Origin of the sequence: Salmonella sp. SAL04202 (assembly GCF_046550775.1) — a bacterium.
Classification (GTDB): Bacteria; Pseudomonadota; Gammaproteobacteria; order Enterobacterales; family Enterobacteriaceae; genus Salmonella; species Salmonella enterica.
The window spans coordinates 1,869,577-1,984,919 of the sequence record NZ_JBGDXK010000001.1 but is presented as its reverse complement, the minus strand read 5'-3'; the positions used below and the strand labels follow the sequence as shown (position 1 = coordinate 1,984,919).

Annotated in this window: 102 protein-coding genes, 7 pseudogenes and 1 riboswitch (2 of these 110 only partly in view); of the genes and pseudogenes, 82 read left to right on the top strand and 27 right to left on the bottom strand. The window is 50.2% G+C overall.

The window, feature by feature from the left end:
• Both mdtQ and ACLJQJ_RS09970 read left to right on the top strand, forming a co-directional pair.
• Window positions 1–1,086, top strand: partial view of a multidrug resistance outer membrane protein MdtQ gene (gene mdtQ / locus ACLJQJ_RS09975; RefSeq protein WP_001081453.1) — the 3' portion only. The gene continues 351 nt to the left of window position 1, outside the view; the window shows 1,086 of its 1,437 coding nt (coding positions 352–1,437); its start codon lies off the left edge, out of view; the stop codon is at window positions 1,084–1,086.
• A gap of 65 nt (window positions 1,087–1,151) precedes the next feature.
• A complete protein-coding gene (locus ACLJQJ_RS09970; protein WP_000169608.1) occupies window positions 1,152–1,913 on the top strand; it encodes an SDR family oxidoreductase in 762 nt (253 codons plus the stop codon).
• Window positions 1,914–1,960: 47 nt separating this feature from the next.
• Here ACLJQJ_RS09970 and ACLJQJ_RS09965 read toward each other — a convergent pair whose 3' ends face one another.
• Complete coding sequence (locus ACLJQJ_RS09965) at window positions 1,961–2,530, bottom strand: DedA family protein (protein ID WP_001523476.1); 570 nt, start codon at window positions 2,528–2,530, stop codon at window positions 1,961–1,963.
• 159 nt (window positions 2,531–2,689) lie between these two features.
• On the opposite strand from ACLJQJ_RS09965, the gene ACLJQJ_RS09960 reads away from it, so the two are divergent.
• Complete coding sequence (locus ACLJQJ_RS09960; RefSeq protein WP_001017057.1) at window positions 2,690–3,277, top strand: Yip1 family protein; 588 nt, start codon at window positions 2,690–2,692, stop codon at window positions 3,275–3,277.
• A 165-nt stretch (window positions 3,278–3,442) separates the two neighbouring features.
• Window positions 3,443–4,390: a D-alanyl-D-alanine endopeptidase gene (gene pbpG, locus ACLJQJ_RS09955; RefSeq protein WP_063814053.1), complete on the top strand. Its 948-nt coding sequence runs from the start codon at window positions 3,443–3,445 to the stop codon at window positions 4,388–4,390.
• 57 nt (window positions 4,391–4,447) lie between these two features.
• Here the strand turns inward: pbpG and dld are convergent, their stop codons facing one another.
• Window positions 4,448–6,178 carry a D-lactate dehydrogenase gene (gene dld / locus ACLJQJ_RS09950; protein ID WP_000095234.1) on the bottom strand — a complete coding sequence of 577 codons (1,731 nt, stop codon included), beginning with the start codon at window positions 6,176–6,178 and terminating at the stop codon, window positions 4,448–4,450.
• Between the two features lie 266 nt (window positions 6,179–6,444).
• Here dld and bglX point away from each other — a divergent pair, with 266 nt between their 5' ends.
• The 5 genes from bglX to ACLJQJ_RS09925 all read left to right on the top strand — a co-directional run bounded on the left by bglX (window position 6,445) and on the right by ACLJQJ_RS09925 (window position 12,668).
• Window positions 6,445–8,742, top strand: coding sequence for a beta-glucosidase BglX (bglX, locus tag ACLJQJ_RS09945; RefSeq protein WP_000871555.1), 2,298 nt, complete (start codon window positions 6,445–6,447; stop codon window positions 8,740–8,742).
• A 180-nt stretch (window positions 8,743–8,922) separates the two neighbouring features.
• Complete coding sequence (locus ACLJQJ_RS09940; protein ID WP_000155869.1) at window positions 8,923–9,840, top strand: ABC transporter substrate-binding protein; 918 nt, start codon at window positions 8,923–8,925, stop codon at window positions 9,838–9,840.
• Between the two features lie 3 nt (window positions 9,841–9,843).
• Window positions 9,844–11,013 carry an ABC transporter permease gene (locus tag ACLJQJ_RS09935; RefSeq protein WP_039590597.1) on the top strand — a complete coding sequence of 390 codons (1,170 nt, stop codon included), beginning with the start codon at window positions 9,844–9,846 and terminating at the stop codon, window positions 11,011–11,013.
• Window positions 11,006–11,953 carry an ABC transporter ATP-binding protein gene (locus ACLJQJ_RS09930; RefSeq protein ID WP_000569166.1) on the top strand — a complete coding sequence of 316 codons (948 nt, stop codon included), beginning with the start codon at window positions 11,006–11,008 and terminating at the stop codon, window positions 11,951–11,953. The genes ACLJQJ_RS09935 and ACLJQJ_RS09930 overlap by 8 nt, the downstream gene beginning before the upstream one ends.
• Entirely contained in the window at window positions 11,937–12,668 is a 732-nt protein-coding gene (locus ACLJQJ_RS09925; RefSeq protein WP_000824854.1) for an ABC transporter permease, read from the top strand. The genes ACLJQJ_RS09930 and ACLJQJ_RS09925 overlap by 17 nt, the downstream gene beginning before the upstream one ends.
• Here the strand turns inward: ACLJQJ_RS09925 and ACLJQJ_RS09920 are convergent.
• Window positions 12,649–12,756, bottom strand: a complete 108-nt coding sequence (locus tag ACLJQJ_RS09920; RefSeq protein ID WP_001261696.1) for a protein YohO — start codon at window positions 12,754–12,756, stop codon at window positions 12,649–12,651. The two genes, ACLJQJ_RS09925 and ACLJQJ_RS09920, sit on opposite strands and share 20 nt — an antisense overlap.
• Before the next feature lie 59 nt (window positions 12,757–12,815).
• Window positions 12,816–13,547, bottom strand: a complete 732-nt coding sequence (gene mlrA / locus ACLJQJ_RS09915; protein ID WP_001240418.1) for an HTH-type transcriptional regulator MlrA — start codon at window positions 13,545–13,547, stop codon at window positions 12,816–12,818.
• Between the two features lie 222 nt (window positions 13,548–13,769).
• Here mlrA and ACLJQJ_RS09910 point away from each other — a divergent pair, with 222 nt between their 5' ends.
• The 3 genes from ACLJQJ_RS09910 to ACLJQJ_RS09900 are packed head-to-tail and all read left to right on the top strand — an operon-like array spanning window position 13,770 to window position 16,685.
• Window positions 13,770–15,455 carry a sensor histidine kinase gene (locus ACLJQJ_RS09910; protein ID WP_000272850.1) on the top strand — a complete coding sequence of 562 codons (1,686 nt, stop codon included), beginning with the start codon at window positions 13,770–13,772 and terminating at the stop codon, window positions 15,453–15,455.
• A complete protein-coding gene (gene btsR, locus ACLJQJ_RS09905; RefSeq protein ID WP_000598637.1) occupies window positions 15,452–16,171 on the top strand; it encodes a two-component system response regulator BtsR in 720 nt (239 codons plus the stop codon). The genes ACLJQJ_RS09910 and btsR overlap by 4 nt, the downstream gene beginning before the upstream one ends.
• A 46-nt stretch (window positions 16,172–16,217) precedes the next feature.
• Window positions 16,218–16,685, top strand: coding sequence for a DUF1456 family protein (locus tag ACLJQJ_RS09900; RefSeq protein ID WP_063809093.1), 468 nt, complete (start codon window positions 16,218–16,220; stop codon window positions 16,683–16,685).
• Window positions 16,686–16,741: 56 nt separating this feature from the next.
• On the opposite strand, the gene ACLJQJ_RS09895 is transcribed toward ACLJQJ_RS09900, so the two are convergent.
• The 3 genes from ACLJQJ_RS09895 to metG all read right to left on the bottom strand — a co-directional run bounded on the left by ACLJQJ_RS09895 (window position 16,742) and on the right by metG (window position 20,176).
• Entirely contained in the window at window positions 16,742–17,272 is a 531-nt protein-coding gene (locus ACLJQJ_RS09895) for a YehR family lipoprotein (protein ID WP_063809094.1), read from the bottom strand.
• Between the two features lie 171 nt (window positions 17,273–17,443).
• A complete protein-coding gene (locus tag ACLJQJ_RS09890; protein ID WP_000703137.1) occupies window positions 17,444–17,902 on the bottom strand; it encodes a YehR family lipoprotein in 459 nt (152 codons plus the stop codon).
• Between the two features lie 240 nt (window positions 17,903–18,142).
• Window positions 18,143–20,176, bottom strand: coding sequence for a methionine--tRNA ligase (gene metG / locus ACLJQJ_RS09885; RefSeq protein ID WP_000195334.1), 2,034 nt, complete (start codon window positions 20,174–20,176; stop codon window positions 18,143–18,145).
• Between the two features lie 164 nt (window positions 20,177–20,340).
• Here metG and apbC point away from each other — a divergent pair, with 164 nt between their 5' ends.
• From apbC to ACLJQJ_RS09855, 6 genes are all read left to right on the top strand, one after another.
• Window positions 20,341–21,450 carry an iron-sulfur cluster carrier protein ApbC gene (apbC, locus tag ACLJQJ_RS09880; protein ID WP_001005424.1) on the top strand — a complete coding sequence of 370 codons (1,110 nt, stop codon included), beginning with the start codon at window positions 20,341–20,343 and terminating at the stop codon, window positions 21,448–21,450.
• Between the two features lie 277 nt (window positions 21,451–21,727).
• Entirely contained in the window at window positions 21,728–22,009 is a 282-nt protein-coding gene (locus tag ACLJQJ_RS09875; RefSeq protein WP_000760403.1) for a DUF2574 family protein, read from the top strand.
• A gap of 278 nt (window positions 22,010–22,287) precedes the next feature.
• Window positions 22,288–22,818: a fimbrial protein YehD gene (gene yehD, locus ACLJQJ_RS09870; RefSeq protein ID WP_001523541.1), complete on the top strand. Its 531-nt coding sequence runs from the start codon at window positions 22,288–22,290 to the stop codon at window positions 22,816–22,818.
• A gap of 55 nt (window positions 22,819–22,873) precedes the next feature.
• A complete protein-coding gene (gene stcB, locus ACLJQJ_RS09865; protein WP_000698775.1) occupies window positions 22,874–23,557 on the top strand; it encodes a fimbrial biogenesis chaperone StcB in 684 nt (227 codons plus the stop codon).
• A 13-nt stretch (window positions 23,558–23,570) separates the two neighbouring features.
• On the top strand, window positions 23,571–26,060 hold the full coding sequence (locus tag ACLJQJ_RS09860) for a fimbrial biogenesis outer membrane usher protein (protein ID WP_063809095.1): 2,490 nt from the start codon (window positions 23,571–23,573) through the stop codon (window positions 26,058–26,060).
• A gap of 15 nt (window positions 26,061–26,075) precedes the next feature.
• Complete coding sequence (locus ACLJQJ_RS09855) at window positions 26,076–27,083, top strand: putative fimbrial-like adhesin protein (protein WP_000765280.1); 1,008 nt, start codon at window positions 26,076–26,078, stop codon at window positions 27,081–27,083.
• A gap of 261 nt (window positions 27,084–27,344) precedes the next feature.
• Here ACLJQJ_RS09855 and rcnB read toward each other — a convergent pair whose 3' ends face one another.
• Complete coding sequence (rcnB, locus tag ACLJQJ_RS09850; protein WP_000837534.1) at window positions 27,345–27,659, bottom strand: Ni(II)/Co(II) efflux transporter accessory subunit RcnB; 315 nt, start codon at window positions 27,657–27,659, stop codon at window positions 27,345–27,347.
• A 281-nt stretch (window positions 27,660–27,940) separates the two neighbouring features.
• A riboswitch (TPP riboswitch) is annotated at window positions 27,941–28,037 on the top strand.
• Window positions 28,038–28,068: 31 nt separating this feature from the next.
• On the opposite strand from rcnB, the gene thiM reads away from it, so the two are divergent.
• Genes thiM through ACLJQJ_RS09835 form a run of 3 tightly spaced genes read left to right on the top strand, consistent with a single transcriptional unit; the run spans window position 28,069 to window position 30,435 of the window.
• Entirely contained in the window at window positions 28,069–28,866 is a 798-nt protein-coding gene (gene thiM / locus ACLJQJ_RS09845; RefSeq protein ID WP_063809096.1) for a hydroxyethylthiazole kinase, read from the top strand.
• Entirely contained in the window at window positions 28,853–29,653 is an 801-nt protein-coding gene (gene thiD / locus ACLJQJ_RS09840) for a bifunctional hydroxymethylpyrimidine kinase/phosphomethylpyrimidine kinase (protein ID WP_063809097.1), read from the top strand. The genes thiM and thiD overlap by 14 nt, the downstream gene beginning before the upstream one ends.
• Before the next feature lie 35 nt (window positions 29,654–29,688).
• Window positions 29,689–30,435 (top strand): GntR family transcriptional regulator, encoded by a 747-nt coding sequence (locus tag ACLJQJ_RS09835; RefSeq protein ID WP_000434062.1) that lies wholly within the window; start codon window positions 29,689–29,691, stop codon window positions 30,433–30,435.
• On the opposite strand, the gene ACLJQJ_RS09830 is transcribed toward ACLJQJ_RS09835, so the two are convergent.
• The 3 genes from ACLJQJ_RS09830 to ACLJQJ_RS09820 are packed head-to-tail and all read right to left on the bottom strand — an operon-like array spanning window position 30,409 to window position 33,643.
• Window positions 30,409–31,374, bottom strand: coding sequence for a PfkB family carbohydrate kinase (locus ACLJQJ_RS09830; protein ID WP_001012656.1), 966 nt, complete (start codon window positions 31,372–31,374; stop codon window positions 30,409–30,411). The two genes, ACLJQJ_RS09835 and ACLJQJ_RS09830, sit on opposite strands and share 27 nt — an antisense overlap.
• The gene (locus tag ACLJQJ_RS09825; RefSeq protein WP_000642799.1) at window positions 31,371–32,375 is read right to left on the bottom strand and encodes an ADP-ribosylglycohydrolase family protein; all 1,005 of its coding nucleotides are present in this window, start codon (window positions 32,373–32,375) and stop codon (window positions 31,371–31,373) included. Before ACLJQJ_RS09825 ends, ACLJQJ_RS09830 begins: the two co-directional genes overlap by 4 nt.
• Window positions 32,372–33,643, bottom strand: a complete 1,272-nt coding sequence (locus ACLJQJ_RS09820) for a nucleoside permease (RefSeq protein ID WP_000858692.1) — start codon at window positions 33,641–33,643, stop codon at window positions 32,372–32,374. Before ACLJQJ_RS09820 ends, ACLJQJ_RS09825 begins: the two co-directional genes overlap by 4 nt.
• 253 nt (window positions 33,644–33,896) lie before the next feature.
• On the opposite strand from ACLJQJ_RS09820, the gene fbaB reads away from it, so the two are divergent.
• Window positions 33,897–34,949: a class I fructose-bisphosphate aldolase gene (gene fbaB, locus ACLJQJ_RS09815; RefSeq protein WP_000129590.1), complete on the top strand. Its 1,053-nt coding sequence runs from the start codon at window positions 33,897–33,899 to the stop codon at window positions 34,947–34,949.
• Window positions 34,950–35,001: 52 nt separating this feature from the next.
• Here the strand turns inward: fbaB and yegS are convergent, their stop codons facing one another.
• On the bottom strand, window positions 35,002–35,901 hold the full coding sequence (gene yegS / locus ACLJQJ_RS09810) for a lipid kinase YegS (protein WP_063809098.1): 900 nt from the start codon (window positions 35,899–35,901) through the stop codon (window positions 35,002–35,004).
• A 564-nt stretch (window positions 35,902–36,465) separates the two neighbouring features.
• Here yegS and steD point away from each other — a divergent pair.
• Window positions 36,466–36,801, top strand: a complete 336-nt coding sequence (gene steD, locus ACLJQJ_RS09805; protein WP_063809099.1) for a type III secretion system effector SteD — start codon at window positions 36,466–36,468, stop codon at window positions 36,799–36,801.
• Window positions 36,802–36,922: 121 nt separating this feature from the next.
• Window positions 36,923–37,339 carry a CesT family type III secretion system chaperone gene (locus ACLJQJ_RS09800; RefSeq protein WP_001747580.1) on the top strand — a complete coding sequence of 139 codons (417 nt, stop codon included), beginning with the start codon at window positions 36,923–36,925 and terminating at the stop codon, window positions 37,337–37,339.
• A 35-nt stretch (window positions 37,340–37,374) separates the two neighbouring features.
• Here the strand turns inward: ACLJQJ_RS09800 and sseK2 are convergent, their stop codons facing one another.
• Together sseK2 and yegQ are read right to left on the bottom strand one after the other, a co-directional pair.
• Entirely contained in the window at window positions 37,375–38,421 is a 1,047-nt protein-coding gene (gene sseK2, locus ACLJQJ_RS09795; protein WP_077950912.1) for a type III secretion system effector arginine glycosyltransferase SseK2, read from the bottom strand.
• 452 nt (window positions 38,422–38,873) lie between these two features.
• Window positions 38,874–40,235 (bottom strand): tRNA 5-hydroxyuridine modification protein YegQ, encoded by a 1,362-nt coding sequence (gene yegQ / locus ACLJQJ_RS09790; RefSeq protein ID WP_001517981.1) that lies wholly within the window; start codon window positions 40,233–40,235, stop codon window positions 38,874–38,876.
• Between the two features lie 163 nt (window positions 40,236–40,398).
• Between yegQ and ACLJQJ_RS09785 the strand changes: the two genes are divergently transcribed.
• From ACLJQJ_RS09785 to ACLJQJ_RS09695, 19 genes and pseudogenes are all read left to right on the top strand, one after another.
• The gene (locus ACLJQJ_RS09785) at window positions 40,399–41,016 is read left to right on the top strand and encodes a hypothetical protein (RefSeq protein WP_063809101.1); all 618 of its coding nucleotides are present in this window, start codon (window positions 40,399–40,401) and stop codon (window positions 41,014–41,016) included.
• 24 nt (window positions 41,017–41,040) lie between these two features.
• Window positions 41,041–41,238 (top strand): annotated as a pseudogene (locus tag ACLJQJ_RS09780) (hypothetical protein).
• Window positions 41,239–41,671: 433 nt separating this feature from the next.
• Window positions 41,672–42,091 carry a hypothetical protein gene (locus ACLJQJ_RS09775; RefSeq protein WP_000502177.1) on the top strand — a complete coding sequence of 140 codons (420 nt, stop codon included), beginning with the start codon at window positions 41,672–41,674 and terminating at the stop codon, window positions 42,089–42,091.
• A 547-nt stretch (window positions 42,092–42,638) separates the two neighbouring features.
• Entirely contained in the window at window positions 42,639–43,082 is a 444-nt protein-coding gene (locus ACLJQJ_RS09770; RefSeq protein ID WP_000646714.1) for a hypothetical protein, read from the top strand.
• Window positions 43,083–43,570: 488 nt separating this feature from the next.
• The gene (locus ACLJQJ_RS09765; protein WP_254892995.1) at window positions 43,571–43,780 is read left to right on the top strand and encodes an ISAs1 family transposase; all 210 of its coding nucleotides are present in this window, start codon (window positions 43,571–43,573) and stop codon (window positions 43,778–43,780) included.
• Window positions 43,781–43,895: 115 nt separating this feature from the next.
• The gene (locus ACLJQJ_RS09760) at window positions 43,896–44,219 is read left to right on the top strand and encodes a hypothetical protein (RefSeq protein WP_001805513.1); all 324 of its coding nucleotides are present in this window, start codon (window positions 43,896–43,898) and stop codon (window positions 44,217–44,219) included.
• A gap of 48 nt (window positions 44,220–44,267) precedes the next feature.
• Window positions 44,268–44,498, top strand: a pseudogene (locus tag ACLJQJ_RS09755) (RHS repeat-associated core domain-containing protein); the annotation flags it as partial.
• A 424-nt stretch (window positions 44,499–44,922) separates the two neighbouring features.
• Window positions 44,923–45,291, top strand: coding sequence for a hypothetical protein (locus ACLJQJ_RS09750; protein WP_024157261.1), 369 nt, complete (start codon window positions 44,923–44,925; stop codon window positions 45,289–45,291).
• A gap of 87 nt (window positions 45,292–45,378) precedes the next feature.
• Window positions 45,379–45,554, top strand: a pseudogene (locus ACLJQJ_RS09745) (RHS repeat-associated core domain-containing protein); the annotation flags it as partial.
• Window positions 45,555–45,608: 54 nt separating this feature from the next.
• The gene (locus ACLJQJ_RS09740) at window positions 45,609–46,064 is read left to right on the top strand and encodes a hypothetical protein (RefSeq protein WP_179121697.1); all 456 of its coding nucleotides are present in this window, start codon (window positions 45,609–45,611) and stop codon (window positions 46,062–46,064) included.
• Window positions 46,064–46,405 (top strand): hypothetical protein, encoded by a 342-nt coding sequence (locus ACLJQJ_RS09735; RefSeq protein ID WP_024157260.1) that lies wholly within the window; start codon window positions 46,064–46,066, stop codon window positions 46,403–46,405. The genes ACLJQJ_RS09740 and ACLJQJ_RS09735 overlap by 1 nt, the downstream gene beginning before the upstream one ends.
• A 57-nt stretch (window positions 46,406–46,462) precedes the next feature.
• Window positions 46,463–46,687 (top strand): annotated as a pseudogene (locus ACLJQJ_RS09730) (type IV secretion protein Rhs); the annotation flags it as partial.
• Between the two features lie 16 nt (window positions 46,688–46,703).
• Window positions 46,704–46,841: pseudogene (locus ACLJQJ_RS09725) on the top strand (polymorphic toxin type 34 domain-containing protein); the annotation flags it as partial.
• Window positions 46,842–46,902: 61 nt separating this feature from the next.
• On the top strand, window positions 46,903–47,769 hold the full coding sequence (locus tag ACLJQJ_RS09720; protein WP_063809102.1) for a HEAT repeat domain-containing protein: 867 nt from the start codon (window positions 46,903–46,905) through the stop codon (window positions 47,767–47,769).
• A 204-nt stretch (window positions 47,770–47,973) separates the two neighbouring features.
• Entirely contained in the window at window positions 47,974–48,408 is a 435-nt protein-coding gene (locus tag ACLJQJ_RS09715) for a sel1 repeat family protein (RefSeq protein ID WP_024158441.1), read from the top strand.
• 368 nt (window positions 48,409–48,776) lie between these two features.
• Entirely contained in the window at window positions 48,777–49,154 is a 378-nt protein-coding gene (locus ACLJQJ_RS09710) for a hypothetical protein (RefSeq protein WP_063809103.1), read from the top strand.
• 194 nt (window positions 49,155–49,348) lie between these two features.
• Window positions 49,349–49,846 carry a hypothetical protein gene (locus tag ACLJQJ_RS09705; RefSeq protein ID WP_057935541.1) on the top strand — a complete coding sequence of 166 codons (498 nt, stop codon included), beginning with the start codon at window positions 49,349–49,351 and terminating at the stop codon, window positions 49,844–49,846.
• A 139-nt stretch (window positions 49,847–49,985) separates the two neighbouring features.
• Window positions 49,986–50,186: pseudogene (locus tag ACLJQJ_RS09700) on the top strand (IS1-like element transposase); the annotation flags it as partial.
• A gap of 115 nt (window positions 50,187–50,301) precedes the next feature.
• Window positions 50,302–51,039: a hypothetical protein gene (locus ACLJQJ_RS09695; RefSeq protein WP_063809143.1), complete on the top strand. Its 738-nt coding sequence runs from the start codon at window positions 50,302–50,304 to the stop codon at window positions 51,037–51,039.
• A gap of 130 nt (window positions 51,040–51,169) precedes the next feature.
• Here the strand turns inward: ACLJQJ_RS09695 and ACLJQJ_RS09690 are convergent, their stop codons facing one another.
• From ACLJQJ_RS09690 to mdtA, 10 genes are all read right to left on the bottom strand, one after another.
• A complete protein-coding gene (locus ACLJQJ_RS09690; RefSeq protein WP_063809105.1) occupies window positions 51,170–51,889 on the bottom strand; it encodes a tetratricopeptide repeat protein in 720 nt (239 codons plus the stop codon).
• A 4-nt stretch (window positions 51,890–51,893) separates the two neighbouring features.
• Window positions 51,894–54,005, bottom strand: a complete 2,112-nt coding sequence (locus ACLJQJ_RS09685; RefSeq protein ID WP_063809106.1) for a DUF4034 domain-containing protein — start codon at window positions 54,003–54,005, stop codon at window positions 51,894–51,896.
• Window positions 54,006–54,015: 10 nt separating this feature from the next.
• Window positions 54,016–54,732 carry a DUF1266 domain-containing protein gene (locus ACLJQJ_RS09680; RefSeq protein ID WP_000498587.1) on the bottom strand — a complete coding sequence of 239 codons (717 nt, stop codon included), beginning with the start codon at window positions 54,730–54,732 and terminating at the stop codon, window positions 54,016–54,018.
• A complete protein-coding gene (locus tag ACLJQJ_RS09675; protein ID WP_063809107.1) occupies window positions 54,732–55,934 on the bottom strand; it encodes a cytoplasmic protein in 1,203 nt (400 codons plus the stop codon). Before ACLJQJ_RS09675 ends, ACLJQJ_RS09680 begins: the two co-directional genes overlap by 1 nt.
• A gap of 268 nt (window positions 55,935–56,202) precedes the next feature.
• Window positions 56,203–56,925, bottom strand: coding sequence for a two-component system response regulator BaeR (gene baeR, locus ACLJQJ_RS09670; RefSeq protein ID WP_000137854.1), 723 nt, complete (start codon window positions 56,923–56,925; stop codon window positions 56,203–56,205).
• A complete protein-coding gene (baeS, locus tag ACLJQJ_RS09665) occupies window positions 56,922–58,325 on the bottom strand; it encodes a two-component system sensor histidine kinase BaeS (RefSeq protein WP_000870073.1) in 1,404 nt (467 codons plus the stop codon). Before baeS ends, baeR begins: the two co-directional genes overlap by 4 nt.
• On the bottom strand, window positions 58,325–59,737 hold the full coding sequence (locus tag ACLJQJ_RS09660) for an MFS transporter (RefSeq protein WP_063809108.1): 1,413 nt from the start codon (window positions 59,735–59,737) through the stop codon (window positions 58,325–58,327). The genes baeS and ACLJQJ_RS09660 overlap by 1 nt, the downstream gene beginning before the upstream one ends.
• Window positions 59,734–62,814 (bottom strand): multidrug efflux RND transporter permease subunit MdtC, encoded by a 3,081-nt coding sequence (gene mdtC, locus ACLJQJ_RS09655; RefSeq protein ID WP_063809109.1) that lies wholly within the window; start codon window positions 62,812–62,814, stop codon window positions 59,734–59,736. The genes ACLJQJ_RS09660 and mdtC overlap by 4 nt, the downstream gene beginning before the upstream one ends.
• Entirely contained in the window at window positions 62,815–65,937 is a 3,123-nt protein-coding gene (mdtB, locus tag ACLJQJ_RS09650; RefSeq protein WP_063809110.1) for a multidrug efflux RND transporter permease subunit MdtB, read from the bottom strand.
• Complete coding sequence (gene mdtA / locus ACLJQJ_RS09645; protein WP_063809111.1) at window positions 65,937–67,175, bottom strand: multidrug efflux RND transporter subunit MdtA; 1,239 nt, start codon at window positions 67,173–67,175, stop codon at window positions 65,937–65,939. The genes mdtB and mdtA overlap by 1 nt, the downstream gene beginning before the upstream one ends.
• Window positions 67,176–67,457: 282 nt before the next feature.
• Between mdtA and ACLJQJ_RS09640 the strand changes: the two genes are divergently transcribed.
• Window positions 67,458–67,517: a type I toxin-antitoxin system Ibs family toxin gene (locus ACLJQJ_RS09640; RefSeq protein ID WP_105887528.1), complete on the top strand. Its 60-nt coding sequence runs from the start codon at window positions 67,458–67,460 to the stop codon at window positions 67,515–67,517.
• Window positions 67,518–67,615: 98 nt separating this feature from the next.
• Here ACLJQJ_RS09640 and yegD read toward each other — a convergent pair whose 3' ends face one another.
• Complete coding sequence (yegD, locus tag ACLJQJ_RS09635; protein ID WP_000469628.1) at window positions 67,616–68,968, bottom strand: molecular chaperone; 1,353 nt, start codon at window positions 68,966–68,968, stop codon at window positions 67,616–67,618.
• 133 nt (window positions 68,969–69,101) lie between these two features.
• Here yegD and alkA point away from each other — a divergent pair, with 133 nt between their 5' ends.
• Window positions 69,102–69,971 carry a DNA-3-methyladenine glycosylase 2 gene (alkA, locus tag ACLJQJ_RS09630; protein ID WP_063809112.1) on the top strand — a complete coding sequence of 290 codons (870 nt, stop codon included), beginning with the start codon at window positions 69,102–69,104 and terminating at the stop codon, window positions 69,969–69,971.
• Here the strand turns inward: alkA and ACLJQJ_RS09625 are convergent.
• A complete protein-coding gene (locus tag ACLJQJ_RS09625) occupies window positions 69,939–72,929 on the bottom strand; it encodes an MASE1 domain-containing protein (RefSeq protein WP_063809113.1) in 2,991 nt (996 codons plus the stop codon). The two genes, alkA and ACLJQJ_RS09625, sit on opposite strands and share 33 nt — an antisense overlap.
• 330 nt (window positions 72,930–73,259) lie before the next feature.
• Between ACLJQJ_RS09625 and udk the strand changes: the two genes are divergently transcribed.
• From udk to asmA, 3 genes are all read left to right on the top strand, one after another.
• Window positions 73,260–73,901: a uridine kinase gene (gene udk / locus ACLJQJ_RS09620; RefSeq protein ID WP_000132082.1), complete on the top strand. Its 642-nt coding sequence runs from the start codon at window positions 73,260–73,262 to the stop codon at window positions 73,899–73,901.
• A gap of 90 nt (window positions 73,902–73,991) precedes the next feature.
• A complete protein-coding gene (dcd, locus tag ACLJQJ_RS09615) occupies window positions 73,992–74,573 on the top strand; it encodes a dCTP deaminase (RefSeq protein ID WP_001234783.1) in 582 nt (193 codons plus the stop codon).
• A gap of 38 nt (window positions 74,574–74,611) precedes the next feature.
• Complete coding sequence (asmA, locus tag ACLJQJ_RS09610; RefSeq protein ID WP_063809114.1) at window positions 74,612–76,468, top strand: outer membrane assembly protein AsmA; 1,857 nt, start codon at window positions 74,612–74,614, stop codon at window positions 76,466–76,468.
• Window positions 76,469–76,553: 85 nt separating this feature from the next.
• Here asmA and ACLJQJ_RS09605 read toward each other — a convergent pair whose 3' ends face one another.
• Complete coding sequence (locus ACLJQJ_RS09605; RefSeq protein WP_000454713.1) at window positions 76,554–78,134, bottom strand: TerC family protein; 1,581 nt, start codon at window positions 78,132–78,134, stop codon at window positions 76,554–76,556.
• 674 nt (window positions 78,135–78,808) lie between these two features.
• On the opposite strand from ACLJQJ_RS09605, the gene ACLJQJ_RS09600 reads away from it, so the two are divergent.
• The 34 genes and pseudogenes from ACLJQJ_RS09600 to ACLJQJ_RS09435 all read left to right on the top strand — a co-directional run.
• Entirely contained in the window at window positions 78,809–79,948 is a 1,140-nt protein-coding gene (locus ACLJQJ_RS09600) for a polysaccharide export protein (RefSeq protein ID WP_000978077.1), read from the top strand.
• Window positions 79,949–79,953: 5 nt separating this feature from the next.
• A complete protein-coding gene (wzb, locus tag ACLJQJ_RS09595) occupies window positions 79,954–80,403 on the top strand; it encodes a low molecular weight protein-tyrosine-phosphatase Wzb (RefSeq protein WP_000482224.1) in 450 nt (149 codons plus the stop codon).
• Window positions 80,400–82,559, top strand: coding sequence for a tyrosine-protein kinase Wzc (gene wzc, locus ACLJQJ_RS09590; RefSeq protein WP_000137227.1), 2,160 nt, complete (start codon window positions 80,400–80,402; stop codon window positions 82,557–82,559). Before wzb ends, wzc begins: the two co-directional genes overlap by 4 nt.
• A gap of 86 nt (window positions 82,560–82,645) precedes the next feature.
• Window positions 82,646–83,488: a colanic acid biosynthesis glycosyltransferase WcaA gene (wcaA, locus tag ACLJQJ_RS09585; protein WP_000205695.1), complete on the top strand. Its 843-nt coding sequence runs from the start codon at window positions 82,646–82,648 to the stop codon at window positions 83,486–83,488.
• 2 nt (window positions 83,489–83,490) lie between these two features.
• Window positions 83,491–83,979, top strand: a complete 489-nt coding sequence (gene wcaB / locus ACLJQJ_RS09580; RefSeq protein ID WP_000888724.1) for a colanic acid biosynthesis acetyltransferase WcaB — start codon at window positions 83,491–83,493, stop codon at window positions 83,977–83,979.
• A complete protein-coding gene (gene wcaC, locus ACLJQJ_RS09575; RefSeq protein ID WP_023138392.1) occupies window positions 83,976–85,193 on the top strand; it encodes a colanic acid biosynthesis glycosyltransferase WcaC in 1,218 nt (405 codons plus the stop codon). Before wcaB ends, wcaC begins: the two co-directional genes overlap by 4 nt.
• A complete protein-coding gene (gene wcaD / locus ACLJQJ_RS09570; protein ID WP_000091392.1) occupies window positions 85,168–86,382 on the top strand; it encodes a colanic acid polymerase WcaD in 1,215 nt (404 codons plus the stop codon). The genes wcaC and wcaD overlap by 26 nt, the downstream gene beginning before the upstream one ends.
• 12 nt (window positions 86,383–86,394) lie before the next feature.
• On the top strand, window positions 86,395–87,141 hold the full coding sequence (gene wcaE / locus ACLJQJ_RS09565; protein ID WP_000480132.1) for a colanic acid biosynthesis glycosyltransferase WcaE: 747 nt from the start codon (window positions 86,395–86,397) through the stop codon (window positions 87,139–87,141).
• 15 nt (window positions 87,142–87,156) lie between these two features.
• Window positions 87,157–87,711 (top strand): colanic acid biosynthesis acetyltransferase WcaF, encoded by a 555-nt coding sequence (gene wcaF / locus ACLJQJ_RS09560; protein ID WP_001153603.1) that lies wholly within the window; start codon window positions 87,157–87,159, stop codon window positions 87,709–87,711.
• A 23-nt stretch (window positions 87,712–87,734) separates the two neighbouring features.
• Window positions 87,735–88,856 carry a GDP-mannose 4,6-dehydratase gene (gmd, locus tag ACLJQJ_RS09555; RefSeq protein WP_000048160.1) on the top strand — a complete coding sequence of 374 codons (1,122 nt, stop codon included), beginning with the start codon at window positions 87,735–87,737 and terminating at the stop codon, window positions 88,854–88,856.
• A gap of 2 nt (window positions 88,857–88,858) precedes the next feature.
• The gene (locus ACLJQJ_RS09550) at window positions 88,859–89,824 is read left to right on the top strand and encodes a GDP-L-fucose synthase family protein (RefSeq protein WP_001041701.1); all 966 of its coding nucleotides are present in this window, start codon (window positions 88,859–88,861) and stop codon (window positions 89,822–89,824) included.
• A gap of 2 nt (window positions 89,825–89,826) precedes the next feature.
• On the top strand, window positions 89,827–90,300 hold the full coding sequence (locus ACLJQJ_RS09545; RefSeq protein WP_063809115.1) for a GDP-mannose mannosyl hydrolase: 474 nt from the start codon (window positions 89,827–89,829) through the stop codon (window positions 90,298–90,300).
• A complete protein-coding gene (gene wcaI / locus ACLJQJ_RS09540; RefSeq protein ID WP_063809116.1) occupies window positions 90,297–91,520 on the top strand; it encodes a colanic acid biosynthesis fucosyltransferase WcaI in 1,224 nt (407 codons plus the stop codon). The genes ACLJQJ_RS09545 and wcaI overlap by 4 nt, the downstream gene beginning before the upstream one ends.
• Entirely contained in the window at window positions 91,517–92,959 is a 1,443-nt protein-coding gene (gene cpsB, locus ACLJQJ_RS09535; protein WP_000605946.1) for a mannose-1-phosphate guanyltransferase, read from the top strand. Before wcaI ends, cpsB begins: the two co-directional genes overlap by 4 nt.
• Before the next feature lie 110 nt (window positions 92,960–93,069).
• On the top strand, window positions 93,070–94,440 hold the full coding sequence (gene cpsG, locus ACLJQJ_RS09530; protein ID WP_063809117.1) for a colanic acid biosynthesis phosphomannomutase CpsG: 1,371 nt from the start codon (window positions 93,070–93,072) through the stop codon (window positions 94,438–94,440).
• A gap of 53 nt (window positions 94,441–94,493) precedes the next feature.
• A complete protein-coding gene (wcaJ, locus tag ACLJQJ_RS09525; RefSeq protein WP_063809118.1) occupies window positions 94,494–95,888 on the top strand; it encodes an undecaprenyl-phosphate glucose phosphotransferase in 1,395 nt (464 codons plus the stop codon).
• A gap of 101 nt (window positions 95,889–95,989) precedes the next feature.
• Window positions 95,990–97,468 carry a colanic acid undecaprenyl disphosphate flippase WzxC gene (wzxC, locus tag ACLJQJ_RS09520; RefSeq protein WP_023139021.1) on the top strand — a complete coding sequence of 493 codons (1,479 nt, stop codon included), beginning with the start codon at window positions 95,990–95,992 and terminating at the stop codon, window positions 97,466–97,468.
• A gap of 21 nt (window positions 97,469–97,489) precedes the next feature.
• Window positions 97,490–98,770: a colanic acid biosynthesis pyruvyl transferase WcaK gene (gene wcaK / locus ACLJQJ_RS09515; RefSeq protein WP_000770901.1), complete on the top strand. Its 1,281-nt coding sequence runs from the start codon at window positions 97,490–97,492 to the stop codon at window positions 98,768–98,770.
• Window positions 98,767–99,987, top strand: coding sequence for a colanic acid biosynthesis glycosyltransferase WcaL (wcaL, locus tag ACLJQJ_RS09510; RefSeq protein WP_063809119.1), 1,221 nt, complete (start codon window positions 98,767–98,769; stop codon window positions 99,985–99,987). Before wcaK ends, wcaL begins: the two co-directional genes overlap by 4 nt.
• A gap of 10 nt (window positions 99,988–99,997) precedes the next feature.
• Complete coding sequence (gene wcaM, locus ACLJQJ_RS09505; RefSeq protein ID WP_063809120.1) at window positions 99,998–101,401, top strand: colanic acid biosynthesis protein WcaM; 1,404 nt, start codon at window positions 99,998–100,000, stop codon at window positions 101,399–101,401.
• Between the two features lie 177 nt (window positions 101,402–101,578).
• The gene (gene galF, locus ACLJQJ_RS09500) at window positions 101,579–102,472 is read left to right on the top strand and encodes a GalU regulator GalF (protein WP_000981469.1); all 894 of its coding nucleotides are present in this window, start codon (window positions 101,579–101,581) and stop codon (window positions 102,470–102,472) included.
• Window positions 102,473–102,848: 376 nt separating this feature from the next.
• A complete protein-coding gene (gene rfbB / locus ACLJQJ_RS09495) occupies window positions 102,849–103,934 on the top strand; it encodes a dTDP-glucose 4,6-dehydratase (RefSeq protein ID WP_063809121.1) in 1,086 nt (361 codons plus the stop codon).
• Window positions 103,934–104,833, top strand: coding sequence for a dTDP-4-dehydrorhamnose reductase (gene rfbD / locus ACLJQJ_RS09490; protein WP_001023659.1), 900 nt, complete (start codon window positions 103,934–103,936; stop codon window positions 104,831–104,833). Before rfbB ends, rfbD begins: the two co-directional genes overlap by 1 nt.
• 47 nt (window positions 104,834–104,880) lie before the next feature.
• Window positions 104,881–105,759, top strand: coding sequence for a glucose-1-phosphate thymidylyltransferase RfbA (gene rfbA, locus ACLJQJ_RS09485; RefSeq protein ID WP_000857530.1), 879 nt, complete (start codon window positions 104,881–104,883; stop codon window positions 105,757–105,759).
• On the top strand, window positions 105,760–106,311 hold the full coding sequence (gene rfbC, locus ACLJQJ_RS09480; protein WP_000973714.1) for a dTDP-4-dehydrorhamnose 3,5-epimerase: 552 nt from the start codon (window positions 105,760–105,762) through the stop codon (window positions 106,309–106,311).
• A 5-nt stretch (window positions 106,312–106,316) separates the two neighbouring features.
• A pseudogene (locus ACLJQJ_RS09475) lies at window positions 106,317–107,310 on the top strand (CDP-6-deoxy-delta-3,4-glucoseen reductase).
• On the top strand, window positions 107,307–108,080 hold the full coding sequence (gene rfbF, locus ACLJQJ_RS09470; protein ID WP_000648783.1) for a glucose-1-phosphate cytidylyltransferase: 774 nt from the start codon (window positions 107,307–107,309) through the stop codon (window positions 108,078–108,080). The pseudogene ACLJQJ_RS09475 and the gene rfbF overlap by 4 nt, the downstream one beginning before the upstream one ends.
• Before the next feature lie 4 nt (window positions 108,081–108,084).
• Complete coding sequence (gene rfbG, locus ACLJQJ_RS09465; RefSeq protein ID WP_000565903.1) at window positions 108,085–109,164, top strand: CDP-glucose 4,6-dehydratase; 1,080 nt, start codon at window positions 108,085–108,087, stop codon at window positions 109,162–109,164.
• A gap of 26 nt (window positions 109,165–109,190) precedes the next feature.
• On the top strand, window positions 109,191–110,504 hold the full coding sequence (gene rfbH / locus ACLJQJ_RS09460) for a lipopolysaccharide biosynthesis protein RfbH (RefSeq protein WP_000126351.1): 1,314 nt from the start codon (window positions 109,191–109,193) through the stop codon (window positions 110,502–110,504).
• Window positions 110,505–110,517: 13 nt separating this feature from the next.
• Complete coding sequence (gene rfbJ, locus ACLJQJ_RS09455; RefSeq protein ID WP_000887842.1) at window positions 110,518–111,399, top strand: CDP-abequose synthase; 882 nt, start codon at window positions 110,518–110,520, stop codon at window positions 111,397–111,399.
• Entirely contained in the window at window positions 111,399–112,739 is a 1,341-nt protein-coding gene (locus ACLJQJ_RS09450) for a hypothetical protein (protein ID WP_063809122.1), read from the top strand. The genes rfbJ and ACLJQJ_RS09450 overlap by 1 nt, the downstream gene beginning before the upstream one ends.
• Window positions 112,732–113,694: a glycosyltransferase family 2 protein gene (locus ACLJQJ_RS09445; protein ID WP_023224550.1), complete on the top strand. Its 963-nt coding sequence runs from the start codon at window positions 112,732–112,734 to the stop codon at window positions 113,692–113,694. The genes ACLJQJ_RS09450 and ACLJQJ_RS09445 overlap by 8 nt, the downstream gene beginning before the upstream one ends.
• 46 nt (window positions 113,695–113,740) lie before the next feature.
• Window positions 113,741–114,355: an acyltransferase gene (locus ACLJQJ_RS09440; RefSeq protein ID WP_077950911.1), complete on the top strand. Its 615-nt coding sequence runs from the start codon at window positions 113,741–113,743 to the stop codon at window positions 114,353–114,355.
• A 1-nt stretch (window position 114,356) separates the two neighbouring features.
• Window positions 114,357–115,343, top strand: the 5' portion of a protein-coding gene (locus ACLJQJ_RS09435) for a glycosyltransferase family 2 protein (RefSeq protein WP_001100432.1). Its footprint extends 57 nt past the window's final position; 987 of the gene's 1,044 nt are visible here — the first part of the coding sequence; the start codon lies at window positions 114,357–114,359; the stop codon falls past the right edge of the window.

Here is a 115,343-nt window from a genome sequence, read left to right as displayed (position 1 = left end):
TCAGCGGAAGGGCTGATGGGGCCATTCGCGATTACCGACCCCGCGGCGGGAACGACCGGGCCGTGGTATACCAACGGTACATTCGGCCTGACGGCAGGCTGGGATCTGGATTTATGGGGGAAAAACCGCGCTGAAGTTACCGCGCGGATCGGGGCGGTCAAAGCGCGCGAAGCGGAGCAGGAGCAGACCCGACAACTGCTGGCAAGCGGCGTGGCGCGACTCTACTGGGAGTGGCAGACGCAGGCGGCGCTGAAAAATGTGCTGATGCAAATCGAGCATGAGCAGCAAAACGTGGTGGCGGTAAACCGGGAGTTGTATCAACACGGTATTACTTCTTCTGTTGAAGGGGTCGAGACCGATATCGACGCCAGCAAAACCCAGCAGCAGTTGAATGACGTTAACGGTAAAATGAAGGTTATTGAAGCGCGGCTCAGCGCGTTAACCAATACGCAATCGGCGGCGCTCAAGCTGCGTCAGGTGAGTCTCCCCGCCGTTGAAAGCCAGTTACCGTCGCAACTGGGGTATTCGTTGCTGGCGCGCCGGGCGGATCTACAGGCCGCGCACTGGTACATTGAATCCTCGTTGAGCAGCATTGACGCCGCGAAGGCCGCGTTTTATCCCGATATCAATCTGATGGCTTTTTTACAGCAGGATGCGTTACATCTGAGCGATCTGTTCCGCCATTCCGCACAGCAATATGGCATTACCGGCGGGCTGACGCTGCCGATTTTCGACAGCGGCAGGCTGAATGCCAACCTCGATATCGCCAAAGCGCAAAGCAACCTTTCTATCGCCAACTACAACAAAGCGGTGGTAGATGCGGTTAATGATGTGGCGCGCGCCGCCAGTCAGGTAGAGACGCTGGCGCAGAAAAATCAGCATCAGCAGCAGATTGAGCATGACGCGCAGCGTGTGGTCGGTCTGGCGCAAGCGCGCTTTAATGCCGGCATTATTGCGGGTTCCCGCGTGAGCGAGGCCAAAATCCCGGCACTGCGCGAGCAGTGTAACGGCTTGCTGTTGCAGGGCCAGTGGCTGGATGCCTCTATTCAGCTTACCAGCGCGCTGGGCGGCGGTTATCATTCCTGATTTTTCCGGATGATTCAGACAGGGTTCCTATACTTAGGCTGTGTATGAATCATCCGGAGAGGAATATGACCAAAGTCGCAATTGTAACGGCATCAGATTCGGGAATTGGCAAAGCGTGTGCGTTGTTATTAGCACAAAACGGTTTTGATATTGGTATCACCTGGCATTCCGATGAACGCGGCGCGCAGGAAACGGCGAAAAAAGCGGCGCAATTTGGTGTGCGGGCTGAGACCATTCATCTTGACCTGAGCCAGTTGCCCGAGGGCGCACAGGCCATTGAACATCTTATTCAGCGCCTGGGGCGCGTTGACGTGCTGGTCAATAATGCCGGGGCGATGACCAAATCCGCGTTTATTGATATGCCGTTTACGCAGTGGCGGCAAATTTTTACCGTGGATGTCGATGGCGCGTTTCTCTGCGCGCAGATCGCCGCCCGGCATATGATTAAACAAGGAGAGGGAGGGCGCATTATAAATATCACCTCCGTCCATGAGCATACGCCGCTTCCGCAAGCCAGCGCCTATACCGCGGCGAAACATGCGCTGGGGGGATTGACTAAATCCATGGCGCTGGAACTGATTGAGCATCATATTTTGGTCAACGCCGTCGCGCCAGGCGCTATCGCCACGCCGATGAATGATATGGATGACAGCGACATTGAGCCGGGATCGGAACCCTCGATCCCTATCGCCCGACCGGGTTCTACGCATGAAATAGCCAGCCTCGTCGCCTGGCTGTGTTCGGAAGGAGCAAGCTATACCACCGGCCAGTCGCTGATTGTCGACGGCGGGTTTATGCTGGCGAATCCGCAATTCAACGCAAAATAAACGCCGGGGCCGGATGGCGGCGTTATGCCATCCGGATACCATCGGGTTTAACGGGCCTCCGCTTTGCCGCGTCTTTTCAGCCACCAGCGCACGCCCACTACCAGGACGATGGCCAGAATCAGCCAGACCCCGTGCCTGAGATGCTGATCGAGGTCGTGCAGCCATGGCGCGATCACCTCGCCGCCAAGATATCCCAGCGTGGTAAACAGCAGCGCCCAGATCAGCGCGCCTACAATATTCAGCGGCAGAAAAATTTTAGGCGGCAGGCGGCTGGCGCCAATCAGCAGCGGGCCAACCACCCGGAAGCCATACATAAAACGCGTGCCGATCACAAACAGATACGGATGGCGTTGGATCATTTTCTGCGCGCGACGAATCTTCGTATGATAACGCGGGAAACGACGCAGGATCTTCCCGCCATAGCATCGTCCTAACAGGTAAAGTAGCTGATCGCCCATCATCCCTCCCAGCGCGACGGCCGCCGCCACCAGCGGAAACTTGAGTAATCCCTGATGCGCCGCGACGCCCCCCAACAGGGTAACGGTTTCACCTTCGGCCATACTGCCGATAACCAGCGCCGCATAGCCATAATGCGTAATAAGCGTGTTGATATCCATGCGTAAACCACCTCCGGCATTAAGCATACACCCTGGCAAGAGGCGTGCGCGGCAAAGCCGACGTTTTGCCGGAGACTATTTTGCCGTTGCTCATAAAATAACCAGAAACTGAATTATACTTGAACATACTGGCATCTGAGGCAGCAGGAAGGGGGCAGTATGAACCATGTATGGGGGCTTTTTTCCCATCCCGATCGGGAAATGCAGGTGATCAAAAGCGAAAACGAAACCGTTTCGCATCACTATACGCACCATGTTTTGCTGATGGCGGCGATTCCCGTCGTCTGCGCCTTTATCGGCACGACGCAAATCGGCTGGAATTTTGGCGACGGCAACGTGTTACAACTCTCGCTGTTTACCGCTTTTGCGCTGGCGGTCTTGTTCTACGGCGTGATGCTGGCGGGCGTCGCGGTGATGGGACGCGTCATCTGGTGGATGGCGCGAAACTATCCGCAACGGCCATCGCTTGCGCGCTGTATGGTTTTTGCCGGCTATGTCGCGACGCCGCTGTTTTTAAGTGGTCTGGTGGCGCTCTATCCCCTGGTATGGCTATGCGCTTTGGTCGGCGCTGTCGCGCTCTTTTACACCGGCTATTTGCTGTATTTGGGTATTCCGACTTTCCTTAACATTAATAGAGAGGAAGGATTAAGCTTCTCCAGTTCGACGCTCGCTATCGGCGTACTGGTCCTGGAGGTGCTACTGGCGATCACCGTGATCCTGTGGGGATACGGCTACCGCCTGTTCTGATGCGAAAAAGGGCTGGCGCAAAAGCCAGCAATGCAGCATTTGCTGACGATTCTTCTGTAGCGGCAACGCTGGCGTGCCGCTATGATGCCACTGCTAGCTTGAGTATAATCTTAGCTCAGGCGGTGTGCGTTACGACGCGCGTGAATCATTATCAGAAATCTCATCATGCTGAAATTCCGAGCTTCATTCCTGAGCCTTGCTCTGATGTTGGCCGTACCTTTTGCCCCGCAGGCCGTGGCGAAAACGGCAGCGACAACCGCGGCGTCTCAACCTGAGATTGCCTCCGGTAGCGCAATGATTGTTGATCTCAACACCAATAAAGTGATCTATTCGAACCACCCGGATCTGGTGCGTCCGATTGCCTCGATAACCAAATTAATGACAGCGATGGTCGTGCTCGACGCGCGATTGCCGCTGGATGAAATACTGAAGGTCGATATCAGCCAGACGCCGGAAATGAAAGGGGTTTACTCCCGCGTGCGCCTGAACAGCGAAATTAGCCGCAAAAATATGTTGCTGCTGGCGTTGATGTCATCCGAAAACCGTGCGGCGGCAAGCCTGGCGCACTATTATCCTGGCGGTTATAACGCGTTTATTAAAGCGATGAATGCGAAGGCGAAAGCGCTGGGCATGACGCATACCCGCTTCGTTGAGCCGACGGGGCTGTCGATTCATAACGTCTCGACCGCGCGGGATTTAACAAAATTGCTGATTGCCACGAAGCAATACCCGCTGATTGGCCAGCTAAGCACCACGCGCGAAGATATGGCGACATTCTCGCATCCGGCGTATACGCTGCCGTTTCGCAATACCAACCATTTGGTCTACCGTGATAACTGGAATATCCAGTTAACGAAAACCGGCTTTACCAGTGCGGCGGGGCATTGCCTGGTGATGCGTACCGTGATCAATAACAAACCGGTCGCGCTGGTGGTCATGGACGCGTTCGGCAAATATACCCACTTTGCGGACGCCAGTCGCCTGCGTACATGGATTGAAACCGGTAAAGTCATGCCCGTTCCGGCTGCCGCGCTGAGCTATAAAAAGCAAAAAGCCGCGCAAATGGCGGCAGCCAGCGCCAGTGCCGGGGCGCAAACCGCACAGAACGATTAAGTCGCCGCAGGCCCGGCAGGCATCGCGCCGCCGGGCTTCACGGTAAACCGCACGGTGTTAATGCGTTTCGTCGGGCGTATTTTCCTGCCAGAATTTCCGCTTACTCGTTTTGCCGATACCGGGGTTCATACTGTTGGTTGGGTCATTTTGCCGATAAAAACGCGTCAGCGTTTCCGGCGCTTTATACAGATGTCCAACGTTGTGCTCCGCCGGGTATTGTGCCCCGCGCGCCTGCAACAGCTCCAGCATTTGCGCTTTCAGCGCATGGACGTCGACGCCTTTCTTCACGATATAGTCCTGATGAAAAACGTGGCACATAAAGTGGCCGTAATAGAGTTTATGTACCAGTTGGCTGTCGATTTCCGGCGGCAGATGCTCGAACCAGTCGGTATCGTTGCGGCGCAGGGCGATATCCAGCGCCAGAATATCTTCCACTTCATCAGCGTGTACGGCCTGATAACGAATCGCTGCGCCAGCAGCGGCGAAGCGGTGCAGGAAGGCTTTGCTGCCTTCTTCCGGCGTACAGGTGAAGAAACCGCCCTCAGCGGATTTAAAAAATTCATTCAGCCAGCGTTGCGCTTCTGCGACGCCGTCTCCCGCCATTTTTAACAGCAGATGATGCTCATATTTATCGCGCCAGTTTTTCATTCGCGGCGGCAGATGGCTGGGAAACAGATGGCCGAATTTCTGCATCGCGCGGTCGGTGAAATGCGGACGGAAAAATTTTACTTTTTCCAGCATCGCATCGGTTCGGCCTTTTAGCGTGAAAAAGAATGGCATCTTGTCGGTGCCGAGTTTATCGATCATCAGAAAGGTATCTTTACCGTACTGCTCCGCAATATCGTAGATATCGCGATGCATATATTCTCCCGCCACTGGCAGATTGTCGAAGTTCGCCAGAATATGCCGACGGATTTCAGTCAGTACCGCGGGCTGATTGGTGCCGATATAAAAAACCTGCTGATTTTTTTCCGCTGCAAAGGTATCAAGGCGAACGGCAAAAACCGCCAGTTTTCCGGCGCAGCCGGAAGATTCAAACAAACGGTCCGGGTCGGCGTTATAGCGGGCGGGCGTATCGGCGTTGATATCTCGTACCCGCGTCACGTAGTCGTGATCGTGCGCATGACGACCATCGTGACGCACATCCTCATCTTTAATCCGTTCATCATCCAGCTTGCTCAGGATCTGCTCCGGGGTATGCCCAAGATCGATACCCAGATGATTGACCAGTTGCAGTTTGCCTTGCTCGTCAATACGGGCAAAGAGCGACATCTCGGTATAGGCCGGGCCGCGCTGCACCAGCGAGCCGCCGGAGTTATTACAGATGCCGCCGATGACCGACGCGCCGATACACGACGAACCAATCACCGAGTGCGGTTCACGGCCCAGCGGTTTAAGCGCTTTTTCCAGCGCATAGAGCGTCGTACCGGGCCAGGCCAGAACCTGTTGGCCGTTATCCAGTAAGTGCAGCTTATCCAGCCGCTGGGTGCTGATAATCACAATATCGCGATCGTAGTCGTTGCCGTTCGGCGTGGAGCCTTCCGTCAGACCGGTGTTGGCGGCCTGCATCAGAATAATTTTGTCAGCGTTAACGCAGGCGTTGAGCACACGCCACAGTTCCAGTAACGAACCCGGGAAAACAACGGCCAGCGCGTCGCCCTGACCGGAACGGAAACCCTTGCGATAGCGGGCGGTTTTGGCGGGGTCTGTCAGCAGGTGAGAATGGCCTACCAGGCGGGCCAGCTCATTCAGGAACGTTTTATTATCAGTCATTGTTATGGAAGACATTCTCCACTCCTTGTGGTGGGACAAAATATCAGCGTTAAGCATAGCGCTTTGTATGACAATACGCTTTCTCATTCAAATTGTTTCTGTGTTGGTGGTATTCATTTGCCGCCTTGATACCATTTGCTGGCGGTTGCGTATTCGACTGTGCGGAAAATTAGGAGAATAACCTTCGCTTTCTTCTCCTCTCGCGTTTAGGCTTATGGCAAACTGCGGTTTTTATTCTGTTTTTACCGCCTCGTCGGGATAAAGATAAAGAGAGACTCAACATGAAATGGTTATGTTCAGTAGGTGTTGCTGTGAGTCTGGCGATGCAGCCAGCATTGGCGGAAAACCTGTTTGGCAATCACCCGCTGACGCCCGAAGCGCGCGACGCGTTCGTCACCGATTTACTCAAGAAAATGACTGTCGATGAAAAAATTGGTCAGTTACGTCTGATTAGCGTCGGCCCTGATAACCCGAAAGAAGCGATTCGCGAGATGATCAAAGACGGGCAGGTAGGGGCGATTTTCAATACCGTCACCCGCCAGGATATCCGTCAAATGCAGGATCAGGTGATGGCGTTGAGCCGCCTGAAAATTCCTCTCTTTTTTGCCTATGACGTGGTACACGGCCAGCGAACCGTCTTCCCGATAAGCCTCGGTCTGGCTTCTTCTTTTAATCTGGATGCGGTAAGAACCGTAGGACGCGTATCGGCGTATGAAGCGGCGGACGACGGCCTGAATATGACCTGGGCGCCGATGGTGGATGTCTCCCGCGATCCGCGTTGGGGACGCGCCTCCGAAGGCTTTGGCGAAGATACATATTTAACCTCTATCATGGGCGAAACCATGGTGAAAGCGATGCAGGGCAAAAGCCCGGCGGACCGCTATTCGGTGATGACCAGCGTGAAACATTTTGCCGCCTATGGCGCCGTTGAAGGCGGTAAAGAATACAACACCGTGGATATGAGTTCCCAGCGTCTGTTTAATGACTACATGCCGCCGTACAAAGCGGGGCTGGATGCGGGGAGCGGCGCGGTGATGGTGGCGCTGAACTCGCTGAACGGCACGCCTGCGACGTCAGATTCCTGGCTACTGAAAGATGTCCTGCGCGATGAGTGGGGCTTTAAGGGAATTACCGTTTCCGACCACGGCGCTATTAAAGAACTGATTAAACACGGTACCGCGGCCGACCCGGAAGATGCGGTGCGCGTGGCGCTAAAGGCAGGGGTGGATATGAGCATGGCGGATGAGTATTACAGCAAATATCTGCCGGGTCTGATTAAGTCGGGCAAAGTGACGATGGCGGAACTGGACGACGCGACACGCCATGTGCTCAACGTAAAATATGACATGGGATTGTTTAACGACCCCTATAGCCATCTGGGGCCGAAAGAGAGCGATCCGGTGGACACCAATGCCGAAAGCCGCCTGCATCGTAAAGAGGCGCGGGAAGTGGCGCGGGAAAGTGTGGTACTGCTGAAAAACCGGCTGGAAACGTTGCCGCTGAAAAAATCGGGCACCATTGCCGTTGTTGGGCCACTGGCCGACAGTCAACGTGATGTAATGGGAAGCTGGTCTGCTGCTGGGGTCGCGAATCAGTCAGTGACGGTGCTGGCGGGTATTCAAAATGCCGTCGGCGACGGGGCGAAGATCCTCTATGCCAAAGGGGCGAATATCACTAACGATAAAGATATCGTCGATTTCTTAAACCTGTATGAAGAGGCGGTGAAAATCGATCCGCGCTCACCGCAGGCGATGATTGATGAGGCGGTGCAGGCGGCGAAACAGGCCGATGTGGTGGTCGCGGTGGTAGGCGAGTCGCAGGGGATGGCGCATGAAGCCTCCAGCCGTACCAATATCACCATTCCGCAGAGTCAGCGCGACTTAATCACCGCTCTGAAAGCCACCGGTAAGCCGCTGGTACTGGTATTAATGAACGGCAGACCGCTGGCGCTGGTAAAAGAAGATCAACAGGCCGATGCGATTCTGGAGACCTGGTTTGCCGGGACGGAAGGCGGCAACGCCATTGCCGATGTGCTGTTTGGCGATTACAACCCGTCAGGCAAACTGCCGATCTCCTTCCCGCGTTCGGTGGGACAAATTCCGGTCTATTACAGCCATCTCAATACGGGACGCCCGTATAATCCTGAAAAGCCAAACAAATACACCTCACGTTATTTTGACGAAGCGAATGGCCCGCTCTATCCGTTTGGTTACGGTCTGAGCTACACCACATTTACGGTGTCTGACGTCACGCTCTCCTCACCGACAATGCAACGCGACGGCAAAGTCACGGCCAGCGTAGAGGTCACGAACACCGGTAAACGCGAAGGGGCTACGGTCATCCAGATGTACTTACAGGATGTCACGGCGTCAATGAGCCGCCCGGTGAAGCAATTAAAAGGCTTTGAAAAAATCACCCTCAAGCCCGGCGAAAGTAAAACCGTGAGTTTCCCGATTGATATCGAGGCGTTGAAGTTCTGGAATCAGCAGATGAAATATGACGCGGAACCCGGCAAGTTCAACGTCTTTATCGGCGTGGATTCCGCTCGCGTTAAACAAGGATCGTTCGAGCTACTGTAAGCCTGCCGTCAACAGGGCGCGATGGCAGCGCCCTGTCTGGCAATGACTTTTCCTGTCCCCCCTTTTATTGCCTGCCACGTCACTTAAACTGGCGGAAAATCCCAGGTTAAACGCAGACTTTTCAACTATGCTTTTTTCTCAAGTCTCTGAAAAAGGCCGTAAAAGGATGAGGAAAGCATCATGACGATCTCAAAGCTATGGGTAAGTTCGCTGGCGTTGCTGGCGACGGTGAGTTTACCTCTACAGGCGGCATCGCCCGTGACGGTCGGGTCAAAGATTGATACCGAAGGCGCACTGCTCGGCAACATGATTTTGCAGGTACTGGAAAGCCACGGCGTTAAAACGGTCAATAAAATTCAGCTCGGGACGACGCCAGTCGTTCGTGGCGCGATTACCGCCGGAGAGCTGGATATCTATCCGGAATACACCGGTAACGGGGCGTTCTTTTTTAAAGATGAAAACGATCCGGCATGGAAAAATGCAAAGCAAGGCTTTGAGAAAGTCAAAAAACTGGATGCGGAGCAGAATAAGCTGGTCTGGTTGACGCCTGCGCCGGCCAACAACACCTGGACCATCGCGATACGTCAGGACATCGCGGAAAAAAATAAACTCTCCTCGCTTGCCGATCTCAGCCGTTATCTGAAAGAGGGCGGCACTTTTAAACTGGCGGCGTCTGCGGAATTTATCGAACGGGCGGATGCGCTGCCGGCATTTGAAAAAGCCTATGATTTTACCTTGAATCAGAACCAGCTCTTGTCGCTGGCGGGCGGCGATACGGCGGTCACGATCAAAGCCGCCGCGCAACAAACATCCGGCGTTAACGCCGCGATGGCGTATGGCACCGACGGCCCGGTCGCCGCGCTGGGTCTGCAAACCCTGAGCGACCCGAAAGGCGTCCAGCCTATCTATGCCCCCGCGCCGGTAGTGCGTGAATCGGTGTTACAGGCCTATCCGCAGATAGCCGACTGGCTGCAGCCCGTTTTCGCCAGCCTTGATGAGAAAACGCTGCAACAGTTGAACGCCAGAATCGCCGTAGAAGGGCTGGATGCGAAAAAAGTCGCCGCAGATTACCTCCGACAAAAAGGGTGGGTGAAGTAATCTGTGAGTGATGCTGCCAAAAAAATTACGGTTAATCGTGTGCTGTTGCTGTTGGTTGTTCTGACCCTGCTTGCTGTCGCGCTACCTTTCATTAATTACGCCCCGAATCGTCTGGTGAGCGGCGAGGGGCGCCAGTTATGGGAGATCTGGCCGGCGGCCATCTGGATGCTGACTGGCGCGGGATGCGCGCTGTTTACGCTGTGCTTTGTACCCGGTAAACGCGGTAGCGTACTGACGCTGATGATGGCGCAGACGCTTTTTATTGTCATGCTGTGGGGAGTCGGCAGGGCGGCGACCCAGTTGGCGCAGGAGGGCAGCCCGCTGGCGCGTACCAGTCTGGGAAGTGGATTGTGGCTGGGCCTCGGTCTGATGCTGCTGGCCTGTAGCGATGCGATCCGCCGTATTACCACTGGGCCGCTGTGGCGCTGGTTGCTGCACGCGCAAATTGTCATTGTCCCGCTGGCGCTGCTGTTTTCAGGCACGTTCGACAACCTCTCGCTTCTGAAAGAGTATACCAATCGCCAGGATGTTTTCGATGCCGCGCTGGTGCAACATTTGATGTTACTGGCAGGCACGGTGCTGCCGGCGCTGGCGATCGGACTACCGTTGGGCGTCTGGTGTTATTTTTCCGCCTCACGCCAGGGGCCGGTGTTTACCGTGCTGAATGTGATCCAGACTATCCCTTCCGTCGCGCTGTTTGGCCTGCTGATTGCGCCGTTGGCCGGGCTGGTGAAACAGTTTCCGTGGCTTGCCGAATTCGGCGTCGCGGGAACCGGCATGACGCCTGCGCTGATAGCGCTGGTGCTCTATGCGTTATTGCCGCTGGTGCGCGGCGTGGTCGCCGGGCTCAATCAGGTGCCGCGCGATGTGCTGGAGAGCGCAAGAGCAATGGGAATGAGTAGCGGCCAGCGCTTCAGGCATGTGCAACTGCCGCTGGCGCTGCCGGTCTTTTTACGTAGCCTGCGGGTAGTAATGGTTCAGACAGTCGGAATGGCCGTCGTCGCCGCGCTGATTGGCGCGGGAGGTTTCGGCGCGCTGGTGTTTCAGGGGCTATTGAGCAGCGCCATTGATTTAGTCCTGTTGGGCGTCATTCCGGTGATTGCGCTGGCGGTAGTGATCGACGCGCTGTTTGATTTATGGATCGCGTTTTTGAAGGGAGCAACCGATGATTGAATTTAACCATGTCAGTAAAACCTTCGGCGATCAACAGGCTGTTAGCGACCTCAATTTGCACTTTAGCGAAGGCAGCTTTTCGGTGTTAATTGGCACCTCCGGTTCGGGAAAATCGACCACTCTGAAGATGATTAACCGGCTGGTAGAGCATGATAGCGGAACGATCCGTTTTGCCGGGGAAGAGATCCGCAGCCTGCCGGTGCTTGAACTGCGCCGTCGCATGGGCTATGCCATTCAGTCTATCGGTCTTTTTCCCCACTGGACGGTGGCGCAAAATATCGCCACCGTACCGCAATTACAAAAGTGGTCGCGTGCGCGGATTAACGATCGTATTGATGAACTGATGGCATTATTGGGTCTGGAAAGCGCGCTGCGCGATCGTTATCCGCATCAGCTTTCCGGCGGGCAACAGCAGCGGGTCGGCGTTGCGCGGGCGCTGGCTGCCGATCCGCAGGTATTGCTGATGGACGAGCCTTTCGGCGCGCTTGATCCGGTAACGCGCGGCGCATTGCAGCAGGAGATGACCCGCATTCATCAGCTACTGGGGCGCACCATCGTACTGGTGACGCACGACATCGACGAGGCGCTACGCCTCGCCGACCATCTGGTGCTGATGGACGGGGGCCACGTTATCCAACAGGGATCGCCGCTTTCTATGCTGACCTCGCCGGAAAATGATTTCGTGCAGGCGTTTTTTGGCCGCAGCGAGCTGGGCGTAAGGCTGCTTTCGTTACGTAGCGTAGGCGATTATGTACGCCGGCATGAACAGCTCAGCGGCGACGCGCTGGTGGAAGAGATGACGCTACGCGATGCGCTATCGATGTTTGTCGCCCGTCGGTGCGACGTCCTGCCGGTGGCGAATCAGCAGGGCGAGCCCTGCGGTACGCTCCATTTCCGCGATCTGCTTTCGGAGACGTCTCCCCGTGAAACGACTGTGTGATCCGCTTCTCTGGCTTATTGTTCTGTTCTTGCTTCTGCTGTTTGGATTGCCTTATAGCCAGCCGTTCTTCGCCGCGCTGTTTCCCGATTTACCGCGCCCGGTCTACCAACAGGAGAGTTTTGCCGCCCTCGCGCTCGCCCATTTCTGGTTGGTGGGCATCTCAAGTCTGTTTGCCGTCGTGGTGGGCGTCGGCGCAGGGATTGCGGTCACGCGAGAAAGTGGGAAAGAGTTTCGTCCCCTGGTGGAGACTATCGCCGCCGTCGGGCAGACCTTTCCGCCGGTCGCGGTACTGGCGATCGCGGTACCCGTCATGGGTTTTGGTCAGCAACCGGCCATTATCGCCTTGATCCTGTATGGGGTGTTGCCCATCCTGCAGGCGACCCTGGCCGGGCTGGGCGCGGTGCCTGCCAGCGTGATGAGCGTTGCCAGCGGTATGGGAATGAGCCGTCGCCAACAGTTGTATCAGGTTGAGCTGCCGCTGGCCGCGCCGGTGATTCTGGCGGGCATCCGAACCTCGGTGATTATCAATATTGGTACGGCGACCATCGCTTCAACGGTGGGGGCCAGTACGTTAGGCACGCCGATCATTATCGGGCTTAGCGGCTTTAATACGGCCTATGTTATCCAGGGGGCGCTGCTGGTGGCGCTGGCGGCGATCATTATCGATCGCCTGTTTGAAAGGCTGACGCGCGCGCTTACCCGGCACGCAAAATAAAACTGTAACCTGCCAGCATCACGCCGCCGATACCGCCAATAGCCATCAGCAGGAAAAGGGCGATCACCCCGATTTTCGCTACGCGCATTATGTACTCCTTATGTTAATAAAAGGAGTATACATTAAAGCGAATTTGTTAGCTGCTGTTTAAACGCCAAGGGGATGAATGTCGCGTCCCTGGGCGCGCCAGGCCAAAAGTTGCTGCTGCTGCGCCAGCGTCTGGTTTTCTCCGCACCATACCAGTAACGTCTTGCCGTCAAACAGTTCCGGACGGAACTGGCTAAGCGAGTGCGCCAGCACGTCGATTCGCCATCCCTGTTGGCTGGCGACCCAACCTTCCAGCCACAGGCGGGTGGTATCATGGATATTCCAGCCGATCACCAACGCATCTTTTCCCTGTTTCTTACGCGCAGACGCCAGGCAGAGCGCAATATAGTTGATCAGGATACCGTCAAGAATGCCGAGCAGCGCCTGAAGGGCGGGTTGTTGGCACTGTAATCGTCGCCGCAGCGGGACGAACAGGTTAGTGGTCAATGTTTGGGCTGGATAATCCTGACCGCGTTCTTTGACCCATAACCGTAAACTGTGCAGATTACTGCTTTGCAGATAGTGCAGCAGGATCTCCTGCTGTTCGCGCCAGCCGTTAGGTTGTTCGCTACTGTCGCTACTGAGCAGCACTTTGACTTTGCTGACCTGAACGCCGTTATCTATCCAGCGCTTGATTTCGCGGATTCTGTCGATATCGGCATCGTTAAACAGACGATGACCGCCATCCGTTCGCTGTGGTTTTAAAAGTCCATAACGTCTCTGCCACGCGCGCAACGTGACAGGATTGATATCACAAAGCAAAGCCACTTCACCAATTGTGTAAAGCGCCATCGTTTCACCCTTGCTCGCGAGGTCCCGGTTTAACTTTAGACGCTCTTTTAGGAACCAGGAAGTTTTGCCTGTTTTTTATGCATTAAAACGCGAAGTAGCGGGTTGCGGCGCGGCGTTTAAGTGATCGTATTCACGAATTCATATTTTTATGCAACAGTTCAAAGAAAGTTAATCGTACTCAATGTATGTTACGCGCTTTTAATTGAAGTGTGGTTTGCGGGTATGTACGAGTTTAATCTGGTGTTGCTGCTGCTTCAGCAGATGTGCGTGTTTCTGGTCATTGCGTGGCTAATGAGTAAAACGCGCCTGTTCATCCCGCTTATGCAGGTCACGGTTCGTCTGCCGCACAAGCTTCTGTGTTACGTCACGTTTTCTATCTTCTGCATTATGGGCACTTATTTTGGGCTGCATATCGAAGATTCGATTGCCAATACCCGCGCGATTGGCGCGGTGATGGGCGGCCTACTCGGCGGGCCGGTCGTCGGCGGGCTGGTCGGCCTGACCGGTGGGTTACATCGGTATTCTATGGGCGGCATGACGGCGCTGAGCTGTATGATTTCCACCATCGTCGAAGGGCTGCTGGGCGGGTTGGTACACAGCGTTCTCATACGTCGCGGACGCCCGGACAAAGTGTTTAGCCCGCTGACGGCGGGAGCAATTACGTGTGTTGCCGAACTGGTGCAGATGCTGATTATTTTATTGATAGCCAGGCCGTTTGACGATGCCCTGCATCTGGTCAGTAATATTGCCGCGCCGATGATGGTGACGAATACCGTTGGCGCCGCGCTGTTCATGCGTATTTTGCTCGATAAGCGCGCCATGTTCGAAAAATATACTTCGGCATTTTCTGCTACCGCGCTGAAGGTCGCCGCGTCAACGGAGGGGATTTTGCGTCAGGGATTTAACGAAGTGAACAGTATGAAGGTGGCGCAGGTGTTATATCAGGAGCTGGATATCGGCGCCGTCGCCATCACCGATCGCGAAAAACTGCTGGCTTTTACTGGTATTGGCGACGATCACCATCTACCAGGCAAACCCATTTCATCAGGTTATACGCTGAAAGCAATTGAAACCGGAGAGGTGGTTTATGCCGATGGCAACGAAGTGCCGTACCGCTGTTCGCTACACCCGCAGTGTAAACTCGGTTCGACGCTGGTGATTCCGCTGCGTGGCGAAAATCAGCGAGTCATGGGCACCATTAAATTGTACGAAGCGAAAAACAGACTGTTCAGCTCAATTAACCGCACCCTGGGAGAGGGTATTGCGCAGCTTTTATCCGCGCAGATCCTGGCCGGACAGTATGAACGGCAGAAGGCGTTGCTGACGCAGTCAGAGATCAAGCTGTTGCACGCGCAGGTGAATCCGCATTTTCTGTTTAATGCACTCAATACCATTAAAGCGGTGATTCGCCGCGACAGCGAACAGGCCAGCCAACTGGTGCAGTACTTGTCGACCTTTTTTCGCAAAAATTTAAAACGCCCGTCGGAAATCGTCACGCTGGCGGATGAAATTGAACACGTGAACGCTTATCTGCAAATTGAAAAAGCGCGCTTTCAGTCGCGTCTGCAGGTACAGCTTGATGTTCCATCGACGCTTTCACGTCAGAAATTGCCTGCGTTTACGTTACAGCCGATTGTTGAGAACGCCATTAAACATGGCACGTCGCAACTGCTTGATACCGGCAACGTCGCTATTCGCGCCCGGCGCGAAGGGCAGCATTTGATGTTAGATATTGAAGATAATGCGGGACTGTATCAGCCTTCCGCCGGCAGTAGCGGGCTGGGGATGAGTCTGGTGGATAAACGTCTGCGCGAACACTTTGGCGATGATTATGGTATTAGCGTGGCCTGCGAGCCGGACTGTTTTACCCGAATTACATTACGACTTCCACTGGAGGAGGACGCATGATTAAAGTGCTGATTGTGGATGATGAGCCGTTAGCGCGGGAAAATCTGCGGATTTTGCTCCAGGGGCAGGATGACATTGAGATTGTGGGAGAGTGCGCGAACGCGGTAGAAGCGATTGGCGCGGTACATAAGCTGCGACCTGATGTGCTGTTTCTGGATATTCAGATGCCGCGTATCAGTGGACTGGAGATGGTAGGAATGCTTGACCCGGAACACCGCCCGTATATCGTTTTTTTAACCGCGTTTGACGAATACGCCATCAAAGCCTTTGAAGAACACGCTTTTGATTATCTGCTCAAGCCGATAGAGGAGAAACGGCTGGAAAAAACGTTACATCGTCTGCGTCAGGAGCGCAGTAAACAGGATGTTTCGTTGCTGCCGGAAAACCAGCAGGCGCTTAAATTCATTCCCTGTACCGGACACAGCCGGATCTATTTGTTGCAAATGGATGATGTCGCCTTTGTCAGTAGCCGTATGAGCGGCGTTTATGTGACCAGCAGTGAAGGTAAAGAGGGGTTTACCGAGCTGACGCTGCGCACGCTGGAAAGCCGGACGCCGCTACTGCGTTGTCATCGTCAGTTTCTGGTGAATATGGCCCATTTGCAGGAAATTCGGCTGGAGGATAATGGGCAGGCAGAGCTGATTTTACGCAACGGTCTGACGGTGCCGGTAAGCCGTCGCTATCTGAAAAGTTTAAAAGAGGCGATTGGCCTGTAAAAGACTGTTAGAATATCGTTTTGCCATAGAAACGACCGAAGGCCTCATGCTGAGTAACGATATTCTGCGTAGCGTGCGCTACATTTTAAAAGCTAATAATACCGATCTGGCGCGTATCCTGGCGCTGGGTAACGTTGATGCTACGCCGGAGCAGATAGCAATCTGGTTGCGCAAAGAAGAGGAAGAGGGGTTTCAGCGTTGCCCGGATATCGTGTTGTCCTCATTTCTCAATGGCCTCATTTATGAAAAACGCGGCAAAGATGAGGCGGCGCCTGCATTGACGGCGGAACGTCGTATCAACAACAATATTGTGCTGAAAAAGCTGCGTATCGCCTTTTCGCTAAAAACAGATGATATCCTGGCGATACTTACCGGTCAGTTGTTTCGTGTCTCAATGCCAGAGATCACCGCGATGATGCGCGTGCCGGATCATAAGAACTTCCGCGAATGCGGCGATCAGTTTATGCGTTATTTTCTGCGCGGTCTGGCGGCCCGTGAACACGCGGCGAAGTAATTCTGCGGTATTGTTCCCGGCAGCGTCCTGTCTGACCGGGAAAACGCATTATTATACTAATTGATTCTATGATACCCGCTCTCTTCCAACAGTTTCTGCGAGCGAATCATTGACAGATAGTGCGCGGAACAGTTGTCAATTGATGATCCTGGCAATTTACAGAGGTCGCTCATTTTTGCCTGGGTAAAATCAATATGCACATATTCCGTAGCATAGCTATCATAATAGTCGATTCGCTCAGTCAAACCCGGTATACCCTGATAAGCTTCGCCGACTTGACTCAGCATTTTTTGTGCTTCTTCTTTATTATTGGCTTTCAGGGTGTTATAAAGTATTTTATGTTCAGATATTTGACGTAAAACGATATCCCCTTTGTAGTAATAGGTTAACTTGATTTCAATACCGTTGAGATTACCCACATAGCGTTGTGTTTCCTCTGACTCTTTGTTAGCGGCTATCTTCTTGATAAACGCTGTCATGTTATTTTGCTTTCCCTGGGGAGTATCGTTTTTCTGATCGCAGCCAGTTATGCTAACCGATAAAGAGAGCGCGAATAGTGGCAGTGCCATAAGGCGTAGAACCCGCATAACAATTCCTTGTCGTTAAGTATTGGTGTGGCCAGGAATTCAGGGATTATAGGCTTTGGCGAGGGGACTTACAGCGAGGCTGTCTTTTTTCGGAATTCATAAAGAAAAGACGCTGCCGAAGCAGCGCCCTGAGCGACTTTACCAGTCGATGCAATACATTATGCCTGCCAGTTATTTCGCTTCTTTAAAACCAGCAGCTTCCAGCAGCGTCTGGGTTTGTTTCATGCTGATACCTTTGCTGGTATCGCCAGACACCATCGTCCCTGAGATTTGCTGTAACGCTTTAAAGTCCACTTTTTCCATATCCACAGAGACGTTTTCCTGGGCATAGGTATCTTCATAGGTTAATTTTTCTTCCACTCCGGCGATATTTTTATATTTCGCGCTCAGCGGATCGAGAATTTTGGCGGCATCTTCTTTCGTTTTAGCGCCTACAGTGGCATAGCTGATTTTACTTTCAGACGTCTGCTTAATGATTTTGTCACCTTTATAGGTGTAAGTAATTGAAATTTCTGTCCCCGCCAGGTTTGCGTTAAAGGTCTTTGATTCTTCTTTATCGCCACAGCCAGCAAGAGAGAACACCAGTACGGAAGCCAAAGCCGCGGACAATAACTTGCCAGAAATTTTCATCTAAAACTCCATTTTATATAATGATTGGGCTTTTAAAATAATTTCAATGAATTAATTTAACCCAGTAATAGCAATGTATCAGGGAGAGATAGAATATGACTTTTAGCCGTTATTTAGCAGTCCGGATATGGAGTCTTAGCGCTATTGCTTATTAAGGAAAAAGTTAAAACACGCGGATAGGGTGATATGCCAGTCAGGATTAAGCGGTTAAAAAAGCCGGAGCATGCTCCGGCTTGTTGCTTATTTCACCTGTTGGCCAGGCTTCGCGCCGTCATCAGGGCTTAACAGGAAGATATCTTTCCCGCCAGGTCCTGCGGCCATCACCATTCCCTCGGAGACGCCAAAGCGCATTTTACGCGGCGCGAGGTTGGCGACCATTACCGTCTGGCGGCCAATCAGCGCCTGCGGGTCCGGGTAGGCGGAACGAATGCCGGAGAAGACGTTACGCTTCTCGCCGCCCAGATCCAGCGTCAGGCGCAGCAATTTGTCAGAACCGTCTACGAACTCAGCGTTTTCAATCAATGCTACGCGCAGGTCAATTTTGGCGAAATCGTCAAAGGTGATGGTTTCCTGAATCGGGAAGTCGGCTAACGGGCCGGTAACCGGCGCGGCTGCGGCTTTCACCTCTTCTTTAGACGCTTCAACCAGCGCTTCAACTTGCTTCATGTCGATGCGATTGTAGAGCGCCTTAAAGGTGTTGACCTTGTGACCGAGCAACGGCTGTTCGATGGCATCCCAGTTCAGTTCGCTGTTCAGGAAGGCTTCAACGCGTTCAGAAAGCGTCGGCAGTACCGGTTTCAGATACGTCATCAACACGCGGAACAGGTTGATGCCCATTGAGCAAATGGCCTGCAGGTCCGCGTCGCGGCCTTCCTGTTTAGCCACCACCCACGGCGCTTGCTCGTCAACATAACGGTTAGCGACGTCGGCCAGCGCCATAATCTCACGGATAGCTTTGCCGAATTCACGACTTTCCCATGCTTCGCCAATCACCGCAGCGGCGTCAGTAAAGGTTTTATACAATTGCGGATCGGCCAGTTCAGCCGCCAGCACGCCGTCGAAACGCTTATTGATAAAACCGGCGTTACGGGATGCCAGGTTAACTACTTTATTGACGATATCGGCATTGACGCGCTGGACAAAGTCTTCCAGGTTCAGGTCGATGTCATCAATGCGTGAAGAGAGCTTCGCGGTGTAGTAGTAGCGCAGGCTGTCGGCGTCAAAGTGTTTCAGCCAGGTGCTGGCCTTAATAAAGGTGCCGCGAGACTTAGACATCTTCGCGCCGTTCACCGTCACGTAGCCGTGAACGAACAGGTTGGTCGGCTTACGGAAGTGGCTGCCTTCCAGCATGGCAGGCCAGAACAGGCTGTGGAAATAGACGATGTCTTTGCCGATAAAGTGGTACAGCTCGGCGTCGGAGTCTTTTTTCCAGTACTCATCAAAACTGGTCGTGTCACCGCGCTTATCGCACAGATTTTTGAAGGAGCCCATATAGCCAATCGGCGCGTCCAGCCAGACGTAGAAATATTTGCCCGGCGCGTTCGGGATTTCGAAACCAAAATACGGCGCGTCGCGGGAGATGTCCCACTGCTGGAGGCCGGATTCAAACCACTCCTGCATTTTGTTCGCCACCTGCTCCTGCAGCGCGCCGCTGCGGGTCCACGCCTGCAACATTTCGCTGAATGACGGCAGGTCAAAGAAAAAGTGCTCGGAGTCACGCATTACCGGCGTCGCGCCGGACACCACGGATTTCGGTTCGATAAGTTCGGTCGGGCTGTAGGTCGCGCCGCACACTTCACAGTTATCGCCGTACTGGTCTGCGGATTTACATTTCGGGCAGGTGCCTTTCACAAATCGGTCCGGCAGGAACATGCCTTTTTCCGGATCGTAGAGTTGAGAGATAGTGCGGTTCTTAATAAAACCGTTCTCTTTCAGGCGCGTATAAATCAGCTCGGACAGCTCGCGATTCTCGTCGCTGTGCGTTGAGTGGTAGTTGTCGTAGCTAATATTAAAACCGGCGAAATCGGTCTGGTGCTCCTGGCTCATTTCACCGATCATTTGCTCCGGCGTAATACCAAGCTGCTGCGCTTTCAGCATGATCGGCGTGCCATGAGCGTCATCGGCACAGATGAAGTTAACCTCATGGCCGCGCATTCGCTGGTAACGGACCCAGACATCAGCCTGGATGTGCTCCAGCATATGGCCGAGGTGGATAGAGCCGTTGGCGTACGGCAGCGCGCACGTTACCAGAATTTTCTTCGCGACTTGAGTCATAGTGGGTATTACTTCTTCTGTTGTAAAAAAGGGCTTTGATAGTACCAAAATGGTAATTACTGCGCCAATCGATAAGGGCATTTATCCGTAAATGAATAATTGTTACCGCTGGAGTAAACTACAAAGTTACAATCGTACTTTTCAGAACTACAAAAGGAGTCGGGATGAACGAACAATCCCAGGCCAAATCACCAGATACCCTGCGAGCGATGGTCGCCGGGACGCTGGCGAATTTTCAGCACCCAACCCTGAAGCATAACCTCACCACGCTTAAGGCGTTGCACCACGTCGCCTGGATGGATGATACGCTGCACGTTGAGCTGGTCATGCCGTTCGTCTGGAACAGCGCGTTTGAGGTATTAAAAGAGCAATGCAGCGCCGATCTGTTACGTATTACGGGCGCAAAAGCGATCGACTGGAAACTGTCGTACAACATTGCGACGCTGAAACGCGTCAAAAATCAGCCTGGCATTAATGGCGTGAAAAACATCATTGCCGTGAGCTCCGGTAAAGGCGGGGTGGGTAAATCGTCCACGGCGGTAAACCTGGCGCTGGCGTTAGCGGCTGAAGGCGCAAAGGTCGGGGTTCTCGATGCCGATATTTACGGTCCGTCGATCCCAACCATGCTTGGCGCAGAAGATCAGCGCCCGACATCGCCAGACGGTACGCATATGGCGCCGATTATGTCTCACGGCCTGGCGACCAACTCGATCGGCTATCTGGTGACTGACGATAACGCGATGGTATGGCGCGGCCCAATGGCCAGTAAGGCGCTGATGCAGATGTTGCAGGAGACGCTGTGGCCGGATCTGGATTATCTGGTACTGGATATGCCGCCGGGAACCGGGGATATTCAGCTAACGCTGGCGCAGAACATTCCTGTTACCGGCGCGGTGGTGGTGACTACGCCGCAGGATATCGCGCTAATCGACGCCAAAAAAGGTATCGTGATGTTCGAGAAGGTGGAAGTGCCGGTGCTCGGCATTGTGGAAAATATGAGTATGCATATTTGTAGCAACTGCGGCCATCACGAACCGATCTTCGGCACGGGCGGCGCGCAGAAGCTGGCGGAAAAATACCATACTCAGCTTCTGGGTCAGATGCCGCTGCATATTAGTCTGCGTGAAGATCTCGATCGCGGTACGCCGACGGTGGTTAGCCGTCCGGAGAGCGAGTTTACCGCGATCTATCGCGAACTGGCCGATCGCGTTGCGGCACAGCTTTACTGGCAGGGTGAAGTGATTCCGGGAGAAATCGCCTTCCGCGCGGTGTAATCCTCCTGACGTATTCCAAAGAGAATATGACATTCACTGCATTAATATATATTGATGCAGTGAATGTATTAATAAAATAATAGCCCCCGCATTGTTAATTCCTGCTTAAACAGACAGGTGTTTATCTGAAATAATCGGCAAAAACATTATTTGAATTGATCATACCTATCCTACTGATTTATTTTTTCAATTGGTTTTAAGGTATCGATACGTTCATACTGCTCATCAGGACGGCCTGCATACTGTTTGACGTTCACCAGAGGAACAATTGCTCACTATGAAAAAATATTTGCTGATGGGAATTATAGTTTCGGCTTATGGGATAAGCGTACCCGTTTTTGCCTCCGACACCGCAACATTAACCATCAGTGGAAAAGTGACCGCGCCAACGTGCAGTACAGAAGTGGTAAACGCGCAGTTGCAGCAGCGTTGCGGCAACACTATCCACGTTTCAACGCTGCAAACACCCGCCGCTACGCCGATGAGAGGTGTGACAACGCAGCTATACACGGTGCCTGGTGATAGCACCCGACAGATTATTGTTAATCATTACGACTAATTCTTATTAATTCCGCAGGCCCATATCATTGATATCAATGATATGGGCTTTTTTATTTGTTGTGTTTATATTTAAGGGCAGTAAATTTCGGAAATTAATAAGTTTACAAAATAATGATAAGCAATGATTATTTGTTGCAATTATATTGCAATCTGTAAATTGTTTTAAATCAACAAAACATCGTGTTTACATTGCGATAACTTCCTGTCTATGAGAATTTTCGTTGCAAGGGTTAATAACTCTTAACAAATAGAAATTACTTCATTAAGGAAGAGATTATGAAACGTTCACTTATTGCTGCTTCTGTATTGTCTGCTGTATTTATGAGCGCTGGGGCTTTTGCTGTTGATGAGTATGATTCAGGCGTTCTGAATATTAACGGAAAGGTGGTTGGTACTACCTGTCAATTTTTGGGTACGAACACCGCTGAAATTAGACTGAATGAAATTGGTGCGGATAAAATAATTAATTTAACCCCGGGTCAGATTTATGACGCAGTAACTAATCAAACTCAGATGCCGTTGAAAATAAAATGTCAACAGGGTGTAGCGCCGCGTATTACCTTCTCTTCAACGCAATTTGACAGCCACGATATCACATTTAATAACGGGTCTGCCAAAGGTGTCGGTTTTGCGGTTTACTACGGAAGTACGGATAATCAGATTGATCCAGAGACGGGGGTGACACTAGCTCCAAATAGCAGCGGTGAATACGACCTGACTTTTTTAGCACGCTATGCGCGTTTAGACGGTGATGTTGCTTCTGGTGATGTTAGCTCAACACTGACTTTAACGGTTGTTACTGACTAATTTATTCAACCGGCGGCGTTCGTCGCCGGTTTTTTATAAGCAAGGCCGTGTAAATATGAAAATATTATCTGCAGTATTATTATCTGCCATAATTTTGCCTGCGCATGCTGGTATTGTTATTTATGGTACGCGTGTGATTTACCCGGCAGAGAAGAAAGAAGTCGTTGTACAATTGGTGAATCAGGGCGAGCAAGCTTCGCTGGTACAGTCCTGGATTGATGACGGTAACACTTCATTACCGCCAGAAAAAATTCAGGTGCCATTTATGCTGACGCCGCCAGTGGCGCGCGTTGCCGCTGAGTCTGGTCAGCAGATCAAAATCAAGAAAATGCCTAATAGCTTACCGGACAACAAAGAAAGTCTGTTTTATCTGAATGTGCTTGATATTCCACCAAACAGCCAGGAAAACGCCGGTAAAAATGTGCTTAAATTCGCAATGCAGAATCGAATAAAATTAATATGGCGCCCCAGTCGAATTGCCGCCGTAACCAAAGACAGTTTTCAGAGGATTGGTTTATTTCGCAGTAATAAAACTGTCATCATGAAAAATGATACTGCAAACTGGATTACCGTGACGGATGTAAAAGCAGGAAATACTAAGATTAATGATCAAACTATCATGCTGCCACCGCTATCGACGCAAAATATTAACATGAAATATGCGTCAACAAGCCAGTATGAAGTAACGATTATTGATGATAATGGTAACTATATTAGTAGCAAAATTAATGTAAAATAAACAGGAGTTCATCATGCTAAGGATGACGCCCATCGCTTCGCTTGTTTTATTGACTCTGTTTACCTGGCAAACGCAGGCTATCGCGACGGAAACGTTTGATACCCATTTTATGGTGGGGGGAATGAGAGATCAAAAAATAACAAATTTCCATCTGGATGAGAATAATCCAATTCCGGGACAGTACGAATTGGATATTTATGTCAACAATCAATGGCGAGGTAAATACGATATCATTGTTGCCGATGATCCCGGTAGCACGTGTATTTCAACTGAGTTGTTGAAAAATATTGGTGTGATAAGCGATGGTCTGCAACCGCAGGGAGCAACGGATTGTATTGCGTTAAAAGATGTCGTGAGAAGCGGTGGCTATACTTTTAATATTGGCGTTTTTCGGCTGGATTTGAGCGTTCCCCAGGCCTATGTAAATGAGGTCGAGGCGGGTTATGTATTGCCTGAAAACTGGGATCGCGGCATCAATGCATTTTATACTTCTTACTATGCCAGCCAGTATTACAGTGACTATAAGAATTCTGGCAGTAGTGAAAGTACTTACGTTCGGTTCAATAGCGGTTTCAATCTGTTGGGCTGGCAAGCGCATGCGGATACCACATTTAATAAAACCGATGGCAGCAGCGGTGAGTGGAAAAGCAACACATTGTATCTGGAGCGCGGTATCGCTGAGCTCCTCGGCACATTACGCGCCGGGGATCAGTATACCTCGTCAGAGATTTTTGATTCTGTGAGATTTACCGGCGTTCGCCTGTTCCGCGATATGCAAATGTTGCCAAACTCGAAACAGAATTTTACGCCGTTGGTGCAGGGGATTGCACAGACTAACGCTTTGGTAACCATCGAACAGAACGGATTCGTTGTTTATCAGAAAGAGGTTCCTCCTGGCCCCTTTTCCATTGCGGATCTGCAACTCGCGGGCGGTGGCGCTGATCTTGATGTCACCGTGCGTGAGGCGGATGGTTCGATAAATACCTGGCTGGTGCCTTACGCTTCCGTACCGAACATGTTGCAGCCTGGCGTCTCTAAGTATGATTTTTCCGCCGGCCGTAGTCATATTGAAGGCGCCGATAATCAGGCCGATTTTACACAAATCAGTTATCAGTATGGCCTTAATAACCTGTTGACGCTTTATGGCGGTACGATGCTATCGAACCATTATAATGCGTTTACCCTCGGCACGGGGTGGAATACCCGGATTGGCGCCATTTCGCTTGACGCTACGCGAGCGCACAGTAAACAGGATAATGGCGATGTATTTGATGGTCAGAGTTATCAGATTGCTTATAATAAATACCTGACCCAAACATTAACCCGGTTTGGTCTGGCTGCGTATCGGTATTCATCACAGGATTACCGCACATTTAACGATCATGTCTGGGCCAATAATAAAAATAACTATCGTCGCGATAAGAATGATGTATACGATATTGCTGATTATTATCAAAACGATTTTGGGCGTAAAAATACGTTTTCAGCTAATGTGAGCCAATCCTTGCCAGAAGGATGGGGCGCAGTATCACTGAGTGCATTATGGCGTGATTACTGGGGACGTAGCGGCACCAGTAAAGATTATCAAATAAGCTATTCCAATACGTTCCAGAAAATTAATTATACGTTATCCGCCAGTCAGACTTACGACGAGGATCATAATGAAGATAAACGTTTTAACCTGTTTATTTCAATTCCCTTTGACTGGGGGGACGGTATTACTACCCCGCGGCGTCATCTGAATGTGTCGAACTCGACGACCTTTGATGATGATGGATTTACCTCAAACAATATTGGTTTAACCGGTACGGCAGGCAGTCGCGATCAATTTAATTACGGCGTGAATGTTAGTCATCAGCGACACGATAGTGAGACCACTGCGGGGACGAATTTAACCTGGAATACGCCCGTTGCAACGCTTAATGGTAGTTACAGCCAGTCGTCCAATTATACTCAGACCGGCGGAAGTATTTCCGGTGGGGTTGTAGCCTGGAGTGGCGGGTTGAATTTATCCAGCCGGCTTTCAGATACCTTTGCGATTATGCAGGCTCCGGGACTTGAAGGAGCCTACGTTAACGGCCAAAAATATCGGACCACCAATAAAAAAGGAACGGTGGTTTATGACAACCTTACGCCATATCGCGAAAACCATCTTATGCTTGATGTGTCGCAAAGTAGCAGTGAAACGGAATTACGCGGTAACCGTAAAGTTGCCGCCCCGTACCGAGGGGCCGTCGTGCTAGTGAATTTTGATACCGACCAGCGTAAACCATGGTTTATTAAAGCGCAGCGTCCTGATGGCTCGCCTCTTATTTTTGGTTATGATGTAGTAGATCATCATGGTCATAATGTGGGCATTGTTGGACAAGGTAGTCAGCTATTTATTCGAACGAATGATATTCCGCCCGAAGTTAGTGTACCAGTAGATAAAGAGCAGGGGCTTTCATGTTCAATCACCTTTGGTAAAACGGTTGATGAAAGTAAAGTTTATATTTGTCGGTAGTGGTGAGGTGGTGAAATGAAACTCTTTCTTTTTATCGTGATGTTATTGATTTTACCTGAAACATACGCAGCCTGTACGGGAGAAATTACTTATCAGGATAATTTAATTATTCGTGAGGATTTTACGATTAACCCTAATCAGTCCGCAACTTATAGCCATAATTTTAACGATACAACTTGTTCAGGGACTTATAAGATAACGCGTATGGATCCTTCCGATATCATCGTGGGATTATACAATGATACAGTAAAACTGAAGTTAAAAATCGCCTGGGCAGATAATAATACTCTCACAATGCCGTTTACAACGGGCTATACGGTAACGGTTGAACCCGCTTCCTCTGGGGCGAATGTAAATATTTCTGCCGGTAGTGGCAACAGTGTCCTAATCAACGGGGTGGTATCAATAACAAGCGCTTCTTCTGCAACTCAGTTTACGGCCAGTTTGCGGTTTTTAGGGTGCCTGCTAGCAGGAAGAGGCTGGAATGCCTGTGCCGCAGATTATAATAGTTATCTTAGAGGTGCAGGGTTATATTCATTTGATCTGTTTGTGTCCTACGATCGCAAGCAGACAACCTGCAAACCTGAAGATCTGACGATCACGCTACCGAATATTGCGCTTTCTGAATTATATAACACAGGCAAGGTCAGCAACAAAAATGCCGCGGATAATATTCGACTCCAGTGTGATAATCTTTTTGGTAATGCTAAACAAACATCGCGTAAAATGACGGTTTATCTCTCCAGCAGTGATTTAATACCAGATAGCTATTCTGTGTTGCGTGGTGCTGTGAATAATGGCGTCGGATTTATACTGGAGAGCGGTGGAAAAACGGTGAATATTTCAAATACAGCAGAGCAGGGTAATGCTTCAACGTTATGGAAAGTGGATCAAGTAGGCACGCCGCTCAACAGTGATATGATAACAATCCCTATTATCGCCAGTTATTATGTTTATGACCGAGACAATATAAAGCCGGGCGATCTAAAAGCGACTGCACTGATCTATGTGAAATACGATTAATATATATGAAAAATATTTAAGATATATGGCGCGATAGGTGAATGAACTCCCGGTCACTTACAATAATAAGTGACCGGGATGACAATCTTTCTGCAATAAATTTTAATGTGGTATGCGGTAGTTTCAAAAGGGCGGGATCCAGAGCGAATCGGGTAGTGAAGGCAGTCAACAAAAAGGAAGTTTGAAGGGGATAGAGTGATTAAGGGCTAATAAAAAAGTAACATGGGGCTGTATTTCCCCCTCTGGATGAGGGGGCTTTTTTTATCGATGATAAAAAATCTCGCCATCATAGGCTTTGATGATTTTTCCATCGGTATCGTTAATCAGTACATACGCACCGCCCATATAGGTCCAGTGAGTACCGGCATCTGGCGCGGGCAGATTACGTAATTTCCACTGTTTAATATTGTACTCATCGGTGCGGTACATCTGCGGAACGGTATCGCCGGGCTTGAAATGGGTGAAGTCGGCGATAAAGCTTTTTAACTCATATTGATCAATGCCCGTTGTCGCGGGGGCGGCCCATGCAAAACTGGTTGCAAGCAACAGCGCGCAAGGCAGCAACTTACTTTTCATACTTTTACCCTCCACATATGCGGGTCAGTTAACATCGTGTGTATCATTTCTGCTGGTGGCGTATCTGACAAGCGCTATTTTGTTATCTCACGCCCCTTTTCGTAAAAAGTGTAAACGAAAGCGTCGTGCAGCAACATATCCGCCAGCAAGTTTGCCAGAACCGAATAGGTTTTGAGAACTATCTGATAACGCTGAAATTATCGTCCGCCGCTGGCTGTAAATTTACATTGTCTGGCGCAGACAGTATGCTTAATAGCGAAACCTCGCTTAACACGGCGGGGCTTGACGACTCGGGGTGCCCTTCCTTGTGAAGGCTGAGAAATACCCGTACCACCTGATCTGGATAATGCCAGCGTAGGGAAGTCTGACACTGCTCGTGTCCCTTCTTCACGCGGGCAGGAGCTGAACCATGCAGCCTGACCTGCACTGCCGCACGCTTGCGGCGCATACGTTAAAACACTTTCGCGCGCTCTCCCCGCTTACGCACTGTATGACGAATGACGTCGTACAAACGTTTACCGCCAATACGCTGCTGGCGCTGGGCGCTTCACCCGCCATGGTGATTGATCCTGTCGAGGCCAGACCGTTTGCCGCCATCGCCAACGCCTTGCTGGTTAATGTCGGAACCTTAACCGCCTCACGCGCTGACGCGATGCGTGGGGCGGTAGAAAGCGCTTATGATGCCAAAACGCCGTGGACACTTGATCCTGTCGCGGTGGGCGCGCTGGAATTTCGTCGGCGATTTTGCCTGGATCTCTTGTCCCTGCGCCCGGCGGCAATACGCGGCAACGCCTCGGAAATCCTGGCGTTATCCGGCATGGCGCTGGGCGGACGCGGCGTAGATACCACCGAGGCGGCGTTGGCCGCACTGCCTGCGGCGCAGGCGCTGGCGCGTCAGATAGACTGCATCGTTGTGGTTACCGGAGAGGTAGATTACGTCACTAACGGTCAGCGCACGCTGAGCATTCCCGGCGGCGATCCGTTAATGACTCGCATTGTAGGCACCGGCTGCGCGTTGTCGGCGGTCGCCGCCGCCAGTTGCGCGTTACCGGGCGCCGCGCTGGACAATGTCGCTTCGGCCTGCTGCTGGATGAAACTGGCTGGACAGGCCGCGGCAGAGCGTAGCGAAGGACCTGGTAGCTTCATCCCGGCTTTTCTTGATGCGCTCTATCATCTGGATGTGGAGGCGGCCAATGCAACGAATTAACGCGCTGACGATTGCCGGCACCGATCCCAGCGGCGGGGCCGGTATCCAGGCGGATCTCAAGACCTTTTCCGCGCTGGGCGCATATGGCTGTTCGGTCATCACCGCGCTGGTGGCGCAAAATACCTGTGGCGTACAGTCGGTGTACCGGATAGAGCCGGACTTTGTCGCCGCTCAACTTGATTCCGTGTTCAGCGATGTGCGCATTGATACCACAAAAATCGGCATGCTGGCGGAAACCGATATTGTCGAGGCCGTGGCGGAACGGTTACAGCGCCATCATGTACGTAATGTGGTGCTGGATACGGTGATGCTGGCGAAAAGCGGCGATCCGCTGCTCTCGCCCTCTGCGATAGAAACATTACGCGTCCGGCTGTTGCCGCAGGTATCGCTGATTACGCCTAATTTGCCGGAAGCCGCAGCATTGCTGGATGCGCCCCATGCGCGTACGGAACAGGAGATGCTGGCGCAGGGGCGGGCGTTACTGGCGATGGGGTGTGAAGCGGTATTAATGAAAGGCGGGCATTTAGAGAATGCGCAAAGCCCGGACTGGCTCTTTACCCGCGAGGGCGAGCAGCGTTTTAGCGCGCCGCGTGTGAACACCAAAAATACGCATGGGACGGGCTGTACGCTGTCGGCGGCGCTGGCGGCGTTACGGCCCCGTCATCGCAGTTGGGGAGAGACGGTAAACGAGGCGAAGGCATGGCTTTCGGCGGCGTTGGCGCAGGCGGACACGCTGGAAGTGGGGAAGGGCATTGGTCCGGTACATCATTTCCACGCGTGGTGGTAGTATACTGCCTACAGACCCGTCGTCAGGAAAGATAAATGGAACAAGCGCATACCCGGCTCATCGCGCAACTGAATGAACGAATTTCAGCGGCGGATAATACGCCGCTATACATGAAATTCGCCCAGACGGTAAAGGATGCCGTGCGCAGCGGTATTCTTGAGCACGGTAATATTTTGCCTGGCGAACGCGATCTCAGCCAGCTTACCGGCGTCTCGCGCATCACGGTACGAAAAGCGATGCAGGCGCTGGAAGAAGAGGGGGTCGTTACGCGCGCCCGCGGCTACGGTACGCAAATCAATAATATCTTTGAATATTCCCTGAAAGAGGCGCGGGGATTTTCTCAGCAGGTTGTCTTGCGCGGCAAAAAACCGGATACGCTATGGGTTAACAAACGTGTGGTAAGTTGTCCGGATGAGGTCGCGCAGCATCTGGCGATCCCCGCAGGCAGCGACGTCTTTTTACTCAAACGCATTCGTTATGTTGATGAGGACGCGGTATCGATTGAAGAGTCCTGGGTGCCCGCGCATCTGATTCATGATGTCGACGCGATTGGCATTTCGTTGTATGACTATTTTCGTCGCCAGCACATTTACCCTCAGCGTACCCGATCCCGCGTCAGCGCCCGGATGCCGGATGATGAGTTTCAGTCGCATATTCAAATGGATGGTAAAGTGCCGGTGCTGGTGATTAAGCAGGTGGCGCTCGATCAGCAGCAGCGGCCTATTGAATACAGCATCAGTTATTGTCGTAGCGACCTATACGTTTTTGTGTGCGAGGAGTAGCGCCTCGCGCGTGGGCGCGCAGTCGCCGCCGCGATGCCCGACCACCCAGCTTGCCACCGCATTTCCCAGCAGTACGGCATCCGCGAGCGACCAGCCTGACGCCAGTCCTGCCAGCACGCCGCCAGCATGGCTGTCGCCCGCGCCGATGGTATCCACCACGGTTGCCGGAAACGCTGGCACAACGCCGGAAGATTGCGCGCTAAAATACCACGCTCCGTCTTTATCATGGCGCACCACCAGCGGCGCGGAAAAGCGTTTTACCCATGCTTCGCCGAAAGTGCGCGTATCGGTCGCAAGCCCGGCGCGTTCCGCAGCGATGATGGCTTCCTGGCGGTTGAGGGAGACGATGGGCCGGCAGGCCATAATGCGCGCCATTGCATCGTCTGTAATATCACCGATTCGCGGGCCAAAATCGATAAAAGGCGTTACATCGTCGACGGTTTCCAGCCACTGGATCAGTGGTTCGCCACAGGACGAGGCCAGTTGATAACCGGACAGGTAGACAAGACTGCCCCGCGGTGTCCTGAGCTGCGACAGCCAGTCCGCATTCCACTGGTTTTCCACGCCGCTAAAAGACATAAACGTGCGTTCGCCATCCGGTTCGACTAACGCCAGACACCAGCCGTTATCCCCTTCAACCGCGTCAATCACGCTGGATAATCCCTCTTTTGCCAGACGGCGGCGAATCCTCTCCGCCCACACGCCCTGGCCCAGCGGCAGCGCATTGCTGGCGTCAATCCCCAGTCGTTTCAACGCCACGGCAATATTCAGCGCACAGCCGCCGACATTGACGCTCTGTTGTTGCAGTTCAATATCGCCTCCGCGACGCGGCAACGTCCAGGCGTCGGCAATGATATCGATCACTGCCGCGCCGATAACGGTGAGCGGACGCCGGGTATGCAGGGTCGGTAATAATGTCAGCAACCGTGCGCCGTTCATAGTGCCTCCCGCCGTTGACGATAACTCGCCAGCGCAACGGCATAGCGCGCAAAATCCAGCTGATTAACCTCGTCCAGCGTTTGCTTTAACTGGGGGTTAATGGCGCTTACCCCGTGCAACGCGCCGCAAATGGCGGTAGCCATCGCGCCGATAGTGTCGGTATCGCCGCCGAGGTTAGCGCACAGCACGGCACAGCGGTTAGGATCGGTATTCGCCAGTTCCACCATGGCGATAGCGCAGGGAACCGATTCAATGGTGCTGGTTCCCGCGCCGATGATCTGATAGAGCTGTTCGCTGGCAGATTCGACGCCGTCGGCGTGGCGGACAATGTTTAGCGCCAGTTCCAGACGTGCCGATAGCGAGGCGCTAAACGTGGTAATACGCGCTGTCTGCGCCTGATGGGCGACGGCGGGGAGCGAGTCGGCAATACTTTGCCATGTGTCGCCGTTAACCGCTCGCGAGACGGCCCAGGCGACAACCACGGCGCCAGCCACCGCCAGATCGGATTTATGCGTCGGGCTGGAGGCTAACGCTACTTCTGCTATAAAGGCTGTCAGGTTAGTTGGCGGCAACAGGCAGCCCAACGGCGAAACGCGCATGGCCGCGCCGTTAGTCACGCCGTTATTTTCCAGCGCCGCGATGGGTTTGCCGTCGCGAATCGCATTCAGCGCAATTTTTGACGTCGGGCCGAGTACATTTTTATTGAACGCATCAAAGCGTTCTGCCCAGGCGAGGATGTTACGTCCAATAATCTCGGGATCAATGCTGCCTTCGCATTCGAGTAGCGCGTCGGCCAGGCAGAGTGCCATTGCGGTATCATCCGTAAACTCCGCGCGGTTAAAATAGCAGGCGGCATTATTTTCTTTTGGGCCGGGCAGAAAGCGGTCAATCCAGCCGAAATGCGCTTTGACGCGCGTTCTCGGCCACAGCTCAGAGGGCATTCCCATCGCATCCCCTAACGCTTGCCCGTAAAGAGCACCGAGAATACGTTCTGCTTTCATTTTACTTCCCCTTGTGTCAACGCAATATCGCGATCGTCAATAGCAGTGATCTCTTTGTCCGATTCGCGAAAGAAAATCATAAACAGTAGCGCGATGACGGCAATCATCACTGCGCCAAACGTCCACATGCCCGCCCAGTTGAATGTCAGACCGTTAACCGGTTGCGGATAAGCAAACATTTTTTCCATCATCACGCCTCCGAGACGATAGCCCAGCAGGCTGCCGAATCCCTGACAGCAGAGGGTGATAAGCCCTTGCGCAGCGGTACGCATATGAACCGGCGCTTTTTTATCGACATAAATGTAGGCGGTGACGTAGTAGAAATCGTAACTTACGCCGTGCAGCAAAATACCGAGGAACAGCAGGGCGTAAGTGAAGTACGTCTCCGCGCCGCCATAGACAAAAAAGCCGTAGCGGATCGCGGCGGTAATAAGACCAAGTAATAATACCTTTTTAATGCCAAAGCGCTTAGTGAAAAAGGGCAGAGCCAGCATAAAGAAGATTTCAGAGAACTGGCCGAGCGTCATCCAGCCGGTGGCGTTCTTCATTCCCACTTCCGTCAGATAGCCGTTAGCGAAGATGTAGTAGAAGGCCAGCGGCATCGCAAACAGGAAGGAACAGAAGAAGAAAACGAGAAAGTTTTTATCGCGCAGCAGGACCAGCGCATCCAGCCCCAGCATCACTTTAATATCCATCTTGCCGGTGCTTTTTGGCGGCGTGTCTGGCAGACAGAACGCAAATACGCCCAGCAACGCTGAACTTGCGGCGGTTATGAGCAGTGGAATGTTGGTGGGGGAAATATCGTTATAGCCTAACATTTGCGGCAGGAATCCACAGGCGAGGCCGGAGGCAATCCACCCAATGGTTCCCATAACGCGAATGCGTGGAAAATCGCGTTCAACGTCCGGTACGTTAGCGAAGGCAATGCTGTTTGTCAGCGCGATGGTCGGCATATAGGTCAATGAATAGGCCAGAAGCAGCGGAAAGAATCCGGCAAAGGTGGTTTGCTGCGCCGCGAAATACATCAGCACGGCGCCTGCAAACATCAGTACCGCCAGGACTTTTTGCGCCGAGAAAAAACGGTCGGTAACGGAGCCGACCAGAATCGGCGACAGGATCGCCGCAATGGCGGTACAGGCATAAGACCAGCCTATTTCACCGGCGGAAAACCCGCTTTTATTTAGCCATAGCCACAGGGGGACGAACCAGGCGCCCCAGATAAACCACTCCACGAACATCATGAACGACAGTTTAAAGGTCGTTTTCATTTTTGAATCCTTCATGACAGGTAAGGTACGCCATGACAATACCATTTAATAATACCTTTTAAATACCATTGAGCATTAATTTTGACCGATCTAACACTTTTTCGGACGTGAATCGAGTCAGCAGATAGCGCCGAAAAAATGCGCTAAAGTTGGCAAAAATGGTCGGTCAGTACCAGGCTTATTGCGACCCGCAATCTGCGGGGCAGGACTATTCACCTTCCGATACCCTATCGGAACTTACGGGAGCATAGCTATGACTGATATTGCGCAGTTGCTTGGCAAAGACGCCGACAGCCTTTTACAGCATCGTTGTATGACCATTCCTTCCGATCAGCTTTATCTACCCGGCAAGGATTACGTTGACCGGGTGATGATTGACAATAATCGTCCACCAGCCGTTCTGCGTAATATGCAGACGCTCTATAATACTGGTCGCCTGGCGGGAACAGGATACCTTTCGATACTGCCCGTCGATCAGGGGGTGGAGCACTCCGCCGGCGCTTCTTTTGCGGCCAACCCGCGCTACTTTGACCCAAAAAATATTGTTGAATTGGCGATTGAGGCCGGCTGTAACTGCGTGGCCTCTACCTACGGCGTACTGGCCTCGGTTTCACGGCGCTATGCGCACCGTATTCCGTTTTTGGTCAAACTGAATCACAACGAAACATTGAGCTATCCGACAGAGTACGATCAGACCCTGTACGCCAGCGTTGAGCAGGCGTTCAATATGGGCGCCGTGGCGGTAGGCGCGACGATCTATTTCGGTTCGGAACAGTCTCGTCGCCAGATTGAAGAGATCTCCGCCGCTTTTGAGCGTGCGCATGAGCTGGGTATGGTGACCGTATTGTGGGCTTACCTGCGTAATTCTTCCTTTAAAAAAGACGGCGTTGATTACCATGTATCCGCTGACCTGACGGGGCAAGCCAACCATCTGGCCGCTACGATTGGCGCGGATATTGTGAAACAGAAAATGGCCGAGAATAATGGCGGTTATAAAGCGGTCAACTTCGGCTATACCGACGATCGCGTGTACAGCAAACTGACCAGCGATAACCCGATTGATTTGGTACGTTACCAGTTGGCGAACTGCTATATGGGACGCGCCGGGCTTATCAACTCCGGCGGCGCGGACGGCGGCGACACTGATCTCGGCGACGCGGTTCGTACCGCGGTGATCAACAAACGAGCCGGTGGAATGGGGCTAATTCTGGGACGTAAAGCCTTTAAGAAATCGATGGCTGATGGCGTGAAGTTGATTAACGCCGTACAGGATGTCTATCTGGATAGCAAAGTCACCATCGCCTGAGTTCAACGAAAAAAAGCCGGATGTGAACGCATCCGGCCAGCGACAGGCGTTATTAACGTAGTAACGGGCAGTCTGGTGGCAGCCGACAGCGTAATGCGCCAGGCAGCACCTCAATATGAAATTCTTGCCCGCTGAGTGGTTCGCCATCCAGATTAAACGTGATTTCATGCGGCGCATGAATATCAAACCACGCCGAGGCGCCGTCAATAATATTCGGATTGTCATCTGTCTGCGTGAGTGTGGAAAACAGCGCCGGCAGCAGTTCTTCGCCGGTAAAAATCCGTAGCTGTAACAGCCCGTCGTTAATCAGCGCGGTGGGACATAATTGCTGCCCGCCGCCGGCCTGACGACCGTTGCCGATGCCGATCACCAGCGCATCTCCCTGCCAGTGAAAGTTTTCGCCACGTATTTCGCAGCGGTCAGGGGTCAGCGTATCCATTCTCATCAGACCGTGAATAAGATAGGAGACGCCGCCCAACGCGGCTTTAAGTTTTTCCGGCGTTTCGGTGGTAATGCGGGTGCCAAAACCGCCCGTCGCCATATTGATAAAACAGGTTTTATCATTGACCCTGGCCATATCAATTTCCATCGCGTTTCCGGCAATCGCCAGTTTCAGCGCTTTGTCCAGCGCTTCAGGAATACCGGCGCTGGTGGCAAAATCGTTGGCAGTGCCGAGCGGCAAAAGGCCCAGTGCAGGGGCTACGCCGTCGCGGATCTGGATGAGCGCGGTCGACACTTCATTAATGGTACCGTCTCCGCCGCCGGCAATCACCGTTTCAACGCCCAGTCTACGGGCTTCATCAACGTAACGCTGCGCGTCGCCTTTTTCCCAGGTTACCCGAACGTGAATCTGTATACCTTCGTCGCGAAGTAGAGTAATGGCCTCACGTAGCGGCTGGTTATCAGCGCTTTTGCCATTGAGGATCAGTAAGCTGGCGGGAAAGTTAGCCATCCGTTATGCCTTAATAGGTTGAACAACAATCTCCAGAAAGTGTATAGCAGAAATGAAAAAGCGAGGTCAGAACAGGATGAAAATTGAAATGTTGCGCACTTATTGCTTTACCGTTTTTCTTCCTGCTGTACGCAGCGGTAAGCGAAGCATGGTTTAAGGCAAATGGCGACAAGAGAGATGCCGGTATGCGCATTGAGTATCGCTTGTAAGAGTGCAAGGAAACCACAAGGGGGAGTCAGACGCTTTCCGATATAGCGCCTTTAATAACGAAACGGAGAATTAACAAGACGAACATACGTCAGTTATCAGTATTAATTTCAAACTTCATAATATCAGATAAAAACCTGATATTTATTACCAAACATACTTTTTAATAGCATAAAATCGAAATGTTCTTTAGACTGCTTTGGCAGGAACAAGGCGCACTATTAGCAGTACACTATTCTTGTTATCAAATAAAACCTATTTAGATGATGACTTAGCGCGGTGTCTTATAGTCGTACCGTTGCCTGAGGTATCGCTTTTTTCATAAACATAAACAGGCATGTGCATGAAGAGGTTTATATGAATGTCACTTCGGGCGTGAATGCGCAAACGCCATTGCTCCCCCCTTCTGAACGGTGTAATGAAGAAAGTCCGGCAGCTGAAATCGTTGAGTTTAACGCTCACGGCAATAAACCCAGATGTTTAATATGCGTGGGAACCACGGCATTGTTTACAGGTATTTTCAGTGGGGTATGCTCAGGGGCTGTCGCCAGTGTCAGTAGTGGTGCTGCATATACTACCGCTCTGACGGTTTTAGGCGCATCGTTTGGCATGGGGGGAATTGGTATGATGGGAATATGCGCCGGACTATACCTTAGCGCAAATGGCGTCAGAACCCGGCCAGCCTGGCCATAAATGAGCAAACACAGCAAGTCATAGGGAAAAGACGAATTCTGACGATGACACGGGGTGTTAAGCGTCCAGACCAGAGGCTTATGACTTATATAGAAACTCTTTAAATAGAGTATGGGGTGTTATGTATTCAAGAGCCGATCGCTTATTAAGACAGTTTTCACTAAAATTAAATGCCGATTCAATTGCCTTTGACGAAAACAGATTATGCTCATTTATTATAGATAACCGTTACCGTATCTTACTAACAAGCACTAACAGCGAGTATATAATGATATACGGTTTTTGCGGAAGACCTCCGGATAATAATAATCTTGCTTTTGAATTTCTCAATGCTAATTTATGGTTTGCAGAGAATAATGGACCACATTTGTGTTATGATAATAACTCACAATCATTATTACTGGCTCTCAACTTCTCACTCAATGAAGGTTCTGTAGAGAAACTTGAATGTGAAATTGAGGTAGTTATTAGATCAATGGAGAATCTGTATCACATTTTACAGGATAAAGGAATAACTCTGGATACCGATTATACGTGACGGTGGTAAGGGCGAGTAAAACAAGGCTATCATGATTACCTCCAAGAACTGGCAGTTAAACTGCTTGTGTTCATAATGATATTTTCGTGTTTAAATTCAATGAAATCGCAAAATGCGTCATAATCTTGTATATGAGAACCGTCAAAATAATGCCTCAACCCTTTACTGAGCCAGTCATTATAGGGATCGCCATAAGGTTTACTGTGCATAATTTCGAGTCCTTTTATTAATGCTGGATGCTCGCTGCGGTTAACAGCAATAATTCCATTTTCAAGGCTAACATGATTATCTTTACGACTTACATGGATAGCGATACCATCAGGTAAATACAACGTGCCGAGTTTATCAGTAAGTAACATATCTGCATCAAGATATATGCACCCACCGCCTGGTTGCAGATGATGACAACCAGGTTTACCAGCTTCCAGAAAGGCATCGCTTCCTTTTAGCAGGAAAAGATTTCTGTAGAAGTCAAACCATAAGTGACCTTTGTCTTTATTATGAGATGAAATAAGCGTTTCCTCCGGATTGTTTTTCAAGACATCTTCCAGGCTTTTTTTTACCCCGTTAAGCAAGACCTCATCTCGTTCACTTGCTGACTGAGCTTCCAGTTTGGTGATGTTTTCTAAATAAATCATCGTTAACTTTTTATCATACATGCTATAATTAAGGTCAGAATTATAAATAACCTTTATGTTTCTATAATTTTGTTCCAATTTTGCCAATGCTTTTCTTTGTCCCTTGCTAAAATCGCCATCAACGAAAATACCAATAATTCTTTCTTTTTCTATTATAGCAGCATTGATAATATTATTAAGATAAGGGTTTTTCTGCGTATTGATAATGGGAATTTCGTTTTGACCAAATCTATCTGGATTGCGTTCAAACCACTGAAAAACGAGCGGCGTTTGGTGATCTAGTGGTAATAGAGGATAATCAACACCAGCAAAACTTACATGGCCTGATGAAGGTGGACTGAGCGTAGGTGCGATGGTTTGAGTATTACTTTGACATGAAATCAAACCTCTAATCCGGGAAAACATTATTTTAATCCTTGTAAAAGCGGCATTAAAACGTGCCATATTTTTACACGCTTAAATTATCAGTTTTTTAACCTTAATTTAATAACCTGGAAACTTTTTGTGTAAGTTCTTACAAAGCAGTTATTGATTTAATTCACTGATGTTAAACGTAAACGTCAGAATGCTAAGTCCTGAGTCCGACCGGATGCGGGGAGGATTGTGACTTGCTGGCTGGCAATGGATAGGGGAGGTCTCTAAACCTAAGCGCCCATTTGCGCTTTGGTTAGTGTGCTCAATTTTTGGATGTGGCGGGAAGTACCACTTTTTTATTGATTATACGCAAAAAATAAGCCTGCGTAAGGGAGATTACGCAGGCCAAGGAGGTGGTTCCTGGTACAGCTAGCATTTATGGGTTATGTTTTTCAGCGCGTTGAATAATACCCGTATTGAGCGAAGCGGTATGTGATCAATTTCTAAGAATCTTCCCGCCATGAAAAAATAACCGCAATTAACTACTTAGCATGGGGGTTACGCGTTGATTCGCCTGAGAAATTACGCATCAATAGTGCGTAATCCAGCGTAACGTCCTGCGGGACGGGCATCCAGACGGTATAACCATCGCCAGGCGCCACCGGCATAGCGTCGCCTTTGGCGTTCTCCATCTGTTCCAGGGTGAAATTGATATTTCCCTGCGGTGTCATCAGCTCCAGACTATCGCCAACGGAGAATTTATTTTTCACCGCCACGGCCGCCAGTTGGCCTTTACGCTCGCCGGTGAACTCGCCGACAAATTGCTGGCGTTCGGAAACGGAGTACCCGTACTCGTAATTCTGGTAATCGTCGTGCGTATGGCGACGCAGGAAACCTTCGGTATAGCCGCGATGAGCCAGACCTTCCAACGTTTCCAGCAGCGTAGGGTCGAAGGGTTTACCCGCGGCGGCGTCGTCGATGGCCTTACGGTAGACCTGCGCGGTACGGGCGCAGTAATAAAAGGATTTGGTGCGGCCTTCGATTTTCAGCGAGTGGACGCCCATTTTCGTCAGGCGCTCCACGTGGGCGATAGCGCGCAAATCTTTTGAGTTCATGATATAGGTGCCATGCTCGTCTTCGAACGCGGTCATGTATTCGCCCGGTCTTTGGGCCTCTTCTATCATAAACACTTTATCCGTCGGCGCGCCGATACCGAGCGTCGGCTCAACGTTCTGTACCGGAATCGGTTCGTGCTTATGCACGATGTTGCCGACAACGTCTTCTTTTCCTTCCTGCACGTTATATTCCCAACGGCAGGCATTGGTGCAGGTGCCCTGATTCGGATCGCGTTTATTGATGTAGCCGGAAAGCAGGCAGCGGCCGGAATAGGCCATGCATAGCGCGCCGTGGACGAAAATTTCTATTTCCATATCCGGCACCTGCTGGCGAATTTCCTCAATCTCTTCCAGCGACAGCTCGCGGGAGAGAATCACACGGGTCAGCCCCATCTGCTGCCAGAATTTTACCGTCGCCCAGTTTACGGCATTAGCCTGTACCGACAGGTGAATCGGCATTGCCGGGAAGTGCTCGCGTACCAGCATAATCAACCCTGGATCGGACATGATCAGCGCATCCGGGCCCATCTCGACGACGGGTTTCAGGTCACGGATAAAGGTTTTGAGCTTGGCGTTATGCGGGGCGATGTTCACCACCACGTAGAATTTTTTTCCGAGCGCGTGGGCTTCGTTGATGCCAAGCTGCAAATTTTCGTGATTGAATTCGTTATTACGCACGCGTAAAGAGTAGCGTGGTTGGCCCGCATAGACGGCATCGGCACCGTAAGCGAAAGCGTAACGCATATTTTTCAGCGTTCCCGCCGGCGAAAGGAGTTCTGGTTTAAACATCATTTTCTCGTTCTGATGACAGGTCAGATCCGCCTCACCTGATGAGGCGGCTTGAGGAGAGTCCTCACTTTAAGGGCGGGCATTGTACGCTTACGGACAGGCCGAGTAAATATTGCGAGAGTATATTGGCGCTAATAGAACACCGGATGTTAATGGAGAGCCAATGATGAAAATGAGCCGCACGGCCATTGCGTTGAGTCTGCTGGGAATGGTCGCGCATCCCGTTTGTGCCGCACCGTCGTTTGAAGAGACGGCAAGACAGGTGATTATCGCTTTTCAGCAGCGAGACAACGCGAAAATTAATGCCTTGATTGATAAAAAAGTTGGGATGTATGTGCTGTACCGAATTGGGGCTGGGCATGATTATAAGTGGATGAAAAGCTTTGATATTAATAAGCCAATACCCGGTTTTAACTACCTGTTGGGGCAGGTAGGTTGGTTTTCAGAGCATATTCCTGTGGATAACGAATTTGATCACCACACGGAGGTTGAGTACGTTTGTGAAAAGGGATGGGATCACGCCGGTTTTTTTGTCAGCTATACCGGTACTAATAATGCGCTGCTGACGTTTAGCATGGTGAATGGAGTGGATAGTGGGGATCAGGCGTCGGATACCCGTATAGCAAACGCCAGGCGGCTTGAGCTGCAATCAGAGCGAGTGGTGGCAGTGCCGAAAAAATGGGGTGATGGTTTGATTTTTCATCTGAGCGAGCTTCATGGCTTGGGCAAAGGGTGGAGTTTAACGCTGCTGGATTTGGTTACGGAGGATTGTAGTGCGTGAGGCATATATGTTTAATCAGGGTAAATAGCTGCTTATTTGTATCTTTCTGCTATCAGGATGTTATGACACTGCCCCCAATATTCAGGGTTTAAATAAAGCATTTCCTGAATATGAAACTAATTCACTAAAAATAAACTTGAAATTACCTCGGCAACATGCATTAAAGAAAATACTAAAGGTCATTTGACTTATTATAGCGTCAGTGATTACCTCTTTAACTAATTTGGCTCACGTTATGTATCCACTATGGGGAATCTTTATATATTCCGAAAAAAAACACAATGATATTCTTAATGCAGATAAGAGGGTAATCTTAGGGTGTGCAGGTTTGTAAACCAGGGTATGGCGGTAGCGTTATTTTTTAACGAGATATCATCAGAGGTAGAATTAACGATCGCAGACGATACTCAGTACTAAGAGGAAATCAGGTTGAGGTTGAACAGAAAATGATAAATACCTATTGATAAGATGGAATCCATTGAATCTACTTATTAGTAGATTTTATTATAAAAAATATATTTTCTTGATGTTTTTTACGCATTGCGCAATAGCAAATCCTTGCCGCCTTGATGCAACTTGAATGGTTTTGTGTATAGTGTGACAATGCTGAATACTGAATTGAAACCTTCTTCATATTAAATCAGGGGTTAGTGGTATGGGCGATTTTATAAAGTATCTATTTATTTTTTCTTGCTTATGGAGTGCAAATTCTTTTGCGATTACTCAAACACAATGGGATGGTAACTTTAGAGTCGAGGAACTTGGCGAGGAGTTAAATGATGGGAGTCAGGTTTTTTTACAATATAATTTAAAGATAGATAGTAAAAATAATCGTGCTTCTTTATCCATGACAACCTGGCATGCGGGGATAACATGCATTGGTGACTACTCTTTAAAAATCAATTCTGGTGTTTTGGCATTATACTATAACGGCGACGAAGAAAATGCATGTCCATATCCATCACCGCAATTTGAGATAAGCAATAAAGGAAAAGCATATTATATAAAAGGAAAAATGTTTTCATATTCTCAGCCTGGTGAGTGGTTGCCACTCAAACGTATTACACTAAAATAATTCTATATTTCATAAATTATGATGATGAAGTTAATGATGGTATGAAATATTAATTGGATATGTCGTGAATTTTTGTTATATGTTTTCAATGTGTATGACAAGAAAATTTGCATGAAAAGATTATATGAGACGGTTTGAAAAATGAATGAAGTTCACATAAAAGCAAGGTCATTCTGAAACGAATTTGTCAAATTTACTGAATTATATATCAATAATTCCTGACTATCGACAATAATGTAAAATCGAGTACAAACTCACGGATTTGTAGTAATTAGGGCAAAGAACAAGTCAGATAAAAAATTTCTCATTATTTATTCAAAAAGCAAGTGCAAACTGTTAGTTTGAATTTGTACTTCTTCATAGAAGTGTTGGATAATATTGACGTCAAACATGTTCTGCCTTTTTTTACTAAACTGAGTAAGGTAACTTTAATATTATAATTGCAATGATACAAAATCACATCAATATATAATGAGGAAAACTATATGCCCGCCGCCGCTCGACTAAACGACAAAGGTATGCGTTCGACTCTGGATAGAGTGTTAATATGAAAGCGAATAATGTGATTATTTTTGTGATTCTATTTTTATCCTCTGTGAGTTATTGTTTTGCTGATATGAAGATATTAAAAATAAATCAGTCCCATTATATGAGTCCTTATAATAAAGAGCCTGGGGATAGAAACTTATGCAATAAATGGGTTTTAAATGCAAGTCAGATAGAAAAAATATTTTTGTTAAGTGATAAATATAAGGAAATGAGTGATACCATGACTGGATTTTGGCTCTGGTTTCCTTGTGAAATAACGGGTGAGTTGATTTATAATAAGAAAAAATGGCATTTTTCTATTAATGCTGCTGCTACGGCAGAATGGTCCGATGGTAAGGAAACGATATACTGGGGGTGTTCCAGGGAAAAATGTGATGACATGTTTATACTTCCATACCCAGGCCGAAGTTATATAGGTGGTGGTGGTAAATTGATTTGGTGACGAGGTAGATCTTCATCCGGGTTTTAGCCTTTTAAAATGAATTAAATTTAACCTTCAGCATCATGACGAGAGTATGAAAGTATATTTTTGCACACGCCTGGATAAAGAATAAAATAACCAGGAATCGTATATTTAGCACGTTAAATACAACTTTTTAAATACAAGTCAGTGCTGGATTTTACAGATTAATGTTGCGTTATTACTAAATTCATAAATTAATGTTTGAGTTATGGTTGTTATGATCTTTCCCTGATAGAACAGTGCCTTCAGGCAGAGGTGGCATACCATCAACAAAAATAATGTTCATTTTTATGGGCGTAGGGGATTCACCCTCATTTAAAGATTACAAAGAGATATATTTCTGATTGAATGTTAAATAACATGTGACTCATATTGTCAGTGATGTTCCGGATGAGCTAATTTCTTTTACATTTGAATGGAAGGGTTAAAAAAACTATGCGTGGCGGTATCTTTTCGTTCAGAGAAACATAGTGGTAAGAAAGAACCGGAAATGTTGGGTGAGATATTATATAAGTTCAGCGGATTTAACAGCAGAAAAATTTGCTAATGCGATGAGAAGTCATTGGGATGTGGAAAATAAATTGTACTGGCGTTTAGATGTGGCGATGAACGAGGATGATTGCAGAATAAGAAGGGGAAATGTCAAGAGTTTTTTTGAAATAATAAAAATCGAGTGAATATAAAATTTGGGGATGTGAGATAATGAGATGGATAAGAATAAATATACTTAAATGTACGTTAGTATTTTGCCTGGCTTGTGGTTTTTCATTTGCAAAAACACCATGTACTAATATGTCTGATAAATTGAGTGCTGCACAAAGAGATTCTTTGCAAAATAATATCAAAAGGCAACTAAAAACAGAACGATTAAATATACTTGAATTTTTTAAAGAGCAAAATAGTTCAATCGTCTATATAGAAACATATGGTGCCGATGAGGCGTTTATTTTTTATTCTGGAGATGAGTTTAAGGATGATTTTATCACAATATGGAGTGGTGCGGCTGAAATATCAGAGGAAAAAAATATAGAAAAATGGGTAAAAGATCATGTTCCATACATTCCAGATAGGTTGGCTCGATGTTTCGCATGGTACACAATCTATAGGCATGACTGATCTGATATTTAAGATAACTTTGTCGACGTGCGGAAATATGGTGAATAGGGAAACCTGTCGGGTGAGGAAAATCCGGCGTACCTGGAGCAGGTGATACGGCTGCCGGGGCAGCAATATGATGAGGAATCGGGGCTGTATTACAACCGGCACCGTTATTACAATCCGGAACAGGGAAGGTACATCACGCAGGATCCGATTGGGCTGATGGGAGGATGGAACCTGTACCAGTATCCACTAAATCCGATTAGCAGAAGTGACCCTTTGGGGCTGGTTAACCTTGGACAAGGTATCCCTGGGGCTAATGGTCCTACTTCGGTACATGCGAACCCTGGCCCAGAGGCCACAGATTTCGGCCTGACCATGCTCCAGATCATATTCACTTAGGGAAAAATGATGGTCCTCGTGTAAGTACCGATACATGGAAACCTCTTTCTGAAGCAGATTCAACTAAAATGACAAAGGAACAAAGCTCATTTTGTAGAAAACTATCTGATGCAAGTAAGAAAATTCTATCTGCCAGGCAGAAGATAATTTTTAAATTTGGTAAGTTATTAAGTGCTGACCTTTTACTATTACAATATATATCAATGGGGTCTGCTTGAGAAGGGTGTTTGCGTGGGGATGTGTCGATGTGTGAGATATTCGAAAGGTTAGGTGGAGAAATTCAATATACTGGTGCGGATCCTGTTTAATAAGGTGGTTTATGAACAAAATAGAGTTTATAACATTAATGTCTTTTCCAATGGAGTGGTTAAACCTTGATATGTATCCTGATTTATTGTTTTTAAAACAACTTAATGGATATGAGGTTGGTCATGAGGATAGTTCGGAACATGATCGGAATGGCGCGTTTCATTGGTGGTTAAAGAAGAAACCATCTAAAGATGAATTGATGAAATTAGTTAGGTTGGCACTTATTGATCCCGACCAATTTTTATCGGAAGATATCATTCGATATATAAAAAAGTCATCACACTTTGATCGTGATGTCGATGCTCTTATCGAAAACTTACGTGATGAAAAAACGCAGCAAACGAGGAGAGCTAGTAGAGGCTTGCATCGTGACCAGTAGGTAAAAACCACCTATATTATCGTGGTTATTAGAGACTATCGCAGATGTTAATCGGCGTTAATAGAAGTATTGTATAAGTTAGTAGCGTTTAATGAATGGGAAAACCTGTCGGGTGAGGAAAACCCTGAGCACCTGGAGCAGGTGATACGGCTGCCGGAGCAGCAATACGATGAGGAGTCGGGGCTGTATATAACCGGTACCGTTATTACAATCCGGAACAGGGAATATATATCACGCAGGATCCTATCGGATTAGCCGGGGGATGAAACCTTTATAAATATCCGCTGAATCCGATCACAGATATAGATCCATTAGGATTGGAAACACTAAAATGTACTAAACCATTGCATTCACTAGGAGGTACGGGTGAAAAAAGTGGCCCTGATATATGGGGTAATCCTTTATATCATCAATATCTTTGTGTTCCTGACGGGGAAAATGGATATGTTTGTGGTGGTCAGGATCAACGAGGAGAATGGCCAACTGATGGAATGTTAGGACCAGGAAAAGCGAGCAACGATACGAGAGAAGGTGCTAGCCGGTGCGAATCGGTCGAACCAGATAATGATTGTATTGAAAGCTGCCTAAAAGAAAAACTTAAAGGAGCAAGGCCTTTTTATACCGTATTACCCGACTGGATGTTCCCGATGAAATTTGGATTGGTCAATAATTGTCAGGATTGGTCTAATGATACTTTAAAAACATGTCAGATGAAATGTTCCGGGAATAATGCAGGACGGCTTATGAGATTTATTTTAACTGGAGTGTTATAATGAAACACTTTATTAGAAGTATAAAAATGATCTGGATAACAATGTCAATCTCTATATTATGTGTTTCTTTACTTAGACTTTCTCAGTTAGATTCAAATTACGATATAAGTGAACTGAATAGTATTATGATGTATGGGATGGTAATAATATCATTTCCGACAGGAATAATATTTGCTATTGTTTTGTTTTTATTTTTATTGTCTTTTGGTTTTATTTTTACAACCATTCACAGTGAATATGTTTTGACAGTGGCAATATGGGGGTGGTTTTTATTTGGTGGATATGTTCAATGGTTTTTTTTGGTGGAGAAAATGATAAAAAACGAGGAGTATCACAAGTGATAAATACGTACATACCTTATTCCTCACATCAAATTAAATAATAAAAGGAATTGAGTGATGAGCGGAAAACCAGCGGCGCGCCAGAATGATATGACAGCAGAAGGTGGCCCGATAGTCCAGGGGCTGCGGGGGGCTGATAGGCGCGCCGACAGGCGTGGCGTGCTCGGTATGTCCGGGCGGAATGACGTCCGGCGGGCCGGTAAACCCGCTGCCGGGGCGAAGGTGCTGCCGGGGGAGACCAACTTCGCGCTGTCCGGCCCGCGGCCGTTCATACTCACCCGCGCCTAATCAAGCTAACACAGGAATACAGAAGCTGGTTGATTCATTAATAAGTGAGCGAGGGCAAAGTACAGGTAAGAAACCTGGCCGATGTGAGATGCTCGAAGAGTTAATTGCAGATGGTAGATTTACTGCACTGGAGACAAGTACACCATGAAGGCATGGGGATGCAAACATTCACGGCAATCCAAAGATAAAATTACCAAGTGATAATCGTTATGAAAGTTATTGAAAAATACAAACAAAAAAAAGAAAGAAGAGAGATTTTTCTATATGAAAAGTATAAAAACTACAAAGTAGAACAACTCACTCCTATTTTGTATGATAATGACTACTTAAAAAGAAATGCTGCTATATTTTGCCTGCAAATATTAAGTGGAGACGATGTTTTTAATTTATCCATGAATCTTTGTCATTCCAGGGATAACTATAAAAAGAAAATTGGAGTTACTATTTTAAGTCAAATGACCATGTCATATGAGAAACTGCGAAAATCTTTTTGTTTTTTAGAAAACATGTTCCAGCTCAATAAATCAGTCTTGTTAAGAGCCTCTATTATCAATGCGTTAGGGCGTTTTTGTAAAAAAGACAAACACTTCGAAAAGAAATTTATTAATTTATGCACTAAAGTAATTCATGATAAATCGGCAAATGTTCGATGTGCAATTGCAGCAGCACTATCAAATATTAATGATAACTCGACAATACCTTTATTGCTATGTTTACTTCGTGATAATAATAGCGACGTGAAGAATTGGGCTGCATTTTCTATAAATTTCAATCAATATGACACCGAGGATATCAGAGAGGAGTTTGTGGGGATGTTATTGGATACGAATGATGATATAAGAATTGAGGTTATATCAGGTCTGGCAGAGAGAAAGGATGAACGTGTTCTGGAAACCATAATTAAAGAACTTAAGAAAGATGTGATTTTTGATGAAATTATTATTGCAGCCGGGAATGCCGGGAGTAAAGAACTACTTCCTATTCTAAATGAACTATTAAATGAATTTAGAGATGAACGTATTATAGACAAAATTAATGAATCGATAAAAAAAATAAAAGAAAATGTTTGTGAATAATAGTCTGTCTGTGCTACTGCTAATGAGATATAAAATTATCTGGTGTCGAGATTACAACTGATGTCGATGGTATGATTTGCTGCAAAGGAGGAATATCATACAGGATCCGATAGGGCTTATGGGGGGATTAAACCCGTATCAACGACCACTGGAACGCTTCAGAAACCAGGCGATATAAAATAAATTTATATGATGAGGAAATAAATGCGATTTGTTATTATATTTATAATGTTAATAGTATCATTTTACACATTTGGTGGCAAAATGGCTAAGTCTAAAGACGATAATAAATGGAGGTCGGAATCCACTTCCACCATCTATAATCTAACGGATGAGCAAAAATTCGAGCTTGAAAACAAATCGAAAGATGGAGACTCGGAAGCATCATTTCGATTATATCAATATTATTGCTTCACCATAAATAATATTGACGAACAATTAAGGTATTTGAAGATATCTGCATCTCAAGGAAATATCATAGCTCAATATAATTATGGTATTTATTTATCCAATACAAACCCAGACTTTTCAAAGTATTATGATTTGGACAAAGCTATTTATTGGATGGGATTGGCTTCAAAAAATGGTGATATAGGTGCTCAAAACAAGCTACAAGAACTGAAAAAATTAAAGAATTAGCTATGATGTAAATATTTTTTATTATCAATGGGTTGTGTAAATTTTAGTCAAGAGGGACGGGCTGACGCCGGAGCAGATGACGGGGCAACTGGAGCCACACCATGAGCCGGAGAGAAAACTCCACCTTTGCCACTGTGACCATATTCTGATGGAAAAGTAGAGCATTGGGGGGGATGTTGGTCCAAACAAGAAATGGATACAACTCAACCAGGGTCAATCTGGCCGGGCTCTCAAAAAATGCATTGAACTAAAACGGGTCTATTTGCAGAAGCACTGCGGATGCTGTGCTTTATGAATTGTCTACTGGTGAGAAGGTCGGCGGCAGAGAATATATTGAAAGATTTACAGCGAGCTTTAAGGGGAGAGTAATGGATAAAATTATTGCTGACTATGTGGATAAATTTAGTTCTTCTTCGGACTCTATATCAGAAACAATTGGCTCCGTTAATGAGTATTGGATTCCTGATGAGCCACCGTTGATTATGCTATTTTCGCAGATTGGTAAGTCTTTGGTAGCGATATTTTCTGAACTTGATTGTGTTAAAAAAGAGTTATTGTTTAAATATATTGAAGATGGAATAACTTCAGATAATGATGAATTAGCCACTGCCATAGCAACAGGTCTTGTTGAGGCAATAGTTATATCGACAGACGCCAATCAACATTTATGGGGGGAAATAGAGGGGTTGTTGGGAGTAAAATCTAAGGAACATGCTCTGGCTTGGAGGAATTTTGGGAAACCATGATGGTATTTATTTAAATATGTAGAATCCGGTAATGACGCAAATTTAGTGATAGTGATTGATTGTCAGATACCAGCTAATGTTCTTATCGTGCCGTGCATTTTTTCTGACTTTGAAATATTGGTTTTGAAAAGAATGCCTATGCGACAGGGAATAAAATCTGATATGAAAAAAATAACTGATGCAGGTGATAATTTATGTCAAAAAAATTTTTCTATATAATTATGGTTATATCATTCGTTGCGGCGATAACAGCTTGCCAGTCTTCCATTCCTGAATATGTCAGGAGTACCCTCAACGGGCACTCTATCCAGGATGTTTTGGTGTATATGAAGGGATTGCCTTTAGATAAAAGGTATGATTTTTATTATTATGGTACGCGTGCTAAAAGACCATATCCATTATGGATGGCTGATGGTATTGCCCCTATGGGATCGAAGGCTATTCCTCTATTGAGAGACAAACTTTCCACCACAAATAGCTCTTTTGAAAAAATGACAATTATATATTTGTTATCTGTGATGTCAGTTCATGGTTGCTATGATGTTAAGTCTGACAGCGAATTGTTTTCGTTGGTTATGCAGAAGGAACGTGAATTAAATGATGATAATTATCATGATTATATCACTAATATGAACTATTTTTATGAATTTGGAAGTTCTTTAAATAGTACAGAAAGAATAAAGTGTGAATAATGTGGTGTTTTGTAAACGAGCTCCATCCTCCGGGGCAACGTTTTGTGGAGGATACAGGGGTAATGCCTTCAATCGATAGAATTTATAGTATGTACTGTTATTTTAGGTTTTCTATGGTTACTGTTGCCATTCAGATGAAATTTATCGTCATGGTCATAGTTCTTCCCGGCACGAGCGCTTTCGTTGCCGGTCATGTAGACGCGTTTTCCAGTTGTCTTATACCTGTGAAGCCCGTAAGCCCGGCGTCAAAGAACACATTGTTGATATGGCCTTTAATGGTGCTGACGTGCGCGATACAGCAAAAACACTAAAAATTGGTATCAACACCGTCATCTGCACATCTTAATAATTGACGCTTATTTAGCAATCATATCATGAGTTTTTTAATTGAAAAATACAACAATGTATGATGACAATATCTTATTATATAGTTTTCAACATATAATCCAATGTTAATGCCGACTATGAATAGTTATAGATTAACTTTTTCTTTAAGTTTACTGCGTTCGGCCATATTGTTTGGCATTATTTTAACAAGTGTTGGTTGTAATAATCAAAAGAGTAAGGCGTTGCTTCTACCTGTTGGTTCTACGCAGTTTGCACAATTGGCTTGTTATTATAAAGATATTAATTCCGATGATAATGTAATGGAGTTAAAATTACCAGATGAATATAAAGAGAAAACTAACTTATTTAATCAACAGGAAGTTAAGGTGCCGGTAAATGGTGAGAATTTTCTTTCTCCGTATATTGGTGATGGTGTCCGTTATTATGAATTAGGGTACTTTGAACATGATGGTAATACTTACAAATTGATAATTTATAATAAAATTGGAGAGTCTGATACGTCATTGCTTAATGTACAAATAAATAGTTACGATGCAAAAGGAAACCTGGTGGATGCTTTATTGCTTAGTAGCTTTTTTGCTTATGAAGATATCGTGCGTTTTTCTGATTTTGTCATTCGTCAGGATTACACAATAAGCATTGATAGTTATGTTATATATAGGTGGTATGAGGACAGCAAAGATGGTCATCTTGTAACTATAAAGTTTAAAGATCAGGCGCCTCAAATTTATATAAAGGAACAATATCAAATGGAAAATGGTCGGTTCAAATTGATATCCAGAAATGAAGTATCACAGGGTAAAAAAAAGAAGCGAGCGTTAAATATACCATGCTTACGACATTAATAATTGTAATGGAGGTGTTGAGGTAATATGGATAGCAGGAAAGAATGAGGAACGTTATGTGAATTATAAATAGATTGTTAATTTCAACTGAGCTCAGGTTAATCATAAAATTTCAGTTTCCACGCCAGATTTATTCAACGCGCAGATAGTGCCCGTCGGCGCGGACATTTGCGCCAAAACCGCAGTTCACAAACGTATCGGTGCTGGCATCAATGGTTTCAGAAGAAAAAGCCAGCGAAATGTTGCAGTGAATATCATCGCCTTCCCGAAGCGCCACGATGGTTTTATCGTTTTCCAGCGTTACCGCTGTGGAGAACTCGCCGATATTGGGGCCGAAGTAGATCCCCATTAAACCGAACCAGTAACCCTGAAAATTAACCTGATAGCGCGATGGGGTGGGTAATGCCTTCACGCTAAGCACGTTCCAGGAGGCGCGCCCGGCATAGCGCCAGTATTCACCCGCCGCAAAAACCGGTGGCGGCAGGGCCGATAGCTTATCTTTGATAAGTTTCAGGTTGTAGATCGACTTGCTATCATTCGGCCTTAGCATCAGCCAGGCGCGGGCTTTACGCCACTCGCCTTCGCGTATCCAGGTTAGCGCCACGTTGTTGTAGGCCGTCGCGATGGCGCTGTCGTCAAGGGCGCAGCTTTCGCTCCATGCGGCCTGCTGTTCAAAAGCGTCGCGCGCTTTGGCATATTTTTGGGTCTTGTAAAGCTGTTCGCCCTGGCTGGCAAAAACTGGAATTTTTGCGCAGTCGGCCTCGATCTGCTGCTCCGTAATTTCAGCCCTGGCGGTGGCGCAGAGTAGAAGCAGGGCGCAAAGAAATAGAGATTTTCTTTGTATTATCACTCCATTACACCATTGAGTTGACCTGTCCCGGCAGCTCTGAATTCGGGATGCGGACGGTATACCAGGCGAAACGTAAGCGTTTCCAGAAAGAATCGAAATGCAGGTGGTCCAGGCAGTCCATAACGATTTCATTATCCGGGTAAAGTGTGAAGGCAAAATGCGCCCAGCGTGCGCTTAGCTTCATATTAAACAGCGTTCGATCGTGTTTATTACCGTGCAGGCGCGATAGGGTCACCATAGCGTGTAGCGTGCCTTTGTTGGCCTCTTGTTGCACCAGTTCCAGATGCTTATGCGCCAGCGTAATATCCTTCACTTCAAAAATATTCAGCAGGAACAAGCCCCAGGCCTCTTTATGCCCGTACTGATGCGCCAGCCAGAGATTATCGAGCAGTTCTTTTTCATAAGCGGAACGTTTTTCGGTATCAGGTTCTTGTTTACTCAGACGCTGGTTGCAGACGCCGATGCTGAAATGAATATTTTGCAGGTCATTTTCATAGTCGGTATAGCCTCCGTTATCTATTAATTTGTACGGGGTGCTCTTGCGCACCGCTAACTGCCGGTGCAAAATCTCCGCCGCGCGCTGAAAATACCCTAACGCGATGGCAGGATCGTAAGGTAGTAGGCCGTTGTTCTCTTTATTATTGTGTTCAAGGCCCAGCAGGTTTAGCGCGGCGGGTATATTTCTTTGTGCGCCCAGCTCTGCCAGCGGCACGAAATGTTCCGGGAGCCCGAACCAGTTGAAATTTTTAATCGCCGCCCGCCAGTTATGGTTATATTGAATGTCGGCGACGCTATCGAGCCAGGCGAGGCCTTGCGCCTCATCCTTTTCGAAACCCAATAACCCGGCGTACTGAAAGTAGCCACGACGGATTTTCGGCACTGCGAATTCCGTTTGCTGCGCATTCTGACAGAGAAAATTATACATCCACCAGGTGTCAGGAAAATCGCGCAGGGCGAACTTTATCGTGTCATCAAAGAAGTAATTGTTGAACTTAACTTTTTCCACGATCGAACGCTGAAGGGTTCGCCAGAGCGCGTCATTATCGTCCAGATCGCTATAGCAGACCCGCAGCCACTTCAGCGCGTTGTGGCGAGATTCCTGGATATGCGCTCGCAGGCTAATCTCTTCGGCTTTGGCGATAATGCGTTCCTGTTCTGCCGGGGAGTCAACCTCTTTGATGCGCAGATCGCGGTGATCGTCCCACCAGATCAATAGCTCCAGATGTTCACGTTCTGCGGCAGAAAGGTGATCGCATACGCTTGATTCCAGAAATTCGCGGATTTCCTCGTGAGACCCTCCCCAGCGCGGCATACGAAACGGGATATATTCATCCAGCACGTAAAATGCCGTCGGGAAAATAGCCAGGCAGACGGCGAGCCAGTATTTTTGCCCGGCATCGTCATTGCACTCCGGCAGCACGGACGGGCGCGGCAAATTTGGGCAAACCGCGTCGGCAAACGACAGCCCGGAATGGGCCATCAGCGCGTCCACCTCCTGCGGTGAATGGCGATGATATTCAGCCAGATCTTCCATTAATGGCTGCCCGGCAACATCCGCGCCCACGAGGAACTCAACCAGCCAGTCGGGCTGGCCGAAGACTTTTGAGTTGGTGCTGGTCAGGGCCGCCGCCATCCACTGGCGCGGTTCACAGTCGATAGCATTGAGCGCGGCGATGACCATCCGTTCGTTGCAGGCGGCGGCGCAGATCCACATCGCTCGGGTGGTTTCTCTCGCCCAGCCATAGCTGCGGTAAAGCCACGCACGGTGATTCCAGTATTGCGCCTCGGCAAGCCAGGCGTGAGTGGAGCGGGGACGAGCGCGCTGCCAGTTTTTGATCAGCGCTAATCCTTGCGGCCCAGCCTCAACCAGCGTGTCCATATCGTAAAAAGGGTTGTCCATTTGATTCCAGGCGAAGAAATAGCGCTTTTCCGCTTCGCGGCTGGTAAAGCTCTCCGTCAGCGCCTGGTTGTAGCGTTCGTCCAGTTCGTCATAGCGTTCTTCGCGCAGCAGGCCGGGAATATCGGCGATATGCCATTCGCGTTGCCCGTCATTGAGGGGATTTTTGTTGTTGCACATCTCAAACATAGCGTTGAGCAGACGATCATCCTGTTCCATAAAGCGTCCTTTAAATCGGCTCGAAAATTTTGAATTCATTCCACGGCAGTTGTCGCCAGCGGCTGACCGGGTCTTGCAAATAATGGGTGGCTTCCTGTAAATCCCGTCCGGCAAGCGCTGTTGGCGTGTCACGTAGCGTGAGCCATACCCGGCGGGCGCGAACGTAGGCGGTGGCGTAATCCTCCCAGGAATCAAAACAGTCCTGAGCGCGCTGGGCGTTAAGTAATAACACCAGCCAGGCCTCGTTTTCGTTACACCAGCCGAGCCCGGCGATACAGCGGGTCAGAAAGGCGGTTCGCATGCAGTCGAAAGCCAGCGCGTCGCGGACCTGGCCCTGGGCCGCCAGATGATGATAAAACGTGCGCGGCGAGCTGCCGATGCCCGCAGGCCAGCGGCGTAAGATATCCTCGACCTTGTGGCGTAACGCCGCGCCGTCGAGGTTTTCGCTCAAGCCCAGCTCTTTTTTTACCTGCTGCGCCAGATAGCGGCGTTTGTCATCGTCAAGTTTAAATACCAGCTCAACGCCTTTGATCGGTAGCCCGTTGCGCCGGGCGAGGATATCAGCTAGCGCCAGCGCCCATTGCCGCCGTCGGGTATCGCGACGCAGGTCTTTCAGGCGATCTTTTTCTTTCTCCTCGGCGATGCGGGCCGCAATCAGCGGTTTGTTTTTTTTGTAGTTGCGCCAGCTAAAAAATAGGGCGGCAATAATAAGAACAATCCAGAACATTATTGCACCTCCTTGATGACAGGGAGGTAACGCGTGGTTTGTAGCGTCAGGCTTTCAATTTCGAAAGGTTCACTACTGGTGTTTTTCCCGGCAAGCGTAGGGTGCCATTCATGCCGTGGAAACAGCATTTCCGCAGCCGTCGCCACGTTAGGATCAACAACCTGAAGGTAGCGCAGTGCCTCCGGGGCGCTGTGCAGCAGCAGCCACTGTAAAGCCACCGGAGGCGTAGGGAAGTGCTCCATTAAATGAAAATTGTCATGCAACACATTGAGCAGAAAATTGAGGTCATGAATATGAGTAATAAATTTCCAACCTGAATATTCCGGCGTCGATTCATAAACTATTCCCATCCCTTCGCAATCAGCGTGGCGCTCAGGAAGTGGTTGCAGATGGCGTAACAGAGATAAAACATCGTTAGCATATTTCTTAATAGGATGGCGATTTTGCTTACCTTTAATCTGATCAATGCTCAGGCCGTTATTACCAACCACCAGGCTTATTGTGACGTGGGGAATATTATTGCCGTCGCGCAGGCTGAACAGGCGAAGTTTCTGTTGTTCAACTTGCCGGGCATAGTAATCGCCGTAGCCGCCGGAAAGCGCGCCTTTATTGTCAAAATCTCCGACGCAGTGTTGCATATGCCAGGATTCATACGCCATCTCACTGCGCAGGCCGGGGTTTGTTGCATCAAGCTCAACCAGTACACCGTTATTCACCGCCATCACCGGTTTTAGCGCCTCGCTGTTGGAGGGATACCAACCTTGTTCACGCAGGCGCTGCATTTTTTGATGCTCCGCTTCGCGCATTGCCAGCACGGTAAAGCAGTTGATGCGCTGTAGTTTAGTTTCCAGCCGCGTTCCTTCCTGACGCGAAAGAAATTCCACTAAATCTCTTTCCATTGCCACAAGTTGCGGGTGCTGAACGTTAAGGTAGTAAAAGCGCTCATCGCCACCCAGCTTTGGCGCCAGCCAGGCGGGGATTTCTGCATCAGCGCTAAAATAAACGGCATAATCGGCGACGGAACGCACAGGATAAACATGAGGAAAGTCACCGATGATCCAACGATAAAAATGGTTGCTTAACCAGCGCTGGATATTTTCGCTGTCGCCGCGTTGTTGGCTCCGGGAAAAAATAGACGATTTTACATTTGGCGCATTTATTATATTCCGTGGTTTATAGCGGTGAGATGACGTTTCTGTCATAAAAATCCATGTATAATTAAGCTGGTATTATGTTTATGTATTTTTAGATTCACTTAATGAATTAATGCGCAATAAGTTTAAAAAACTACTCACAGTATATCGGTAAACTAAAAAGAGCGGCCAAATAATTTATTGTCTCCGATCGCGTTCGTCGTGGTTTTCGGGATACCGCTCGGCCAAAGGAAAGAGGACAGTGTGTTAATTCCGCCAGAATAGCGTTGGCGGAAAATATCGTCTTACGACCTTGTTATTGTTATGCCAATAATCATTATACCAGGCGACACGCATCCGCTTCCCAGCGATATCCCACCCCGTAGACCGCGCGTATAAATGACTGTTCGGCATCCAGCGATTCCAGTTTACGGCGCAGGTTTTTAATGTGGCTGTCGATAGTACGATCGGTCACCACACGGTAGTCGTCGTAGAGGTGGTTTAACAACTGCTCGCGGGAAAAAACTTTACCCGGTTCAAGCGATAAGGTTTTTAGCAGACGGAATTCAGCGGGGGTTAAATCCAGCGCTTTACCACACCAGGAGGCCTGAAAGCGGCTTTCATCAATCATTAACGGGCTTTCGGCATCCTGCTGCTGGAGTTCGCGCTGCGGTTTACAGCGGCGCAAAATGGTTTTCACGCGGGCCACGACTTCGCGCGGGCTGTAAGGCTTACAGATATAATCATCGGCGCCGATTTCCAGCCCCAGCAGCCGGTCGATCTCTTCGATTTTGGCCGTGACCATCACAATGGGGATGTCGGAAAAACGGCGAATCTCCCGGCATAGCGTCAGACCATCGGTACCCGGCAGCATCAGATCCAGCAGGATCAGATCCGGCGGCGTTTGACGCACATACGGCAGTACCTTGTCGCCATGATTGATGAGCGTGGGGGCGTAACTCGCCGCGCGTAAGTAGTCAATAAGCAGCTGTCCCAGCTTGGGTTCATCTTCAACAATCAAAATGCGCGGCGTGTTTTCATCAATGGGTAATTCAGTCATACTTCTCTCTGTAAATCGCGATCCAGCGGTAACTCTACTGTAATGCTAACCCCGCCAAAAGGCGAATGAGCGGCGTGAAGATGACCGTTATGCGCGTGTACAATATTGACGCATATTGCCAGCCCCAGTCCAGAACCGCCGCTGGCGCGGTTACGGGACACTTCCGTGCGGTAAAAACGGTCAAAAAGCTTTTGTAACTGTTCATCGCTGACGCCCGGTGCAGAATCGGCAAAGGTCAGGAATAATGATTTGTCGCGTTGTTCGGCGGAAATATGCAGGCCGCCGCCGCTGTCGGTGTAGCGCAGACTGTTTTCCAGTAGATTATTAAACAGTTGCATCAGGCGATCCGGGTCGCCGAAGACGGTCATACTATCCGGCAACGCGTAATGTAACGTTAGCCCCCGGCTGGTAAAGCGCTCTCTGAACGCGCCGCCAGCGACTTCCAACAGGGGAACAAGATCGACGGTCGTTTTTTGATAAGCCAGCGCGCCTTCGTCAGACAACGACAGCTGATGCAGGTCGTCAACCAGTTTGGTAAGCGTACCGACTTCCGCCTGTAGCGAGGTAACCGATTCTGGCGTGAACTGGCGAACGCCATCCTGAATGGCTTCCAGTTCGCCGCGCAATACCGCCAGCGGCGTGCGCAGTTCGTGGGAAATATCCGCCATAAAGTCGCGGCGCATCTGCTGGTTTTTTTCCAGGGTGCTGGCAAGCTGGTTAAAGTCTTGCGCCAGTTTTCCCAGCTCATCGGCGCTGGTTGGGGTCACGCGCGTGGTAAAATCCCCCGCCGCCAGTCTGTGCGTACCCTCGACCAACCGTTTGACCGGGGCGAGCAGGCCACGCGCCAGCAAAAACGTCGCCAGCGCGGCCAGCAACGTTGATAACGCCACGATCATCCAACTGGCGCGCCGCTGCTGCATATCAAAATTAATATCCGTATTGCGCGTCAGCCGCTCGACAGGAGAGGCGATAATCGCGCCGACTTCGGCGCCATTGACCAGAATGGGGCGGCGAGTACCGTCATGCGGCACCGGACCGCGTGGGCCGACCAGCACCCGGCCATTTTGATCGACGACCCAGAATTGGGTGCGCCAACCGTGCGGCGGCATACCGGGGCCGGGTTTATCGCGGTCGTTGTCATGCTCAAATGAACGCAGAATCTGGAAAACGAAGCGATCGTTGTTGCGTAAAAAACGCCAGTTACCGTGTTGCTGGTACTGGTCGCCCAGCGCATCGCCCAGCATTTGTAGCCGCTGCTCGTTGCCGTGTTTGATATAGTCAATAAATCCGCGTTCAAAACTGACGCGCACGGCCCAATGCATACTGATCAGCAGCACGATGCAGGTGGCGAAAATCGCCAGAAACAGCTTGCCGGTGATTCCGGGCCGCCAGACTTTCATTACAGGCTCCTTTTACGCCGTGAAATGACCATGTTTTGCTGTGTATCGTTCGGCACGCGGGCAAAAATTATCGCCGGTAGCGCGATAATAACCGCCATACATAACCAGGTGTACATAAAGACGTGATGTGTGGCGCTACTGTCTATCCCGATATGCTGTTGGCCAAACATACCCAGCAGCATTCCGGCAATAGTGACGCCAATACTCATCGAGAGCTGCATAATCATCGATAATAAGCTATTGCCGCTGCTGGCCAGCGTATCGGGAAGGTCTTTTAGCGTTAAGGTATTCATGGAAGAAAAGCGCGCCGAGTTCACCATTCCCTGCAAAAGCAGTACCAGCGGCAGGAGATAATACCAGCCGAGCAGCGCGACCGACATAAACAACAGGCTAACCAATGCCAGTCCGAGCGTGGTCGCTACCAGAACCCGACGATAGCCAAAACGGTTAACTATCTGCACCACAATCCGCTTCATTCCCATGCTGCCCAGCACCATGGGGATCATCATCAAACCGGCATGAAACGGTGAAAAACCAAGACCAATTTGTAAAAAGACCGGCGTCATAAACGGCAGCATACCGCTGCCGATACGCCCGGCAAAACTGCCCAGCAACCCCAGTGAAAACGTGGGCGTGCGGAACAATCGCAGGCTGAATAACGCGCCTGAGTTTTTTTTGGCATGGAAGAGATAGAGCAGAATGGCTGCCGCGCCGCCCGCAGCAAGTCCGGCTAATGTCCAGGGCGAGATCCCCATGCTTTTACTACCGTCCAGCGCCAGCGTGAGTACCGCCATGCCGATAGCTAACAGCAGGAACCCCGGCAGATCAAAGCGCCGGGTCTCTATGGTGTAGTTTGGCATCAGCATAAAGGTTGCCATAGCGCCGACGATTCCCACCGGGATATTGATCAGAAAGATCCAGTGCCATGAAGCATATTCCACCAGCACCCCGCCCAGCGCGGGGCCGAGTAATGGCCCGATCTGTCCCGGTAGGGTGACGAAGGTCATCGCCGCCATATATTGCGCGCGCGGCACGATTTTCATGACCGTCAGGCGTCCGACCGGCACCATCATCGCGCCGCCTACGCCTTGTAAAACCCGCGCTAATACCAGTTGATTAAGCGTACCGGAGAGGGCGCAAAACAGCGAACCCAGCGTGAACAGCACAATGGCGGTAAAGAAAATATTACGCACGCCGATTTTGTCTGCCAGCCAGCCGCTGGCGGGGAGCATCACGGCGACGGTAAGAACATATGACACCACTACCATGTGCATATGCAGCGGGCTTTCCCCCAGGCTTTTCGCCATGGAGGGCAGCGCAGTGTTGACGATGGTGGTATCCAGCGACTGCATAAAAAAGCCGAATGCCACAATCCAGAGTTGCCAGCGGGTGTTGTCAGGAAGTTCTGTCATATCTCTACTACCGGTTTGCTATTTTTACGCGAAAAACGTAGCCGCAGACGATCGAAAAAGAGGTACACCACCGGCGTGGTATAGAGCGTCAGGAGCTGGCTCATGACCAAACCGCCGACAATGGTTATCCCCAACGGCTGCCGTAATTCCGAACCGTCTCCGCCAGATAACACCAATGGCAGTGCGCCGAACAGCGCCGCCAGCGTGGTCATCATTATTGGACGGAAGCGTAACAAGCAGGCCTGGAAAATGGCTTGTTCCGGCGTCAGGCCGCCGCTTCGTTGCGCTTCAAGCGCAAAATCGACCATCATAATGGCGTTTTTCTTCACAATGCCAATTAATAGCATGATCCCTATCAGGGCGATTAGGCTGAAAGGGGCACTGAAGAGTTCCAGCGCCAGAAGCGCCCCAACGCCCGCCGATGGTAGAGTAGAGAGAATGGTCAGTGGATGGACGTAGCTTTCGTACAGTATCCCCAGCACAATGTAGACGGTAGCGATCGCCGCCACTATCAAAATAAGCTGTGAATTCATGGTCTGCTGGAAGACTTGCGCCGTTCCGGAAAAACTGCCGCGTACCGTCGAGGGGACGCCAAGCTGCGTCATGGTGCGATTAATGGCCTCTGTCGCCTGCGATAACGATGTGCCGGTCGGCAGGTTAAAGGCAATCGTGGACGCCGCGGAAAGTCCCTGATGGTTCACCGACAGCGGCGCATTGGCGGGCCGCCATTGGGCGAAATAAGAGAGGGGGATCGCTTTTCCGTCGCGGTTGATAACAAACATTTTCTCCAGCGCGCTGATATCCTGGCTATAGCGCGGATCGACTTCCATCACCACTTTATACTGGTTCATCGGCTGATAAATGGTGGAAATTTGCCGCTGGCCGAAAGCATTATTTAACAGACTGTTTGCGGCCTGAACATCAATGCCCAGTCGTGACATGGTGTCGCGGTCGTAGATAAGGTTCATCTCCGCGCCGTTATCCTGCTGGTCGGAGTTTACGTCCGCCAGTTGCGGCAGGGCCGAGAGCGCTTTGCGTATTTTCGGCTCCCATTCGCGCAGCGCCGCCAGAGAGTCAGACAGCAACGTATATTGGTAACTGGCGTTAGCCTGCCGCCCGCCGACGCGAATATCCTGTACCGCCATCAGAAACAGCCTGGCGCCAGGTTCTTTTGCCAGTTTGACCCGCAGTCGATCAATGATTTGCTGCGCCGTCTCTTTGCGTTCGCCGCGCGGCTTCAGCGTAATAAACATCATGCCGCTATTCACCCTCGATCCGCCGGTAAAACCAGTGACATTATTCACCGCCGGATCGTCGCGAATAATTTTCATAAAATCCTGCAGCTTGCCGCGCATGGCCTGGAAAGAGATGCTTTGGTCAGCCTGAATACCGCCCATCAACACGCCGGTGTCCTGCTCCGGAAAGAATGTTTTAGGGATGGCGATATAAAGCCAGATGTTCAGCGCAACGGTGCCAAGAAAAACCACACCGACAAGACGCGTATGGTTAAGCACCCATTTTAATGACGTGCCGTAACCCTGTTGCAAGGCGACCAGCAGACGGCCAACGCCCCGTTTACGCGGTTGGGTGCGCGGTTTGCTTGATTTAAGCATCCAGCCGCACATCATCGGCGTCAGCGTGAGCGAGACCACCAGCGATATGCCAATCGCCACCGAGAGGGTAACGGCGAATTCCCGTAATAATCGTCCTGGCAGGCCGCCCATTAACAGCAGCGGCAGAAATACCGCCACCAGCGACAGACTCATGGAGATGACCGTAAACCCAACTTCTCGCGTACCCTGTAATGCCGCCTGCAAAGGTTTCATTCCCGCCTCCAGATGGCGGGCGATATTTTCCAGCACCACAATGGCATCATCAACGACAAATCCGGTCGCGATAGTCAGCGCCATCAGCGACAGATTGTTGAGGCTGAAGCCGCACAGATACATGGCGGCGAAGGTGCCGATGAGCGAAACGGGAACGGCGACGGCGGGAATTAGCGTGGCGCGCCCGGAGCGCAGGAATAAAAACACCACCAGGATCACCAGCGCGACAGAGATAGCCAGCGTCTCTTCTACCTCTTGCAGCGACGCGCGAATCGTCGGCGAACGATCCTGGGCGATTTGTAAATCGATAGCGGCGGGGATCATTGCCCGCAGTTCCGGCAGTTTTGCCCGGATGCCGTCGACCGTCTGAATAATATTGGCCTCCGGCAGCTTGCGGATCATCAACAAAATAGCGGGTTTAGCGTTCGTCATCCCGGCGTTACGGACATCCTGCACCGAGTCGGTGACGCTGGCGACGTCGCCCAGGCGTACCGCCGCGCCGTTGTTATAGTGAATAATCAGCGGCTGATATTCGGCGGCGGTTTTCAGTTCGTCGTTGGTCTGGATTTGCCAGCGGTGGACGCTATCTTCAATTGCGCCTTGCGGTCGGCGTACGTTGGCGCTGTCGATCGCTTCGCGGACCTCATCCAGCGAGACGCCCTGGTTAAAGAGCGCCTGCGGGTTTAAGCCTACACGTACTGCGGGCAGGGAGCTGCCGCCGACGTCAACATCGCCGACGCCGTCAATTTGCGCGATGGTTTGCGCCAGTTGGGTAGAGGCGAAATCATACAGTTTGCCCTGTGACCAGCTCTCCGAGGTGAGCGTTAAAATCATAATCGGCGCGTCGGACGGGTTGGCCTTGCGATAAGTCGGGCGGCTGGGCATTCCGCCTGGCAACAAGCTTTGCGCGGCGTTAATGGCGGCCTGCACGTCGCGCGCCGCGCCGTTAATATCACGATCGAAATTAAATTCGAGAATAATGCGCGTACTACCGAGCGAGCTGCTGGAGGTCATTTCATTGACGCCTGCAATGCGTCCCAAAGAACGTTCCAACGGCGTCGCCACCGACGAAGCCATGGTTTCCGGCGAGGCGCCCGGCAGCGAGGCGCTAACCATAATCACCGGGAAATCGACCTGCGGCAGCGGGGCGACCGGCAGCAGACGAAAGCCCAGAATGCCGCACAGCGTAATGGCGGCGGCAATCAAAATGGTGGCGACCGGGCGGTAGATGAAAAGGGCGAAAAAGCGCATCTACGCCTCCTCTTTATGGCGCGGAAAGCGACTTTTCACGTACAGCGACAGGCGGTCAAACAGGAGATAAATCACCGGTGTGGTAAACAGAGTTAATACCTGGCTGACCAGTAGGCCGCCCACCATCGCGATCCCCAACGGGCGACGTAATTCCGCGCCAACGCCGGTACTCAACATTAATGGCAATGCCCCGAGCAACGCCGCCAGCGTGGTCATCAGAATCGGTCGAAAACGCAGCAGACAGGACTGGAAGATAGCGTCGCGCGGACTCATCCCCTGTTCGCGTTCGGCGGCGAGGGCGAAGTCAATCATCATGATGGCGTTTTTCTTCACGATGCCGATCAGCAAAATAATGCCGATAATGGCGATAATATCGAGCTCGCTACCAGCGATGATCAGCGCCAGCAGCGCGCCGACGCCCGCCGTAGGCAGCGTTGAGAGAATCGTGATCGGATGGATAAAACTCTCATACAGCACGCCGAGCACGATATACATCGCCACCACGGCGGCGACAATAAGCCAGACGGTGCTGCCCAGCGCCGCCTGGAAGGCGAGCGTACTGCCCTGAAACTGCGTTGTAATATCCGCTGGCAGGGCGAGCGTTTTTTCCGTATCGAGAATCGCCTGCACCGCATCGCCGAGCGAATAGCCCTCCGGCACGTTAAACGAAAATGTCGTAACCGGGAACTGATCTAAATGATTGATGGAGAGCGGGGCGAAGCGCTGCTCAATGCGGGCAATCGCGCTGAGCGGTACGGTGCCGCCGTCGCGGCTCGTCAGGCGAATCGTCTCCAGCGCCGCCAGGCCCGGCGTGCTGGCGGTATTATGTTCCAGCACGACGCGGTACTGGTTCGCCTGGGTATAAATCGTTGAAATCAGGCGTTGTCCGAACGCGTTGTAGAGCGCGTTATCCACATCCGCCATGCTGATACCCAGACGGCTGGCGCTGTCGCGGTCGACATTCACCCAGGCCGCTAATCCTCGATCTTGCCAGTCGCTGCTTACCTCGGAAAGCTGTGGTAACGACTGTAGCGCGTTCTGCAGTTTTGGCACCCAGTGGCTGAGCGCATCGAGCGTCGTGGCCTGCAGGGTAAACTGATACTGCGTGCGGCTGACCTGCGTGTCGATGGTTAAATCCTGCGTCGGCTGGAGATACAGCGCCACGCCGGGAATCGTCGCCACGGCGGTTTGCAGCCGGGAGATCACCTGCTGCACGCGGTCATCACGCGCATCCAGCGGCTTGAGGTTAATTTGCAGGCGCGCGCTATTGAGCGTGGGGTTAGCGCCGTCTACGCCAACAAAAGTCGTCAGGCTTTGCACCGCCGGGTCCTGTAATATCCGCTCCGCCACCTGGCGCTGACGTTGCGCCATACTGGCATACGATGACGATTGCGGCGCCTGCAGCGTTCCCTGGATAATGCCGTTATCCTGTACCGGAAAGAACCCTTTCGGAATGACTATCCACAGCATAACGCTGAGCAGGAGCGTGGCGAATGCCACGCTCAATGTAAGCCACGGATGGTTGAGCACTTTCGCTAATCCACGTCCGTAGCTGGCGATCACGCGGTCAAACATCCGCTCGCAGGCGCGGGAAAAGCGGTTTTGTTTACGCAGAGACTGCTGGCTGAGCATACGCGCGCACATCATGGGCGTGAGCGTCAAAGAGACGACGGCGGAGATTAAAATCGCTACCGCCAACGTCACCGCAAATTCGCGGAACAGTCGACCAACAATATCGCCCATAAAGAGCAACGGGATCAGCACCGCAATCAGTGAAAAGGTGAGGGAAATAATGGTAAAGCCGATTTCGCCCGCGCCTTTGAGCGCCGCCGCCAGCGGTTTTTCTCCTTTTTCGATGTAGCGCGAGATGTTCTCGATCACCACAATCGCATCGTCCACCACGAAACCCGTGGCGATAGTGAGCGCCATCAGCGTCAGGTTATTAATGGAAAAATCCAAAAACACCATCACCGCAAAGGTGCCGATAAGCGACAGCGGTACGGCGACGCCGGGAATAATTGTGGCGGGAATATTACGTAAAAACAGATAGATAATCATGACGACCAGCGCGATCGCCAGCATCAGTTCAAACTGGGTATCGCGCACGGAAGCGCGAATATTGGTGGTGCGATCGGACAGGACCGTGACCTTCACCGATTTCGGCAGGCTTTCGGTAAGCTGGGGCAGCATCTGGCGAATGCTGTCCGCTGTCGCAATGATATTGGCGCCGGGCTGGCGTTGAACGTTCATCACGATAGCCGGCGCTTGATTCGCCCATGCGCCGAGCCAGCTATTTTCCGCCCCCTGTTCGACGGTGGCGACATCGCCCAACCGTACCGGCGCGCCGTTTTGATACGCGATGATAAGCCTGCGGTATTCGTCGGCAGACTGCATCTGATCGTTAGCAGAAAGCGTCACCGCCCGTTCGGGGCCATCCAGACTGCCTTTCGCCGAGTTGACGTTGGCGCCGGTAATTGCGGTACGGACCGTTTCGCTGGTCAGACCGAGCGCGGCGACAGCCTGAGCATTCAGTTTTACGCGTACCGCAGGGCGCTGCCCGCCGGCAAGCGTCACCAGCCCGACGCCGGAGACCTGCGAGATCTTCTGCGCCACGCGGGTTTCTACCATGTCCTCTACCTGGGTCATCGGCATTGCGTTTGAGGTGACGGCAAGCGTCATAATCGGCGGGTCCGCCGGATTGACTTTGCTATAAATCGGCGGATTCGGCAGGTCGGAAGGCAATAAATTGGTGGCCGCGTTAATCGCCGCCTGTACTTCCTGCTCGGCAACGTCCAGCGGCAGCGTCAACTGAAACTGTAGCGTTACCACCGACGCGCCGCCGGAGCTTTGCGACGACATCTGCTTCAGTCCTGACATCTGGCCGAACTGGCGCTCAAGCGGCGCGGTGACGGCGGAGGTCATGACATCCGGGCTGGCGCCAGGGTAGAGCGTAACAACCTGAATAGTGGGGTAGTCGACCTCCGGCAAAGCGGCGACGGGCAGGAAGCGATAGCCGATAATCCCGGCGAGTAAAATCGCCGCCATCAGCAGAGTGGTGGCCACGGGGCGCAGAATAAACAGACGCGAGGGGCCGCCCGTGCTGCCCGGAGGTAATACCTGCATCAGGCGCGCGCTCCTTTTTGACCTTCATGGCGGGAAGGGGATTTTTCATCCGCCACGGTGGTTTGCGGCTCAACGACCTCGACTTTTGCGCCTTCCGTCAGCCGATCAATACCATCGGTAACGACGCGATCGCCTGCCGACAAGCCAGCGCTGATCACCACGTTTCGGTTATCCTGAATACCGATTTTTACCCGCTTCTTGCTGACGTTATTTTCGTCGTTCAGCACCCACACAAAGTGGCCCTCATTGCCCATTTGCACCGCCGCGGCAGGCACCACAACGGCATTTTGTTCGGTATCGACCAGCATCCGGGCGTTCACAAATTGATTGGGGAACAGCGTATCGTCCTGATTGGTAAAGCGCGCTTTAATTTTGATCGTTCCCGTTGTGGGATCAATCTGGTTGTCCAGACTGAGCAACACACCTTCGCTCAATTTGTGCGAGTTAGTCCGATCCCAGGCTTCTACGACCAGCGCTTTCCCCGCTTTCTGTGCCTGAACTACGGTCGCGATATCGCTTTCCGGCAGAGTAAAAATGAGATCAATCGGGTGCGTTTGCGTAATGACGACAATACCGGCGGTATCGCTGCTGGAAATCTGGTTACCGACATCCACCTGTTTCAGACCCACGCGTCCCGAGACCGGGGCCGTGATACGACTCCAGTCGAGCTGTAACTGCGCGCTGGCGACATTGGCTTCATCCGCTTTAATGGTTCCCTGGGTTTCGTTGACCAGCGCCTGTTGCGCATCCAGTTCCTGACGGGAAACCAGATTGGTTTTTGCCAGTTGTTGATAGCGCGCCAGATCACGACGCGCATTCGCCAGCGTAGCGTTATCTTTCGCCAACTGTCCCTGAGCCTGCGCCAGGGCGACCTTAAACTGGCTGGGATCGATTTGCGCCAGCAGATCGCCTGCGTTGACCTGCTGACCTTCCTGAAAGTGCAGGGCGATGAGTTGACCATCCACGCGGCTACGCACCGTAACGGTATTCGCTGCGGTCACGGTACCCAGCCCGCTCAGATAGCGCGGTACGGCCTGCGTGGTCGCGGTCGCGGCCTGTACCGGCGCCAGAGGGCCGTCGCGCATACCGCGGCGACCTGCGGCGGCGGTATGTGGCGCTTGCGCGGCGACGCCCGGCGCGGCGGTCGGGCTTTCGCTACGGCTATGCCAGAACCAGAATGCGGCGGCCACTACAACCCCAATCGCTATTGCCCAGCGGAAAGTATTACTGCCTTTCATCGGTATAAGTTTCTCATCCTGAAACGTTTTGCGGAATGTTGCTCCCTGTATTGTAGTCAGCAGGGAAGGGAGAAAAATGGAGGAATTATGGAACACGGTCGGGATTATTCTGAATGGCGACCCGCTTTGCGAGGCGCTACGCAACTCTCATCGGTGAAAATCGTTAACGCGCCGGAGTGCGGTAAAGTGGCGGCACGGCAATGAAGGTAAGCCACCGATTTCAGCAGGACGCTGAAACGGGAAAGCCCCTCCCGAGGAAGGGGCCAAAATAAGGAAAGGGTTATGATGAAGGTAGTCATCATACTGGTGATACTCTTAGTGATTAGCCTACCAGCTTACTAAGACACCAGGGGGAGGAGGAATCCTCCCTTACCCTCACTCCTGACGTTAAGCCACATCAAGAATAATGTCAATCCATCAGCGCTGGGCTTGCGAGGCGCTTAGCGGAAAACGACCTCCGCCCAGCGCGCCAGTCCTGCGGTGACGGAGCCGAAATCATCGCCGCCAGCGACGGGTATGCCCGGTAACTGTTCGGAAAGCGCTTTTTTAATCAATGGCGAACGGGCGCTGCCGCCGGTCAGATAGATGACATCCGGTTTTTCCTGCGCGCTGTCCAGCGCCAGTTGCACCTGTTCCAGAATACGCGCCAGCGGTTGATCCAGTGCCGCTTCCAGTCCTTGCTGGCTGATAGCGACCGCAAGGTCGTCGCTGATAAATGGCAGCCTCGCCGTAACATCCGCCTGGCCGGAAAGGGCGATTTTGCTCTCTTCCGCGCAGCGTACCAGGCGGTAGCTAAGCCGCTGACGCCAGACCTTGAGCAGCAACGCGACCTTGTCTGCTTCACGCGCGTTGCGAACCAAATCGTTCAACAGACGACCATTCGCGCTACTGTAAAAATCGCTTTGCGCCGGGACGTCGTTAATCGCCACGGCGTTCCACCACGGCAGCACCGGCAGGGCGATGCCTTTTTCGGTTTCGCCGCCCATGCCCAGTAAAGGCATCAGATTTTTAAAGGCCAGCGCGATATCCAGATCGTTTCCGCCCACGCGGCAACCGCTGTGTCCCAACAGGCTGTTTTCACGATCGGCGCGCTGACGCCACTGCGGCCCCATCAGTAGCATGGAGCAGTCGGTGGTGCCGCCGCCAATATCCACGACCAGCACACGCTTCTCTTCCCGCAGCGTAGCTTCGTAGTCCAGGCCCGCCGCAACCGGTTCGTACTGGAATACCACCTCCTGAAAACCGGCGCGTTTTGCCGCCCGCTCCAGAATACCCTGCGCCTGGCGGTTCGCGTCATCGCCGCCCAGTCCCTGAAAGTTGATCGGGCGACCGATCACCGCCTGGGTAATGGCCTCCGGCAATTGGCTGTGCGCCGTATGACGAATATGTACCATCATGGCGCAGACCAAATCTTCAAACAGCGCGACCTGCTGCGGTTTCAGGCCGCTGGCACCTAAAAAGGATTTCGGCGATTTGACAAACCAGACCTCCTGGGGATCGTCAATATAGTGCGCCAGCGACGCCAGACCAAACTGTACGCTTTGCGCGCCAACCTCAATATCTTCCTCGCGGTTGTAGCGTATCGCGCGGCGTAGCAACGCCTGAGTTTCTTCGTCCGTTGCCGGCACATCATGATGGCGATACAGCCACTCGCTCACCGCTTCGCGCGTCGGCGCGCACAGCATAGACGGCAGTAATGCGCTGTTATTCTCCATTGTCAGCAACTGTGGATGCCCGTCGCGCATAATGGCGACCGAGCAATTTGCCGTACCGTAATCAAATCCGATAAACACCTTAAAATCCCCATGCCAGTGAAGAAGGGGCGTGACTTTAGCGAAATGTCGTCGCGGCGACAACTGGAATATGAAAGCAAGGCGTTACGTGCGATTAGCGTTTATGCTGAAAGGTCAAATAAAGGAGAAAAGTATGTTTACCCTGAGCTGGCAGCCGCCTTACGACTGGTCGTGGATGTTGGGCTTTCTTGCCGCGCGTGCGGTGGACGGCGTGGAAACGGTAGGCGAGGGCTTTTATGCGCGCAGCCTGGTGGTGGGCGAGCATCGCGGACTGGTCAGCGTGAGGCCCCATCTGTCCACCCACACTGTGCAGGTTAGCGTGAGCGCCGGATTACTTCCCGTCGCGCCGGCGTGTCTGGCGAAGGTTTCGCGTCTGTTTGATCTTGACTGCCAGCCCGCGCAGGTTGCCGCCGTGCTGGGGCCACTGGGCGAGGACAGACCGGGGCTGCGTTTACCGGGATCGGTTGATACGTTTGAACAAGGCGTGCGGGCGATACTGGGGCAACTGGTGAGTGTCGCGATGGCGGCCAGGTTGACGGCGAAAGTGGCGCGCCGCTATGGCGAGGCGTTGCCGGATGCGCCCGATTATGTCTGTTTTCCCGGTCCGGAAACGCTGGCGTTGGCCGATCCGCTGGCGCTTAAAGCTCTGGGGATGCCTCTGCGGCGCGCCGAAGCGCTGATTCATCTGGCGCAGGCGACGCTGGCGGGAAAACTGGCGCTCGCCGCGCCGCCGGATATTGAGCAGAGCGTTAAAAATTTACAAACGTTTCCGGGAATTGGCCGCTGGACGGCGAACTATTTCGCCCTGCGCGGTTGGCAGGCAAAAGATATCTTTTTGCCCGATGATTACTTAATTAAGCAGCGCTTCGCCGGGATGACGCCCGCGCAGATCCGTCGCTACGCGGAGCGCTGGAAACCGTGGCGTTCCTACGCGCTACTGCATATCTGGTATACCCACGGCTGGCAACCGTCAATGGATAGCGAAATAGCTGGTATTCAGTAACAAATCCAACGGTTGCGCTTCGGCGATAGTGTCGCCATAAATCAGATCCACGCCAATACGGGAGAGCGTATCCAGCACCTGTGGGTTCTGTACCGGCCCGGCGAGCGTTTTGATGTCCAGATGTTGGGCGTGTCCCTGGATGATCGAGGTCAGCATTTCATCCATTAAACTTTCATGAACGTTGGCGATAAGGTCGCTATCCAGCAGTAAATAATCGGCGATATGCGGGGTCAGTAAATTAAACAGCTGTAAATCGCGCCCGACATGGCTGAGAATCACCTGGCAGCCGCGTTGCCGCAGTTTTCGCAGAGTCGCAGCGGCGGTCTGCGCCTGCTTAACGATAACGTCAGCCGGGATAATCAGGTGTAATAACCGTGGCGGTAGTGGGCTATGCTCCAGTTGTTCCAGCAGCTCATCAATAAGGGTCGCGCTGTATAATCCCGCGGCGGACAGCGGCAGCGCAACGCTTAATCCCTTGCTGGCGACGGCGGTCGCCGCATGGCGGAAAAACTCATGGAATACCCGTCGGTCAAGCGCGTGATGCAGCGCGGAGTCGGCTAACCCTGCCCGGAACGCGCGCTCTTCCATCACTTCCCCTTCGCTGGTCCACAGCCTGAGTGAGACCAGCCAAAAGCTGGTGGCCTCCGGCGTACGCGGCGGCGCGACGTTTCTGGCAAGCATCAGCAGGTGGTTATTTTTAATCATATGCCACTGTTCTTCCAGCGGCATCATTCCCTTTGAGGAGGTTAATGCGTGCTGCGGTTCGTACACGGTCAGACGGCCTCGACCGCTATTTTTCGCGGCGTAGCAGGCAATATCGGCCTGAGACACGACCTCTGTGAGCTGGCAGTTATGTTCATTTATCATTGTGATCCCGGCGCTGGCGCCGATCCGATGCAGGCGTCCTTCCCACATAAAGTGATACTCATTAACGGCGTTGATAAGCCGCGTCACGATAAAGCGCGCGCTGTCACTATTACAATCCGGCAGCAACAGGCCAAACTCATCGCCACCCAGACGGGCCAGGAGATCGCCGGATCGAAGCATACTGAGCATCAGTGACGCGAGCTCGCGCAATAAGGCATCGCCGGCGGCATGTCCCGCGCTGTCGTTAACCGCTTTAAAACGGTCCAGATCGATAAACACCAGCGCATGATGTTGAGGCGATTCCTGTATGGTTTGCAGGCGCTGTTGAAGCTGTTTTTCAAAACTGGCGCGGTTGGCAAGTTGGGTGAGGGCGTCATGCGTTGCGCTGTAGCTGAGCTGGCGTAACATTTTTCGTGATTCGGTAACGTCCTGGATAACCAGAACCGAACCAATCTTATCGCCATCAAGCGTACTGAGCGGCGTGATACTGTAATGAATATCGTAGCTGCCGCCGTTATGACAATGGAGCACTATCTCCTGTTCCATGTCCGATCGCGACCTGTCGGCGCGATAAATATCCTCCAGCAGCGGCCCCTTATCACCTGACGTAATGCGCAGAACCGTTAATAATGGCGCGCCTAAAGCATCCTCTTGCCGCCAGCCGCTCATCTTCTCGGCGATCGGGTTCATAAAGGTGATATTCATCGCGACATCAATACACACCACCGCTTCTCCGATAGAGTCAAGCGTGATGTGCAACCGTTCTTTTTCCTGAAACAGCGCCTCGTTCGCTTGTGTAATACGCTCCATCAACCGCTGGTTTTCCTGCTCGCTTTGCTTGAGATCGTTAATGTCTTCAATCTGAGCAATAAAATAGAGAGGTTTATTGTCTTTATGACGAACCAGTGAGACGGCCAGCAGCGCCCAGACGACATCGCCGTTGCGGGTGTAGTAGCGTTTTTCCATGGAATAGCTGTTGATGTCGCCGCGCACCAGCATGTTTAGCTGTTCAAGGTCGTTATTCAGGTCTTCCGGCCAGGTCAATTGCTGAAATGTCATCGTGCGTAATTCATCCTGGCTATAGCCAAGAAAATGGCTCAGAGATTTATTGACCTGTAGCCACTGACCCTCCGTACCGACCAGCGCCATACCAATGGCGGAATACTCCATCGCGTTGCGAAAGCGGGATTCGCTCTCGGTGATATGTTTACGCTCCGTGCGAAACGCGTACATCACCATCGTCATCATATTGGCAGGCAGCAGGATCATTAAAAAAGGCAGCCACGGCATATTGACCATCACGTCGGTTTTCGGCGTGGCGAGCAGCGTGGGGTCATTGGCCAGCATGAGCGAGACCACGATAACGGTAGCTAAAAAAATTAAAAACGCCTCCATTCGCGGCAGGCGCACCGCACTCCACATCAACAGGACGATAACGCACGTAAACGGCCACGGAATATAGCGCATAGCGAGCCAGCTTAGCGCCAGCGTAATGACCAGCGTCAATAGCGTTTCCAGCAACAGATGCGGATCACGATGACGCAACAGATAGTGTGGTTTAAACAGTAAACCTAACGGCACCAGCGTCAGCGCGCCGATGGCTTCCGATAATACCCAAATCAGAAACGCTTTCGAGGCGACCGCTTCCGGCGCTATCAGCCAAAATAACAGGCCGCCGAGTAGTGGCGGAATCACGGCGCTGCCGATAGCCAGACGAAACCAGTCATTCAAATTTTGTAAGGGGTTGTAGCTGGGGAGCAGTTTTCGCAGCAGTATCGCGCCAGTGGCCGCCTCGATAATATTTATTGCCGTCCAGCTAAAGTTAAGCGAGGCGGCAGGAAATAAAGTCAGTGAGGCGCCGATGCTGCCGAGCGAGCAGGCGACCGCGATCCCTGGCCACAGACGGCCCGCATGGCGGTAAAACGCGACCATCATAATGGAGGTGGGGAACCACAGCGGCGCGAGTTGGGTGCCGACACGCGATAATACGAGCGAAAAGAGCGTAAAGACAAACGCAACCAGGCCTAAACTGACCAGACGCAATAGCGGGTGGGGGACGGTAACGAAAACATGTTGGGATGGTTTACTCATTACCACTCTATCCGAATCGCCGGTAACGTCGCGGAATACCGGACGCGTCAGTTTACTCTGTGATTATGCTAGTATAAACGCGTAATGATTTATACGCTGGCTGAATATAAATTGTGGCTCCCGGCGTATTCCTCCTCCAGACGGGTCGATAAAACCGCTGCCCGCGTTAAAACTGAACGCTTTTACGTCGCGACGTCGAATGCGCCGCCAACAAATTCACCGTGGCATAGCGCCGGACTGGTATCGCGCTGCTGAAATCCCTATAATTGCCGCGTTTGGCGTTTCGGCGCCCCCCTTCCTTACATCCAGGTTAATCAGGTCGCTAAATTTATGACTGATCAGTCTCATCAGTGCGTCATTATCGGTATCGCTGGCGCATCGGCTTCCGGCAAGAGTCTTATTGCCAGTACCCTTTACCGCGAATTGCGTGAACAAGTGGGTGACGAACATATTGGCGTTATTCCCGAAGACAGTTATTACAAAGATCAAAGCCATCTGTCGATGGAAGAACGCGTAAAAACCAACTATGACCATCCGAATGCGATGGATCACAGCCTGCTATTTCAGCATCTTCAGGCGCTCAAGCGCGGTTCGGCGATTGAATTACCGGTATACAGTTATGTTGAGCATACCCGTATGCAGGAAACGGTTCGCGTAGAACCGAAGAAAGTGATTATTCTTGAAGGTATTCTGTTACTGACCGACGCGCGTTTGCGTGAAGAGATGAACTTCTCTATTTTTGTCGATACGCCGCTGGATATCTGTTTGATGCGCCGTATCAAACGCGATGTGAACGAGCGTGGTCGCTCAATGGATTCGGTGATGGCGCAATATCAGAAAACGGTGCGTCCGATGTTCCTGCAATTTATTGAGCCTTCCAAACAATATGCGGATATTATCGTGCCGCGCGGCGGTAAAAACCGCATCGCTATTGATATTCTGAAAGCGAAAATCAGCCAGTTCTTTGAATAAATCTGGCGAATTGTGTACCGTTCAGTGATAACCTGGTTAGCCCTTGATGTGCTTGATTTAAGGGCTTGATGCGCGAAAGGAGAAAGTGCCATGCGTTTATGCGACCGAGATATTGAAGCCTGGCTGGATGAAGGCCGTTTGTCTATCACCCCGCGACCTCCCGTAGAGCGCATTAACGGCGCGACGGTCGATGTACGTCTTGGCAATAAATTTCGAACCTTCCGTGGCCATACGGCGGCGTTTATCGATCTGAGCGGGCCGAAAGATGAGGTCAGCGCAGCGCTGGATCGCGTGATGAGCGATGAAATCGTTTTGCCGGACGGCGAGGCATTTTATCTGCATCCGGGCGAGTTGGCGCTGGCCGTTACCTTTGAATCCGTTACCCTGCCGCCGGATTTAGTGGGCTGGCTGGATGGTCGCTCCTCGCTGGCGCGTCTGGGGCTGATGGTGCATGTGACGGCGCACCGTATCGATCCCGGCTGGTCGGGCTGCATTGTGCTTGAGTTTTACAACTCCGGGAAGCTGCCGCTGGCGTTGCGTCCGGGTATGCTCATCGGCGCGCTGAGCTTTGAGCCGCTGTCCGGCCCGGCGGCGCGGCCTTATAACCGCCGTCAGGATGCCAAATATCGCGATCAGCAGGGCGCTGTCGCCAGCCGGATTGATAAAGACTGAGCCATTCGGCGCAATACTGCCGGTCCATTGAGGGTAGCATGAGACGATTTCTGACGACGCTGATGATTCTCCTGGTCGTGCTGGTGGCCGGATTCTCTGCGTTGGTATTGTTGGTCAATCCGAATGATTTCCGCGCCTATATGGTGCAGCAGGTTGCCGCGCGTAGTGAATATCAGTTGCAACTGGACGGGCCGCTGCGCTGGCACGTATGGCCGCAACTCAGCATCCTTTCCGGGCGAATGACGCTAACGGCGCGAGGCGCCAGCGAACCGCTGGTGCGGGCTGACAATATGCGCCTGGATGTCGCTTTATGGCCGCTGTTGAGTCATCAGCTTCATGTTAAGCAGGTGATGCTGAAAGGCGGGGTGATTCAACTGACGCCGCAAACGGAAGCGGTACGCAGCGATGATGCGCCGGTCGCGCCGAAAGATAATACCTTGCCGGACGTAGCGGAAGATCGCGGCTGGTCGTTTGATATTCGTAGCCTGCGCGTTGCCGACAGCGTGCTGGTTTTCCAGCATGAAAATGATGATCAGGTCACGGTGCGCGATATTCGTCTGAATATGGAACAAGATGCCGAGCATCGCGGCACGTTTGATTTTTCGGGACGGGTGAACCGCGATCAGCGGGATCTTGCTTTATCGTTCAGCGGAACGGTGGATGCTTCCGATTATCCGCATAACTTAACCGCGGGTATTGAGCAACTGCGCTGGCAATTGCAGGGCGCGGATCTACCGGCGCAGGGGATTGAGGGGCAGGGACAATTGCAGGCGCAGTGGCAGGAGGCGCAAAAACGTCTTTCATTTAACCACTTAAATTTAACGGCGAATGACAGTTCTCTGACCGGGCATGTCCAGGTAACGCTGGCGGACCAGCCGGAATGGCAAATTGACCTCCGGTCCAGCAAGCTTAATCTGGACAACCTGTTGCCGCATCATAGCGCCGTGGCACAGACGGGCGGCGCGGTGTCGCAGGGGCAAAATACGCTCCCCCTGACCAGGCCAGTTATCGCGTCGCGTGTTGGTGCGCCGCCTTATCAGGGGCTGCAAAGCTTTACGGCGGAGATTGCTTTACAGGCGGATTCAGTTCGCTGGCGGGGAATGGACTTTACCCAGGTTTCGACGAAGATGTCTAATCAGGCCGGATTGCTGGATATCACCGAGTTGCAGGGGAAACTGGCCGACGGAGAGATGTCGCTGCCCGGCACGCTTGACGCCCGCACCGCCAGTCCGCGCATCGAGTTCCACCCTCGCCTCAACCATGTTGAGATTGGGACTATCCTGAAAGCCTTCAATTATCCGATTAGCCTGACCGGTAAGATGTCGCTGGTTGGCGATTTCTCCGGGGCGGATATTGACGCGGAGGCATTTCGCCACAGCTGGAAAGGAAAAGCGCATGTTGACATGAGCAATACGCGCCTCGAAGGAATGAATTTCCAGCAACTGGTGCAGCAGGCCGTAGAGCGAAGCGGCGGCGACGCGCAGCAGTCGCAGGAAAATATGGACAACGCGACCCGACTGGATCGCTTCACGACCGATCTGACGCTAAATAAGGGCACGCTGACGCTCGACGGCATGGTCGGGCAATCTTCTATGCTGGCGTTAACCGGCAGCGGAACGCTGGATCTGGTTAAGCAGAGCTGTGATACGCAATTTAATCTGCGTGTGCTGGGCGGCTGGAACGGCGATAGCAACCTGATCACCTTCCTGAAAGAGACGCCGGTGCCGCTGCGCGTCTATGGCAAGTGGCAGGAGCTGAACTATACCCTGCAAGTGGATCAGTTATTGCGTAAGCATTTACAGGATGAGGCGAAGCGTCGGCTCAATGACTGGGCGGATCGCAATAAAGATACCCGCAACGGTAAAGATGTGAAGAAGCTGCTGAATAAGCTTTAGTTTTTGGCCAAAGGGCAGAGCCGGATGGCGAGGCTAACGCGCCTCCGGCCTGCCTGGTAAGCAGGCCGGGGCAGGCGAACAGACGTTACATCTCCTGGTCTGGCTCGCCGTTATGCAGCGGAATTAACTGCACTTTCTGCACTCGATGGCTTTCTACCTGCAATGTTTTCAGCAAATAATCGCCCACCTGAACCTCTTCACCGGTTTGCGGTATGCGTTGCAAATATTCCATCAATAATCCGGCAATCGTATGGTATTCCCGTTTTTCATCCAGCGGTAGCGGCACGTACTGCACCAAATCCTCCAGCGGCATATGGCCGTTTGCTGTCCAGGAACCGTCCGGGTTCTTCTGAATATCGTGGCGGGCGTCAATTTCCTCGACTTCATTCGGCAGATTACCGGCGATAGTCTCCATGACATCGCTTAATGTCACAATGCCTTCAACCGAGCCAAACTCATCTACGACAAAGGCAAAATGGGTTCTGGCGTTACGGAACTGCTCCAGCGCAGGCAGCAGCGGCAATGTTTCCGGGAAAACCAGCGGTTGGCGAATCAGCGCCCGCAGGTTGAGCGGTTCGCCGCGCAGCGATTGTTGCAACAGATCGATGACGTGGACGACGCCGAGTAAATCTTCCTGTTCATTTTCACCCGTCACGACCAGACGCGTATGCTGGTTCTTTTCCAGCAGAGCGCGGATTTCCGCTTCCGGCGCGTTGAGATCGATATGCTCGATATCGTGGCGCGACGTCATGATGCTACTTACGGTGCGCTGGTTGAGATTCAGCACCCGCTCAATCATCCTGCGCTCCTGCGGATTAAAAATCTGGCTGTCGTCATGGTCTGCCAGCATCGCAGCGGTTTCCGCATCCAGTTCGGCATCCTCTTTTTTACCGCTAATCAGCCGCATTACGGCCTCCGTTGTGCGCTGGCGCAGCGTATGGTTAGCGGAAAGAAAACGGCGGCGGTTAAAAATAGCCAGTTGGTTGAGCGCCTCGATCATCACCGAGAAGCCGATAGCCGCGTACAGATACCCTTTCGGAATGTGGAAACCAAACCCTTCCGCCACCAGGCTAAAGCCGATCATTAGCAGGAAGCTAAGACACAAAATGACAATGGTGGGATGGTTGTTCACAAATCGGGTCAGTGACTTGCTGGCGAGCAGCATCAGGCTAATGGCGATTATCACTGCCGCCATCATGACCGCCAGGTGATCGACCATCCCCACGGCGGTAATCACGGAGTCGAGAGAAAAGATAGCGTCCAGCACCACGATTTGCGCGACCACCGCCCAGAATTTCGCCCCCTTACGCTGGGTAGGGTTGGCGCTATCTTTCCCTTCCAGCCGTTCGTTGAGCTCCATGGTGGCTTTAAAGAGCAGGAAAAAGCCGCCGAACAGCATAATCAGATCGCGGGCGCTGAAGCTTAATGCCTGTACGCTAAAGAGCGGCTTAGTCAAGGTGACCAGCCACGAGATTGACGCCAGCAGCAGCAGGCGCATGATCATCGCCAGTATCAGGCCGGTAATGCGCGCGCGGTCGCGCTGCCCCGGCGGTAGTTTTTCAGCGAGGATGGCAATAAAGACCAGGTTATCAATGCCGAGAACAAGTTCGATAACGATTAACGTTACCAGTCCGGCCCAGATTGACGGATCGGCAATCCATTCCATAGTAAGAGCAATACCTTCTGTAATATGACAATTGTCACAATTCGATCATGGATAATACGGCGGAAAAATGCAATGCCGCAGAGCAATTTATCTTTGTTACGCGGCTATAAAATAACTTTAAAATAGCCGTAATGTTTCTGTCGGAAACTAAATAATGTCAAGAATATATTTAGGAAATATCGCAGGTGGAGTGGAGTAAATAAATATTGTCAACATCAATAAAATCCTAAAATCATCTGTTAATTCATTTAATATTAATCTTAAAAATATAGAATGGCGGGTTTGTTACCTTGCCTGTCATTAGGTTAGCTGCAACAATTCTTGCAGGATTAAGATAGCGCTCTTAAATATCCTGTCACGACATCGAGAAAACTATTAATACGTAACCTTTATTTCGCTGAAGATTTTTATCTGAACGAGGATAAAATCGGAGGGGAATGCGAAAATTTAGAATAATCAGTGTATTGGTAGCTAAGAAGCCAGGGGCGGTAGCGTGCCTGAAAGCCTGAATATAAGCCTTTATTATTCTGTCAATAGCCTGCGGATGAATTGATTTTTTTTCAGAATGATGCCAGTTAATTTTCTCTGCCATTAACTGCAAGGTAAATGTGCACGGACGAAGCCGCTATTTAAATTGCACAGGATAATGACTCTGCCAAAGTGATAAATAATCAATGATGAAATCCAAAATGAAATTGATGCCATTATTGGCGTCGCTCAGCTTGATAAGTGGTTGCACAGTACTTCCGGGCAGCAATATGTCTACGATGGGGAAAGATGTGATCAAACAGCAAGACGCTGACTTTGATCTCGACCGGATGGTCAATGTGTATCCGCTGACGCCACGGCTGGTTGAGCAATTACGCCCGCGGCCCAATGTCGCGCAACCGAATATGTCGCTGGACCAGGAGATTGCCAGCTATCAGTATCGCGTCGGGCCTGGCGATGTGCTGAATGTCACCGTCTGGGATCACCCGGAATTGACCACGCCAGCGGGCCAGTACCGTAGCTCAAGCGATACCGGCAACTGGGTACAGCCGGACGGCACCATGTTTTATCCCTACATTGGCAAGGTTAGCGTCGTCGGTAAAACTTTGTCAGAGATTCGCAGCGATATTACCGGGCGTTTAGCGAAGTACATCGCGGACCCGCAGGTGGATGTCAATATCGCCGCTTTCCGCTCGCAAAAAGCGTACATCTCCGGCCAGGTGAATAAATCCGGTCAGCAGGCCATTACTAACGTACCGTTAACCGTCCTGGATGCGATTAACGCTGCGGGCGGCCTGACCGATATGGCGGACTGGCGCAACGTCGTGTTGACGCACAACGGCAAAGAACAACGCATTTCGCTACAGGCGCTGATGCAAAATGGCGATCTTAGCCAGAACCGCTTGCTCTACCCTGGCGACATTCTGTATGTGCCGCGCAATGACGATCTGAAAGTCTTTGTCATGGGCGAAGTGAAAAAACAGAGCACCCTCAAAATGGATTTCAGCGGCATGACGCTCACCGAAGCATTAGGCAATGCGGAAGGCATCGATCTGACCACCTCCAACGCCAGCGGCATTTTTGTGATTCGTCCGTTGAAAGGCGAGGGGGGACGCGGCGGCAAGATCGCCAATATCTACCAGCTTGATATGTCTGACGCCACGTCATTGGTGATGGCGACGGAATTCCGACTTCAGCCTTACGATGTGGTGTACGTCACGACCGCGCCGGTTGCTCGCTGGAACCGTCTGATCAATCAGTTGCTGCCAACCATTAGCGGTGTCCGTTATATGACGGATACGGCCAGCGACATTCATTCCTGGTAATCGTTATGTTTAACAAAATCTTAGTGGTCTGTGTGGGGAATGTTTGCCGTTCCCCGACGGCAGAACGTTTGCTAAAGCGCTTTCATCCCTCGCTGACGGTTGCGTCCGCCGGGTTAGGCGCGCTGGTCGGCAAAGGCGCCGATCCTGCGGCGGCGAGCGTGGCGAGCGCCCACGATCTGTCTTTGGAAAATCACTGCGCAAGGCAAATTTCCGCGCGTCTGTGCCGGGAATATGACCTGATTCTGACGATGGAGAAACGTCACATCGCCGCCCTGTGCGACATTGCGCCGGAAATGCGCGGCAAGGTAATGCTGTTTGGTCACTGGGACAGCGAGCGTGAAATACCGGACCCGTATCGCAAAAGCCGCGATGCGTTTGAGGCGGTGTACACATTACTGGAAAGGTCTGCCCGCCAGTGGGCGCAGGCACTGAATGCAGAGCAGGGAAAACCATGACAGAAAAAGTAAAACAATCTGCGGCGGTTACGGGTAGCGATGAAATCGATATCGGGCGTCTGGTCGGAACGGTGATTGAAGCGCGTTGGTGGGTGTTGGGGACGACGGCCATATTTGCGCTGTGCGCGGTAATTTATACGTTCTTCGCCACGCCCATCTATAGCGCCGATGCGCTGGTGCAGATTGAACAAAACGCCGGTAATTCGCTGGTACAGGATATCAACAGCGCATTAGCGAATAAGCCGCCGGCTTCCGATGCGGAAATTCAGCTCATTCGATCGCGCCTGGTGCTGGGGAAGACCGTTGACGATCTGGATCTGGATATTGCCGTCACCAAAAACACCTTTCCGCTCTTTGGCGCCGGGTGGGAACGGCTGATGGGACGTCACAATGAAATGGTGAAAGTCACGACATTCACCCGACCAGAGACGATGAGCGGACAGATCTTCACCCTCAAAGTGCTGGGCGACAAACGTTATCAGTTAGTCAGCGACGGCGGATTTAGCGCGCAGGGCGTTGTGGGCCAGCCACTCAATAAAGACGGCGTGACGATGCGGGTAGAGGCAATTGACGCCCGTCCTGATACGGAATTTACGGTGAGTAAATTCTCAACGCTTGGCATGATTAATAACCTGCAAAATAACCTCACCGTAACGGAAACCGGCAAAGATACCGGCGTTCTGAGCCTGACGTTCACGGGAGAGGATCGCGACCAGATCCGCGAAATTCTCAACAGTATTACCCGTAACTATCTGCAACAGGATATTGCGCGGAAATCTGAAGAGGCGGGGAAGAGCCTGGCGTTTCTGGCAAAACAACTGCCGGAAGTCCGCAGCCGTCTGGATGTGGCGGAAAACAAGCTAAACGCTTTCCGCCAGGATAAAGACTCGGTGGATTTACCGCTGGAGGCGAAGGCGGTGCTCGATTCGATGGTTAATATCGACGCCCAGTTGAATGAGTTGACGTTTAAAGAGGCGGAAATTTCCAAGCTCTTTACCAAAGCGCATCCGGCTTACCGCACCCTGCTGGAAAAACGTAAAGCGCTGGAAGATGAAAAAGCCAAACTGAACGGGCGGGTGACGGCAATGCCGAAAACCCAGCAGGAGATTGTGCGTTTGACCCGTGATGTGGAGTCCGGCCAGCAGGTTTATATGCAACTGCTTAATAAACAGCAGGAGCTGAAAATCACCGAAGCCAGCACCGTTGGCGACGTGCGCATCGTTGACCCGGCGATTACCCAGCCGGGCGTGCTAAAGCCGAAAAAGGCGTTGATTATTCTCGGCAGCATTATTCTGGGATTAATGTTATCGATTGTCGGCGTGCTGCTGCGCTCGCTGTTTAATCGCGGTATTGAAAGCCCGCAGGCGCTGGAGGAACACGGGATCAGCGTCTATGCCAGTATTCCGCTGTCGGAATGGCAAAAAGCGCGCGATAGCGTCAAAACCATTAAAGGGATTAAGCGTTACAAGCAGAGCCAACTGCTGGCGGTGGGTAATCCGACCGATCTGGCGATTGAGGCGATTCGCAGCCTGCGCACCAGCCTGCATTTCGCCATGATGCAGGCGCAAAATAATGTACTCATGCTCACAGGCGTCAGCCCCTCTATCGGCAAAACCTTTGTTTGCGCCAATCTGGCGGCCGTCATCAGCCAGACGCATAAACGGGTATTACTGATCGACTGCGATATGCGTAAGGGCTACACCCATGAACTGCTCGGCACCAATAACGTGGACGGCTTATCTGACATTCTGGCGGGCAAAGGCGAGATAGCCTCCTGCGCGAAACCTACGGCGATCGCTAATTTTGATCTTATTCCGCGCGGTCAGGTGCCGCCTAATCCATCGGAACTGCTGATGAGCGAGCGCTTCGGCGAGCTGATCGCCTGGGCAAGCAGCCGCTACGATCTGGTATTAATCGACACGCCGCCGATTCTGGCCGTGACGGACGCCGCGATTGTGGGTCGTCACGTCGGGACAACGCTGATGGTGGCGCGTTATGCCGTCAACACCTTAAAAGAGGTGGAAACCAGTCTGAGCCGTTTTGACCAGAATGGCATTCAGGTCAAAGGCGTCATTCTCAACTCCATTTTCCGCCGGGCGACGGGCTACCAGGATTATGGCTATTACGAGTATGAATACCAGTCAGATTCCAAATAAAAAATAAGGCGTGCCGGATGGCGCGGCCTGTGACTGTAGGCCGGACAAGCGTAGCGCCATGCGGCAAAACTATCTGGGGAATAAGCATGACAACAGACAATCCGCTGATCTCAATTTATATGCCAACCTGGAACAGGCAGCAGTTGGCTATCCGGGCGATTAAATCAGTACTACGTCAGGACTACCGTCACTGGGAGATGATCATCGTGGATGATTGCTCCTCATCTTATCAGCAGCTACAACAATTTGTTGAGGAGCTGAACGACCCGCGCGTCCGTTATACCCATAACGCCAGGAATACCGGCGCTTGCGCGGTTCGCAACCAGGCCATTATGCAGGCGCAAGGGCACTACATTACCGGTATTGATGATGACGATGAATGGACGCCAAACCGTCTGAGCGTGTTTCTGGCCCATAAACACCAGTTGACTACGCACGCCTTTTTGTATGCCAACGACTATGTGTGCGAGGGCGAGGTCTACTCTCAGCCTGCCAGCCTGCCGCTGTATCCGAAATCCCCTTATTCGCGCCGCTTGTTCTACAAGCGCAATATTATTGGCAATCAGGTTTTTACCTGGGCCTGGCGCTTTAAAGCGTGTTTGTTCGATACCGAACTCAAGGCGGCGCAGGACTACGACATTTTTCTGCGCATGGTGGTGGAGTATGGCGAACCGTGGAAAGTCGAAGAGGCGACGCAAATTTTACATATCAACCACGGCGAGATGCAGATTACCTCTTCGCCGAAAAAGTTCTCCGGCTATTTCCATTTTTATCGTAAGCACAAAGATAAATTCGATCGCGCCAGCAAAAAATACCAGCTTTTTACCCTGTACCAAATTCGCAATAAGCGAATGACCTGGCGCACGTTGCTGACGTTGCTCTCCGTGCGTAACAGCAAACGCCTGGCGGCCGGGCTGCGGGGGCGATAACGATGCTGGAAGACTTACGCGCGAATAGCTGGAGCTTACGCCCCTGTTGCATGGTGCTGGCCTACCGTATCGCTCATTTTTGTTCCGTCTGGCGCAAAAAGAATGTGCTGAATAATCTGTGGGCCGCGCCGGTGCTGGTGCTGTATCGCGTGATCACGGAATGCCTGTTCGGATATGAAATCCAGGCCGCCGCGACCATTGGTCGGCGGTTCACTATCCATCATGGTTACGCGGTAGTGATCAACAAACATGTCGTCGCCGGCGACGATTTTACCATTCGCCACGGCGTCACCATTGGCAATCGCGGCGCGGACAGCCTGGCTTGTCCGGTGATTGGTCACGGCGTTGAGCTGGGGGCGAATGTCATCCTGCTTGGCGATATTACTATCGGTAATCACGTCACGATTGGCGCGGGTAGCGTGGTGCTTGACAGTATTCCGGACCATGCGCTGGTGGTGGGAGAAAAAGCACGGGTGAAGGTCAGCACATGAATATTCTGCAATTTAATGTACGGCTGGCGGAAGGCGGCGCGGCGGGAGTGGCGTTGGATCTCCATCTGCGGGCGCTGCAAAAAGGGCTGACGTCACGTTTTGTCTACGGTTATGGCAAAGGCGGAAAAAAAAGCGTCAGCCACCACCGTTATCCGCAGGTGATAAAACAGACGCCGCGCGGCACGGCAATCGCTAATATCGCGCTGTTTCGTTTCCTGAATCGCGATCTGTTTGGCAATCTCGACAATCTTTACCGCACGGTTATCCAGACATCCGGCCCGCTGGTGCTGCATTTTCATGTTCTCCACAGTTACTGGCTAAACCTGGCGGACATCGTGACGTTTTGCGAAAAAGTCAAAGCGCAAAAACCAGACGTCACGCTGGTCTGGACGTTGCACGATCACTGGAGCGTTACCGGGCGTTGCGCCTTCACCGACGGTTGCGAGGGCTGGAAAAGCGGCTGCCAAAAATGCCCGACCCTAAGCAATTATCCGCCGGTCAGGGTGGATCGGGCGCACCAGCTTATTGACGGCAAACGTCAGCGCTTTCGTGACATGCTGCGGCTGGGCTGCCAGTTTATTTCGCCGAGCCAGCACGTGGCCGAGGCCTTTAACAGCGTTTATGGCGCGGGGCGCTGCCAGATTATTAACAACGGTATCGATCTGGCGACCGAGGCGATTCTCGCGCAGCTATCACCTGTGCCGCTGAATCCGGGCAAACCGCGGATCGCCATTGTGGCGCATGACTTGCGTTATGACGGCAAAACTGACCAGCGTCTGGTACACGACATGATGGCGCTGGGCGAAAAAATTGAACTGCATACCTTTGGTAAATTTTCGCCTTTTACCGGCCAAAACGTTGTTAATCACGGTTTTGAAACCGATAAGCGTAAATTAATGAGCGCGCTCAATGAGATGGATGCGCTGGTCTTTAGCTCGCGGGTCGATAACTATCCGCTGATCTTGTGTGAAGCGCTCTCGATCGGCGTACCGGTGCTCGCTACCCACAGCGAGGCGGCGCAGGAGGTGCTGGCGAAATCCGGCGGCCAGACTTTTGCCGCTACAGATGTACTGCGCCTGGCGCAGCGGCGTAAGCCAGAGATTGCTCAGGCGGTATTCGGCGCAACGCTGGACGCCTTTCGTATGCGTAGCCGCGTCGCGTACAGCGGTCAACAGATGCTGGAGGAGTATGTCTCGTTCTATCAGAATCTGTAGCTATCTGCTGCTGCCGCTGATCTACCTACTGGTCAATGTCAAGATTGCCCAACTGGGGGAAAGCTTTCCCATTACCATCGTCACTTTTTTACCGCTGTTGCTGCTGTTATTTGTGGAACGCATTAGCGTAAAAAAATTAATGATCGCCTTAGGCATCGGCGCGGGGCTTACAGCATTTAACTTCCTGTTCGGCCAGTCGCTGAATGCCGGTAAATATGTCACGTCCACGATGCTGTTTGTCTATATTGTGGTCATTATCGGGATGGTCTGGAGTATCCGATTCAAAACCATTTCCGCGCATAACCACCGAAAGATTTTGCGTTTTTTTTATCTGGTGGTGGGTATAGTGGTCGCGCTCGCCGCGGTTGAGATGGCGCAAATTATCCTTACTGGCGGCAGCAGTATTATGGAAGGAATTTCGAAATATCTCATTTACAGTAATAGCTACGTACTGAACTTCATAAAATTTGGCGGTAAGCGTACCACTGCGCTTTATTTTGAACCGGCATTTTTCGCTTTGGCACTAATCTCAATTTGGCTGAGCATCAAACAGTTTGGTATCAAAACACCGAAAAGCGATGCTATGATTCTGGCAGGGATAATATTATCAGGATCATTTTCAGGGGTAATGACCTTTATCCTGTTTTACCTTCTGGAGTGGGCGTTCCAATATTTGAATAAGGATGCGATAAAGAAAAAACTTCCACTGGCGCTGGTCTCATTAACCCTGTTTTTGGTTGGGGTAATTATTGCATTTCCTTATATCGCGACACGACTTGGCGATTTAGGGACGGAAGGCTCATCTTCTTATTATCGTATTGTGGGCCCGTTAGTCATGGTCGGATATTCCTTGACCCATATTGATGGTGTAGTCAGATTTGGCTCACTTTATGAATATGTCGCATCATTCGGAATCTTTAACGGTGCGGATGTCGGGAAAACCATAGACAATGGATTGTATCTGCTGATTATTTATTTTTCCTGGTTCGCAGTGCTAATGACGCTGTGGTATATGGGGAAAGTTTTAAAAATGGCGCTAAATGCGTTTGGCGATAATCGCAATTTTCGGGTACAGCTCTATCTTTTTACGCCGGTGTCGCTGTTTTTTACCGGTTCAATATTTAGCCCGGAATATGCTTTTTTAATCGTCTGTCCGTTCATTTTGCGCAAGGCGTTAAAAATTTCATAACGGGGTGGTGGCATGTTTTTAAGCGTCGTTACCGTCGCCTTTCGCAATTACGAAGGGGTGGTAAAAACCTGGCGCTCGCTGCGCAATCTGGCGCGCGATCCGGGTCTGTCATTTGAATGGATCGTAGTGGATGGCGGTTCGGAGGACGGCACGCGCGAATTTCTGCAAAAACGTCACGGTGAGTTTAACCTGCGTTTTATCAGTGAAAAGGATCGCGGTATTTATGATGCCATGAACAAAGGCATTGCGCTGGCGCAGGGGCGCTATACCCTGTTTCTTAATTCCGGGGATGCGTTCCATGATGATGCCGCGCTGTTTGTCCGCCAACTGGCGCGGCAAAAGGGCGAGGCGATGTATATTGGCGACGCGCTGCTGGATTTCGGCGGCGGGCATAAAATACGCCGGAAGGCTAAACCCGGGTATTATATCTACCATAGTTTGCCAGCCAGCCATCAGGCGATATTTTTCCCGACGGCAGCGTTAAAAAAGTATCCTTATGATCTGCAATATCATGTCTCTTCAGATTATGCGCTGGCGGCCCGTCTCTATAAAGCAGGCTATCCTTTTCGGCGAATTAACGGACTGGTATCTGAATTTTCGATGGGCGGCGTGTCAACCTCGAATAATCTGGAATTATGTCAGGATGCAAAAAACGTACAGCGAAAAATATTACGTGTGCCAGGGTTTTGGGCGCAATTATCCTATTTATTACGTCTGAAAACGACGGGTAAAACAAAAGCGCGGTATAACAAAGTCTAATCACCGGGAGTTATTATGCAGGATCTTAGCGGCTTTACGGTGCCGAAAGGGTTCCGCGGCGCTAATGCGCTAAAAGTACAATTATGGTGGGCGGTACAGGCGACATTATTCGCCGGGTCGCCGCAAATATTGTATCGCTGGCGAGCCTTTTTGCTGCGTCTGTTTGGCGCCAAAATTGGAAAGAATGTGGTTATTCGACCGTCAGTAAAAATTACCTATCCGTGGAAATTAACCGTCGGCGATTATGCCTGGGTAGGCGACGACGCTGTGTTATATACGTTGGGTGAAATTAATATTGGCGCACATGCGGTTATTTCACAAAAAGGGTATTTGTGTACCGGTAGCCATGATTATACCAGCGCTCATTTCGATATTAACGCCGCGCCGATTGTTATTGGCGAAAAATGTTGGCTGGCGACCGATGTTTTTGTCGCGCCCGGCGTGACGATAGGTCATGGCACCGTCGTCGGCGCGCGCAGCAGCGTATTTAAATCATTACCGGCAAATGCGATTTGTCGGGGCAATCCCGCAGTGGTAACGCGCCAGCGCGTTCAGAAAGTTACTCCCTAACGGGACTATTTGAGGAAATGAAAATGTCAAAAGTCGCTCTCATTACTGGCGTAACCGGACAGGATGGGTCTTACCTGGCAGAATTTCTGCTGGAAAAAGGGTATGAGGTGCATGGTATCAAGCGCCGCGCGTCATCGTTTAATACCGAGCGCGTGGACCATATTTATCAGGATCCGCACAGCTGCAACCCGAAATTTCATCTGCATTATGGCGACCTGACCGACGCCTCCAACCTGACCCGCATTTTACAGGAAGTGCAGCCGGATGAGGTCTACAACCTGGGCGCGATGAGCCATGTGGCGGTGTCGTTTGAGTCGCCGGAATATACCGCCGATGTGGATGCGATGGGCACGCTGCGCCTGCTGGAGGCGATCCGCTTCCTCGGTCTTGAAAAGAAAACGCGGTTCTACCAGGCCTCCACCTCTGAACTGTACGGGCTGGTGCAGGAGATCCCGCAGAAAGAGACCACGCCGTTCTACCCGCGTTCCCCCTATGCGGTGGCGAAACTGTACGCCTACTGGATCACCGTCAACTACCGTGAATCCTACGGTATTTACGCCTGTAACGGCATTCTGTTTAACCACGAGTCCCCGCGTCGCGGCGAAACCTTCGTCACCCGTAAGATCACCCGCGCCATCGCCAATATCGCGCAGGGACTGGAGTCCTGCCTGTATCTCGGCAACATGGACTCGCTGCGCGACTGGGGTCATGCGAAAGATTACGTGCGGATGCAGTGGATGATGTTACAGCAGGAGCAGCCGGAAGATTTCGTGATTGCCACCGGCGTGCAGTATTCCGTACGCCAGTTTGTGGAGCTGGCGGCGGCGCAGCTGGGGATAAAATTGCGCTTTGAAGGCGAAGGCATTAATGAGAAAGGGATTGTGGTATCCGTTACCGGACACGATGCGCCGGGCGTGAAACCGGGGGATGTGATTGTGGCCGTTGATCCGCGTTATTTCCGTCCGGCGGAAGTGGAAACCCTGCTGGGCGACCCGTCCAAAGCGCATGAGAAACTGGGCTGGAAACCGGAAATCACCCTTTCGGAGATGGTCTCCGAGATGGTGGCGAACGATCTGGAGGCCGCGAAAAAACACTCACTGCTGAAATCTCACGGTTACGAGGTGGCCATCGCGCTGGAGTCCTGAGAATGAATAAGCAACGAATTTTTGTGGCGGGCCATCGCGGAATGGTGGGCTCCGCCATTGTACGGCAGCTTGCGCAGCGCGGCGACGTGGAACTGGTGCTGCGCACCCGCGATGAGCTGGATCTGCTCGACGGGCGTGCGGTACAGGCGTTCTTTGCCGGGGCGGGTATCGACCAGGTTTATCTGGCGGCGGCGAAAGTGGGCGGCATTGTCGCCAACAACACGTATCCGGCGGATTTTATTTATGAAAACATGATGATAGAGAGCAACATTATTCACGCCGCGCACCTGCACAACGTGAACAAACTGCTGTTTCTCGGTTCGTCCTGTATCTATCCGAAACTGGCAAGGCAGCCGATGGCGGAAAGCGAGCTGCTGCAGGGGACGCTGGAGCCGACCAACGAGCCGTATGCCATCGCCAAGATCGCCGGGATTAAACTGTGCGAGTCCTACAACCGGCAGTACGGTCGCGACTACCGTTCGGTGATGCCAACCAACCTGTACGGCCCGCATGACAATTTCCATCCGGACAATTCACATGTGATCCCGGCGCTGCTGCGCCGCTTTCATGAGGCCGCGCAGAGCCACGCGCCGGAGGTGGTGGTGTGGGGCAGCGGCACGCCGATGCGTGAATTTCTGCACGTTGACGATATGGCGGCGGCCAGTATTCACGTGATGGAGCTGGCGCGCGAAGTGTGGCAGGAGAACACTGCCCCGATGCTGTCGCACATTAACGTCGGCACTGGCGTGGACTGCACCATCCGCGAACTGGCGCAGACCATCGCAAAGGTGGTGGGTTACCAGGGCCGGGTGGTGTTCGACGCCGCGAAGCCGGACGGCACGCCGCGTAAATTGCTCGACGTCACGCGCCTGCATCAGCTTGGCTGGTATCACGAAATTTCACTGGAGGCAGGGCTTGCCGGTACTTACCAGTGGTTCCTTGAGAATCAGCAACGGTTCCGGGGGTGACAATGTTTTTACGTCAGGAAGATTTCGCCGCCGTGGTGCGGACCACGCCCCTCATCTCCCTCGATTTCATTGTGGAAAACGGCCAGGGGGAAATTTTACTGGGCCAGCGTCTCAACCGTCCGGCGCAGGGCTACTGGTTTGTGCCGGGGGGGCGGGTGTGCAAAGACGAAACGCTGGAGGGCGCCTTTGCACGCCTGACGCAGGCGGAACTGGGCGTGCGTCTGCCGCTGGCGGCAGGGACGTTTTATGGCGTCTGGCAGCACTTCTATGACGACAACTTTTCCGGTGAGGATTTTTCAACTCACTACATCGTGCTCGGCTTTCGTCTGCGCGTGGCGGAGAGCGATTTACGCCTGCCTGAGACCCAGCATGGCAGTTACCGCTGGCTGACGCCGGAACAGCTGCTGGCAAGCGATAATGTTCATGAGAACAGTCGGGCCTACTTCTCTCCTGACGCGCCGGCGGTGGGCCTATGAAGATCCTGGTCTATGGCATTAACTATTCGCCGGAACTGACCGGTATCGGCAAATATACCGGTGAAATGGTGGCGTGGATGGCGCAGGAAGGCCATGAGGTGCGGGTCATTACTGCGCCGCCGTACTACCCGCAGTGGAAGGTCGGCGAGCGCTATTCCGCCTGGCGCTATCGCCGGGAAGAGGGCGAGGCTACCGTCTGGCGTTGCCCGCTGTATGTGCCGAAACAGCCCTCCACCCTAAAACGACTACTTCATCTGTGGAGCTTTGCATTGAGCAGTTTTTTCCCACTGATGGCGCAGCGTCGCTGGAAGCCGGATCGGATTATCGGCGTTGTACCGACGCTCTTTTGTACGCCGGGAATGCGCCTGCTGGCGACACTCTCCGGCGCGCGTACCGTTCTGCATATTCAGGATTACGAAGTGGACGCCATGCTCGGCTTAGGAATGGCGGGAAAAGGCAAGCGCGGCAGCGTAGCGCGGTTAGCGACGGCCTTTGAACGCAGCGCGCTGCGTAACGTTGATAATGTTTCGACCATCTCTCGCTCCATGATGAATAAAGCGCGGGAAAAGGGCGTCGCGGCGGAAAAAATCCTCTTTTTTCCGAACTGGTCGGAAGTGGCGCGCTTTCAGGACGTTAATGACGCTGACGTGACGGCTTTGCGTCAGCAGCTTGGCTTGCCAGAGGGCAAAAAAATTGTGCTCTATTCCGGCAATATCGGCGAAAAGCAAGGGCTGGAAAAGGTAATTGACGCCGCGGAACGATTACGCGATCGACCGTTGATTTTTGCGATTGTCGGCCAGGGGGGCGGCAAGGCGCGGCTGGAGAACATGGCCCGCGAACGCGGCCTGGCAAATATTAAATTCCTCCCGCTGCAGCCTTACGACGCCTTACCCGCGCTGCTGAAAATGGGCGACTGCCATCTGGTGGTGCAAAAGCGCGGTGCAGCGGATGCGGTACTGCCCTCCAAGCTGACTAACATTCTGGCGGTCGGCGGTAATGCGGTGATTACCGCTGAGCCGCACACCGAATTAGGGCAACTTTGCGCGCGCTATCCGGGCATCGCCGTTTGCGTGGAGCCGGAGTCGACCGACGCGCTGGTCGACGGGATTAGCCAGGCGCTCGCCATGCCGAAAAACAACACGACGGCACGTGAATACGCCGAACGCACGCTCAATAAAGAGAACGTGCTACGCCAATTTATTGCAGATATTCGGGGATGATAATGCGTCAGACAAAACTTTACCCGGTTGTGATGGCCGGTGGCTCCGGTAGCCGATTGTGGCCGCTTTCTCGCGTGCTTTATCCAAAACAGTTTTTGTGCCTGAAAGGCGATCTCACCATGCTGCAAACCACCATTTGCCGTCTGAACGGCGTGGAGTGCGAAAGCCCGGTGGTTATCTGCAACGAACAGCACCGCTTTATCGTTGCCGAACAGCTCCGCCAGCTCAATAAGCTGACGGAGAACATTATTCTTGAGCCCGCCGGGCGCAATACCGCGCCGGCGATTGCGCTGGCGGCGCTGGCAGCGACGCGCCAGCATACGGACTGCGATCCGCTGATGCTGGTACTGGCGGCGGATCATGCGATCGCCAATGAAGAGGCCTTCCGCGACGCGGTGCGCGGCGCCATGCCCTATGCTGACGCGGGCAAACTGGTGACCTTCGGTATCGTGCCGGATCTGCCGGAAACCGGCTATGGCTATATCCGGCGCGGTGATGTCGTGCCGGGCGCGACGGATGCGGTGGCTTTTGAGGTGGCGCAGTTCGTTGAGAAGCCGGGGCTGGAAACCGCCCAGGCCTACGTCGCCAGCGGCGATTACTACTGGAACAGCGGCATGTTTCTGTTCCGCGCCGGACGCTATCTGGAAGAGCTGAAAAAGTTCCGCCCCGATATTCTGGCCGCCTGTGAACAGGCGATGCGCGGCGTCGATCCGGATCTTGACTTCATTCGCGTGGATGAAGAGGCCTTCCTCGCCTGTCCGGAAGAGTCCATTGACTACGCGGTGATGGAGCGAACGGCGGACGCGGTGGTGATGCCAATGGACGCGGGCTGGAGCGATGTCGGCTCGTGGTCCTCGCTGTGGGAAATCAGCGCCCACACCCCGGAGGGAAACGTCCACCACGGCGACGTCATCAGCCATAAAACGGAAAACAGCTACGTTTACGCCGAATCCGGCCTGGTGACCACCGTCGGCGTGAAGGATCTGGTGGTGGTGCAGACCAAAGACGCCGTGCTGATTGCCGATCGCCACGCGGTGCAGGACGTGAAAAAGGTGGTGGAGAAGATCAAGGCCGACGGACGCCATGAGCACCACATGCACCGCGAGGTTTACCGTCCGTGGGGCAAATACGACTCCATCGACGCGGGCGAGCGCTATCAGGTGAAGCGCATTACCGTCAAGCCGGGGGAAGGACTGTCGGTGCAGATGCACCATCACCGCGCCGAGCACTGGGTGGTGGTGGCGGGGACCGCCAGAGTCACCATCAACGGCGAGGTTAAGCTGCTCGGTGAAAACGAGTCCATCTATATTCCGCTGGGGGCGACCCACTGCCTGGAAAATCCGGGAAAAATACCGCTCGATTTAATTGAAGTGCGTTCCGGCTCGTATCTCGAAGAGGACGACGTGGTGCGGTTCGAGGATCGTTACGGGCGGGTCTGACGCCTGCAATTATGCCCGGTAAGCGCAACGCGCCATCCGGCAATGAATAACAATAACGATGCTGGCCATTTACGGTCAGGGCTAACTGTTGCCTGAAGAAGGGGAAGCACATGACAAAATTAACCTGTTTCAAGGCCTACGACATTCGCGGCAGGCTGGGCGAAGAGCTCAATGAAGATATCGCGTGGCGGATTGGCCGCGCTTACGGCGAATATTTAAAACCGAAAACCATCGTGCTGGGCGGCGACGTGCGTCTGACCAGCGAGGCGCTGAAGCTGGCGCTGGCGAAAGGGTTACAGGACGCGGGCGTTGACGTGCTGGATATCGGTATGTCCGGCACCGAAGAGATTTACTTCGCCACCTTCCACCTCGGCGTGGACGGCGGTATTGAGGTGACCGCCAGCCATAATCCGATGGACTACAACGGCATGAAGCTGGTACGCGAGGGCGCCCGCCCGATAAGCGGCGACACCGGTCTGCGCGACGTTCAGCGTCTGGCGGAAGCGGGCGACTTCCCGCCGGTGAACGAGGCCGCGCGCGGCAGCTACAGACAAATCAGCCTGCGCGACGCCTACATCGACCACCTGCTCGGCTATATCAGTGTTAACAATCTCACCCCGCTGAAGCTGGTGTTTAACGCCGGCAACGGCGCGGCGGGGCCGGTCATTGACGCCATCGAAGCGCGCCTGAAGGCGCTGGGCGCGCCGGTGGAGTTCATCAAAATCCACAACACCCCGGACGGCACCTTCCCGAACGGCATTCCCAACCCGTTGCTGCCGGAGTGTCGCGACGACACCCGCAACGCCGTTATTGAACACGGGGCGGACATGGGTATCGCCTTTGACGGCGACTTCGACCGCTGTTTCCTGTTCGATGAGAAAGGGCAGTTTATCGAGGGGTACTACATCGTCGGGCTGCTGGCGGAAGCATTTCTGGAAAAACACCCGGGGGCGAAGATTATCCACGACCCGCGCCTGACCTGGAACACGGAGGCAGTGGTGACGGCGGCGGGCGGGACGCCGGTGATGTCAAAAACCGGGCACGCCTTTATCAAGGAGCGGATGCGTACGGAGGATGCCATTTATGGCGGGGAAATGAGCGCGCATCACTATTTTCGTGATTTTGCCTACTGCGACAGCGGGATGATCCCGTGGCTGCTGGTGGCGGAGCTGGTGTGCCTGAAGGGACAGTCGCTGGGTGAGCTGGTCCGCGACCGGATGGCGGCGTTTCCGGCGAGCGGGGAAATCAACAGCAGGCTGGCGGAGCCGGCGGCGGCCATCGCGCGGGTGGAAGCGCACTTCGCGGAAGAGGCGCAGGCGGTGGACCGCACGGACGGCCTCAGCATGTCGTTCCCGGACTGGCGTTTCAACCTGCGCTCGTCGAACACCGAACCGGTGGTGCGCCTGAATGTGGAATCACGCGGCGATATTCCGCTGATGGAAGCGCGAACACGCACTCTGCTGGCGCTGCTGAATCAGTAACGTCAGATCTCCCCTTACCGCCTGCGGGTAAGGGGCCAATCACAGGAACAACGATGACAAATCTAAAAAAGCGCGAACGAGCCAAAACCAATGCATCGTTAATCTCTATGGTGCAACGCTTTTCAGATATCACCATCATGTTTGGCGGGCTGTGGTTCATCTGTGAAGTCAGTGGACTGCCATTCCTGTACATGCACCTGTTGGTGGCGCTGATTACGCTGGTTGTTTTTCAAATGCTGGGCGGGATAACCGATTTTTATCGCTCCTGGCGCGGCGTCAAAATGTCGACAGAGTTAACGCTGTTACTGCAAAACTGGACGCTGAGCCTGATCTTCAGCGCCGGTCTGGTGGCGTTTAATGATGACTTTGACAACCGCCTCGCCACCTGGCTGGCCTGGTATGCGCTGTCCAGCCTGGGCTTAGTGTTATGCCGTTCATTTATTCGTTTCGGCGCGGGCTGGCTACGCAATTGTGGTTATAACACTCGCCGGGTCGCCGTCGCCGGAGATTTGCCTGCGGGCCAGGCGTTGCTGGATAGCTTCCGTAATGAGCCGTGGCTGGGTTTTGAGGTGGTGGGCGTCTATCACGATCCTAAACCGGGCGGCGTCTCTGCTGACTGGGCCGGGAACTTCGAGCAGTTAATTGACGATGCGAAAGCCTCGCGAATTCACAATGTTTATATCGCCATGTCAATGAGCGACGGCGCCATGGTGAAAAAACTGGTGCGCGAGCTGGCCGACACCACCTGCTCGGTGATCCTTATTCCCGATGTGTTCACCTTTAATATTCTCCACTCGCGCGTGGAGGAGATGAGCGGCGTTCCGGTTGTTCCGCTGTATGACACGCCGCTGTCAGGGATTAACCGTCTGCTTAAACGGGCAGAGGATATCGTGCTGGCGTCGCTGATTCTGCTGCTCATCTCACCGGTACTGTGCTGCATTGCGCTGGCGGTCAAATTGAGCTCGCCCGGGCCGGTGATTTTCCGTCAGACGCGCTACGGGATGGACGGCAAGCCGATCAAAGTCTGGAAGTTCCGCTCAATGAAGGTGATGGAGAACGATAAGGTCGTTACCCAGGCGACGCAAAACGATCCGCGCGTCACCCGGGTAGGTAACTTTTTGCGTCGTACCTCGCTGGATGAATTGCCGCAGTTTATCAACGTATTAACCGGCGGGATGTCCATCGTCGGTCCTCGCCCGCACGCGGTGGCGCATAACGAACAGTATCGTCAGTTGATTGAAGGTTACATGCTACGCCACAAGATGAAGCCGGGCATCACCGGCTGGGCGCAAATTAATGGCTGGCGCGGTGAGACCGATACGCTGGAGAAAATGGAAAAACGCGTGGAATTCGACCTGGAATACATCCGCGAATGGAGTATTTGGTTCGATATCAAAATCGTTTTTCTGACGATTTTTAAAGGGTTTGTTAATAAAGCGGCGTATTAAGAACCTGACCCACAAGGCTATTTTACTTGCCATATTGCACCAGGGCAGTGCTCAATCTGGCTGCGCCAATGACGCCTTGTGAACAGGTTCTGGAGAAAAGAATGAGTTTACGACAAAAAACGATCAGCGGCGCTAAATGGTCGGCTATCGCCACGATAGTGATTATCGGTCTGGGGTTAATTCAGATGACGGTGCTGGCGCGGATCATCGACAACCACCAGTTTGGCCTGTTGACCGTATCGCTGGTGATTATCGCGCTGGCCGACACGATCTCGGACTTTGGCATCGCGAACTCGATTATCCAGCGTAAAACGATTGGGCATCTGGAGCTGACCACGCTTTACTGGCTAAACGTTGGGCTTGGGATTGTGGTATTTGCGGTGGTCTTTTGGCTGAGCGATGCGATTGCCCATGTTTTGCATAACCCGGATCTCGCGCCGTTAATCAAAACGTTGTCGCTGGCGTTTATCGTGATCCCTCACGGGCAGCAGTTCCGTGCGCTGATGCAAAAAGAGCTGGAGTTCAATAAGATCGGCATGATCGAAACGACCTCCGTGCTGGCGGGGTTCACCTTTACGGTGATTAGCGCCCATTACTGGCCGCTGGCGTTAACCGCGATTCTCGGCTATCTGGTGAACAGTGCGGTGCGAACGCTGCTGTTTGGTTACTTTGGCCGCAAGATTTACCGTCCGGGGCTGCATTTTTCGCTGGCATCGGTGTCCACGAACCTGCGTTTTGGCGCGTGGCTGACGGCGGACAGTATCGTCAATTACATCAACACGAATTTATCGACGCTGGTACTGGCGAGAATTCTCGGCGCAAGCGTCGCCGGGGGATATAACCTCGCGTACAACGTGGCGGTTGTGCCGCCGGCGAAGCTTAATCCCATCATTACTCGCGTGCTATTTCCGGCATTCGCCAAAATCCAGGACGATACCGAGAAGCTGCGCGTCAACTTCTATAAGTTGCTTTCCGTGGTGGGAATTATCAATTTTCCCGCGCTGTTGGGCCTGATGGTAGTGGCGAACAATTTTGTGCCGTTAGTGTTTGGCGAGAAGTGGAACAGCATTATCCCGATCCTGCAATTGCTGTGCGTGGTGGGGCTGTTGCGCTCGGTCGGCAACCCGATTGGTTCGCTGCTGATGGCGAAAGCGCGCGTGGATATCAGCTTTAAATTCAACGTCTTTAAAACGTTTCTGTTTATCCCGGCAATTCTCATTGGCGGCCATTTGGCGGGGGCGATTGGCGTGACGCTGGGGTTCCTGGTGGTGCAAATCATCAACACCATTCTGAGCTATTTCGTGATGATTAAGCCAGTACTCGGCTCCAGCTATCGTCAGTATATTCTCAGCCTGTGGCTACCGTTTTATCTCTCATTGCCAACATTTATTACCAGCTACGGCGCAGGAAAGCTGGTCGACGGCTATTTACCGTTGTCAGGGGTATTCGCACTACAGGTTGTAGTCGGTATTTTGAGTTTTATTTTAATGATTATTTTTTCACGCAATGCGCTGGTGATGGAAATTAAAAATCAGCTTGTTGGCAGTGCAAAAATGAAAAAGTTATTACGTGTCGGATGACGGGGATATAAGAGGCTATTTATGAAATTATTAATTTTAGGCAACCACACATGCGGCAACCGTGGTGATAGCGCCATTATGCGCGGTTTGCTTGATGCCATCCGTCAACAGGCACCAGAGGCGGAGATGGATGTGATGAGCCGTTTCCCGGTGAGTTCCGCCTGGTTGCAGGGGCGCCCGATTATTGCCGACCCGCTGTATCAGTTAAGCCAGAAACAGCAGGCGGCGGCAGGGCTTAACGGTCGGGTGAAAAAAGTATTACGCCGTCGTTTTCAGCATAAAATTTTATTGTCTAAAGTCGCCCAGGAAGGATCGCTGCGTAATTTTGCTATCGCGCCGGAATTTGCCGAATTCGCGCAATTTATTGCGCAGTATGACGCCGTCATTCAGGTGGGCGGTTCAAACTATGTCGACTTATACGGTTTGACTCACTTTGAATATCCGCTGTGCGCGTTTATGGCGAACAAACCAATTTATATGGTGGGACATAGCGTCGGCCCTTTCCAGAATCCTGACTTTAACCAGCTTGCCAATTATGTTTTTGGACGCACCAGTGCGCTGATCCTGCGTGAAACCGTCAGCCGCGATCTAATGACCGCCGCGCAGATCGATACCCGGAAAGTGGAGCAGGGGGTGGATACCGCCTGGTTAGTCGAACGCCGTCACGACGAGTTTGTCGCCAGTTATGCTGTGCAGCACTGGCTGGACGTCACCGCGCGCCGCAAAACCGTCGCGATTACGTTGCGCGATCTGGAGCCGTTTGATAAACGCCTGGGCACCACTCAGCAGGCCTATGAGCAGGCATTTGCCCAGGTCGTGAATCGCCTGATTGCGGACGGTTATCAGGTACTGGCGCTGTCGACCTGCACCAGTATTGATCGCTATAACCGCGATGACCGGATGGTTGCGTTACGGATGGCGAAGTATGTAAACGACTCAGAACATTTCCATATCGCGATGGACGAACTCAATGACGTGGAAATCGGAAAGATCCTCGCCTCCTGCGTACTGACCATCGGGACGCGCCTGCATTCCGCCATTATCTCCATGAATTTTGGCACACCCGCTATCGCCATTAATTATGAACATAAATCCGCCGGGATTATGCAGCAGCTAGGCCTGGCGGAATTGGCCATCGATATCCGTCACTTGCTGAACGGTTCATTACAAAGCGTGGTGGCCGATACGCTCAATCAATTGCCTGCGCTAAAGGCAAAAGTGGCTAACGCCGTCACCGAGGAGCGGGCGAAAGGGTTCACGATGATCAAATCTGTTCTCGACAGAATTCGGGAGGCGCAATGAAAGTCAGCTTTTTTCTGCTGAAATTTCCACTCTCATCGGAAACCTTTGTGCTGAATCAGATTACTGCGTTTATTGATATGGGCCATGAGGTGGAGATTGTCGCGTTACAAAAAGGCGATACCCAACATACTCACGCCGCCTGGGAGAAGTATGGCCTGGCGGCGAAAACCCGCTGGTTACAGGATGAGCCCCAGGGACGGCTGGCGAAACTGCGCTACCGGGCATGTAAAACGCTGCCGGGGCTGCATCGGGTGGCGACCTGGAAAGCGCTCAATTTTACCCGCTATGGCGATGAATCACGCAATTTGATCCTTTCCGCGATTTGCGCGCAGGTGAGCCACCCTTTTGTGGCGGATGTGTTTATCGCACACTTTGGTCCGGCGGGCGTGACGGCGGCCAAACTACGCGAACTGGGCGTGCTTCGCGGCAAAATCGCGACTATTTTCCACGGGATTGATATTTCCAGCCGCGAAGTGCTCAGTCATTACACGCCGGAGTATCAGCAGTTGTTTCGTCGTGGCGATCTGATGCTGCCCATCAGCGAACTGTGGGCCGGTCGCCTGAAAAGTATGGGCTGTCCGCCGGAAAAGATTGCCGTTTCGCGCATGGGCGTCGACATGACGCGTTTTACCCATCGTCCGGTGAAAGCGCCAGGGATGCCGCTGGAGATGATTTCCGTCGCGCGCCTGACAGAAAAAAAAGGCCTGCATGTGGCGATTGAAGCCTGTCGGCAACTGAAAGCACAGGGCGTGGCGTTTCGCTACCGCATTCTGGGGATTGGCCCGTGGGAACGTCGGCTGCGCACGCTCATCGAGCAGTATCAGCTAGAGGATGTCATTGAGATGCCGGGGTTTAAACCGAGCCATGAAGTGAAGGCGATGCTGGATGACGCCGATGTTTTTTTGCTGCCGTCGATTACCGGTACGGATGGCGATATGGAAGGTATTCCGGTAGCGCTGATGGAGGCGATGGCGGTAGGGATTCCCGTGGTATCTACCGTGCATAGCGGTATTCCGGAACTGGTGGAGGCCGGCAAATCCGGCTGGCTGGTGCCGGAAAACGATGCGCAGGCGCTGGCGGCCCGACTCGCTGAGTTCAGCCGGATTGACCACGACACGCTGGAGTCGGTGATCACGCGCGCCCGTGAAAAAGTGGCGCAAGATTTTAATCAGCAAGCGATTAATCGCCAGTTAGCCAGCCTGCTACAAACGATATAAACGAGGTGGTATGCCCGCGACTAAATTCTCCCGACGTACTCTCCTGACGGCAGGTTCTGCGCTTGCTGTTCTTCCTTTTCTGCGCGCCTTGCCGGTACAGGCGCGTGAACCTCGCGAGACCGTCGATATTAAGGATTATCCGGCGGATGACGGTATCGCCTCGTTCAAACAGGCCTTCGCCGACGGACAGACCGTGGTCGTGCCGCCAGGATGGGTGTGTGAAAATATCAATGCGGCGATAACGATTCCGGCGGGAAAAACGCTGCGGGTACAGGGCGCGGTGCGTGGGAATGGCCGGGGACGGTTTATTTTGCAGGACGGGTGTCAGGTGGTGGGGGAGCAGGGCGGCAGTCTGCACAATGTGACGCTGGATGTTCGCGGGTCGGACTGTGTGATTAAAGGCGTGACGATGAGCGGCTTTGGCCCCGTCGCGCAAATTTTCATCGGCGGTAAGGAACCGCAGGTGATGCGTAATCTCATTATCGATGACATCACCGTTACCCACGCCAACTACGCCATTCTCCGCCAGGGATTTCATAACCAAATGGATGGCGCGCGGATTACGCATAGCCGCTTTAGCGATTTACAGGGGGACGCCATTGAGTGGAATGTCGCGATTCACGACCGCGACATCCTGATTTCCGATCATGTCATCGAACGCATTGATTGTACCAATGGCAAAATCAACTGGGGGATCGGCATCGGGCTGGCGGGTAGCACCTATGACAACAGTTATCCTGAAGACCAGGCAGTAAAAAACTTTGTGGTGGCCAATATTACCGGATCTGATTGCCGACAGCTTGTGCACGTAGAAAATGGCAAACATTTCGTCATTCGCAATGTCAAAGCCAAAAACATCACGCCCGATTTCAGTAAAAAGGCGGGTATTGATAACGCAACGATCGCAATTTATGGCTGTGATAATTTCGTCATTGATAATATTGATATGACGAATAGTGCCGGGATGCTCATCGGCTATGGCGTCGTTAAAGGAAAATACCTGTCAATTCCGCAAAACTTTAAATTAAACGCTATTCGGTTGGATAATCGCCAGGTTGCTTATAAATTACGCGGCATTCAAATTTCCTCCGGCAACACCCCCTCTTTTGTCGCCATCACCAATGTACGGATGACGCGTGCTACGCTGGAACTGCATAATCAACCGCAGCACCTCTTTCTGCGTAATATCAACGTGATGCAAACTTCAGCGATTGGCCCGGCGTTAAAAATGCATTTCGATTTGCGTAAAGATGTCCGTGGTCAATTTATGGCCCGCCAGGACACGCTGCTTTCCCTCGCTAATGTTCATGCCATCAATGAAAACGGGCAGAGTTCCGTGGATATCGACAGGATTAATCACCAAACCGTGAATGTCGAAGCAGTGAATTTTCCGCTGCCGAAGCGGGGAGGGTAAGTACCGCTATTTTTACGAAAATTCCTGGGAAAAAGTTGTTCATACTTAATGTTATGGTGCCGACTAAGACGTAATGTAGAGCGTGCCATCATTATCCCTGGCAGCAGAGTAATTCATGCTGGCGAAAACAAGCTAAAGAGCTATAATTCAGCAACCATTTTACAGGTGGAAGAAACAATGATGAATTTGAAAGCAGTTATACCGGTAGCGGGTTTGGGTATGCATATGTTGCCTGCCACCAAGGCAATCCCAAAAGAGATGCTACCGATCGTCGACAAGCCAATGATTCAGTACATTGTCGATGAGATTGTGGCTGCAGGGATCAAAGAAATCGTACTGGTGACTCACGCGTCTAAAAACGCCGTTGAGAACCACTTCGACACCTCTTATGAACTTGAATCACTTCTTGAACAGCGCGTTAAGCGTCAGCTTTTGGCGGAAGTGCAATCTATCTGCCCACCGGGCGTAACGATTATGAACGTTCGCCAGGCGCAGCCGTTAGGGCTGGGGCATTCTATTCTGTGCGCGCGTCCGGTCGTGGGCGATAACCCTTTCATTGTGGTACTCCCGGATATTATTATTGATGATGCTACCGCCGATCCGCTGCGCTATAACCTTGCGGCGATGGTGGCGCGTTTCAATGAAACGGGTCGCAGCCAGGTGCTGGCGAAGCGCATGAAAGGTGATTTATCGGAGTATTCCGTTATCCAGACGAAAGAACCTCTGGATAATGAAGGCAAAGTCAGCCGGATTGTGGAGTTTATCGAAAAACCGGATCAGCCGCAGACGCTGGATTCCGATTTGATGGCGGTAGGCCGTTATGTGCTTTCAGCCGACATCTGGGCGGAACTGGAAAGAACCGAACCGGGCGCCTGGGGCCGTATCCAGCTCACCGATGCCATTGCAGAACTGGCGAAAAAACAGTCGGTTGACGCGATGCTAATGACGGGTGACAGCTATGACTGCGGTAAAAAAATGGGCTACATGCAGGCATTTGTGAAGTACGGGCTGCGCAACCTGAAAGAAGGAGCGAAGTTCCGTAAGAGCATAGAGCAGCTTTTGCATGAATAAGTATTAACAACCGTGATAAATGGTTGGTGATAAACATAATAACGGCAGTGAACATTCGAAGCGGCAAGTTGGCTGAAACGAGTGTTGACTGCCGTTTTAGTTTTGTATAAAGGGCTTAAGTAACAAGGGGTTATCTGGAGCATTTTAATGCTGATTTTATAAGATTAATCCTTGTTTCCGGATGCAATTAATAAGACAATTAGCGTTTAAGTTTTAGTGAGCTTTGCCCTGCTGGGCGAGGTTTGTAACAAGTCGATATGTACGCAGTGCACTGGTAGCTGATGAGCCAGGGGCGGTAGCGTGTGTAACGACTTGAGCAATTAATTTTTATTGGCAAATTAAATACCACATTAAATACGCCTTATGGAATAGAAAAGTGAAGATACTTATTACTGGCGGGGCAGGTTTTATTGGATCAGCTGTTGTCCGCCATATTATTAAGAATACACAGGACACTGTAGTTAATATTGATAAATTAACCTACGCCGGTAATCTTGAATCCCTTTCTGATATTTCTGAAAGTAATCGCTACAATTTTGAACACGCGGATATTTGTGATTCCGCTGAAATAACGCGTATTTTTGAGCAGTACCAGCCGGACGCGGTGATGCATTTGGCTGCGGAAAGTCATGTGGACCGTTCGATTACCGGGCCAGCAGCATTTATTGAAACCAATATCGTCGGCACCTATGCACTTCTTGAAGTTGCGCGTAAATACTGGTCTGCCCTTGGCGAAGATAAAAAAAATAATTTTCGTTTTCATCATATTTCCACTGATGAAGTTTACGGCGATTTACCGCATCCTGATGAAGTTGAAAACAGCGTTACGCTGCCGTTATTTACTGAAACGACGGCATATGCGCCAAGTAGCCCCTATTCTGCGTCAAAAGCATCCAGCGATCATTTAGTCCGTGCCTGGCGGCGTACCTATGGTCTACCAACGATCGTTACCAATTGTTCTAATAACTATGGCCCTTATCACTTCCCTGAAAAACTGATTCCGTTGGTCATTTTGAACGCACTGGAAGGAAAGCCTTTGCCAATTTATGGCAAAGGGGATCAGATTCGCGATTGGCTATATGTAGAAGATCACGCTCGCGCGCTTCATATGGTAGTGACTGAAGGCAAGGCGGGGGAGACTTATAACATTGGTGGCCACAATGAGAAGAAAAATCTTGATGTGGTATTTACCATCTGTGATCTGCTGGATGAGATTGTACCCAAAGCGACTTCTTATCGTGAACAAATCACTTATGTCGCGGATCGTCCGGGCCATGATCGTCGTTATGCCATTGATGCAGGTAAAATTAGCCGCGAATTAGGCTGGAAACCGCTGGAGACCTTTGAAAGTGGTGTTCGTAAAACAGTGGAATGGTACCTTGCAAATACTCAATGGGTAAACAATGTTAAAAGTGGGGCGTATCAGAGTTGGATAGAACAGAACTATGAAGGACGCCAGTAATGAATATCTTACTTTTTGGTAAGACAGGGCAAGTAGGCTGGGAGTTGCAACGTTCTCTGGCACCAGTGGGGAATCTGATTGCTCTGGATGTCCATTCAAAAGAGTTTTGCGGTGATTTTAGCAATCCGAAAGGCGTTGCCGAAACCGTTCGTAAGCTTCGTCCCGATGTGATTGTTAACGCAGCAGCCCATACTGCAGTAGATAAAGCAGAGTCTGAACCAGAACTGGCGCAGTTACTTAACGCCACCAGTGTGGAAGCCATCGCTAAAGCAGCCAACGAAACTGGCGCATGGGTAGTGCATTATTCAACCGATTATGTATTTCCTGGTACCGGCGATATCCCATGGCAGGAAACGGACGCTACGTCGCCGCTGAATGTCTATGGCAAGACCAAACTGGCGGGAGAAAAGGCCCTGCAGGATAACTGCCCTAAGCATCTTATCTTCCGCACCAGTTGGGTTTATGCCGGTAAGGGCAATAATTTCGCAAAGACAATGCTTCGTCTGGCGAAAGAGCGTCAGACACTTTCAGTCATCAACGATCAGTACGGTGCGCCAACCGGTGCGGAATTACTGGCTGACTGCACGGCCCATGCGATCCGTGTGGCGTTAAAGAAACCAGAAGTCGCAGGTCTTTACCATCTGGTTGCCGGGGGAACCACAACCTGGCATGACTACGCGGCCTTAGTCTTTGACGAGGCGCGTAAGGCAGGGATAACACTTGCGCTTACTGAGCTTAATGCTGTGCCGACCAGCGCCTACCCGACGCCGGCGAGCAGACCTGGAAATTCGCGTCTCAATACTGAAAAGTTTCAGCGTAATTTTGGCCTTATTCTGCCGCAATGGGAATTAGGAGTTAAGCGTATGCTGACTGAAATGTTTACGACGACAACCATCTGATAAATTTAAATGCCCATCAGGGCATTTTCTATGAATGAGAAATGGAAATGAAAACGCGTAAGGGCATTATTTTAGCGGGGGGCTCCGGCACTCGTCTTTATCCGGTGACCATGGCGGTAAGTAAGCAATTGCTACCAATTTATGATAAACCGATGATTTACTATCCCCTTTCCACGCTTATGCTGGCAGGCATTCGGGATATCCTGATCATCAGTACGCCACAGGACACGCCGCGTTTTCAACAACTGCTGGGAGACGGCAGCCAGTGGGGGCTGAATCTTCAATATAAAGTACAGCCAAGCCCGGATGGCTTAGCACAGGCGTTTATTATTGGTGAAGAGTTCATTGGTCATGATGATTGTGCATTAGTGCTGGGTGACAATATCTTCTATGGTCATGATTTACCAAAGTTAATGGAAGCTGCCGTTAATAAAGAAAGTGGTGCTACCGTCTTTGCTTATCATGTAAACGATCCAGAGCGCTACGGTGTGGTTGAGTTTGATCAAAATGGCACAGCCGTTAGTCTGGAAGAAAAACCGTTACAACCGAAGAGTAATTACGCGGTAACGGGGCTGTATTTTTATGATAATAGCGTGGTGGAGATGGCGAAAAATCTTAAGCCTTCCGCTCGCGGTGAGTTAGAAATCACGGATATTAACCGTATCTATATGGATCAGGGAAGATTGTCTGTCGCTATGATGGGGCGCGGTTATGCCTGGCTGGATACAGGGACGCATCAGAGTTTGATAGAGGCCAGTAATTTTATTGCAACCATCGAAGAACGCCAGGGTCTGAAAGTGTCTTGCCCGGAAGAGATCGCATTTCGTAAAAATTTTATAAATGCACAACAGGTTATAGAACTGGCCGGGCCATTATTAAAAAATGATTATGGCAAATATTTGCTGACGATGGTGAAAGGTTTATAAGTGATGATTGTGATTAAAACAGCAATACCAGATGTCTTGATCTTAGAGCCTAAAGTTTTTGGTGATGAGAGGGGATTCTTTTTTGAAAGTTATAACCAGCAGACCTTTGAAAAGTTGATTGGACGTAAAATTACATTTGTTCAAGATAATCATTCAAAATCCAAAAAGAACGTACTTAGAGGGCTGCATTTTCAGAGAGGAGCAAATGCACAGGGTAAGTTAGTTCGTTGTGCTGTCGGTGAGGTTTTTGATGTTGCGGTCGATATCCGAAAGGAGTCGCCTACTTTTGGTCAGTGGGTTGGCGTAAATCTATCTGCTGAGAATAAGCGACAGCTTTGGATTCCAGAAGGTTTTGCTCATGGTTTTGTTACTCTCAGTGATTATGCAGAGTTTTTGTACAAAGCAACTAATTATTATTCACCTTCATCGGAAGGTAGCATTCTATGGAATGATGAGACAATAGGTATTGAATGGCCTTTTTCTCAGCTGCCTGAGCTTTCAGCAAAAGATGCTGCAGCACCTTTACTGGATCAAGCCTTGTTAACAGAGTAAGCATCGTGTCTCATATTATTAAGATTTTTCCATCAAATATTGAATTTTCCGGTAGAGAGGATGAATCAATCCTCGATGCTGCGCTATCGGCTGGCATCCATCTTGAACATAGCTGCAAAGCGGGTGATTGTGGTATCTGTGAGTCCGATTTGTTGGCGGGAGAAGTTGTTGACTCCAAAGGTAATATTTTTGGACAGGGTGATAAAATACTAACCTGCTGCTGTAAACCTAAAACCGCCCTTGAGCTAAATGCGCATTTTTTTCCTGAACTAGCTGGACAGACAAAAAAAATTGTCCCATGCAAGGTAAATAGTGCTGTACTGGTTTCAGGCGATGTTATGACTTTGAAGTTACGCACACCACCAACAGCAAAAATTGGCTTCCTTCCAGGGCAGTATATCAATTTACATTATAAAGGTGTAACTCGCAGTTATTCTATCGCTAATAGTGATGAGTCGAATGGTATTGAGTTGCATGTAAGGAATGTTCCCAATGGTCAGATGAGCTCGCTCATTTTTGGGGAGTTACAAGAAAATACTCTTATGCGCATTGAAGGGCCTTGCGGAACATTTTTTATTCGTGAAAGTGACAGACCTATAATCTTCCTTGCAGGCGGTACTGGATTCGCTCCAGTTAAATCAATGGTTGAGCATCTCATTCAGGGGAAATGTCGTCGTGAGATCTACATTTACTGGGGAATGCAAGATAGTAAAGATTTTTACTCTGCATTACCGCAGCAGTGGAGTGAACAGTACGACAACGTTCACTATATCCCTGTTGTTTCTGGTGATGACGCCGAATGGGGGGGGAGAAAGGGATTTGTCCATCATGCCGTGATGGATGATTTTGATTCTCTAGAGTTCTTCGATATATATGCATGTGGTTCACCTGTGATGATCGATGCCAGTAAAAAGGACTTTATGATGAAAAATCTCTCTGTAGAACATTTCTATTCTGATGCATTTACTGCATCTAAATAATATTGAGGGTAATTTATGAAAGCGGTCATCCTGGCTGGTGGACTTGGTACCAGACTAAGTGAAGAAACAATTGTAAAACCAAAACCGATGGTAGAAATTGGTGGCAAGCCTATTCTTTGGCACATTATGAAAATGTATTCTGTGCATGGTATCAAGGATTTTATTATCTGCTGTGGTTATAAAGGATATGTGATTAAAGAATATTTTGCGAACTACTTCCTTCACATGTCAGATGTAACATTCCATATGGCTGAAAACCGTATGGAAGTTCACCACAAACGTGTTGAACCATGGAATGTCACATTGGTTGATACGGGTGATTCTTCAATGACTGGTGGTCGTCTGAAACGTGTTGCTGAATACGTAAAAGATGACGAGGCTTTCCTGTTTACTTATGGTGATGGCGTTGCCGACCTTGATATCAAAGCGACTATCGATTTCCATAAGGCTCACGGTAAGAAAGCGACTTTAACAGCTACTTTTCCACCTGGACGCTTTGGCGCATTAGATATCCAAGCTGGTCAGGTCCGGTCATTCCAGGAAAAACCGAAAGGCGATGGGGCAATGATCAATGGTGGTTTCTTTGTGTTGAATCCATCGGTTATCGATCTCATCGATAACGATGCAACAACCTGGGAACAAGAGCCATTAATGACATTGGCACAACAGGGGGAGTTAATGGCTTTTGAACACCCAGGTTTCTGGCAGCCGATGGATACCCTACGTGATAAAGTTTACCTTGAAGGGCTGTGGGAAAAAGGTAAAGCTCCGTGGAAAACCTGGGAGTAAGTAGATGATTGATAAAAATTTTTGGCAAGGTAAACGTGTATTCGTTACCGGCCATACTGGCTTTAAAGGAAGCTGGCTTTCGCTATGGCTGACTGAAATGGGTGCAATTGTAAAAGGCTATGCACTTGATGCGCCAACTGTTCCAAGTTTATTTGAGATAGTGCGTCTTAATGATCTTATGGAATCTCATATTGGCGATATTCGTGATTTTGAAAAGCTGCGCAATTCTATTGCAGAATTTAAGCCAGAAATTGTTTTCCATATGGCAGCCCAGCCTTTAGTGCGCCTATCTTATGAACAGCCAATCGAAACATACTCAACAAATGTTATGGGTACTGTCCATTTGCTTGAAGCAGTTAAGCAAGTAGGTAACATAAAGGCAGTCGTAAATATCACCAGTGATAAGTGCTACGACAATCGTGAGTGGGTGTGGGGCTATCGTGAGAACGAACCCATGGGAGGGTACGATCCATACTCTAATAGTAAAGGTTGTGCAGAATTAGTCGCGTCTGCATTCCGGAACTCATTCTTCAATCCTGCAAATTATGAGCAACATGGCGTTGGTTTGGCGTCTGTGAGGGCTGGTAATGTCATAGGCGGAGGCGATTGGGCTAAAGACCGTTTAATTCCCGATATTCTGCGCTCATTTGAAAATAACCAGCAGGTTATTATTCGAAACCCATATTCTATCCGTCCCTGGCAGCATGTACTGGAGCCTCTTTCTGGTTACATTGTGGTGGCGCAACGCTTATATACAGAAGGTGCTAAGTTTTCTGAAGGATGGAATTTCGGCCCGCGTGATGAAGATGCGAAGACGGTCGAATTTATTGTTGACAAGATGGTCACGCTTTGGGGTGATGATGCAAGCTGGTTACTGGATGGTGAGAATCATCCTCATGAGGCACATTACCTGAAACTGGATTGCTCTAAAGCAAATATGCAATTAGGATGGCATCCGCGTTGGGGATTGACTGAAACACTTGGTCGCATCGTAAAATGGCATAAAGCATGGATTCGCGGCGAAGATATGTTGATTTGTTCAAAGCGTGAAATCAGCGACTATATGTCTGCAACTACTCGTTAAGAAAATAAGTTTAAGGAATCAAAGTAATGACAGCAAATAACCTGCGTGAGCAAATCTCTCAGCTTGTCGCTCAGTATGCGAATGAGGCATTGAGCCCGAAACCTTTTGTTGCAGGTACAAGCGTTGTGCCTCCTTCCGGGAAGGTTATTGGTGCCAAAGAGTTACAATTGATGGTTGAGGCGTCTCTTGATGGATGGCTAACTACTGGTCGTTTCAATGATGCCTTTGAGAAAAAACTTGGGGAATTTATTGGGGTTCCTCATGTTTTAACGACTACATCTGGCTCTTCGGCAAACTTGCTGGCACTGACTGCGCTGACCTCCCCAAAATTAGGCGAGCGTGCTCTCAAACCTGGTGATGAGGTTATTACTGTCGCTGCTGGCTTCCCGACTACAGTTAACCCGGCGATCCAGAATGGTTTAATACCGGTATTCGTGGATGTTGATATCCCGACATATAATATCGATGCCTCTCTCATTGAAGCTGCAGTTACTGAGAAATCAAAAGCGATAATGATCGCTCATACACTCGGTAATGCATTTAACCTGAGTGAAGTTCGTCGGATTGCCGATAAATATAACTTATGGTTGATTGAAGACTGCTGTGATGCCCTTGGGACGACTTATGAAGGCCAGATGGTAGGTACCTTTGGTGACATCGGAACCGTTAGTTTTTATCCGGCTCACCATATCACAATGGGTGAAGGTGGTGCTGTATTCACCAGGTCAGGTGAACTAAAGAAAATTATTGAGTCGTTCCGTGACTGGGGCCGGGATTGTTATTGTGCGCCAGGATGCGATAACACCTGCGGTAAACGTTTTGGTCAGCAATTGGGGTCACTTCCTCAAGGCTATGATCACAAATATACTTATTCCCACCTCGGATATAATCTCAAAATCACGGACATGCAGGCAGCATGTGGTCTGGCTCAGTTAGAACGCGTGGAAGAGTTTGTAGAGCAGCGTAAAGCTAACTTTTCCTATTTGAAACAGGGTTTGCAATCTTGCACTGAATTCCTCGAATTACCAGAAGCAACAGAGAAATCAGACCCATCCTGGTTTGGCTTCCCTATCACCCTGAAAGAAACTAGCGGTGTTAACCGTGTCGAACTGGTGAAATTCCTTGATGAAGCAAAAATCGGTACACGTTTACTGTTTGCTGGAAATCTGATTCGCCAACCGTATTTTGCTAATGTGAAATATCGTGTAGTGGGTGAGTTGACAAATACCGACCGTATAATGAATCAAACGTTCTGGATTGGTATTTATCCAGGCTTGACTACAGAGCATTTAGATTATGTCGTAAGTAAGTTTGAAGAATTTTTTGGTTTAAATTTCTAATTTTTAGAATAGGATGCTTGATGTGAATAAGAAAATCCTAATGACTGGCGCTACTAGCTTTGTAGGTACCCATCTACTACATAGTCTCATAAAGGAAGGTTATAGTATTATTGCATTAAAGCGTCCTATAACCGAGCCAACGATTATCAATACCTTGATTGAATGGTTGAATATACAAGATATAGAAAAAATATGTCAATCATCTATGAATATTCATGCGATTGTCCATATTGCAACAGACTATGGTCGAAACAGAACCCCTATATCTGAACAATATAAATGTAATGTTCTGTTACCAACAAGACTGCTTGAGTTAATGCCAGCGCTTAAAACTAAATTCTTTATTTCTACTGACTCTTTTTTTGGGAAATATGAGAAGCACTATGGATATATGCGTTCTTACATGGCATCTAAAAGACATTTTGTAGAACTATCAAAAATATACGTAGAGGAACATCCAGACGTTTGTTTTATAAATTTACGTTTAGAACATGTTTACGGTGAGAGGGATAAAGCAGGTAAAATAATCCCGTATATTATCAAAAAAATGAAAAACAATGAAGATATTGATTGTACGATCGCCAGGCAGAAAAGAGATTTTATTTATATAGATGATGTTGTTTCGGCCTATTTGAAAATTTTAAAGGAGGGTTTTAACGCTGGACACTATGATGTCGAGGTGGGGACTGGAAAATCGATAGAGCTAAAAGAAGTGTTTGAGATAATAAAAAAAGAAACGCATAGTAGTAGTAAGATAAATTATGGTGCAGTTGCGATGCGTGATGATGAGATTATGGAGTCACATGCAAATACCTCTTTCTTGACTCAATTAGGTTGGAGTGCCGAGTTTTCTATTGAGAAGGGTGTGAAAAAAATGTTGAGTATGAAAGATTAATGAATCGTATTATTAGAGTGTTAGGTGTAGATAAAGCAATTCGTTATGTTATTTTTGGTAAGATAATATCTGTATTAACGGGTTTGCTGTTAATAATGTTAATATCACACTATTTATCTAAAGACGCACAGGGCTATTATTATACATTTAATTCAGTAGTGGCACTACAGATAATATTTGAATTGGGGCTATCAACGGTAATCATTCAATTCGCTAGCCACGAAATGTCAGCGTTAAAATATGATTATTCTGAACGAGATATTATAGGTGAAAGTAAAAATAAGCAACGTTACCTATCGTTATTTCGGTTGGCAATAAAATGGTATGCAGTAATAGCTTTGCTAATAATATTAATAGTCGGTCCCATCGGGTATGTTTTTTTTACGCAAAAAGAAGGCTTAGGTGTACCTTGGCAAGGGGCATGGTTATTATTAACAATAGTTACAGCTTTTAATATTTTTCTTGTTTCTGTACTTTCTGTCGCTGAAGGGAGTGGGTTAATTACTGATGTGAATAAAATGAGAATGTATCAGTCGCTGTTAGCTGGTATATTGGCAGTAAGCTTACTTATTAGTGGCTTTGGACTATATGCTACGTCTGCAATAGCTATTTCAGGGACTATCATCTTCTCCATATTTTCATATAAGTATTTTAAAAAAATTTTCCTGCAATCCTTAAGGCATAAAAATAAATATACTGAAGGTGGTATTTCATGGGTTAATGAAATATTTCCTATGCAATGGCGAATTGCTCTAAGTTGGATGTCAGGGTATTTTATTTATTTTGTTATGACCCCCATTGCATTCAAATATTTCGGGGCTATATATGCAGGGCAGTTAGGGATGTCTTTAACATTATGCAATATGGTAATGGCTACGGGCCTGGCTTGGATATCCACTAAATATCCAAAATGGGGAGTAATGGTTTCCAACAAACAACTTGCGGAACTGAGTAAATCGTTCAAAAGTGCAGTAATGCAATCATCCTTTTTTGTCTTGACAGGGTTAACTGGTGTATACATTTCATTATGGTTATTGAAATTATCTGGTTCAAACATTGGCGAGCGGTTTTTGGGATTACAGGATTTTTTCTTTTTATCTTTAGCAATTATTGGTAATCACATTGTAGCTTGCTTTGCAACCTATATAAGAGCGCATAAAACTGAAAAAATGACATTGGCATCATGTATAATGGCTCTCTTGACTATAACTACAATGTTGTTTGTTGCATATTTAGAGTACTCGAGGTTCTACATGTTAATGTATGCAGCACTAACGTGGTTATATTTTGTTCCTCAAACTTATATAATCTTTAAAAGATTCAAGAGTTCTTATGAGTAAAAAACCTCTTCTTACTATTGCTATTCCGACATATAACCGCTCTTCATGTTTGGCTCGTTTACTTGATAGTATAATTCAACAGGAGAACTATTGTCATGATGAACTCGAGGTTATTGTTTGTGATAATGCTTCAACAGATGAAACAGCAAGAATAGCCAAGAGTGGCTTAGATAAAATAAGAAATAGTACTTATCATCTAAATGAAGAAAACTTAGGAATGGATGGTAACTTCCAGAAATGTTTTGAGTTATCAAATGGAAAATATCTTTGGATGATTGGCGATGATGATCTAATAGTCAAAAATGGTATTTCGAAGGTTTTTTCGATATTAAAGACCCGGCCTGCATTAGATATGGTGTATGTAAACTCAGCAGCAAAGACTGAGTTAAATTATAATGCTGATGTGAGGACGTCATTCTACACAAATGATGTAGATTTTATTTCAGAAGTGAAAGTTATGTTCACGTTTATTTCTGGAATGATATGTAAGAAAACTGATGCAATTGTCAAAGCCGTTGGTATTTTCAGTCCGCAAACTACTGGAAAATATCTTATGCATTTAACATGGCAATTGCCATTACTTAAACAGGGTGGAGAGTTCGCAGTTATCCATAATAATATAATTGAGGCTGAGCCAGATAATTCAGGTGGATATCATTTATATAAGGTTTTTTCTAATAATCTTGCGACAATCTTTGATGTTTTTTATCCCAGAGAGCACCGTGTAAGTAAGAGAGTTCGCGCATCAGCATGTTTATTCTTACTTAACTTCATAGGCGATGAAGATAAAACCAAAAATTTTGCTACAAATAATTATTTAAGAGATTGCGATAGTGCATTTATAGATTTAATTATATATAAATATGGGCTTAGGTTTTTCTATCTATACCCTAAAACTGTGCCTTTATTTAGAAAAATAAAATATATTATAAAGACGGTTTTAATGCATAAATAAAAATTATTCAAGGTGGTTTGCTGAAAACGACTTATAGGACTATCTAATGCTTGTCTATATTTTAAGATTAAAATTAAATCTTATCATATCATTATTGAGTAAAGTTAGGCGGAAATTAAAAGCGAAGTTTTTTGTTCTGCTTAGCGGATATGATTTTAAAATGGTTGGGAAGAATTTTAAATTGAATGTCAAACCTTACTCTGCAAAAAATAACACCTCTTCCAAATGGGGTAGTATGCGGGTTGGTGATAACTGCTGGATTGAAGCTGTATATAATTATGGTGATGGAAAATTTGAACCTTATTTGTACATAGGTGATCGTATATGTTTAAGTGATAATGTTCATATTTCTTGCGTATCATGTTTAATTTTAGAAAACGATATATTAATTGGTAGCAAAGTTTATATAGGCGATCATAGCCATGGCAGTTATAAAGTATGCAGTCCGAAAATAGAACCGCCAGCAAATAAGCCATTAGGTGATATTGCTCCTATTAAAATAGGTAATTGCTGCTGGATTGGAGATAATGCAGTAATTCTGGCTGGTAGTGAAATTTGTGATGGCTGTGTAATCGCAGCTAATTCAGTCGTCAAGGATTTAAAAGTCGATAAGCCATGTTTAATTGGTGGGGTTCCTGCTAAAGTAATAAAGGTATTTTAAAATGAATGTTTTTATCAGTATTTGTATACCGTCTTATAATAGAGCTGAGTTTTTAGAGCCACTACTGGATAGCATATATAATCAAGATTATTGTTTAAACAATAATGATTTTGAGGTCATTGTTTGTGAAGATAAATCTCCACAAAGAGATGAGATAAACTCTATTATCGAAAACTATAAAGCAAAAAATAATAAACATAATCTTCATGTTAATTTCAATGAAGATAATTTAGGCTATGATAAGAATTTAAAAAAATGCATTAGTTTGACGACAGGTAAATATTGCATGATCATGGGCAACGATGATCTATTAGCAGATGGAGCGTTATCAAAAATAGTGAAAGTTTTGAAGGCTAATCCTGAAATTGTATTGGCTACGCGAGCGTATGGTTGGTTTAAGGAAAATCCGAATGAGTTATGTGATACTGTTCGTCATTTAACAGACGATACTTTATTTCAGCCGGGGGCTGATGCCATTAAATTTTTCTTCCGTAGAGTTGGAGTTATTTCAGGCTTTATTGTCAATGCTGAAAAAGCAAAAAAACTATCGAGTGATTTATTTGATGGGCGTTTATATTATCAAATGTACCTTGCTGGTATGCTAATGGCTGAAGGTCAGGGATACTATTTTAGCGACGTGATGACATTGTCGAGGGATACAGAGGCTCCTGACTTTGGTAACGCTGGAACTGAAAAAGGAGTTTTCACCCCGGGGGGGTATAAACCAGAGGGCCGTATACATATGGTTGAAGGCTTGTTGCTAATTGCAAAATATATAGAAGATACAACAAAAATTGATGGCGTTTATGCTGGAATTAGAAAAGACTTAGCGAACTATTTTTATCCTTATATTCGAGATCAACTCGACTTGCCTCTTTATACTTATATTAAAATGATAAATAAATTTCGGGAAATGGGATTTTCAAATGAAAAGCTTTTCTATGTGCATGCCTTTTTAGGGTATGTACTAAAACGGAGGGGCTATGAT

Bases quoted from the DNA above. Each gene is read 5' to 3' on its own strand.
- ACLJQJ_RS09970 (WP_000169608.1), top strand. From the start codon at position 1,152: ATGACCAAAGTCGCAATTGTAACGGCATCAGATTCGGGAATTGGCAAA.
- ACLJQJ_RS09965 (WP_001523476.1), bottom strand. From the start codon at position 2,530: ATGGATATCAACACGCTTATTACGCATTATGGCTATGCGGCGCTGGTT.
- ACLJQJ_RS09960 (WP_001017057.1), top strand. From the start codon at position 2,690: ATGAACCATGTATGGGGGCTTTTTTCCCATCCCGATCGGGAAATGCAG.
- pbpG (WP_063814053.1), top strand. From the start codon at position 3,443: ATGCTGAAATTCCGAGCTTCATTCCTGAGCCTTGCTCTGATGTTGGCC.
- dld (WP_000095234.1), bottom strand. From the start codon at position 6,178: ATGTCTTCCATAACAATGACTGATAATAAAACGTTCCTGAATGAGCTG.
- bglX (WP_000871555.1), top strand. From the start codon at position 6,445: ATGAAATGGTTATGTTCAGTAGGTGTTGCTGTGAGTCTGGCGATGCAG.
- ACLJQJ_RS09940 (WP_000155869.1), top strand. From the start codon at position 8,923: ATGACGATCTCAAAGCTATGGGTAAGTTCGCTGGCGTTGCTGGCGACG.
- ACLJQJ_RS09930 (WP_000569166.1), top strand. From the start codon at position 11,006: ATGATTGAATTTAACCATGTCAGTAAAACCTTCGGCGATCAACAGGCT.
- ACLJQJ_RS09920 (WP_001261696.1), bottom strand. From the start codon at position 12,756: ATGCGCGTAGCGAAAATCGGGGTGATCGCCCTTTTCCTGCTGATGGCT.
- mlrA (WP_001240418.1), bottom strand. From the start codon at position 13,547: ATGGCGCTTTACACAATTGGTGAAGTGGCTTTGCTTTGTGATATCAAT.
- ACLJQJ_RS09910 (WP_000272850.1), top strand. From the start codon at position 13,770: ATGTACGAGTTTAATCTGGTGTTGCTGCTGCTTCAGCAGATGTGCGTG.
- btsR (WP_000598637.1), top strand. From the start codon at position 15,452: ATGATTAAAGTGCTGATTGTGGATGATGAGCCGTTAGCGCGGGAAAAT.
- ACLJQJ_RS09900 (WP_063809093.1), top strand. From the start codon at position 16,218: ATGCTGAGTAACGATATTCTGCGTAGCGTGCGCTACATTTTAAAAGCT.
- ACLJQJ_RS09895 (WP_063809094.1), bottom strand. From the start codon at position 17,272: ATGCGGGTTCTACGCCTTATGGCACTGCCACTATTCGCGCTCTCTTTA.
- ACLJQJ_RS09890 (WP_000703137.1), bottom strand. From the start codon at position 17,902: ATGAAAATTTCTGGCAAGTTATTGTCCGCGGCTTTGGCTTCCGTACTG.
- metG (WP_000195334.1), bottom strand. From the start codon at position 20,176: ATGACTCAAGTCGCGAAGAAAATTCTGGTAACGTGCGCGCTGCCGTAC.
- apbC (WP_001005424.1), top strand. From the start codon at position 20,341: ATGAACGAACAATCCCAGGCCAAATCACCAGATACCCTGCGAGCGATG.
- ACLJQJ_RS09875 (WP_000760403.1), top strand. From the start codon at position 21,728: ATGAAAAAATATTTGCTGATGGGAATTATAGTTTCGGCTTATGGGATA.
- yehD (WP_001523541.1), top strand. From the start codon at position 22,288: ATGAAACGTTCACTTATTGCTGCTTCTGTATTGTCTGCTGTATTTATG.
- stcB (WP_000698775.1), top strand. From the start codon at position 22,874: ATGAAAATATTATCTGCAGTATTATTATCTGCCATAATTTTGCCTGCG.
- ACLJQJ_RS09860 (WP_063809095.1), top strand. From the start codon at position 23,571: ATGCTAAGGATGACGCCCATCGCTTCGCTTGTTTTATTGACTCTGTTT.
- ACLJQJ_RS09855 (WP_000765280.1), top strand. From the start codon at position 26,076: ATGAAACTCTTTCTTTTTATCGTGATGTTATTGATTTTACCTGAAACA.
- rcnB (WP_000837534.1), bottom strand. From the start codon at position 27,659: ATGAAAAGTAAGTTGCTGCCTTGCGCGCTGTTGCTTGCAACCAGTTTT.
- thiM (WP_063809096.1), top strand. From the start codon at position 28,069: ATGCAGCCTGACCTGCACTGCCGCACGCTTGCGGCGCATACGTTAAAA.
- thiD (WP_063809097.1), top strand. From the start codon at position 28,853: ATGCAACGAATTAACGCGCTGACGATTGCCGGCACCGATCCCAGCGGC.
- ACLJQJ_RS09835 (WP_000434062.1), top strand. From the start codon at position 29,689: ATGGAACAAGCGCATACCCGGCTCATCGCGCAACTGAATGAACGAATT.
- ACLJQJ_RS09830 (WP_001012656.1), bottom strand. From the start codon at position 31,374: ATGAACGGCGCACGGTTGCTGACATTATTACCGACCCTGCATACCCGG.
- ACLJQJ_RS09825 (WP_000642799.1), bottom strand. From the start codon at position 32,375: ATGAAAGCAGAACGTATTCTCGGTGCTCTTTACGGGCAAGCGTTAGGG.
- ACLJQJ_RS09820 (WP_000858692.1), bottom strand. From the start codon at position 33,643: ATGAAAACGACCTTTAAACTGTCGTTCATGATGTTCGTGGAGTGGTTT.
- fbaB (WP_000129590.1), top strand. From the start codon at position 33,897: ATGACTGATATTGCGCAGTTGCTTGGCAAAGACGCCGACAGCCTTTTA.
- yegS (WP_063809098.1), bottom strand. From the start codon at position 35,901: ATGGCTAACTTTCCCGCCAGCTTACTGATCCTCAATGGCAAAAGCGCT.
- steD (WP_063809099.1), top strand. From the start codon at position 36,466: ATGAATGTCACTTCGGGCGTGAATGCGCAAACGCCATTGCTCCCCCCT.
- ACLJQJ_RS09800 (WP_001747580.1), top strand. From the start codon at position 36,923: ATGTATTCAAGAGCCGATCGCTTATTAAGACAGTTTTCACTAAAATTA.
- sseK2 (WP_077950912.1), bottom strand. From the start codon at position 38,421: ATGGCACGTTTTAATGCCGCTTTTACAAGGATTAAAATAATGTTTTCC.
- yegQ (WP_001517981.1), bottom strand. From the start codon at position 40,235: ATGTTTAAACCAGAACTCCTTTCGCCGGCGGGAACGCTGAAAAATATG.
- ACLJQJ_RS09785 (WP_063809101.1), top strand. From the start codon at position 40,399: ATGATGAAAATGAGCCGCACGGCCATTGCGTTGAGTCTGCTGGGAATG.
- ACLJQJ_RS09775 (WP_000502177.1), top strand. From the start codon at position 41,672: ATGGGCGATTTTATAAAGTATCTATTTATTTTTTCTTGCTTATGGAGT.
- ACLJQJ_RS09770 (WP_000646714.1), top strand. From the start codon at position 42,639: ATGAAAGCGAATAATGTGATTATTTTTGTGATTCTATTTTTATCCTCT.
- ACLJQJ_RS09760 (WP_001805513.1), top strand. From the start codon at position 43,896: ATGTCTGATAAATTGAGTGCTGCACAAAGAGATTCTTTGCAAAATAAT.
- ACLJQJ_RS09750 (WP_024157261.1), top strand. From the start codon at position 44,923: ATGAACAAAATAGAGTTTATAACATTAATGTCTTTTCCAATGGAGTGG.
- ACLJQJ_RS09735 (WP_024157260.1), top strand. From the start codon at position 46,064: ATGAAACACTTTATTAGAAGTATAAAAATGATCTGGATAACAATGTCA.
- ACLJQJ_RS09720 (WP_063809102.1), top strand. From the start codon at position 46,903: ATGAAAGTTATTGAAAAATACAAACAAAAAAAAGAAAGAAGAGAGATT.
- ACLJQJ_RS09715 (WP_024158441.1), top strand. From the start codon at position 47,974: ATGCGATTTGTTATTATATTTATAATGTTAATAGTATCATTTTACACA.
- ACLJQJ_RS09710 (WP_063809103.1), top strand. From the start codon at position 48,777: ATGGATAAAATTATTGCTGACTATGTGGATAAATTTAGTTCTTCTTCG.
- ACLJQJ_RS09705 (WP_057935541.1), top strand. From the start codon at position 49,349: ATGTCAAAAAAATTTTTCTATATAATTATGGTTATATCATTCGTTGCG.
- ACLJQJ_RS09695 (WP_063809143.1), top strand. From the start codon at position 50,302: ATGCCGACTATGAATAGTTATAGATTAACTTTTTCTTTAAGTTTACTG.
- ACLJQJ_RS09685 (WP_063809106.1), bottom strand. From the start codon at position 54,005: ATGGAACAGGATGATCGTCTGCTCAACGCTATGTTTGAGATGTGCAAC.
- ACLJQJ_RS09680 (WP_000498587.1), bottom strand. From the start codon at position 54,732: ATGTTCTGGATTGTTCTTATTATTGCCGCCCTATTTTTTAGCTGGCGC.
- ACLJQJ_RS09675 (WP_063809107.1), bottom strand. From the start codon at position 55,934: ATGACAGAAACGTCATCTCACCGCTATAAACCACGGAATATAATAAAT.
- baeR (WP_000137854.1), bottom strand. From the start codon at position 56,925: ATGACTGAATTACCCATTGATGAAAACACGCCGCGCATTTTGATTGTT.
- baeS (WP_000870073.1), bottom strand. From the start codon at position 58,325: ATGAAAGTCTGGCGGCCCGGAATCACCGGCAAGCTGTTTCTGGCGATT.
- ACLJQJ_RS09660 (WP_063809108.1), bottom strand. From the start codon at position 59,737: ATGACAGAACTTCCTGACAACACCCGCTGGCAACTCTGGATTGTGGCA.
- mdtC (WP_063809109.1), bottom strand. From the start codon at position 62,814: ATGCGCTTTTTCGCCCTTTTCATCTACCGCCCGGTCGCCACCATTTTG.
- mdtB (WP_063809110.1), bottom strand. From the start codon at position 65,937: ATGCAGGTATTACCTCCGGGCAGCACGGGCGGCCCCTCGCGTCTGTTT.
- mdtA (WP_063809111.1), bottom strand. From the start codon at position 67,175: ATGAAAGGCAGTAATACTTTCCGCTGGGCAATAGCGATTGGGGTTGTA.
- alkA (WP_063809112.1), top strand. From the start codon at position 69,102: ATGTTTACCCTGAGCTGGCAGCCGCCTTACGACTGGTCGTGGATGTTG.
- ACLJQJ_RS09625 (WP_063809113.1), bottom strand. From the start codon at position 72,929: ATGAGTAAACCATCCCAACATGTTTTCGTTACCGTCCCCCACCCGCTA.
- udk (WP_000132082.1), top strand. From the start codon at position 73,260: ATGACTGATCAGTCTCATCAGTGCGTCATTATCGGTATCGCTGGCGCA.
- dcd (WP_001234783.1), top strand. From the start codon at position 73,992: ATGCGTTTATGCGACCGAGATATTGAAGCCTGGCTGGATGAAGGCCGT.
- asmA (WP_063809114.1), top strand. From the start codon at position 74,612: ATGAGACGATTTCTGACGACGCTGATGATTCTCCTGGTCGTGCTGGTG.
- ACLJQJ_RS09605 (WP_000454713.1), bottom strand. From the start codon at position 78,134: ATGGAATGGATTGCCGATCCGTCAATCTGGGCCGGACTGGTAACGTTA.
- ACLJQJ_RS09600 (WP_000978077.1), top strand. From the start codon at position 78,809: ATGATGAAATCCAAAATGAAATTGATGCCATTATTGGCGTCGCTCAGC.
- wzb (WP_000482224.1), top strand. From the start codon at position 79,954: ATGTTTAACAAAATCTTAGTGGTCTGTGTGGGGAATGTTTGCCGTTCC.
- wzc (WP_000137227.1), top strand. From the start codon at position 80,400: ATGACAGAAAAAGTAAAACAATCTGCGGCGGTTACGGGTAGCGATGAA.
- wcaA (WP_000205695.1), top strand. From the start codon at position 82,646: ATGACAACAGACAATCCGCTGATCTCAATTTATATGCCAACCTGGAAC.
- wcaB (WP_000888724.1), top strand. From the start codon at position 83,491: ATGCTGGAAGACTTACGCGCGAATAGCTGGAGCTTACGCCCCTGTTGC.
- wcaC (WP_023138392.1), top strand. From the start codon at position 83,976: ATGAATATTCTGCAATTTAATGTACGGCTGGCGGAAGGCGGCGCGGCG.
- wcaD (WP_000091392.1), top strand. From the start codon at position 85,168: ATGTCTCGTTCTATCAGAATCTGTAGCTATCTGCTGCTGCCGCTGATC.
- wcaE (WP_000480132.1), top strand. From the start codon at position 86,395: ATGTTTTTAAGCGTCGTTACCGTCGCCTTTCGCAATTACGAAGGGGTG.
- wcaF (WP_001153603.1), top strand. From the start codon at position 87,157: ATGCAGGATCTTAGCGGCTTTACGGTGCCGAAAGGGTTCCGCGGCGCT.
- gmd (WP_000048160.1), top strand. From the start codon at position 87,735: ATGTCAAAAGTCGCTCTCATTACTGGCGTAACCGGACAGGATGGGTCT.
- ACLJQJ_RS09550 (WP_001041701.1), top strand. From the start codon at position 88,859: ATGAATAAGCAACGAATTTTTGTGGCGGGCCATCGCGGAATGGTGGGC.
- ACLJQJ_RS09545 (WP_063809115.1), top strand. From the start codon at position 89,827: ATGTTTTTACGTCAGGAAGATTTCGCCGCCGTGGTGCGGACCACGCCC.
- wcaI (WP_063809116.1), top strand. From the start codon at position 90,297: ATGAAGATCCTGGTCTATGGCATTAACTATTCGCCGGAACTGACCGGT.
- cpsB (WP_000605946.1), top strand. From the start codon at position 91,517: ATGATAATGCGTCAGACAAAACTTTACCCGGTTGTGATGGCCGGTGGC.
- cpsG (WP_063809117.1), top strand. From the start codon at position 93,070: ATGACAAAATTAACCTGTTTCAAGGCCTACGACATTCGCGGCAGGCTG.
- wcaJ (WP_063809118.1), top strand. From the start codon at position 94,494: ATGACAAATCTAAAAAAGCGCGAACGAGCCAAAACCAATGCATCGTTA.
- wzxC (WP_023139021.1), top strand. From the start codon at position 95,990: ATGAGTTTACGACAAAAAACGATCAGCGGCGCTAAATGGTCGGCTATC.
- wcaK (WP_000770901.1), top strand. From the start codon at position 97,490: ATGAAATTATTAATTTTAGGCAACCACACATGCGGCAACCGTGGTGAT.
- wcaL (WP_063809119.1), top strand. From the start codon at position 98,767: ATGAAAGTCAGCTTTTTTCTGCTGAAATTTCCACTCTCATCGGAAACC.
- wcaM (WP_063809120.1), top strand. From the start codon at position 99,998: ATGCCCGCGACTAAATTCTCCCGACGTACTCTCCTGACGGCAGGTTCT.
- galF (WP_000981469.1), top strand. From the start codon at position 101,579: ATGATGAATTTGAAAGCAGTTATACCGGTAGCGGGTTTGGGTATGCAT.
- rfbD (WP_001023659.1), top strand. From the start codon at position 103,934: ATGAATATCTTACTTTTTGGTAAGACAGGGCAAGTAGGCTGGGAGTTG.
- rfbA (WP_000857530.1), top strand. From the start codon at position 104,881: ATGAAAACGCGTAAGGGCATTATTTTAGCGGGGGGCTCCGGCACTCGT.
- rfbF (WP_000648783.1), top strand. From the start codon at position 107,307: ATGAAAGCGGTCATCCTGGCTGGTGGACTTGGTACCAGACTAAGTGAA.
- rfbG (WP_000565903.1), top strand. From the start codon at position 108,085: ATGATTGATAAAAATTTTTGGCAAGGTAAACGTGTATTCGTTACCGGC.
- rfbH (WP_000126351.1), top strand. From the start codon at position 109,191: ATGACAGCAAATAACCTGCGTGAGCAAATCTCTCAGCTTGTCGCTCAG.
- rfbJ (WP_000887842.1), top strand. From the start codon at position 110,518: ATGCTTGATGTGAATAAGAAAATCCTAATGACTGGCGCTACTAGCTTT.
- ACLJQJ_RS09450 (WP_063809122.1), top strand. From the start codon at position 111,399: ATGAATCGTATTATTAGAGTGTTAGGTGTAGATAAAGCAATTCGTTAT.
- ACLJQJ_RS09445 (WP_023224550.1), top strand. From the start codon at position 112,732: ATGAGTAAAAAACCTCTTCTTACTATTGCTATTCCGACATATAACCGC.
- ACLJQJ_RS09440 (WP_077950911.1), top strand. From the start codon at position 113,741: ATGCTTGTCTATATTTTAAGATTAAAATTAAATCTTATCATATCATTA.